The 111,780-nt window shown below is 64.7% G+C and carries 108 protein-coding genes, 1 tRNA gene, 15 pseudogenes and 1 other annotated feature (1 of these 125 only partly in view); of the genes and pseudogenes, 65 read left to right on the top strand and 59 right to left on the bottom strand.

Annotated elements, in window-relative coordinates:
* The 10 genes and pseudogenes from KXD97_RS00615 to KXD97_RS00575 form a co-directional block, all read right to left on the bottom strand.
* Nucleotides 1-1,009 carry the beginning of an integrase gene (locus tag KXD97_RS00615; RefSeq protein WP_260754993.1) on the bottom strand. 1,133 nt of this gene lie to the left of the window's left edge, so the window shows 1,009 of its 2,142 coding nt (coding positions 1-1,009); the start codon lies at nucleotides 1,007-1,009; the stop codon falls past the left edge of the window.
* On the bottom strand, nucleotides 1,006-2,721 hold the full coding sequence (locus KXD97_RS00610) for a hypothetical protein (RefSeq protein WP_260754992.1): 1,716 nt from the start codon (nucleotides 2,719-2,721) through the stop codon (nucleotides 1,006-1,008). The genes KXD97_RS00615 and KXD97_RS00610 overlap by 4 nt, the downstream gene beginning before the upstream one ends.
* A gap of 65 nt (nucleotides 2,722-2,786) precedes the next feature.
* The gene (locus KXD97_RS00605) at nucleotides 2,787-4,052 is read right to left on the bottom strand and encodes a site-specific integrase (protein ID WP_260754991.1); all 1,266 of its coding nucleotides are present in this window, start codon (nucleotides 4,050-4,052) and stop codon (nucleotides 2,787-2,789) included.
* 72 nt (nucleotides 4,053-4,124) lie between these two features.
* Nucleotides 4,125-4,328: pseudogene (locus KXD97_RS33235) on the bottom strand (integrase core domain-containing protein); the annotation flags it as partial.
* A gap of 55 nt (nucleotides 4,329-4,383) precedes the next feature.
* Nucleotides 4,384-4,683 carry a hypothetical protein gene (locus KXD97_RS00600; RefSeq protein ID WP_260754051.1) on the bottom strand — a complete coding sequence of 100 codons (300 nt, stop codon included), beginning with the start codon at nucleotides 4,681-4,683 and terminating at the stop codon, nucleotides 4,384-4,386.
* A complete protein-coding gene (locus KXD97_RS00595; RefSeq protein ID WP_260754990.1) occupies nucleotides 4,680-5,876 on the bottom strand; it encodes a site-specific integrase in 1,197 nt (398 codons plus the stop codon). The genes KXD97_RS00600 and KXD97_RS00595 overlap by 4 nt, the downstream gene beginning before the upstream one ends.
* The gene (locus KXD97_RS00590; RefSeq protein ID WP_260754989.1) at nucleotides 5,831-6,595 is read right to left on the bottom strand and encodes a hypothetical protein; all 765 of its coding nucleotides are present in this window, start codon (nucleotides 6,593-6,595) and stop codon (nucleotides 5,831-5,833) included. Before KXD97_RS00590 ends, KXD97_RS00595 begins: the two co-directional genes overlap by 46 nt.
* Complete coding sequence (locus KXD97_RS00585) at nucleotides 6,561-7,040, bottom strand: tyrosine-type recombinase/integrase (RefSeq protein ID WP_260754781.1); 480 nt, start codon at nucleotides 7,038-7,040, stop codon at nucleotides 6,561-6,563. Before KXD97_RS00585 ends, KXD97_RS00590 begins: the two co-directional genes overlap by 35 nt.
* Before the next feature lie 19 nt (nucleotides 7,041-7,059).
* Nucleotides 7,060-7,644 (bottom strand): site-specific integrase, encoded by a 585-nt coding sequence (locus KXD97_RS00580; RefSeq protein ID WP_260754988.1) that lies wholly within the window; start codon nucleotides 7,642-7,644, stop codon nucleotides 7,060-7,062.
* A 101-nt stretch (nucleotides 7,645-7,745) separates the two neighbouring features.
* Nucleotides 7,746-8,788: pseudogene (locus KXD97_RS00575) on the bottom strand (IS3 family transposase); the annotation flags it as partial.
* Nucleotides 8,385-8,519, bottom strand: a sequence feature (AL1L pseudoknot). Its footprint overlaps the pseudogene before it by 135 nt.
* Before the next feature lie 181 nt (nucleotides 8,789-8,969).
* Here KXD97_RS00575 and KXD97_RS00570 point away from each other — a divergent pair.
* Nucleotides 8,970-9,665, top strand: a complete 696-nt coding sequence (locus KXD97_RS00570) for a DUF305 domain-containing protein (protein WP_114733526.1) — start codon at nucleotides 8,970-8,972, stop codon at nucleotides 9,663-9,665.
* 13 nt (nucleotides 9,666-9,678) lie between these two features.
* On the opposite strand, the gene KXD97_RS00565 is transcribed toward KXD97_RS00570, so the two are convergent.
* Nucleotides 9,679-10,866: a cell wall metabolism sensor histidine kinase WalK gene (locus tag KXD97_RS00565; protein ID WP_011856862.1), complete on the bottom strand. Its 1,188-nt coding sequence runs from the start codon at nucleotides 10,864-10,866 to the stop codon at nucleotides 9,679-9,681.
* Nucleotides 10,863-11,609, bottom strand: a complete 747-nt coding sequence (locus KXD97_RS00560) for a response regulator transcription factor (protein WP_011856861.1) — start codon at nucleotides 11,607-11,609, stop codon at nucleotides 10,863-10,865. Before KXD97_RS00560 ends, KXD97_RS00565 begins: the two co-directional genes overlap by 4 nt.
* Before the next feature lie 137 nt (nucleotides 11,610-11,746).
* Between KXD97_RS00560 and KXD97_RS00555 the strand changes: the two genes are divergently transcribed.
* Nucleotides 11,747-12,001 (top strand): hypothetical protein, encoded by a 255-nt coding sequence (locus KXD97_RS00555; protein WP_234830035.1) that lies wholly within the window; start codon nucleotides 11,747-11,749, stop codon nucleotides 11,999-12,001.
* Here the strand turns inward: KXD97_RS00555 and ripA are convergent.
* Nucleotides 11,979-13,382, bottom strand: coding sequence for an NlpC/P60 family peptidoglycan endopeptidase RipA (ripA, locus tag KXD97_RS00550; RefSeq protein ID WP_396884636.1), 1,404 nt, complete (start codon nucleotides 13,380-13,382; stop codon nucleotides 11,979-11,981). The genes KXD97_RS00555 and ripA overlap by 23 nt on opposite strands.
* Before the next feature lie 338 nt (nucleotides 13,383-13,720).
* On the opposite strand from ripA, the gene KXD97_RS00545 reads away from it, so the two are divergent.
* The 6 genes from KXD97_RS00545 (at nucleotide 13,721) to KXD97_RS00520 (ending at nucleotide 19,090) form a co-directional block, all read left to right on the top strand.
* A complete protein-coding gene (locus tag KXD97_RS00545) occupies nucleotides 13,721-14,083 on the top strand; it encodes a BlaI/MecI/CopY family transcriptional regulator (protein ID WP_024444607.1) in 363 nt (120 codons plus the stop codon).
* Nucleotides 14,083-15,003, top strand: coding sequence for a M56 family metallopeptidase (locus tag KXD97_RS00540; protein ID WP_011856857.1), 921 nt, complete (start codon nucleotides 14,083-14,085; stop codon nucleotides 15,001-15,003). The genes KXD97_RS00545 and KXD97_RS00540 overlap by 1 nt, the downstream gene beginning before the upstream one ends.
* A 333-nt stretch (nucleotides 15,004-15,336) precedes the next feature.
* Nucleotides 15,337-15,753 carry a hypothetical protein gene (locus KXD97_RS00535; RefSeq protein ID WP_059090333.1) on the top strand — a complete coding sequence of 139 codons (417 nt, stop codon included), beginning with the start codon at nucleotides 15,337-15,339 and terminating at the stop codon, nucleotides 15,751-15,753.
* Between the two features lie 102 nt (nucleotides 15,754-15,855).
* The gene (locus KXD97_RS00530; RefSeq protein ID WP_059090334.1) at nucleotides 15,856-16,974 is read left to right on the top strand and encodes a PLP-dependent cysteine synthase family protein; all 1,119 of its coding nucleotides are present in this window, start codon (nucleotides 15,856-15,858) and stop codon (nucleotides 16,972-16,974) included.
* Nucleotides 16,971-18,233, top strand: coding sequence for an MFS transporter (locus KXD97_RS00525; protein WP_059090335.1), 1,263 nt, complete (start codon nucleotides 16,971-16,973; stop codon nucleotides 18,231-18,233). Before KXD97_RS00530 ends, KXD97_RS00525 begins: the two co-directional genes overlap by 4 nt.
* A 242-nt stretch (nucleotides 18,234-18,475) precedes the next feature.
* Nucleotides 18,476-19,090: a response regulator transcription factor gene (locus tag KXD97_RS00520; protein ID WP_059090350.1), complete on the top strand. Its 615-nt coding sequence runs from the start codon at nucleotides 18,476-18,478 to the stop codon at nucleotides 19,088-19,090.
* A gap of 62 nt (nucleotides 19,091-19,152) precedes the next feature.
* On the opposite strand, the gene ripB is transcribed toward KXD97_RS00520, so the two are convergent.
* From ripB to KXD97_RS00495, 5 genes are all read right to left on the bottom strand, one after another.
* A complete protein-coding gene (ripB, locus tag KXD97_RS00515; RefSeq protein ID WP_046361656.1) occupies nucleotides 19,153-19,899 on the bottom strand; it encodes an NlpC/P60 family peptidoglycan endopeptidase RipB in 747 nt (248 codons plus the stop codon).
* 484 nt (nucleotides 19,900-20,383) lie between these two features.
* Entirely contained in the window at nucleotides 20,384-21,607 is a 1,224-nt protein-coding gene (locus KXD97_RS00510; protein WP_260754987.1) for an Ig-like domain-containing protein, read from the bottom strand.
* A gap of 384 nt (nucleotides 21,608-21,991) precedes the next feature.
* The gene (locus KXD97_RS00505; protein WP_260754986.1) at nucleotides 21,992-22,924 is read right to left on the bottom strand and encodes a sterol desaturase family protein; all 933 of its coding nucleotides are present in this window, start codon (nucleotides 22,922-22,924) and stop codon (nucleotides 21,992-21,994) included.
* A gap of 44 nt (nucleotides 22,925-22,968) precedes the next feature.
* Nucleotides 22,969-23,739, bottom strand: a complete 771-nt coding sequence (locus tag KXD97_RS00500) for an AraC family transcriptional regulator (RefSeq protein WP_260758255.1) — start codon at nucleotides 23,737-23,739, stop codon at nucleotides 22,969-22,971.
* A 453-nt stretch (nucleotides 23,740-24,192) separates the two neighbouring features.
* Nucleotides 24,193-24,978, bottom strand: a complete 786-nt coding sequence (locus KXD97_RS00495) for an alpha/beta fold hydrolase (RefSeq protein ID WP_260758254.1) — start codon at nucleotides 24,976-24,978, stop codon at nucleotides 24,193-24,195.
* 202 nt (nucleotides 24,979-25,180) lie between these two features.
* Here KXD97_RS00495 and KXD97_RS00490 point away from each other — a divergent pair, with 202 nt between their 5' ends.
* The 6 genes and pseudogenes from KXD97_RS00490 to KXD97_RS00465 all read left to right on the top strand — a co-directional run.
* Nucleotides 25,181-25,393 carry a heavy-metal-associated domain-containing protein gene (locus KXD97_RS00490; protein WP_011856847.1) on the top strand — a complete coding sequence of 71 codons (213 nt, stop codon included), beginning with the start codon at nucleotides 25,181-25,183 and terminating at the stop codon, nucleotides 25,391-25,393.
* Entirely contained in the window at nucleotides 25,390-26,361 is a 972-nt protein-coding gene (locus tag KXD97_RS00485) for a heavy-metal-associated domain-containing protein (RefSeq protein ID WP_260754985.1), read from the top strand. The genes KXD97_RS00490 and KXD97_RS00485 overlap by 4 nt, the downstream gene beginning before the upstream one ends.
* A gap of 40 nt (nucleotides 26,362-26,401) precedes the next feature.
* Nucleotides 26,402-28,687, top strand: coding sequence for a cation-translocating P-type ATPase (locus tag KXD97_RS00480; RefSeq protein WP_260754984.1), 2,286 nt, complete (start codon nucleotides 26,402-26,404; stop codon nucleotides 28,685-28,687).
* 26 nt (nucleotides 28,688-28,713) lie between these two features.
* Nucleotides 28,714-28,992: a YHS domain-containing protein gene (locus tag KXD97_RS00475; protein ID WP_011856767.1), complete on the top strand. Its 279-nt coding sequence runs from the start codon at nucleotides 28,714-28,716 to the stop codon at nucleotides 28,990-28,992.
* Between the two features lie 70 nt (nucleotides 28,993-29,062).
* Entirely contained in the window at nucleotides 29,063-29,392 is a 330-nt protein-coding gene (locus KXD97_RS00470; RefSeq protein ID WP_011856766.1) for a metal-sensitive transcriptional regulator, read from the top strand.
* A gap of 55 nt (nucleotides 29,393-29,447) precedes the next feature.
* Nucleotides 29,448-30,314, top strand: a pseudogene (locus KXD97_RS00465) (heavy metal translocating P-type ATPase); the annotation flags it as partial.
* 11 nt (nucleotides 30,315-30,325) lie between these two features.
* Here KXD97_RS00465 and KXD97_RS00460 read toward each other — a convergent pair.
* Nucleotides 30,326-31,199 (bottom strand): annotated as a pseudogene (locus tag KXD97_RS00460) (IS5 family transposase).
* A gap of 43 nt (nucleotides 31,200-31,242) precedes the next feature.
* Between KXD97_RS00460 and KXD97_RS00455 the strand changes: the two are divergent.
* Nucleotides 31,243-32,514, top strand: a pseudogene (locus KXD97_RS00455) (heavy metal translocating P-type ATPase); the annotation flags it as partial.
* 214 nt (nucleotides 32,515-32,728) lie between these two features.
* Nucleotides 32,729-33,235 (top strand): pyridoxamine 5'-phosphate oxidase family protein, encoded by a 507-nt coding sequence (locus KXD97_RS00450; RefSeq protein WP_260754983.1) that lies wholly within the window; start codon nucleotides 32,729-32,731, stop codon nucleotides 33,233-33,235.
* 34 nt (nucleotides 33,236-33,269) lie between these two features.
* Here KXD97_RS00450 and KXD97_RS00445 read toward each other — a convergent pair whose 3' ends face one another.
* The 3 genes from KXD97_RS00445 to KXD97_RS00435 form a co-directional block, all read right to left on the bottom strand.
* The gene (locus KXD97_RS00445) at nucleotides 33,270-34,154 is read right to left on the bottom strand and encodes a hypothetical protein (RefSeq protein ID WP_260754982.1); all 885 of its coding nucleotides are present in this window, start codon (nucleotides 34,152-34,154) and stop codon (nucleotides 33,270-33,272) included.
* A 205-nt stretch (nucleotides 34,155-34,359) separates the two neighbouring features.
* The gene (locus KXD97_RS00440; RefSeq protein ID WP_260754981.1) at nucleotides 34,360-36,759 is read right to left on the bottom strand and encodes a S8 family peptidase; all 2,400 of its coding nucleotides are present in this window, start codon (nucleotides 36,757-36,759) and stop codon (nucleotides 34,360-34,362) included.
* 173 nt (nucleotides 36,760-36,932) lie between these two features.
* On the bottom strand, nucleotides 36,933-37,895 hold the full coding sequence (locus KXD97_RS00435; protein ID WP_011856761.1) for an AAA family ATPase: 963 nt from the start codon (nucleotides 37,893-37,895) through the stop codon (nucleotides 36,933-36,935).
* Nucleotides 37,896-38,297: 402 nt separating this feature from the next.
* On the opposite strand from KXD97_RS00435, the gene KXD97_RS00430 reads away from it, so the two are divergent.
* The 6 genes from KXD97_RS00430 to KXD97_RS00405 all read left to right on the top strand — a co-directional run bounded on the left by KXD97_RS00430 (nucleotide 38,298) and on the right by KXD97_RS00405 (nucleotide 44,659).
* Nucleotides 38,298-39,218, top strand: a complete 921-nt coding sequence (locus KXD97_RS00430) for a class I SAM-dependent methyltransferase (protein WP_234880202.1) — start codon at nucleotides 38,298-38,300, stop codon at nucleotides 39,216-39,218.
* A gap of 166 nt (nucleotides 39,219-39,384) precedes the next feature.
* A complete protein-coding gene (locus KXD97_RS00425) occupies nucleotides 39,385-39,816 on the top strand; it encodes a hypothetical protein (protein WP_260754980.1) in 432 nt (143 codons plus the stop codon).
* 105 nt (nucleotides 39,817-39,921) lie between these two features.
* Nucleotides 39,922-41,280, top strand: coding sequence for an IS1380 family transposase (locus KXD97_RS00420; protein ID WP_313901315.1), 1,359 nt, complete (start codon nucleotides 39,922-39,924; stop codon nucleotides 41,278-41,280).
* A 244-nt stretch (nucleotides 41,281-41,524) separates the two neighbouring features.
* Nucleotides 41,525-42,916, top strand: coding sequence for an IS1380 family transposase (locus KXD97_RS00415; protein WP_260752049.1), 1,392 nt, complete (start codon nucleotides 41,525-41,527; stop codon nucleotides 42,914-42,916).
* A gap of 925 nt (nucleotides 42,917-43,841) precedes the next feature.
* Nucleotides 43,842-44,138, top strand: a complete 297-nt coding sequence (locus KXD97_RS00410; RefSeq protein ID WP_011856758.1) for a hypothetical protein — start codon at nucleotides 43,842-43,844, stop codon at nucleotides 44,136-44,138.
* Nucleotides 44,139-44,140: 2 nt separating this feature from the next.
* Nucleotides 44,141-44,659 (top strand): hypothetical protein, encoded by a 519-nt coding sequence (locus KXD97_RS00405; protein WP_232100374.1) that lies wholly within the window; start codon nucleotides 44,141-44,143, stop codon nucleotides 44,657-44,659.
* Between the two features lie 185 nt (nucleotides 44,660-44,844).
* On the opposite strand, the gene KXD97_RS00400 is transcribed toward KXD97_RS00405, so the two are convergent.
* Both KXD97_RS00400 and KXD97_RS00395 read right to left on the bottom strand, forming a co-directional pair.
* On the bottom strand, nucleotides 44,845-45,021 hold the full coding sequence (locus tag KXD97_RS00400) for a hypothetical protein (protein ID WP_185292653.1): 177 nt from the start codon (nucleotides 45,019-45,021) through the stop codon (nucleotides 44,845-44,847).
* A 1,352-nt stretch (nucleotides 45,022-46,373) separates the two neighbouring features.
* Nucleotides 46,374-47,247 (bottom strand): annotated as a pseudogene (locus KXD97_RS00395) (IS5 family transposase).
* Between the two features lie 142 nt (nucleotides 47,248-47,389).
* On the opposite strand from KXD97_RS00395, the gene KXD97_RS00390 reads away from it, so the two are divergent.
* Together KXD97_RS00390 and KXD97_RS00385 are read left to right on the top strand one after the other, a co-directional pair.
* Nucleotides 47,390-47,941 (top strand): hypothetical protein, encoded by a 552-nt coding sequence (locus tag KXD97_RS00390; RefSeq protein ID WP_260754979.1) that lies wholly within the window; start codon nucleotides 47,390-47,392, stop codon nucleotides 47,939-47,941.
* A gap of 893 nt (nucleotides 47,942-48,834) precedes the next feature.
* Entirely contained in the window at nucleotides 48,835-48,975 is a 141-nt protein-coding gene (locus KXD97_RS00385; RefSeq protein ID WP_156448508.1) for a hypothetical protein, read from the top strand.
* A gap of 130 nt (nucleotides 48,976-49,105) precedes the next feature.
* Here the strand turns inward: KXD97_RS00385 and KXD97_RS00380 are convergent, their stop codons facing one another.
* Both KXD97_RS00380 and KXD97_RS00375 read right to left on the bottom strand, forming a co-directional pair.
* Entirely contained in the window at nucleotides 49,106-50,629 is a 1,524-nt protein-coding gene (locus KXD97_RS00380; RefSeq protein ID WP_232100372.1) for an ATP-binding protein, read from the bottom strand.
* A 187-nt stretch (nucleotides 50,630-50,816) separates the two neighbouring features.
* Complete coding sequence (locus KXD97_RS00375; RefSeq protein WP_011856752.1) at nucleotides 50,817-51,014, bottom strand: AlpA family transcriptional regulator; 198 nt, start codon at nucleotides 51,012-51,014, stop codon at nucleotides 50,817-50,819.
* Nucleotides 51,015-51,216: 202 nt separating this feature from the next.
* Here KXD97_RS00375 and KXD97_RS00370 point away from each other — a divergent pair, with 202 nt between their 5' ends.
* On the top strand, nucleotides 51,217-52,428 hold the full coding sequence (locus tag KXD97_RS00370) for a site-specific integrase (RefSeq protein WP_134055702.1): 1,212 nt from the start codon (nucleotides 51,217-51,219) through the stop codon (nucleotides 52,426-52,428).
* 20 nt (nucleotides 52,429-52,448) lie between these two features.
* A tRNA-Leu gene (locus KXD97_RS00365) sits at nucleotides 52,449-52,522 on the top strand.
* Nucleotides 52,523-52,566: 44 nt separating this feature from the next.
* Here KXD97_RS00365 and KXD97_RS00360 read toward each other — a convergent pair.
* Together KXD97_RS00360 and KXD97_RS00355 are read right to left on the bottom strand one after the other, a co-directional pair.
* Nucleotides 52,567-53,793 (bottom strand): site-specific integrase, encoded by a 1,227-nt coding sequence (locus tag KXD97_RS00360; RefSeq protein WP_260754978.1) that lies wholly within the window; start codon nucleotides 53,791-53,793, stop codon nucleotides 52,567-52,569.
* A complete protein-coding gene (locus tag KXD97_RS00355) occupies nucleotides 53,786-54,361 on the bottom strand; it encodes a hypothetical protein (RefSeq protein WP_260754977.1) in 576 nt (191 codons plus the stop codon). Before KXD97_RS00355 ends, KXD97_RS00360 begins: the two co-directional genes overlap by 8 nt.
* Nucleotides 54,362-55,177: 816 nt before the next feature.
* Between KXD97_RS00355 and KXD97_RS00350 the strand changes: the two genes are divergently transcribed.
* The 6 genes from KXD97_RS00350 (at nucleotide 55,178) to istB (KXD97_RS00325) (ending at nucleotide 62,443) form a co-directional block, all read left to right on the top strand.
* On the top strand, nucleotides 55,178-56,434 hold the full coding sequence (locus KXD97_RS00350; RefSeq protein ID WP_260754976.1) for an AAA family ATPase: 1,257 nt from the start codon (nucleotides 55,178-55,180) through the stop codon (nucleotides 56,432-56,434).
* Entirely contained in the window at nucleotides 56,431-56,712 is a 282-nt protein-coding gene (locus KXD97_RS00345) for a hypothetical protein (protein WP_260754975.1), read from the top strand. Before KXD97_RS00350 ends, KXD97_RS00345 begins: the two co-directional genes overlap by 4 nt.
* A 143-nt stretch (nucleotides 56,713-56,855) precedes the next feature.
* Nucleotides 56,856-58,081 (top strand): IS3 family transposase gene (locus KXD97_RS00340; protein WP_260757937.1). Its coding sequence is split into 2 segments (ribosomal slippage): nucleotides 56,856-57,087 and nucleotides 57,087-58,081, totalling 1,227 coding nucleotides; the frame shifts between segments, so codons are not numbered across the junction.
* Between the two features lie 57 nt (nucleotides 58,082-58,138).
* Nucleotides 58,139-59,935, top strand: a complete 1,797-nt coding sequence (locus KXD97_RS00335) for a hypothetical protein (RefSeq protein ID WP_260754974.1) — start codon at nucleotides 58,139-58,141, stop codon at nucleotides 59,933-59,935.
* A 181-nt stretch (nucleotides 59,936-60,116) separates the two neighbouring features.
* Entirely contained in the window at nucleotides 60,117-61,646 is a 1,530-nt protein-coding gene (gene istA, locus KXD97_RS00330) for an IS21 family transposase (RefSeq protein ID WP_260751889.1), read from the top strand.
* Nucleotides 61,643-62,443: an IS21-like element helper ATPase IstB gene (gene istB, locus KXD97_RS00325; protein WP_260751888.1), complete on the top strand. Its 801-nt coding sequence runs from the start codon at nucleotides 61,643-61,645 to the stop codon at nucleotides 62,441-62,443. Before istA (KXD97_RS00330) ends, istB (KXD97_RS00325) begins: the two co-directional genes overlap by 4 nt.
* A gap of 79 nt (nucleotides 62,444-62,522) precedes the next feature.
* Here the strand turns inward: istB (KXD97_RS00325) and KXD97_RS00320 are convergent, their stop codons facing one another.
* The 4 genes and pseudogenes from KXD97_RS00320 to istA (KXD97_RS00305) all read right to left on the bottom strand — a co-directional run bounded on the left by KXD97_RS00320 (nucleotide 62,523) and on the right by istA (KXD97_RS00305) (nucleotide 65,861).
* Complete coding sequence (locus KXD97_RS00320) at nucleotides 62,523-62,861, bottom strand: DUF3024 domain-containing protein (RefSeq protein WP_073683274.1); 339 nt, start codon at nucleotides 62,859-62,861, stop codon at nucleotides 62,523-62,525.
* A 4-nt stretch (nucleotides 62,862-62,865) separates the two neighbouring features.
* On the bottom strand, nucleotides 62,866-63,444 hold the full coding sequence (locus KXD97_RS00315) for a hypothetical protein (protein WP_260754973.1): 579 nt from the start codon (nucleotides 63,442-63,444) through the stop codon (nucleotides 62,866-62,868).
* A 46-nt stretch (nucleotides 63,445-63,490) separates the two neighbouring features.
* Nucleotides 63,491-64,282: an IS21-like element helper ATPase IstB gene (istB, locus tag KXD97_RS00310; protein ID WP_073683276.1), complete on the bottom strand. Its 792-nt coding sequence runs from the start codon at nucleotides 64,280-64,282 to the stop codon at nucleotides 63,491-63,493.
* Nucleotides 64,279-65,861, bottom strand: a pseudogene (istA, locus tag KXD97_RS00305) (IS21 family transposase). Before istA (KXD97_RS00305) ends, istB (KXD97_RS00310) begins: the two are co-directional and overlap by 4 nt.
* A 382-nt stretch (nucleotides 65,862-66,243) precedes the next feature.
* On the opposite strand from istA (KXD97_RS00305), the gene KXD97_RS00300 reads away from it, so the two are divergent.
* Nucleotides 66,244-66,504, top strand: a complete 261-nt coding sequence (locus KXD97_RS00300; RefSeq protein ID WP_260754972.1) for a hypothetical protein — start codon at nucleotides 66,244-66,246, stop codon at nucleotides 66,502-66,504.
* Nucleotides 66,505-66,532: 28 nt separating this feature from the next.
* On the opposite strand, the gene KXD97_RS00295 is transcribed toward KXD97_RS00300, so the two are convergent.
* The 3 genes from KXD97_RS00295 to KXD97_RS00285 all read right to left on the bottom strand — a co-directional run bounded on the left by KXD97_RS00295 (nucleotide 66,533) and on the right by KXD97_RS00285 (nucleotide 68,609).
* A complete protein-coding gene (locus KXD97_RS00295) occupies nucleotides 66,533-66,973 on the bottom strand; it encodes a hypothetical protein (protein ID WP_260754971.1) in 441 nt (146 codons plus the stop codon).
* The gene (locus tag KXD97_RS00290) at nucleotides 66,973-67,500 is read right to left on the bottom strand and encodes a helix-turn-helix transcriptional regulator (protein WP_260754970.1); all 528 of its coding nucleotides are present in this window, start codon (nucleotides 67,498-67,500) and stop codon (nucleotides 66,973-66,975) included. The genes KXD97_RS00295 and KXD97_RS00290 overlap by 1 nt, the downstream gene beginning before the upstream one ends.
* Before the next feature lie 899 nt (nucleotides 67,501-68,399).
* On the bottom strand, nucleotides 68,400-68,609 hold the full coding sequence (locus KXD97_RS00285; RefSeq protein ID WP_260754969.1) for a helix-turn-helix domain-containing protein: 210 nt from the start codon (nucleotides 68,607-68,609) through the stop codon (nucleotides 68,400-68,402).
* Between the two features lie 32 nt (nucleotides 68,610-68,641).
* On the opposite strand from KXD97_RS00285, the gene KXD97_RS33050 reads away from it, so the two are divergent.
* Complete coding sequence (locus KXD97_RS33050; RefSeq protein ID WP_313901335.1) at nucleotides 68,642-68,842, top strand: AlpA family transcriptional regulator; 201 nt, start codon at nucleotides 68,642-68,644, stop codon at nucleotides 68,840-68,842.
* A 321-nt stretch (nucleotides 68,843-69,163) separates the two neighbouring features.
* Here the strand turns inward: KXD97_RS33050 and KXD97_RS00275 are convergent, their stop codons facing one another.
* From KXD97_RS00275 to KXD97_RS00265, 3 genes are all read right to left on the bottom strand, one after another.
* Nucleotides 69,164-69,346, bottom strand: coding sequence for a hypothetical protein (locus tag KXD97_RS00275; RefSeq protein ID WP_260754968.1), 183 nt, complete (start codon nucleotides 69,344-69,346; stop codon nucleotides 69,164-69,166).
* Between the two features lie 286 nt (nucleotides 69,347-69,632).
* Complete coding sequence (locus tag KXD97_RS00270) at nucleotides 69,633-69,938, bottom strand: hypothetical protein (protein ID WP_260754967.1); 306 nt, start codon at nucleotides 69,936-69,938, stop codon at nucleotides 69,633-69,635.
* On the bottom strand, nucleotides 69,938-70,138 hold the full coding sequence (locus KXD97_RS00265) for a hypothetical protein (RefSeq protein WP_260754966.1): 201 nt from the start codon (nucleotides 70,136-70,138) through the stop codon (nucleotides 69,938-69,940). The genes KXD97_RS00270 and KXD97_RS00265 overlap by 1 nt, the downstream gene beginning before the upstream one ends.
* A gap of 316 nt (nucleotides 70,139-70,454) precedes the next feature.
* On the opposite strand from KXD97_RS00265, the gene KXD97_RS00260 reads away from it, so the two are divergent.
* Entirely contained in the window at nucleotides 70,455-70,634 is a 180-nt protein-coding gene (locus KXD97_RS00260) for an XRE family transcriptional regulator (protein WP_260754965.1), read from the top strand.
* 255 nt (nucleotides 70,635-70,889) lie between these two features.
* The gene (locus KXD97_RS00255) at nucleotides 70,890-72,083 is read left to right on the top strand and encodes a site-specific integrase (RefSeq protein ID WP_260754964.1); all 1,194 of its coding nucleotides are present in this window, start codon (nucleotides 70,890-70,892) and stop codon (nucleotides 72,081-72,083) included.
* Between the two features lie 51 nt (nucleotides 72,084-72,134).
* Here KXD97_RS00255 and KXD97_RS00250 read toward each other — a convergent pair whose 3' ends face one another.
* A complete protein-coding gene (locus KXD97_RS00250; protein WP_260754963.1) occupies nucleotides 72,135-72,356 on the bottom strand; it encodes an AlpA family transcriptional regulator in 222 nt (73 codons plus the stop codon).
* Nucleotides 72,357-72,943: 587 nt separating this feature from the next.
* Here KXD97_RS00250 and KXD97_RS00245 point away from each other — a divergent pair.
* The 3 genes from KXD97_RS00245 (at nucleotide 72,944) to KXD97_RS00235 (ending at nucleotide 74,811) form a co-directional block, all read left to right on the top strand.
* A complete protein-coding gene (locus KXD97_RS00245) occupies nucleotides 72,944-73,384 on the top strand; it encodes a helix-turn-helix domain-containing protein (protein ID WP_260754962.1) in 441 nt (146 codons plus the stop codon).
* A gap of 207 nt (nucleotides 73,385-73,591) precedes the next feature.
* On the top strand, nucleotides 73,592-73,756 hold the full coding sequence (locus KXD97_RS00240) for a hypothetical protein (RefSeq protein WP_260754961.1): 165 nt from the start codon (nucleotides 73,592-73,594) through the stop codon (nucleotides 73,754-73,756).
* A complete protein-coding gene (locus KXD97_RS00235; protein ID WP_260754960.1) occupies nucleotides 73,756-74,811 on the top strand; it encodes an AAA family ATPase in 1,056 nt (351 codons plus the stop codon). Before KXD97_RS00240 ends, KXD97_RS00235 begins: the two co-directional genes overlap by 1 nt.
* 17 nt (nucleotides 74,812-74,828) lie before the next feature.
* Here KXD97_RS00235 and KXD97_RS00230 read toward each other — a convergent pair.
* The 4 genes and pseudogenes from KXD97_RS00230 to KXD97_RS00215 all read right to left on the bottom strand — a co-directional run.
* Nucleotides 74,829-75,047, bottom strand: a pseudogene (locus tag KXD97_RS00230) (transposase); the annotation flags it as partial.
* Between the two features lie 46 nt (nucleotides 75,048-75,093).
* Nucleotides 75,094-77,049: a tyrosine-type recombinase/integrase gene (locus KXD97_RS00225; RefSeq protein ID WP_260754959.1), complete on the bottom strand. Its 1,956-nt coding sequence runs from the start codon at nucleotides 77,047-77,049 to the stop codon at nucleotides 75,094-75,096.
* A complete protein-coding gene (locus KXD97_RS00220) occupies nucleotides 77,046-78,101 on the bottom strand; it encodes a tyrosine-type recombinase/integrase (protein WP_260751332.1) in 1,056 nt (351 codons plus the stop codon). Before KXD97_RS00220 ends, KXD97_RS00225 begins: the two co-directional genes overlap by 4 nt.
* Before the next feature lie 102 nt (nucleotides 78,102-78,203).
* A pseudogene (locus tag KXD97_RS00215) lies at nucleotides 78,204-79,220 on the bottom strand (IS256 family transposase); the annotation flags it as partial.
* Nucleotides 79,221-79,534: 314 nt separating this feature from the next.
* Here KXD97_RS00215 and KXD97_RS00210 point away from each other — a divergent pair.
* The 6 genes from KXD97_RS00210 to KXD97_RS00185 all read left to right on the top strand — a co-directional run bounded on the left by KXD97_RS00210 (nucleotide 79,535) and on the right by KXD97_RS00185 (nucleotide 82,095).
* The gene (locus tag KXD97_RS00210; RefSeq protein WP_260754958.1) at nucleotides 79,535-79,732 is read left to right on the top strand and encodes a hypothetical protein; all 198 of its coding nucleotides are present in this window, start codon (nucleotides 79,535-79,537) and stop codon (nucleotides 79,730-79,732) included.
* Nucleotides 79,729-80,193 (top strand): hypothetical protein, encoded by a 465-nt coding sequence (locus tag KXD97_RS00205; RefSeq protein ID WP_260754957.1) that lies wholly within the window; start codon nucleotides 79,729-79,731, stop codon nucleotides 80,191-80,193. The genes KXD97_RS00210 and KXD97_RS00205 overlap by 4 nt, the downstream gene beginning before the upstream one ends.
* Entirely contained in the window at nucleotides 80,193-80,486 is a 294-nt protein-coding gene (locus tag KXD97_RS00200) for a hypothetical protein (RefSeq protein WP_260754956.1), read from the top strand. The genes KXD97_RS00205 and KXD97_RS00200 overlap by 1 nt, the downstream gene beginning before the upstream one ends.
* Nucleotides 80,483-80,800 (top strand): hypothetical protein, encoded by a 318-nt coding sequence (locus KXD97_RS00195; RefSeq protein ID WP_260754955.1) that lies wholly within the window; start codon nucleotides 80,483-80,485, stop codon nucleotides 80,798-80,800. Before KXD97_RS00200 ends, KXD97_RS00195 begins: the two co-directional genes overlap by 4 nt.
* Nucleotides 80,797-81,330, top strand: a complete 534-nt coding sequence (locus KXD97_RS00190; RefSeq protein ID WP_260754954.1) for a hypothetical protein — start codon at nucleotides 80,797-80,799, stop codon at nucleotides 81,328-81,330. Before KXD97_RS00195 ends, KXD97_RS00190 begins: the two co-directional genes overlap by 4 nt.
* A 135-nt stretch (nucleotides 81,331-81,465) precedes the next feature.
* A complete protein-coding gene (locus KXD97_RS00185; protein ID WP_260754953.1) occupies nucleotides 81,466-82,095 on the top strand; it encodes a phage major capsid protein in 630 nt (209 codons plus the stop codon).
* Nucleotides 82,096-82,239: 144 nt separating this feature from the next.
* On the opposite strand, the pseudogene KXD97_RS00180 reads toward KXD97_RS00185, so the two are convergent.
* Nucleotides 82,240-83,573, bottom strand: a pseudogene (locus KXD97_RS00180) (IS1380 family transposase).
* A gap of 6 nt (nucleotides 83,574-83,579) precedes the next feature.
* Between KXD97_RS00180 and KXD97_RS00175 the strand changes: the two are divergent.
* A complete protein-coding gene (locus tag KXD97_RS00175) occupies nucleotides 83,580-84,029 on the top strand; it encodes a hypothetical protein (RefSeq protein ID WP_260754952.1) in 450 nt (149 codons plus the stop codon).
* A 71-nt stretch (nucleotides 84,030-84,100) separates the two neighbouring features.
* Nucleotides 84,101-84,334: a GIY-YIG nuclease family protein gene (locus KXD97_RS00170; protein WP_260754951.1), complete on the top strand. Its 234-nt coding sequence runs from the start codon at nucleotides 84,101-84,103 to the stop codon at nucleotides 84,332-84,334.
* A gap of 7 nt (nucleotides 84,335-84,341) precedes the next feature.
* Here KXD97_RS00170 and KXD97_RS00165 read toward each other — a convergent pair whose 3' ends face one another.
* Complete coding sequence (locus KXD97_RS00165) at nucleotides 84,342-85,253, bottom strand: restriction endonuclease (protein WP_260754950.1); 912 nt, start codon at nucleotides 85,251-85,253, stop codon at nucleotides 84,342-84,344.
* Between the two features lie 130 nt (nucleotides 85,254-85,383).
* A complete protein-coding gene (locus KXD97_RS00160) occupies nucleotides 85,384-85,515 on the bottom strand; it encodes a hypothetical protein (protein WP_260754949.1) in 132 nt (43 codons plus the stop codon).
* A gap of 232 nt (nucleotides 85,516-85,747) precedes the next feature.
* Here KXD97_RS00160 and KXD97_RS00155 point away from each other — a divergent pair.
* The 5 genes and pseudogenes from KXD97_RS00155 to KXD97_RS00135 form a co-directional block, all read left to right on the top strand.
* Nucleotides 85,748-86,781: pseudogene (locus KXD97_RS00155) on the top strand (IS3-like element ISMysp3 family transposase); the annotation flags it as partial.
* Between the two features lie 101 nt (nucleotides 86,782-86,882).
* Nucleotides 86,883-87,965: a tyrosine-type recombinase/integrase gene (locus KXD97_RS00150; protein WP_260754948.1), complete on the top strand. Its 1,083-nt coding sequence runs from the start codon at nucleotides 86,883-86,885 to the stop codon at nucleotides 87,963-87,965.
* A complete protein-coding gene (locus KXD97_RS00145) occupies nucleotides 87,931-89,847 on the top strand; it encodes a site-specific integrase (RefSeq protein WP_260754053.1) in 1,917 nt (638 codons plus the stop codon). The genes KXD97_RS00150 and KXD97_RS00145 overlap by 35 nt, the downstream gene beginning before the upstream one ends.
* Complete coding sequence (locus KXD97_RS00140) at nucleotides 89,844-90,143, top strand: hypothetical protein (protein WP_260754051.1); 300 nt, start codon at nucleotides 89,844-89,846, stop codon at nucleotides 90,141-90,143. The genes KXD97_RS00145 and KXD97_RS00140 overlap by 4 nt, the downstream gene beginning before the upstream one ends.
* Nucleotides 90,144-90,186: 43 nt before the next feature.
* Nucleotides 90,187-90,453, top strand: a pseudogene (locus tag KXD97_RS00135) (integrase core domain-containing protein); the annotation flags it as partial.
* Nucleotides 90,454-90,808: 355 nt separating this feature from the next.
* Here KXD97_RS00135 and KXD97_RS00130 read toward each other — a convergent pair.
* The gene (locus tag KXD97_RS00130) at nucleotides 90,809-91,216 is read right to left on the bottom strand and encodes a transcriptional regulator (RefSeq protein ID WP_260758252.1); all 408 of its coding nucleotides are present in this window, start codon (nucleotides 91,214-91,216) and stop codon (nucleotides 90,809-90,811) included.
* A gap of 842 nt (nucleotides 91,217-92,058) precedes the next feature.
* Between KXD97_RS00130 and KXD97_RS00125 the strand changes: the two genes are divergently transcribed.
* From KXD97_RS00125 to KXD97_RS00115, 3 genes are all read left to right on the top strand, one after another.
* Nucleotides 92,059-92,676, top strand: a complete 618-nt coding sequence (locus tag KXD97_RS00125; RefSeq protein ID WP_396884634.1) for an HdeD family acid-resistance protein — start codon at nucleotides 92,059-92,061, stop codon at nucleotides 92,674-92,676.
* Nucleotides 92,677-92,987: 311 nt separating this feature from the next.
* Entirely contained in the window at nucleotides 92,988-93,389 is a 402-nt protein-coding gene (locus KXD97_RS00120; RefSeq protein WP_260754946.1) for a hypothetical protein, read from the top strand.
* Nucleotides 93,386-93,874, top strand: coding sequence for a GreA/GreB family elongation factor (locus KXD97_RS00115; protein WP_260754945.1), 489 nt, complete (start codon nucleotides 93,386-93,388; stop codon nucleotides 93,872-93,874). The genes KXD97_RS00120 and KXD97_RS00115 overlap by 4 nt, the downstream gene beginning before the upstream one ends.
* Nucleotides 93,875-93,984: 110 nt before the next feature.
* On the opposite strand, the gene KXD97_RS00110 is transcribed toward KXD97_RS00115, so the two are convergent.
* The gene (locus KXD97_RS00110; protein WP_260754944.1) at nucleotides 93,985-94,827 is read right to left on the bottom strand and encodes an aldo/keto reductase; all 843 of its coding nucleotides are present in this window, start codon (nucleotides 94,825-94,827) and stop codon (nucleotides 93,985-93,987) included.
* Between the two features lie 402 nt (nucleotides 94,828-95,229).
* On the opposite strand from KXD97_RS00110, the gene KXD97_RS00105 reads away from it, so the two are divergent.
* On the top strand, nucleotides 95,230-96,792 hold the full coding sequence (locus KXD97_RS00105; protein ID WP_260754943.1) for a hypothetical protein: 1,563 nt from the start codon (nucleotides 95,230-95,232) through the stop codon (nucleotides 96,790-96,792).
* A 7-nt stretch (nucleotides 96,793-96,799) separates the two neighbouring features.
* On the opposite strand, the pseudogene KXD97_RS00100 reads toward KXD97_RS00105, so the two are convergent.
* Nucleotides 96,800-98,160 (bottom strand): annotated as a pseudogene (locus KXD97_RS00100) (wax ester/triacylglycerol synthase domain-containing protein).
* 143 nt (nucleotides 98,161-98,303) lie between these two features.
* Between KXD97_RS00100 and KXD97_RS00095 the strand changes: the two are divergent.
* Together KXD97_RS00095 and KXD97_RS00090 are read left to right on the top strand one after the other, a co-directional pair.
* Entirely contained in the window at nucleotides 98,304-98,615 is a 312-nt protein-coding gene (locus tag KXD97_RS00095) for a GNAT family N-acetyltransferase (protein WP_260754929.1), read from the top strand.
* Nucleotides 98,616-98,941: 326 nt separating this feature from the next.
* Nucleotides 98,942-100,066, top strand: coding sequence for a chloride channel protein (locus KXD97_RS00090; protein ID WP_396884633.1), 1,125 nt, complete (start codon nucleotides 98,942-98,944; stop codon nucleotides 100,064-100,066).
* Here the strand turns inward: KXD97_RS00090 and KXD97_RS00085 are convergent.
* Complete coding sequence (locus KXD97_RS00085) at nucleotides 100,045-100,194, bottom strand: hypothetical protein (protein WP_260754927.1); 150 nt, start codon at nucleotides 100,192-100,194, stop codon at nucleotides 100,045-100,047. The genes KXD97_RS00090 and KXD97_RS00085 overlap by 22 nt on opposite strands.
* Before the next feature lie 72 nt (nucleotides 100,195-100,266).
* A complete protein-coding gene (locus tag KXD97_RS00080; protein WP_260754926.1) occupies nucleotides 100,267-100,671 on the bottom strand; it encodes a hypothetical protein in 405 nt (134 codons plus the stop codon).
* A gap of 114 nt (nucleotides 100,672-100,785) precedes the next feature.
* Between KXD97_RS00080 and KXD97_RS00075 the strand changes: the two genes are divergently transcribed.
* On the top strand, nucleotides 100,786-102,132 hold the full coding sequence (locus tag KXD97_RS00075) for an acetamidase/formamidase family protein (RefSeq protein ID WP_260754925.1): 1,347 nt from the start codon (nucleotides 100,786-100,788) through the stop codon (nucleotides 102,130-102,132).
* Nucleotides 102,133-102,459: 327 nt separating this feature from the next.
* Nucleotides 102,460-103,224: a TMEM165/GDT1 family protein gene (locus KXD97_RS00070; RefSeq protein ID WP_260754924.1), complete on the top strand. Its 765-nt coding sequence runs from the start codon at nucleotides 102,460-102,462 to the stop codon at nucleotides 103,222-103,224.
* On the opposite strand, the gene KXD97_RS00065 is transcribed toward KXD97_RS00070, so the two are convergent.
* The 4 genes from KXD97_RS00065 to KXD97_RS00050 form a co-directional block, all read right to left on the bottom strand.
* Nucleotides 103,207-103,455, bottom strand: coding sequence for a hypothetical protein (locus KXD97_RS00065; protein WP_231750823.1), 249 nt, complete (start codon nucleotides 103,453-103,455; stop codon nucleotides 103,207-103,209). The two genes, KXD97_RS00070 and KXD97_RS00065, sit on opposite strands and share 18 nt — an antisense overlap.
* An 85-nt stretch (nucleotides 103,456-103,540) precedes the next feature.
* Nucleotides 103,541-104,872, bottom strand: coding sequence for an MFS transporter (locus KXD97_RS00060; protein WP_260758251.1), 1,332 nt, complete (start codon nucleotides 104,870-104,872; stop codon nucleotides 103,541-103,543).
* A gap of 91 nt (nucleotides 104,873-104,963) precedes the next feature.
* Nucleotides 104,964-105,251, bottom strand: a complete 288-nt coding sequence (locus KXD97_RS00055; protein ID WP_260754923.1) for a hypothetical protein — start codon at nucleotides 105,249-105,251, stop codon at nucleotides 104,964-104,966.
* 139 nt (nucleotides 105,252-105,390) lie between these two features.
* A complete protein-coding gene (locus KXD97_RS00050; protein WP_396884632.1) occupies nucleotides 105,391-105,669 on the bottom strand; it encodes a hypothetical protein in 279 nt (92 codons plus the stop codon).
* A 265-nt stretch (nucleotides 105,670-105,934) separates the two neighbouring features.
* Between KXD97_RS00050 and KXD97_RS00045 the strand changes: the two genes are divergently transcribed.
* The 3 genes and pseudogenes from KXD97_RS00045 (at nucleotide 105,935) to KXD97_RS00035 (ending at nucleotide 107,043) form a co-directional block, all read left to right on the top strand.
* On the top strand, nucleotides 105,935-106,306 hold the full coding sequence (locus KXD97_RS00045; RefSeq protein ID WP_260754922.1) for an STAS domain-containing protein: 372 nt from the start codon (nucleotides 105,935-105,937) through the stop codon (nucleotides 106,304-106,306).
* Between the two features lie 64 nt (nucleotides 106,307-106,370).
* Nucleotides 106,371-106,595: pseudogene (locus KXD97_RS00040) on the top strand (CsbD family protein); the annotation flags it as partial.
* 133 nt (nucleotides 106,596-106,728) lie between these two features.
* Nucleotides 106,729-107,043, top strand: coding sequence for an STAS domain-containing protein (locus KXD97_RS00035; RefSeq protein WP_260754942.1), 315 nt, complete (start codon nucleotides 106,729-106,731; stop codon nucleotides 107,041-107,043).
* A gap of 618 nt (nucleotides 107,044-107,661) precedes the next feature.
* On the opposite strand, the gene KXD97_RS00030 is transcribed toward KXD97_RS00035, so the two are convergent.
* On the bottom strand, nucleotides 107,662-107,832 hold the full coding sequence (locus KXD97_RS00030; protein ID WP_260754941.1) for a hypothetical protein: 171 nt from the start codon (nucleotides 107,830-107,832) through the stop codon (nucleotides 107,662-107,664).
* A gap of 93 nt (nucleotides 107,833-107,925) precedes the next feature.
* The gene (locus KXD97_RS00025; RefSeq protein WP_260754940.1) at nucleotides 107,926-108,117 is read right to left on the bottom strand and encodes a hypothetical protein; all 192 of its coding nucleotides are present in this window, start codon (nucleotides 108,115-108,117) and stop codon (nucleotides 107,926-107,928) included.
* A 77-nt stretch (nucleotides 108,118-108,194) separates the two neighbouring features.
* Here KXD97_RS00025 and KXD97_RS00020 point away from each other — a divergent pair, with 77 nt between their 5' ends.
* Nucleotides 108,195-108,581 (top strand): YncE family protein, encoded by a 387-nt coding sequence (locus KXD97_RS00020; RefSeq protein WP_260754939.1) that lies wholly within the window; start codon nucleotides 108,195-108,197, stop codon nucleotides 108,579-108,581.
* A 15-nt stretch (nucleotides 108,582-108,596) separates the two neighbouring features.
* Here KXD97_RS00020 and KXD97_RS00015 read toward each other — a convergent pair whose 3' ends face one another.
* Both KXD97_RS00015 and KXD97_RS00010 read right to left on the bottom strand, forming a co-directional pair.
* Complete coding sequence (locus tag KXD97_RS00015) at nucleotides 108,597-109,286, bottom strand: response regulator (RefSeq protein ID WP_260754938.1); 690 nt, start codon at nucleotides 109,284-109,286, stop codon at nucleotides 108,597-108,599.
* Nucleotides 109,283-110,860, bottom strand: coding sequence for an ATP-binding protein (locus KXD97_RS00010; protein WP_260754917.1), 1,578 nt, complete (start codon nucleotides 110,858-110,860; stop codon nucleotides 109,283-109,285). Before KXD97_RS00010 ends, KXD97_RS00015 begins: the two co-directional genes overlap by 4 nt.
* Nucleotides 110,861-110,965: 105 nt before the next feature.
* On the opposite strand from KXD97_RS00010, the pseudogene KXD97_RS00005 reads away from it, so the two are divergent.
* Nucleotides 110,966-111,780 (top strand): annotated as a pseudogene (locus KXD97_RS00005) (cation:dicarboxylate symporter family transporter); the annotation flags it as partial.

Here is a 111,780-nt window from a genome sequence, read left to right as displayed (position 1 = left end):
TGCCGATGGCGCTGAATGTGTCGACGCGCAACATGTCGACGTCGATCGGTAATCCATGCTTGGCCAGCAGGACTGACGTCTCTTTCATGCGTTTCAGTTCGGTGTGGTTAAGCCATCCGCCCACGGCTAGACCCTTCAGATCGACACTGGTCGTGCCGCCTGTCCGGATACCCGGAAGTGAGGCGTCATTGCGGCCCAGGGCAGCTAGCAGGCAGTCCAGTTGAGCCTTGGTGGTGTCGAACAGCGACACGGTACGGGTGGGAGCCCGACGAATGTCGGGTGCGATCTGGTGGGCCAGGCGCCGCATTGCGAGGAGTTTGCGCGCTGCGGGAAGGAGATCAGCCGCGACCGTGCGGGTCACCATCAACGCCGCCGAGAGCAGCGGCTCCATGACCTCGGGATGAATGCGCGGGGTTGTGTTCGGCTTGCCCCAGGATGACTCGTAGTTGGCGAGACCTCGTGCGCTCGCGCCGCCCCACAACGGCTCTGCGGGGAGCCGGCAATGCGGGGGCAGCGCTTCCCGGTACGCGTGCAGACGTTTGACGGCCTGCAGCGCCGAGCGTTTGGAGCCGGCGCTGACACCGCTGGTCTCGGTCACGTGGCGCAGATAGCCATCGAGGTGTTCGGTGCTGACCTGGCCGAACGATGTGACACCCATGTCCGCCAGCCATATCGCGAACCGTCGCAACGGCACCAGCTCGCCCAAGATCGTCTTGATGTGCGGATACAGCGATCGGGCACTGTCAAGGCGCGGTGGGTCGTCGACGATGTTGAGCAGGGCGAACAGATAGAGCTTGCAGGCGTGGCGAAACGGCGTCGGGAACCCCTCCCAGTGCACGGCTTGTCCCGCGCTGTGGCGGTCCTCGATCGCCGCGGACAGATCCCACACCGGGTCGCCGAATCGGCATCGGATCCCGTCGATATGAAGCGTGCGGTTGATCACGACCTCTGTTGCGGGGGCGACGGAGACACCAGCCACGACGTCGAGTGCTTCAGCTGTGCTCGTCATGATGCTTCAAGGTTTCCTGTCAGCAGGAGGTTGACCGTCTGGTGATCGGCGGCGGTGATGTCGTCTCGCGCGGCGCTCAGCTGGGCCTGCTCGTACTCGGCGAAAATGCCGTCCAGTTGAGCGAGAGGACCCGCGTGATCGGCGATCCACCGCTCGATGGGCATTTCTTGGCGCAGGCCGCGAAGCCGGTCGGCAACGACCAATTGAACAGGTAGGTGGCGCGGGAAGGCGCGAGCGTTGCTGCAGTCCAGGCATGCCATGAACGACTGGCGACACCGCTTACCGTCGACCGGCGAATGGTCGAAATCAGCGCACGCGCCCAGCACGGCGTCCTGGCCGGATCCGTCGTCGTCGGTATCCGGTTGCACCGTCATCGACCGTCGGGCCAGTGCGCGTGCAACCTGGTCATCGAGGGCCTCGGCGACGATCTGGAATCCCTCGTGGCGCACAGAGTCCATGCGACTCAGATAGCGCGCCAACGTGGCCGGGGTGTGAGATATGGGTTTTCGGACCTGCTCCAGGTAGGTCTTGCGCAGCCGGTCCATACTGATCCCGAGGAGCAACTCGTCATGCTCGGCACCGCCGGTCAGCCACGGCGCCAGCCACCGCCGTCGAGCATTCACCCCAGAGGCGGTGCTGCTGATGCCGTATCCGAAAAGTTTCCGTTCGGCATTATCAGGCTGGGCGCTAAAGTACACGAAGGCGTGCTGGGACCCGGTCAACGCGCGGGCCGGTTCAGTCAGTTCCAGCAGCACCATGAAGACTCCGTACGCGGTCGTCAGCGACGTATTGAGCACTGCAGCGCGCCGATTCTGGCCACCAAGCGGCCGCAGCTCGGGGCGCAACGCGGTCACCGGCACCGTCATCGCCGACCGTTTCCCACGGCGGGGCTTGTTGGCGCTGACGAACACGATGCCGGGCTCATCGGGACTGCTAGCGTGTCTGTGCGGCGCGGGCAGCGAGTCCAGCGTCGACAGATTCAGGCCCGTCAGGCCCGCGAGGAGAACACCAGATGCCCACGCCTCGCCCGGGCTGAGATGCAGGAACAACTGAAGGTGGCATCCACCGGCCGCGGCGGCTACTCGCCGCGTCACGTAAGCCCGTGCACCCGAGGCAGTACGAGGGAAGTCGCCCTCACGGGCGCAGTGGTCGAGCACTTCGGCCAGACTACGACGGGGGTCTGCGCGGGGTAGGTGATCGAACCGTCCCGCACGATAGTCGTCGACCATCTTCCAATGAGTCTTCAGCCGGGTCCGCGCCCGTCGAACCATTCCCCGTGCCACGACGTTGATGCGGCGCATCTCCTCCGCGGAGTAGGGCTGGCGTGCCGTGTTCGTCTTCGGGTGACGCACGCGCGTGAACGCCTGGCGTGCCTCGTCGGAGACGACGGGACTGCAGCGCAGCAGTGTCTTCAGGTCATGCAACGGGCCAGGACCGCTGGGTACCCGACACGACAAGGTGAGTAGCCGGGCATCCGAGGCGGACAAACCTGCCAGTCCCTGCAGTCCTGTTCGGTTTTCGGCGAGCCAGCAGCAGGCGTGCCGGGCAGACTGCCACAGCGCACCGGCGCCCCTGAGCCGCTTGGATACGCCCAGAACACCGGTGGCATCTTCGAACGCAGCCGCGAAATCGTGGCGGATTCCGTCGTTGCCGGGCAGGGACCCGAAGTCGAAGTCCTTCGACTGCGTACCGTCCTCGCTGACGAACGTCACGATCAGCCCGCGTCGCCTCGATTCGGGTCGCCACGCTGAATCCGGCTGCGTCGCAGGGCGACCCGTCACGTTGGGGCCGTCAGCACACGCGGTTCGCCGCCACCGACTGTTGCGACGAGACGCTCGAGTGATTGCCGATCGTCGGCATCCATCAGCGCGATGAGCTCCTCGACCTGCAGCACCTGAAACGGCTCGAGGTAGACGCTCCGTGTCACCTCGGCACTGCGATGGCCGAGAAGTGTCGCCAAAAGGAACCACACATCACCGAGCTGATTACGGAAGTCGCGCTGCTCCTGCTTGGTCAACATATCGGTACGGCGCCAAGCGACGAACGTGGCGATGCAATACCACCGCAGCGCAAAAGAATGCCTCAGCATGTGGGGACGGCACCACAACGGCGTTTCCCCTGATGGTGCAAGCGCTTTCGCGACCCTAGAATTCGCGCGGTCGAATGTCTTGTACCAGGAATGTTTGGGGCGAGGTGTTCCGTCGTGATTCAGCCACAGCCACATCGGCTCCAGGCCACCACGTCCCCTGCGAAACAACGTCATTCGTGTCGACGGCCCGAGTGCATCCAGCCGAACCGTACGACGCGATCCCGTCGCATCAATGACCTCCAGCTGTCCATCACGGCGAGCCTGTTCAACGATCCACCGGTCGGCTACCTGCTCATAGCGACCAGCACGTTGCGCACGGGCGATAGCAGCAGTACGACTACCTTCCTGGAGATAGAAGTAGACTTGTTGGGCGACGCGGCGCCGCATCCAGAACGCTCGCCCGCTGCCACCCTTCGCGCAATGAGACGCGACGCGCGAACGAATGAGCCCCTCAAAGCCCGGCTCGGGCACCTCAATGGTCAGCATGCTGGCCCACTCGCCGATTCGTAAACCCGTCCCGAACAACCCCTCCACGAACGCGACGTCGCGATCCTCAGTAGCTCCCCGCCAATCCTGGCGCGGCACGCCCTCCCTTTCGAAACCGCGCAACCCCAGGTTTCGCCACAACCGGAATGCTTGCGGGGTAAGCCATTTCACGTCGGCTCTACGCATTCCCGACGGCGTGCTCTCCAACACGGCTTGGTTCCCGCCCATCCACGACGTGGCAATCGCACGGGCCCGGACGGGGTTGTCAATTCCGTGCTGCTCGGCCGCCCACGAGTAGAAACCGCGGATCGCCGCGCGATCGACACAGAAACTATTTGAACTCACGTGCTGAGGATTCTCCTCAGCCGACAAACGCCATTCCTTGAACGCAGCCAGTTCCGATCGCGACGCCTGATCCCAGCGAACGCCCATCGCGTGCAGAAAATCGAGCCACACCTTCAGCGACAAGGCGTAACGACGCAATGTCCCCGTTGCTCGTCCCCGCACCAGCGTGGGGTTCCCCAGAAAAAGTGGACGCGGTTAGCTTGCTTCCAGGGTGACACTCATGGTGCGTTCGTAGCTAATTGGTGAGCGCTGACCGATCGCCGAGTGCCTACGTTGATGATTGTAGAATCGCATCCAATTGTCAACTGCTGCAATCAATTCGACTTTCGTCGCGAAAGTGTGCCGGTAGTAGAACTCATGCTTGAACGTCGACCACAGCGATTCGGCACCGGCGTTATCCCAGCATTGACCGGCTAATGCGGGCTCAGGGAGCTGTGTTGGCGTGCGGAGTGGTTCATTGTCGGGGTGGTGTGGTGAGTTTGCGGAGTTGTTCGTCGTGGCGTTTGACGCGTGCGGCGAGTGCTTCGACGGCGGTGCGTAGGTGGGCGACGTCGGTGGCCAGGCCGGTGAGGGTGCGGGCGTCGGTTTGTCGGGTGCGGTGTTCGTCGACGATGGCGCGGAGCTGGCGGTCGCGGTAGAGGGTGGCGCGGCTGATCTGGGCGTGCTCGGCGACGGCGGTGAAGGTGATGGGCTGGCCGGCGGTGGCGAGGTTGGCGCAGACCCGTTCGACGCGCAGCAGGGCGGGTTCGTTCATGCGGATGCCGCTGCGGTGATGAGCGCGTCGAGTCGGGAGACGAGCTTGCGGTGGCGGTCGGCTTCGTTGATCCATCCCCGTTTTTCTGCGTCTACGGCCAGATCGTGGGCGTCGATGCGTTGGGCGGCAAGGACAGCGAGGTGGGTGGCGTCGGTGTGGAAGCTGGGACAGTGTTCGCAGATGTTGGCATACGGGCAGGACCCTTGCGCGGGTGCGCGTAGGCAGTATCCGCCGGCCAGGCGGGATTTGATGGCCGGGGTGTCTTTCCAGCCGGTGCCGGTGATATCGGTCAGCGGCAACCCGACTGCGGTGGTGGTGGGCAGCGCTCCGATATGACTTTTGGCCAGGTCCAAGGCGCGTTCGTATTCGGTGCGTACGGTGTGGTCGAAGAGGTGGGCATATCGCAGACTCATCTGGGAGGAGACGTGGCCCAGCAGTGCCATGAGGGCCTGCAGCGATACTCCAGCGTTGATCAGTGCAGTGGCATAGGTGTGTCGCAGTTGATGCGGTGTGATGTGTCCTAGGCCAGCAGCTTGGGCTGCCCGGTTCAGTTCTTCGCGTATTGCGTTCTGGGACAGTCTTTTCCCGTGGTGAGTGAACAGGAAGTCGGCGGGGGCGCCGGTGCGGGGATGGATCATCGGTCGCCCGCAGGAGCGGGTTGTGGTGATGCGGTCCACGAGGGTGAGGACCTCGTCGTCGACGGGGATCATGCGTTCGGAGTTGAGCTTGCCGAGGGGAACTTTGAGCCACGATCCCTGGCCCGGGATCTCGTGGATGCAGTCGAGTTCGAGGTCGAGCAGTTCACCGATGCGCAGTCCGCAGGCCCGCTGCACCAGCAGGGCGTCAGCGGCGAGTCGGTAAGGTGATTTCGCCAGGGCGGCAGTGAGTGTGCGGTCTGCATCGACCGGTAGATATCGGGGCAGACAGCGGGGTGGCCGCGGCATGTCGGTGCGGAAGATCAGGCGCCGCGGTGGGGCGTCGTCCCATCCCCATTCGGTGATTTCGGCCAGGAAGTTGCCCACCGCGTGGATGCGTCGGATCCGGTCGGCGATGGTGATCGGCTCACCGGTGACGCTGTTGGTGGCGGTGGTCAGCGAGGTGATGAACGGCTCGATGTGCCGGCGGCGGTCCAGTTGGTTCAGCGAGGTCAGGCTGGGGTCGGTGGCGGCGAGGTAGCGGCCGAAATGTGCCAATCGGGTGGCCAGGAGCTGACCGTTTTGGGCACGCAGGTGGCGTATTTGCGGTTCAGATAGGCCACGAACTCCGGCCGCAGCGCCGCCGGGACGTCGGCCATGCGCTCCTCGAGGGTCAACGGGGCGACCGCCGGAGGTGCTTGGTCGTCGAGGATGCCGAGGTGGAACAGGATCTGGCGGGCACTGTGGGTGGTGCTGCGATAGTGCCTGGCACCGCGGCCGGTGCGTTCCTGTCGGCTATCGCAAGCGTGCAGCAACTCTTGCAGATCATGTTCCCGCAGATCGGCCAGGGGGCGGGCGGTCTGGATCAGCAGGCGGGCGATGATCTGCGAGCCGATCGCCGAAGCGACCCGCTGACTGAAACCCAATTCGGCTGCTGCGCGCAGGAACTGATCGAGGTCGGGTTGCAGGCAGCTGTCGGTCAGCTCGTGCCAGAGGCTGCAGAGTTTGCGGTGCACGAGGTAGTCGTAACCCGGTTGCAGCCGTCGGCTGACCATCAGGAACGTGATAAACGGCCGCGTCGAACAGTTCGCCGCCAACTGCTGCTGCAGTGGGATGTCGGCCCAGGTCTGGACTCGGGGCCAGCGCCGTAGAAACGATCGGGCGGCTTGGGCATAAGCGGTGTTGCCGCGGTCCCGGCGTTGTAGGTGAACCAGGTAGGCAGCGTAGATCTGCGCCGGTGTTTCAGGGGCGGGAACGTAATCGTGTTCGGGCAGCATCGTATTCCGCCTTGACGTGGATGGGTGCCAGATGGATGTAGCGGGCTGTGGTGTCGATGTGGGAGTGCCCGAGCAGAGCTTGCATCACCGCCAGATCCACCCCGGCCTCGGCCATCGCGGTGCCGAAGGTATGTCGTAACGCATGCGGGTGACCCGCGAGCACCCCGGTCTTGGCTCGGTGATACCGGAAGATTGTGCGTAAACCGGCCGCGGTCAAGGGTTGGCCCCGATGCGGGCCTTTCGCGACCAGGAATAGGAGGTTGCTGTCCGATTCGGGTCTTTCAACGAGCAGATAGGTTTGGATCAGCCCGGCGACCTCCACATCGAGAGGCACGCGGCGCTCCTTGGCGCCTTTGCCCATCACCTTCACCCAGCGGGCACCGATATCGACATCGGTCACGTTGAGGGTCAGCAGTTCTCCAGATCGAAGCCCGGACAACAACATCAGCCCAGCCAGTGCCCGGTCACGCCACGTCCGCAGGCTCGATAACAGCTGAGCGGTCTCGATGACGATTCAAGGCCCGCGGCAGCCGACGCGGTTCGCGCAGCCGCAGCGCCGATCGGCGTTTGGGCCGGACCAAATGTCCAAGCAAGCCGGTGCGTTCCTCAGCGCTGACCCGACGGGCTTCGCGGCCACTAGGGATCGGGCTCCGCAGCCTGGGGTCACGCAGTTCGCGGAACTGGTACAGGCCGGTCAATGCGGCAAGGCGGTGGTTGATGGTCATCGACGAGTAGTGGTCGTAGGCCGCGCCGGTCATCGACACCACATTGGCGGGGCGCCCCGCGATCGGAGTCTGCCGGCAGTGCCGCATGAAGTCCAGCACCGTCTCGGTGGTCACCGCACTCAATGTGACATCGACGTCGTCGAGCCAACGGCAGAATGCCAGCAGGTCATAGCCGTAGGCCCGCAGCGTGCGGGGAGAATAATTCCGGTCGGCCAAATACCCCAGGTACTCGTTGACCAACGCGTACTTCTCACAGCCCGGACCGGACAACACCCAGGCGACATCGGTGCCTGGGTGCAGACGCAGCTGATGCTGAATCGCCATAAGACAAGTGCAACCCCGCCGCCTACCGCCAGTCAAGCATTTTCCTTGCTGGCGTGTCGTTTACGTGCCTGCATTCTCCCGGATTAGCCGGTCAACAGGCAGTCGGCTACCGACCCGATCGAGGGCAGGATGCCCTCCTGGGCAAGGTGGTCGGTGAAGGTGATGGAGGTGTATTGCGACCCGGCATCGGCGTGACCGATGAGCTCTCCGCGGACGACGGGGTGGCCCTCACGGTTGCGCGCCCACAAGGCCATGCGGAGCGGCACGTCGACCAGCTCGACGGCCTTGGTGGGTGCCACGTTCCACGCGATGATCTTCTGGGCGAACACGTCGAGGATGAACGCGACGTAGACGAATCCCACCCAGGTGCGGACGTAGGTGAAGTCCATGACCCAGGTGCGGTTGGGCGCTTCGGCGGTGAAGTCCCGATCAAGGAGATCGCCGGCGCGCGTGCCGTCCTTGGCCGCGATAGTGGTCCGAATCCCCTTTGAGCGTCGGACACCCTGCAGGCCAAGCAATCTCATCGCCCGGTCCACACTGCCCGGCGACGCGGCCGGAGTGGTGCGCTTCACCAGCGCTGTCATCTTCCGACGGCCGTAAAGACCTTCTGGGGTCATCCGCCGCACTCCTGCGTGATCGACCTTCCAGACCAGGTCGCGGACCTGATCGGCGACCATGGCGTCGGTGATCGTCCGGTCAGCGACAGGCCGGTTGGCTCGTGCCCAGTCACGGTAGGTCCGCGCGGCGATCTGAGGGCCCTGCTCACGCAGGACTCGGCAGATCGACTCGACCGCGTGGCCCTGGGCCCGCAGCTCGTCGATGAACGCGACGATCATCGGTTGCGGGGGTCGAGTTCCCCCGCGAAGAAAATTGAGGCCCGCCGCAGGATCTCGTTGTCCTCCTCGAGCCGACGGACCTTGGCCTTGAGTTCCTTGATCTCAGCGAGCTCCTCGCTCGTAGCGCCGTGGCGCTGACCCCCGTCGATCTGGGCCTGCACGACCCAGCGGCGCACCGATTCCTTCCCCACGCCCTCACGCCGCGCGACGGCCTCACACGCGGCAGTCACCGACGGGTACTGCGGCAAGGTATCCAGCACCTGCCGCACGCAGCGCTCCCTGACGTTCGGGTCGATCTTCTTCGGCATGGCTTGCATCCTTCCAACTCAGAAAGATGCGGCATCAAACCTGGGGCGCTTCAGTCTTCATCAAATCTTCATCGGATCACGAACCGACCCATACTCGGCATGCTGAGGCTGGGGTGCGGCGGCGCAAGGGCTTGCCGTGTGGACGCATGGTGTCACGAAGATGTTCGAGGAAGGATGTGCGATGCAGCACAAGCGTTTTGGATTCGGGCTTGCGGCGCTTGCGGCGTCGGCCCTGTATATCAGCGGCTGTTCGAATGCAACGAACGAGTCTCAGTCATCGTCGTCGAGCACCACCTCGGCAGCAGCGTCGGCGTCGGCTTCGCCCAGTGCTGCGAGCAGTGACGCTGCCCATAACGATGCTGATGTGACGTTCGCTCAGGGCATGATCCCTCATCATCAGCAGGCGATCGAGATGAGCGACATGCTGCTCGGCAAGCAGGGAGTTGATCCTGAAGTAGTGTCACTCGCCAACGAGATCAAGAACGCTCAGGGTCCTGAGATCGAACAGATGCAGGGCTGGCTGCAGGACTGGGGAGTGTCCTCGTCGACAACGGCCCCCAGCACCGCCGCAATGCCCGGTCATGACATGCCTGGCCATCAAATGCCCAGCGGAGACATGGGTGATATGCCGGGTATGAGCGGCGGCGGTATGGGCATGATGTCGGAAGCCGATATGGCTGCACTGCAGAACGCGCAGGGCGCTGAGGCTAGCCGACTCTTTTTGACGCAGATGATCGAGCATCACAAGGGCGCGATCATGATGGCGCAGCAGGAAGTTGACAACGGCCAGTTCCCGGCGGCAGTCGAGATGGCGCGCAACATCGTGTCTTCTCAGCAAGCAGAGATCGACACGATGCAGGGAATGTTGGACAAGTAGCGCGGAGAGGGCACTAGTCAGGGACGCGTTGAGCAGCCGTCGCAGGGTGGTGTTCGCTGCGTATCGGGGTGATGGGCAGGGCGATGGTGAATGTTGCGCCGGCGCCGGGTCCAGCACTGGCTACCGAGATCGATCCGCCGTGCGCTTCGATGAGCGCTTTGGCGATGGCGAGCCCGATACCGGCGCCGCCATGCTCGCGGTCGCGGGCGGTGTCTGCCCGGTAGAACCGTTCGAACACTCGGGTGACGTGCTCAGCGGCTATCCCTTCTCCGGTGTCAGCGACAGCGATTTTTACCTGGTCGCCGTCACGAAGACAGTGAAGGTGTACCGACCCGCCGGGCGGTGTGTGCCGTAGCGCATTCTCCAGCAGGTTTCCCAACACTTGAGACAGTCGTTGTTCGTCGGCCCAAAGCGGCGGTAGCGGTTGCGGGAGGTGTACGTGCAGTCCGACCCCCTTGGCGTCATAGCGTTCTTGTGCTGCTGCGACGCACTGGCGGGTTAGGCGGTCCACGTCGAGGGAGGCGTATGACATAGACACCGCACTTTCCTCGGCCTTCGCCAGCGCGGCGACGTCATCGGAGAATCGCACCAGCCGACGGGTCTGGTCGCGCAGCATGGCTGCTGTCTGGGGTGTCAAGGAGCGCACGCCGTCTTCGAGTGCCTCGATGTAGGCCTCGAGTACTGCCACGGGTGTGCGGATCTCGTGCGCGAGGTCTCCGAACAGTTGCTGGCGTGTCGAATCGACGGCTTGAAGCCGGGAGGCCATTTGGTTGAATGCGGTTGCGAGGGCGTCGAAGTCATCGCCGAGGCGCGGCGGTGACACGCGGATGTCGTAGTTCCCTTCAGCGACATCGGTGGCCGCGGCGGCGACTTCGGTGATGGACCGTTGGAGGCGTCGACTGACGTAGAAGCTGACCGCGAGGGCGGCCAGTGCTGACACCGCTAAAGCGCCTCCGATGGAGATCACCGTTGCGTAGCCGTAGGCCTCTTCGGCGTGGACTTCTTCCAGGGAGTCCATCGGGACACCGGCACGGTGGAGGTGTTCGCGGAACAGCGGTGGGCCGACCACGGCAGCGACCACCGCGGTCGTCGCCGCTCCGGCCGCCAGCACGATGGCTTGGGCCGCCAGGAGTCGCAGGCCGATACCGGGACGGCCCGGCCGTCGACGCCGGCGAGGGGTCGACGTAGGTGGGGGAGTCACTGTCCGGTTCCCATCCGGTATCCGACACCTCGAACCGTGGCGATGTAGCGGGGGCGTGCGGCGTCGTCGCCGAGTTTGCGTCGTAAGTGTCCGATGTGGACGTCGACGAGGTGTTCGTTGCCGACCCAGGGTTCGTCGCGGATTATTTCGAGAAGTTGTCGGCGGCTCAGCACGATTCCTGGCCGCGCGGACAGGGCTTCGAGAATGTCGAATTCGGTGCGGGTCAACAGGATCAGTTCGTCGTCGATATGTACCTCACGGGCGGCGACGTCGATGCTCAGTGCGCCGAAGCGGCGCGGCGGGGCTGTCTCTCGTTCGGCGGGTGCGGCGGCTGTTTGCAGGATGCGGGGTCGCCGCAGCATGGCGCGGATGCGCGCGACCAGCTCGCGGGGACTGAAGGGTTTGGTGATGTAGTCGTCGGCGCCGACGGTGAGGCCGAGCACGGTATCCAGTTCGGTGTCACGGGCGGTGAGCATGACGACGTAGGCGTCGGAGAAGGTCCGCAATTGCCGGCAGACCTCGAGTCCGTCGATGCCGGGTAGGCCGAGGTCAAGGATGACGACATCGGGATCCAGGTCGCGTGCGACGGCGATTGCGTCGACACCGTTGCCGGCGACGACGGCTTCGAACTGCTCGCGTTCGAGATAGCTGGCCACCACTTCGGCCAGGGGGAGTTCGTCGTCGACGACCAGCGCGCGGTATCCCTTCGCGCTCTCAGGCGCGCCCAGGTGGTGGTGCTGCATGTCCCATATGGTGCCTGCTGGTGCGCCCGTAACCAGGTATGGCTGACCGGGCGGCTCGATCTTCAGCAGATCTTCACACGACTCATACCGTTTTCCTCCTGCGGTGGGGTGAGGCTCACTGCGGAGGAGGGCCTGACATGCGTTGGCTGATGGACGTGTGCCCGAACAGTCTCGGGTGGCAAGCGTGGCTGATCCTGTGTGCCGTGGTCGTGGCGCTGTGGGCGGCTGCGATCGCCGGCGCGACGGCGCTATTTAACGCCTCTCGCTGGCCGCGTCGTTCGGGGCGGCCTGACGTGCCCGAGGAGGCCGATTCGCAGCGGCCGCACCGCGGCGCACTGACCGGTCCACCTGCGCGGCATCGCGGCGACGTCAATATTCGATCAAGCGGGTGACGTAGGGCGTCATGCCGGAGGTGCGCACGGGCGAGATCTTGACGACCGACCCGGTGTAGGGGGCTTCGATCATCATGCCGTCGCCCAGATACATCGCTTCGTGCTGGCTGGCGTTGGGGCCGTAAAAGATGAGGTCACCGCGTCGCATCTGTGACGAGGGGATCTTGCGGCCTGCGTTGTATTGCGACCCGGAGTAGTGGTCGAGTTTGATGCCGACGCCGGCGAAGGCATACAGCATCAGGCCCGAACAGTCGAAACCCACGGTGTTGGCGCCCTGGTCGATGCCTCGTGACGGGCCGTTGGCGTTGCCGCCGCCCCAGGAGTAAGGCACGCCCAGTTGTGACATGGCGCGGCGAATCACGAACTCTGAGGCCTGGCGGCCGTAGAGGCGGGGGATGCGTCCGTTGGTGATGCCGGGATCTGCGGCGGCGGTGACTGGAGACAGAATGCCGAGTTTGGTGAGGAACTTGCGGCCCATGTCGGCCGTCAGCTGCGCCGAGGTCGCCATGATCTTGAGGACGGCATTGATGATGGCCACCGGGTCGCCGACCACGTTAGCGCTGGGCACCATCGGCAGCGTGGTGTCCCACAGGCCCCCCTTGGTGGCGCCCCCCGGCGACGTGGTGCCGCGGTCCCAGGGAGCGCCGGATACCGGAACAGTGCCGGGTTGCGCCGCACTGGGCGCGGCGGCTGTCGCCGCCACCGGTCGGGCAGCTTCCAGTCGAGCTTGAGCGGAGTCGCGTTCGGTAGCGAGCCGTTCGACCTCGCGTCGCTGTGCGGTAAACGTCTGCTGGGCGTCCCGGAGTGCGGCTACCGCGTCGTCTTGCCGGCGTTGGGCGTCTGCGGCGGCGCTCTCGGCGCGCGCCCGCGCTGCCGTCGCAGCAGAAAGCTTGTTGGCCTGATCGGTCTGCCGACGCAAGAGGTCGTCGTGGACCCGCTGGAAGCTGATGGTGAGGGTCTGCTGGGTCGAGGCCCCGGCCAGGATCTCCTCGGGACTTTGCGCCAGCGGCAACGCACCCGACGGCCCGTTCATATAGGTCGACGCGGCGAAGCGGTCAAAACGCTGTTGTGCGGCCTCGATCGCGTGTTGACTGGCGGTAAGGGCTTGGTCGCTGGCAACAACGTCGCGTCGGGCCTGCGCGAGGGTGTCGCGAGCGGCCGCGATTTCGACCAGGGCACGGTTGACGCCCTCTTGCTTGATCTGGATGTCGCTACCGACGTCGGCCATCCGCTGGTTCGCTTCGGCGACCGCCGCAACCAATGAGGGAACGTCGTCGCGGTCGGGGCTGCCGTCATGCCCGGCAACAGCGGTGCCCGGGGCGCTGATCACCAGTGCCGGCATTAATGCGAAGAGACTCAGAAAAGAAGTGAGGCGCCGCATCGAATCTCCTCAGCTGGGGTGAGCGTTGTCGAGCCGCGCACCTAAGCCGAAAGGCACCCGCGGCACTCCTACTACCGAGCTAAGTACGTAGCACAATAGTACGTAGACGGAACGTACATCACTTTGGTATCAGGAGGAACGTCTGTCACAGTCTCAGGTCGGTTACAACTGTGCGCCACGGGCGCTAGGTTCACGCGCCGCGGCCGGTAGTGCAGATGCTGGCCCTATGCGGTCCAGGTGAGGCGTATCGCGGCTTTTCCCAGCTCGGCGGCTACATTGGGGACTGAAGAGCTCGGGGCGCGAGGAGGCCAGCTCGTCGCGGAGAGCGGGAGGCGCAAATGGAACAGCGAGGATTCGGCGACCTCGAAGCGGTGGTCATGGATTGCGTGTGGGATTACGCCGAGCCTGTCACGGTGCGTGAGGTTTTCGACGAGATCTCTCAACGGCGCCAGATCGCTTACACCACCGTGATGTCGACGATGGACAACCTGTACCGCAAGCGCTGGTTGCAACGTCAGCGCGATGGGAAAGCGTACGTGTATCAGGCGTCCATGAGCCGCGAGGAGCGTTCCGCGCGTTTGATGAAGGCCGCGTTCGACGCCGGCGGGGATACCGATGCGGTGCTGGCCTTCTTTGTTGAGCAGATGAACGCCGAGCAGTCCGCTCAATTGAAGGCGGCTCTGCGCAAGGGTCGTCGGTGATGACCGCCGCGCTGTGGCTGCTCCTCTACGGCAGCGCGCTGGCCTGGTGGGCGCCACCGGTCCTGAGGCGGATGACCCGTCACGGCATCAGCCCCCATATGGGAGTGGCCGCCTGGCTGGCCACCGTCGCCGCGACGCTGACGGCGTGGCTCGTCGCGCTGATCATGGTCATCGGCGCAACGACGGACAGTATTCGTACGGGCGCGGTCGTGACGCTGTGCCTGGAGCTGTTTGGCTTCTCCGAGCACACCCCCATGGCCGGACGAATCGGTTCTGTTGTTCTCATCGCGGTAGGAACCCTGACGTCAGGGTTCGTCGTAATGCGGATCGGTCGCTGCTTGTCGCGGCTGCGGGCGCGAAGTCACGAGCACGCGCGTGCCGCGCGGATCGTCGGCCGACCCACCGACCATCCCAATGTGGTGGTCGTGGAGGCCGACCGGCCTGCTGCCTACTGCGTGGTCGGACGCCCGAACGCCATCATCGTCACCTCCGCGGCGATGAAGTCGTTGAACCGATCACAGCTCAAAGCGGTTCTGGCGCATGAAAACGCGCACATCTCGGGGCGCCACCACCACATCCTCATGGCGCTCCGCGCTTTGGGGGGCACACTGCCGCGGCTTCCGCTTTTCGCGACGGCCCCTCATCGTGTGGGTGAACTGCTGGAGATGTGCGCTGACGACACCGCCGTGCGCCGCGTCGGCACGCATCCGCTGTTGGCTGGTTTATCTGCTCTGGCCGGAGAACACCCGCCTGCGCGGGAAGGCCTCGCCGCGGCGGGAACAGCGGTCATCGCGCGAGCGCAGCGCCTGCTCACCCCCACACGCCGGCACGTGCGATGGCGCCACCGCATCTGCCTGACAGCCGCGATCACCGCCATGCTCGCCACACCCGCTCTCATCCAGGTGCTCTGCCACCACTAGCGCCTCAACGCCGGCCGCACGCTGCGCAGGTGGAGCCAATGCGCGTAGGCCGCCAGCAAAGGAAACACCGCTTGGCGCGCGGGCCGATAGAGAGCAAATTATCTACGTAGTAAAACCGTAGATGATCTGCGGTACAAGCAGCGCTCCGATCTATTGCATCTCCTTCGCGGAACCTCCAAAAGGGCGTTTTCGCAAGGGCATCGGGCGAAGTCGATCGTGCGACGGAACGGCCGGTTGGCTCGGCGCGACGGCGGTCGCGCTCTGATCACAACCCGGCATCGGCTCAGGGGCCGAGCCTGAATTCGCCGATCCGCTGCTACAGTCGGCAACATCGTGAAGTACTTCGACGCGAACTCTGGGCAACGCCGCCGCGCCATCGTCGCGGCGTTGATCGCGTTCTGGACCGTCATCGTCGGAGCCGAGTGGGCACTGCCCGGCGTGAATGCGGCACCTACGCACGGACCGCACACCCTGGCCACCAGTGCGGTCGGCGCGCCGATGTCTGTCGAGCTCGACCACCCCCACGTCTCCCAACCCGACGCCGAGTGCACGCCCGACACATTGGCCGAAGCGATCCTGCCGCGGGGAACGGTTTCCCTGATCGCGCTCGCGTTGGGCCTCGTCGTGGTTGTGCTTCCGCTGCTGTGGTGCCAGGCGGCGAAGGCGCCTATCCGCGGTCCACCACGGAACGCCCGCGCCCTGCGCACCGGCCGCGACGTGCTCGCCCACCTGTGTATCGCGCGCCGCTGATCGGCTAGCGTCAGGCCCCGTCGTCTTCGACGGTGGCCGGTGACCGCTACCTGCCGTCAGTCGCCGCGCTTCGTCGCGGCCTCACAGAAGCGACATTCATCGATGAATCCTGCCCTGCCAATCCGCCATGCACGCACTTCCCACACCCGATCGGCACAGCCACAACGCGGCCGCAACGAGCGGCCGGCCACCATGGTTGGCCAGACCCCTGTCTTGAGAATCAGCGCACCGTTCACGTCAGAAGAGCGGGGCTTTTGGGCCAAACTCGAAGGCTTCAACCCGGGAGGGATGAAAGACCGACCCGCGCTACACATGGTCGAACGCGCCCGCTCCCGCGGGGCACTTGCCCCCGGCGCCCGCATAGTCGAATCCACCAGCGGGACACTGGGGTTGGGTCTCGCACTAGCCGGAACGGTCTACGGGCACCCCGTCACCTTGGTCACCGACCCCGGGATGGAGCCGATCATTCAGAATATGCTCGCCGCATTCGGCGCCGACATCGAATTGGTCACTGAACCGCACCCACAGGGAGGCTGGCAGCAGGCTCGCCGTGACCGCGTGCAGAAGATCTTGGCCACCGACCCGCGCGCGTGGCATCCCGATCAATACAGCAACCCCGATAACGTCGAGGCCTACCGCGGGCTCGCGTTGGAACTGAACGAACAACTCGGCGCCGTTGATGTCCTGGTGTGCTCGGTGGGCACCGGAGGCCACTCGGCCGGCGTCGCACGCGTCCTCCGAGAATTTAACCCGCAGCTGCGGCTGATCGGCGTCGACACGGTGGGCTCGACGATCTTCGGCCAGCCCGCGGCTTCTCGGCTCATGCGCGGCCTGGGATCGAGCATCTATCCCGGCAACGTCGACTACCAAGCGTTCAACGAAGTGCATTGGGTTGCCCCCGCGGAGTCGGTGTGGGCATGCCGCACCCTGGCGGCCACCCACTACGCCAGTGGCGGCTGGAGCGTCGGTGCGGTCGCCCTAGTTGCAGGCTGGGTCGCACGCAATAGCCCTGCCGGAGCCACTGTCGCAGCGATCTTCCCGGACGGTCCGCAGCGCTACTTCGACACCATCTACAACGACGACTACTGCCGCGCCCACGGCCTGCTCGACGCAGCGCTCCCACGGCATCCCGCCACCATTGAGGACCCGATGACCCAGACAGTCACGGCGTGGACGCGATGCACCACCGTTGTCGACCCCACCGAGAGGCAGTCACGATGACCCTGCTGTCAGCCTTCCGCAGCTTTGGTTGGCCCAGTCGGATGCTGATGATCAACCAATTCGGCATCAACCTGGGCTTTTACATGCTCATGCCTTACCTGGCCGGCTACCTCGCCGGCCCGTTGGGGCTGGCCGCGTGGGCCATCGGCCTGGTGCTGGGTGTACGTAACTTCTCCCAGCAAGGCATGTTTCTCATCGGCGGCACTCTGGCAGACCGGCTGGGCTACAAACCGCTCATCGTCTGCGGATGTGTCCTCCGGACAGCAGGATTCGGCTTGCTTGTCTTCGCTGAATCGCTACCGGCGGTTCTGATCGCCTCGGCAGCAACCGGCTTCGCCGGCGCCCTGTTCAATCCTGCGGTGCGCGCCTATCTGGCGGCCGACGCGGGCCCACGGCGCGTGGAAGCCTTCGCGGTGTTCAACGTGTTCTATCAGGCGGGCATTCTGGCCGGACCCCTTGTCGGGCTGGCCTTGATGTTCGTCGATTTCCGAATGACAGCTGCCGCCGCAGCGGTCGTGTTCGCTGCGCTGACCGTGGCCCAACTCTTAGCATTGCCCCACCGCGCCGCGGGGACACCTGACGAGAAGACATCGGTGCTGCAGGACTGGCGAACAGTCGCGGCCAACCGCTCCTTTCTGCTCTTCGCGGCGGCCATGATCGGGTCGTATGTCTTGTCATTCCAGGTCTATCTGGCATTGCCGCTTCAGGCGCGAGACCTGTTTCCGCGCAACGATTCCGTTGTCACCGCCATGATCTTCGTGGTCTCGGGTCTGGTTGCCGTCCTCGGCCAGATGCGGATCACACGATGGTTCGCCCACCGCTGGGGCGCCGGCCGCTCCCTGGTGATCGGCATGCTGATCCTCGCGGCGTCGTTTTTGCCGCTGATCGTGCTGCCTGATGACACCAGGGCAGGCAGAGTCGCCGCCGCGACCGCGTTACTCGTCGCCACGGCGGTGCTGGCGGTCGGGTCGGCGGCGGTCTTCCCGTTCGAGATGGACACCGTCGTCTCATTGGCCAACAACCGTCTCATCGGAACGCACTACGGCTTCTACAACACCATCGTCGGAGTCGGCATTCTTGTCGGCAATCTGGCCACCGGCTCGCTGATGCAGGCCGCCCGAGATCTCGGACAACCCTGGCTGCTGTGGGTTCTGCTGTCGGCAATCGGGCTGGCCTCCGCCGCGGCCTTGTTCCGGCTGGACCGACGGGGCCGACTTCAACCCGAACAGCTGACATCCTCCGCGCAACCTCCGCGCTGAACACCCAACGACGCGAACATGCTCGATACCCCATATCGTCATCTACGTAGTAACTACGTAGATGGCGATATGCTGGTTCCAGCATCCGCGCAGACGCCTTCACGCCGTGAATGGCCCACGCTGGCAAGGAGACTGCCACGACCATCGAGCCGCACCCCGCTTCGGGCAGCGTTGCCTCTCCGGCGGTAGCCGCTGGGCGCATTCGCGTTCTGCTGGTTGAGCCTCGGCGCATCTACGCCGACATGTTGGCCCGCACCCTACGCGCTGAAGAGTTCGCCGTCGACGTCGCACGCTCAGATGCTGCAGCGCTCACCGCGGTGCTCGGCGATGACCCCGATGTGGTGGTGGTGTGCGTGGGATCATCCGCGCACGGCGCCGTCGTCCTTGACCGTGTTCGCCAGGCCGCCCATTGCGGCGTCGTCGCGCTCGCCGACACAGATATGGCGCCACTAATATCGCGCGTCGGAGTGGCTCCCATCGGCTCCCGCGACATACTCAACACGCGAATACGGCAGACGCTCAGGCGTTCTCACCAGCGCAGCGAGGTCGGCGGCGCGCAGCGACGCCACGTCGACGATCTGGTGATCGACGTGGGGGTCCGGCGGGTCTATCAGCGCGGCAACGTCATATCGCTGACTCGAACGGAGTTCGCGATCCTTCGGGTGTTGTCCGATGATCCAGGGGAGCCCGTGACGTGCCGACGACTTCAGGAAGTCCTTTGGGGGGCGACGCAGCCCGGCGGGCGGTCGGCACTGGGCGTGCACATCGGCAATCTTCGACGCAAGCTCGGTGACGCCCCGTCTCGTCCGCGCTATGTCCGGACGGTCCGCGGCATCGGCTACTGTCTGGCCGGCTGAACCATTACCCGGTGCAGACAAGGCGTTTGGTGGGAGGAAGCTGTTGGCGGAGGCGTTCGGGGTCAGGTCTCGATAATCCGTATGACGTAGGGTGTCATCCCGGCGGTACGCACCGGTGAAATCTTGATGGGAACGCCGGTTTGTTGCGCCTCGATCATTTTTCCGCCGCCGAGGTAGATCGCTTCGTGTTGGCTTCCGCCGGGCCCCCAGAACAGGAGGTCGCCGCGTTTAGCTTGCGCGGGAGGTACCTTGCGGCCAGCGTTGTACTGGTCGCCGGACCATCGCGGCAACAGTACTCCGACGCCGGCGAAGGCGAATCGTGTCAGTCCTGAGCAGTCGAAACCGACGGTGCCTGCGCCTTGGTCGACACCGCGACTAGGGCCGGTGAGGCTGCCCCCTCCCCAGGAGTAGGGAACGCCGATCTGCGTTCCTGCCCTGCGGATAACGTATTCGATCGCCTGGGCACCGTAGAGACGGTTGCCGCGGACGCTCGTTTGGGGGCTTGCCGCGGGACTGACGAGTCCGAGACTGCTCAGGAAGCTACGCCCCAAGTCCATCGCAGTCTGGGTGGCAACGGCCGTCGCCTGCAAGGACGCGTTGGCGATGGCAACCGGATCGCCGGGCGCTCCCGCACTCGGGATCTTGGGCAGGAGTGGATCCCACGGACCGCCTGTCGGCTCGGCGGAGGCTGCTGGCGTGCACGCCAAAAGTACCGTCGCGACGACGGCAACGATCACCCCAGTCAGGCGAAAGCCGACCGCAGATACGCGGCCTTCCTCCGGGCGGACGCATCGGGCCATCGGTTCCATATGGCGTTCTTTCTTTCGGCTGTCGGAGCGCCGGTGATTGGTTTCGCCAAGAAAGGCGAAACAGAGCGTTCCGTACTGTGCAGCAACGATGTACGTAGCGAATACGTAGATCAGCCTAACTCACATATGCCTCATCAGTAACACCTGCAACATAATTACAATGCTGGAACTTCGGCAGCTGAAATTGCTAATGGTGTTTTGCGAATGGGTGCTTGAAAGTGTCGATCGTCGATGGCAAAGGCTACGAAATAAGCGGTGGTCCGGACATGTGAAAATGCCTTTACCTAGGGCGGCAAACCAAAGGTGCCGTAGCGGAAAGGGCTGCGCTACCTGTGCTGCGTGGGCCCCACGGCGCGATGCTTGGGTGACACTTGGCAGTTCGCAACCCGGTTCGGTGGATGCGAAACGTCCTGCTGGCACGCTAACTGGTGCCACGAGGTGACTGGGAGGCGGCGGTTGTGAGTCTCCGCTGCTGATCTGAGTTTCAGAGGTTGGCGTTGCCGGCTTTCCACTGATCCCAAGGGATGTTCCAGTCACCTAAACCGTCTGTCCCCGACAGCGTGGGGCCGGTGGTGTTGATGACCTCAACGATGTCGCCGCGTCGGGTGTTGTCGTAAAACCAGCGGGCGTTGGCCGGATTGACGTTGAGGCATCCGTGGCTGACATTGGCGATACCTTGGCTGCCCACCGACCACGGTGCAGAGTGCACGTAGATCCCGCTGTAGGACATCTGGGTCGCCCACTCCACCTCGGTGCGGTATCCGTCAGGAGAGTTGACCGGAACTCCGTAGGTGGACGAATCCATCACCAGAAACGAGTAACGATCTCCGATGATGTAGGCGCCGTTATCGGTCGGGGTCTTGGCTTTACCCATGGAGATGGGCATGGTCTTGACGATCTGACCATTGCGCCGCACAGTCATCGTTTTGGTGGCGTCATCGGCGGTGGCGATGACCTCGTCACCGATGGTGAACCGGGTAGTGACGTCATCCTGACCGAACAGCCCGTCACCGAAGTTGACGCCGTAGGCGTTGACCGCCACCTCTACTTTTGTTCCCGGTTTCCAGTATTCGGCTGGGCGCCACCGTACTTCGCGATTATTGAGCCAGTAGAAGGCTCCCTCGACCGGGGGGTTGGTGGTCACGTTGATCGCTTGCTGCGCCGCAATCCGGTCGGTGATGTTTTCATCGAAGCGGATCGCGATGGGTTGGCCCACGCCAACCGTTTCCCCGTCGTTGGGCAGGACGTAGGGCATCGTTAAGTTGTCGGGCGAGTGGGTTTCGAAGGTCGCTGTCGTAGTGGTCGCGCCGCCCAGTCCAAGGGCCTGGGCATGAAGGGTGTACTGCTTGTTGTATCCCAGCGGCTCGGCCGACGACCAGGACACGCCATCGGGGCTGAGCTGTCCGTCGACGAGTTCGCCGGCTTCGTTGGTCAACGAGACTTGGCCGAGAACGCCGTCACCGGCGGACACGGTAACAGGGGAGTCCACCGCGACGCCGATCGCTCCGTCGGTCACCGACGCCTGCAATTTGGGCACTAGCAGGTCGGCGAACGGGGTGCCTTTATCAGTGATGACCTCGGGCTGGGGCGCGGCGGCCGGCGACGAGCTGCACGCGGCCGCGATCAGCAGCACCGCCATCGCTAGGACGGCCGTCCGCAGCCACTGCGCCGTCCTGCGAAACGGTGGGAGGCAAGTCGCCTGCGGCATCAGTGTGGTCTCCGTATCCGAATGTTGACATCGCTGATGAGCGGGCACTGCGTGCGCCGCGACGGCCGTTCGCGGGCGGCGGTGCACCGTTCACGGATATGGTTCAAGTGTGCTGATGCGTCATTTGGCTTTCTTAGTCCTTCGATGAAGATTCAGTAAAGACGCAGACTTGCGCTCTGGCCTGCCCGACATGGCATCCGGCTAGCTCTGGCAGGCGCCGAACGGGCTGCCGATCGTTTGTTCGTCGATCGTCGGCTCGTGGCGCGAAATGGGCCACGTAGGAGGCTATGGGTCTAGTACGCGTAGATCGGGAACGCTTGAGGCAATCACGGTTCCGGGAGCGCTAGACGCTGGTCGCTCTCAGCCCTGCTCCAGTGTCGGTTTCTACGCGGTGGGGTCCTTCGTCGCGGTGGTGGACTTGAGGCTGCACCCTCCGGCGGGGGTGAAGGGGTGTATCAGCTGCCGCCCGTACGCGGTGGGGTAGTCGGGGTGTGCGGCCATGCCGAGCTGGGTGGAGTCGAATCGGCGGGTGGGGTTATAGGAGTAGGTGCGCATGAGGTGGTCCCAGCCCAGGGTGAACAGCCCGAAGTTGACGTCGCCGATGCCGGCCCACTTGAGGTGATGGAAGCGGTGGCCTTCGTTGAGAGCCAAGACGTGCTTGGCGGGGCCCACGCGGTAGTCGGCGTTGGAGTGCTGCAGCAGCAGCTGGATCGCCACCGCGAGGGCGAGCAGGGAGGCGACGTTGACGGGCAGACCGATCAGGATGAGCGGTGCCACACCAGCGGCCATCTCGACGGTTTGGTGCAGCGGGTGTTTCATCAGGCCGTTGAGGCCGTAGAAGCGGGTGATGCTGTGGTGCACGGCGTGGAAACGCCACAACACGCCGATCTTGTGGCTGGCCACATGGACCACGGTGATGCCGAGGTCGGCGATCATGATCGCGGCGAGGACCTGCAGCGGCAATGCCCAGGTGCGCGGCCACAGCTGCGGGGCCGGGACGACCGCAGCTAGTAGTGGAATGGCAGCCACGCTGGCCAGGATCAGCGTCTCGTTGACTGCGACGTGGATGCGGTCGCGCCTGCTGTCTGCCTGGTCATGATTCCATTCGGGGTCATACGGAATGACACGTTCGACCAGGAACGCGGTGGCAATCGCGACGGCCATCACGGCCAGCAGCCAGTATTTCGGGGCGCCGGCGGCGGTTAACGCCACACCGGCGCCGTTGAGGCCGAGCAGCATGACCGGCACGTAGCCGTATCGGGCCACCGCCTGTGCCGCGGTGATCGCCGTGAATGGCGGGGACTTCGTGCTCACCATCTGATCGTCGCGGCTACTGGCGTGGCAGAGCTTGAATGATCCGGCTACACGGCGGTGTCGAGGTCCCAGGACACGTGCCGGCTCAACGCCGAGGGCGCCAGCCCGAACATCTCCCGCGTGGTGCGGGTCAGATGGGCGCTGTCGGAAAAGCCCGCATTATGTGCGGCGCCGGTCAGGTCATCGCCGGCGTGCGCGCAAATGATGGCGAGCCGCAGCCGTAACCACAGCACGTAGCGGCGCAGCGGAATGCCGACCTGTTCGGTGAACAGATGGGTCAATCGGCTCGCAGACACACCGACCTGGGCCGCGAGTTCGGTACCGCTGACTGGGCCTGCGGCCACAAGGTCGGGGAGCAGCCGCAACGCCTCGTCGACGGCGCGATGGCGGGTCGTTGCTTCGTCAGCTGCCATGGCGGGTGCGAGGTGTTCGATCAGCTCGTCGACCACGACGGCCAACGGACGTCGGCGGGTGAACGTCAACACCGGAGCAACAGTCCAGCCGGACCGAAGCGCGCGCAGGTGCGCCGAGCGCCCTGGGGCAGACTCCGGTTCCAAGAACACTACGGTGCCCTCCGGCGCGCCGACTTCGACCCGGTGTGGCGCATCGGCGGGCACGACCACCTTGGTGCCGCGATGCTGGTTGCCGTGCTCGTCACGCATCGTGAAAGGTATTGTTGCGGTGACAATCTGGACGGCATGGTGGGCGTGTAGGTCGGTGGTGCCAATCGATCCGGTGAACGCCAACACCCCAGGTCGCAGCAGTGCAGTGCCGCCCCAGTGCGGTTCACCGGTGATACCACCGCCATCCCGCATCATCGCCACGAATCGATGCTACGGCCTTCCAATAATCGACTTACCGCGGCGCCAGCAACGGAGAACATCGAATCAGGCGTGGAGCCATCCGCCGCCACGGGTAATGCAGGATATGCGCCGTGGGCCAGTCACCCACCGCCGCGCCTAGCTCGGGCGCCCTTGTACCGTATACCCCTCAGGGGTACCTTCGTTGTATCACCCGGGGCGGGTAGCCCGACGACTGGAAGGCGTATCGCTGGTGACCGTACACGAAAGATTTCAGCAGCTCGTCCAAAGCCAGACCGCACGGTCGATCGCCAAATGCATCGCTTTGTGCGCGGTGGGTCGTGTCACTAGTGGGCGCCGCTCAGGCAAGGCCGGCGAGGGAAAGTCCTGCTGCGGCTGACAGCACCGCGACAGGCTGCCCCCGAGCGGCTTGCCGCCGGAGCGTGAGGCCCCTCACTGCTGCCGCCGTCCTTAGTGCCTAGTCTTCATGGACCCGAGTGTCCGGTCCGATGTTCTGCGAAGGAAGTTCTCGATCGCCGGTCCGAAAGCGTGTGCCATGTCCTCAGCGTTGACGAATTGGCGGGACATCGAAACTTCGGCGAGGACCCCTCGTGGAAGGACATCGGCGAGGCTGTGGGCCAAGCACTCGGGGTGACGGATGTCGTCGCCGGCGATGACGAGCGTCGCAGTGTCGATGCGCCGGAGGTCCTCGACCGTTGCAAAGGCGCGGTCATGACCGATTGACGCCGCGGCCGCCGCACTGTGGGCGTCAGCGCGCGGAATAGCCTCAGCGACCAGGTTGGCGATCAGCGGCTGAAGATCAGGAATGAACAATTCCCAGGCGGCCTGCAGACCGCGGGAACGGGCATGCTCGGCGAAACGATCCATCAGATCGGTGTCTGCGGCTTTGTCCGCATCGTCCTCTGTCGCTTCAGCACTGATGACCACCGCCGACCGGGCGATACGGGGGTGCTGGAGGCACGTCCGCAAAACGATGGTGCCGCCCATTCCGGCGCCGACAAGGTGGGCGCAGGTGTCATCGAGCGCGTGAATGATCGCAATGACGTCGCTGACGTACTGATCCCATCGGTGCAACGTCGGGTCGGGACAACGGGATGCTCCGTACCCTCGAATGTCGGGCAACGCAACGCGATACCGGCCAGCGAGCCGGTCAGCAAGCGGTCGCATGCTGTAGTGATCCGGACCCCCACCATGAAGCATGATGATCAGTTCGCCGCGGCCGACGACCTCCCCCATGAGGGGCCAGCCATCATCTCCGACGTGCAACGTGCGCACCACCAACTGATCCCTCCCGTCGTTCCGGGAAAGCGCTACGCGCGTCGACACCACGCCAGTGACCCCCGGAAAGTGACCCTTGAAGCATACCCCCAAGGGGTATATGCTCTTTTACGTATACCCGGTAGGGGTATCTACACCCGTCGAGGATAGGAGATCGGTGATGAGCACGAGCACGTACGCCGTCACAGGGATGACTTGCGGACATTGCGAGCTCTCGGTGCGCGAAGAGGTCAGCGAGGTCGCCGGAGTTGAAGACGTCGAAGTTAGCGCCAAAACCGGCACCCTGATCGTGACGTCGAGCCGTCCCGTCGACGACGCGCAGATCCTCAACGCCGTCGACGAGGCCGGCTACTCGGCGGTGCGTGTCGCATGAACGCCGCGGGACGATTGACAGCGTTTGGTGCCGGACTGGCAGTGGCGTTCACGGCTGCATACGTCACCGCCGCAGCGGTCGTCCCTGATACCGCGGCGACATCTCCGCAGACCCAAACTTCCGATGCTGCAGCGGATCACAGCGCGCCGCCGACCGAGCAGGCGTCGCCAGTCGATCCCTTCGCCGACCCGCCGGGGTTGTCGTTGGCCGAAGACGGATACGTCCTGAGCCCGGTGCGGTCCCCCAGCGCACCCAACGATCGGGGAACGATGAGCTTCACCATCGTCGACCCGGGCGGCACGCCGCTGCTGGACTACGCGACCGTGCACGACAAGCAACTGCACCTCATCGTGGTCCGTTCCGACGGCCAGCACTTCGCCCATGTACACCCAAGGCTGGACGCGGCCACCGGCACGTGGTCAACGCCGTGGACGTGGAACGCCGCCGGCACCTACCGCGTGTTCGCCGACTTCCAACCCGCAGGGGCGGGCAGCGCCAAACTAACCCTCACCCGAACCGTGCAGGTGGCCGGTGCGTTCGTCCCGGCGGTGGCGAGTGCCACACGCACCGTGGATGAAATCGCCGGATACACCGTGAAACTGGACGGTGCACTCACCGCGGGCGTCTCCCACGAACTCACCGCGACAGTCACGCGCGACGGCCGGCCGGTGATGACCTTGCAGCCCTACCTGGGGGCTTACGGCCATCTCGTCGCCTTGCGTGAGGGAGATCTGGCGTATCTACATGTGCACCCTGAGGGGGCCGAGCCGGTACCGGGCGGCACCGGTGGGCCTGCGGTGTCGTTCGCGGCGACCGCACCCACTGCCGGGCGCTACCTGCTCTACCTCGACTTCAAAGTCCAGGACACCGTGCACACCGCCAGCTTCGTCGTCGACGCCGCACCCGGTGGCACCAACGAGCCCGCGCCAGAGCCGTCGCGTGACGCCGGCCATGCCGGCGGGCACTGAGCTATCCCGTCCGAATCAGAAACTGAAAGGCAGTGGCTTCATGACGAGCTCGACACCGGTGTCTGGCCCGAGTGTGGAACTCCGCATCGGGGGAATGACCTGCGCCTCCTGCGCCAACCGCATCGAGCGCAAGCTCAACAAGCTCGACGGCGTGGCCGCGACAGTCAATTACGCGACGGAAAAGGCCACCGTCACGGTGCCTGACGGATACGATCCGGCGCTGCTGATCGCCGAGGTGGAGAAGACGGGCTACACCGCCGCGCTCCCGACACCGCGCACGCCGATGCCCTCCGACGCATCCGGTGACACCCCGCACGCCGCGGACACCGCCGACCCCGAACTGGCCTCGCTGCGGCACCGCCTGAGGGCCTCGGCCGTCCTGACGGTGCCGGTCGTCGCGATGGCGATGATCCCGGCGCTGCAGTTCACGTACTGGCAGTGGGCGTCGCTCACGCTGGCTGCCCCCGTCGTCGTGTGGGCAGCATGGCCATTCCATCGGGCCGCCTGGGCCAACCTGCGACACGGCACCGCGACCATGGATACGCTCATTTCGCTGGGCACCGTGTCGGCGTTCCTGTGGTCGCTGTATGCGCTGTTTCTGGGCAGTGCCGGCACGCCGGGTATGAAGCATCCCTTCGCGTTCACCCTGGCACCGTCGCATGGCGCCGCCAACATCTACCTCGAAGTCGCCGCCGGCGTAACCACGTTCATCCTGGCCGGACGCTACTTCGAGAAGCGGTCCAAACGGCAGGCCGGAGCGGCACTACGAGCCCTGCTCGACCTAGGCGCCAAAGACGTATCCGTCCTGCGCGGCGGGACGGAAACCAAGATCGCCATCGAAGAACTCGTGGTTGGCGACGAGTTCATAGTCCGTCCGGGGGAGAAGATCGCCACCGACGGCGTGGTGGTGTCCGGTTCCTCGGCTGTCGACGCCTCGATGCTGACCGGCGAAGCGGTACCCGTGGAAGTCGCTGCCGGCGACACCGTGGTCGGTGCCACCGTCAACGCCGGCGGCCGGCTGGTGGTGCAGGCCACTCGTGTCGGCTCGGACACCCAGCTCGCGCAGATGGCCCAGCTGGTCGAACGCGCCCAGACCGGCAAGGCCGAAGTGCAACGCCTGGCCGATCGCATTTCCGGCGTCTTCGTACCGATCGTCATCGCTATCGCCGTGATCACCCTCGGCGCCTGGCTGGGCGCGGGATTCTCAGTCGCCGCCGCGTTCACCGCAGCGGTCGCGGTCCTCGTCATCGCCTGCCCCTGCGCCCTCGGGCTGGCCACGCCCACCGCCCTGCTGGTGGGCACCGGTCGCGGCGCGCAAATCGGCGTGCTGATCAAAGGTCCCGAGGTGCTCGAATCCACCCGCAAGGTCGACACCGTGGTGCTGGACAAGACCGGAACCGTCACCACCGGCAAAATGACGCTGGTCGATGTCATTACAGAGCCGGAAACCGAACGCGCGGAGCTGCTTCGACTGGCCGGCGCCCTGGAGAACGCCTCCGAGCACCCCATCGCCCAAGCCGTCGCCGCCGCGGCGGCCGAGGAACTCCACGCCTTGCCCGTTCCGGAGGACTTCGCGAATGTCGAAGGTAAAGGCGTCCACGGCATCGTGGATGGACACGCCGTCGTCGTTGGGCGCGAATCACTGCTGGCCGACTGGGCGCAACACCTCAGCCCGGATCTGTCCCACGCCAAGGCCCGAGCGCAAGCCCAGGGAAAGACCGTGGTAGCGGTCGGGTGGGACGGGCAGGCGCGCGGTGTACTCGTCATCGCTGACACCGTGAAATCGGCAAGCGCACAGGCAATCTCGCAGATGCGTGACATTGGGCTGACCCCCGTGTTGCTCACCGGCGACAACGAAGCCGTCGCTCGACAGATCGCCGCCGAAGTCGGCATCGACGACGTCATCGCCGAAGTCATGCCCGAAGGCAAGGTTGACGTCATCGCACGCCTCCAAGCCGAAGGCAAGACGGTCGCCATGGTCGGCGACGGAGTCAACGACGCGCCCGCCCTCGCCCAAGCCGACCTCGGTCTGGCGATGGGCACCGGCACCGACGTCGCCATCGAGGCCTCCGACATCACCCTGGTGCGCGGTGATCTGCGCAGCGCCGTTGACGCGATCAGGCTGTCCCGCGAAACACTGTCGACGATCAAAACCAACCTGTTCTGGGCGTTCGCCTACAACGTCGCAGCGATCCCCGTCGCAGCACTGGGCATGCTCAATCCGATGCTGGCCGGAGCCGCAATGGCATTCTCCAGTGTCTTCGTGGTGGGCAACAGCCTGCGCCTGCGCCGCTTCAAAACCACTTCCGCCGACACCACCAGTTAAATCACCGCCACCTGTGAGGAGAACCAATGTCCGAGAATCAGAACCGCACGTCAGCCTGCTGCTGCAGCGGCGCAGCCGACAAAATCGATACCTCACCCATCGACCCTACGGCGAGGAACCTGCTTGACCTCGGATCGCAGAACGAGACCACCTGCCCCGTGATGCCCGGCACGCCGGTGAACAAGACGGTCGCCGAAGCGGCGGGACTATTCCGTGACTATCGCGGTCGGCGTTACTGGTTCTGCTGCAAGGGATGCGGACCACGCTTCGACCGCGACCCCGACAAGTATGCCGCCGTCGCATGACCGCGACCCTCGTCGCGCACTCATCGCCGGGCACCCGAAGTTAGTCACCACCACGCACAAGGAAAGCGTCATGACCCACGCCGACAACACCAGGCACTGCCCCTCAACAGGCACCACCCACCACGGCTACATCACCGATAAAGACAAATACCTCAAGCGGTTGAAGCGCATCGAAGGCCAAGCCCGCGGCATCAGCAGAATGATCGAAGAGGAGCGGTACTGCATCGACATCCTGACCCAAACAGACGCGCTCACCAAAGCCCTCCAAGGCGTCGCGCTGGCACTGCTTGACGACCATCTTCGCCACTGCGTCCGTGACGCCGCCGCCACCGGCGGACCGGCCGCTGACGCCAAACTCACAGAAGCCTCTGAAGCCATCGCCCGCTTGGTGCGTTCCTAACACCCACATCATCAATGCGCGTCGACTGAAACGCGAAGTCCCCTAAGGAAAGAACATGACAAACCGCGATGACCACGGCGTAGCAACATCCCACCCTGGCGGGCACGCCCACCACCAATTCCCCAGCGCACACCCTGACACCCACCCACACGGCGAACACCACGGCCATGACAATCACACCGGCCACACTGGCCATAGCGGCCACGGCGGTGACCACGTGGCCCAATTCCGCAAGCTCTTCTGGATCAACCTGATCATCGCCATACCGGTCGTCGCGTTCTCGACCATGTTCGCGATGCTGCTCGGTTACGACGTCCCCGACTTCCCCGGCGCACGCTGGATCGCGCCCCTGCTCGGGACAGTGATGTACGTCGTCGGTGGCCGCCCCTTCCTCACCGGTGCGCTGAACGAGATCCGTTCCCGCAAACCAGGAATGATGCTCCTGATCGGACTGGCGATCACCGTCGCCTTTTTCGCGTCCTGGGGCGCGAGCTTGGGCCTGCTCCACCACGAGCTGGAATTCTGGTGGGAACTCGCCCTTCTCATCGTCATCATGCTGCTCGGCCACTGGGTAGAAATGCGCTCGCTGGCCCAGACCACCTCAGCGCTGGACTCACTGGCCGCACTACTTCCCGACGAAGCCGAGAAGATCGACGGCGACCGCACCGTCACCGTCTCGCCGACCGACCTGCACGTCGGCGATGTCGTTGTAGTCCGACCGGGCGGCAGCATCCCTGCCGACGGCAAGATCGTCGACGGACGCGCCGACATGGACGAGTCCATGGTGACCGGCGAATCCCGGCCCGTTACCCGCGGCGTCGGGGATCCCGTCACAGCCGGCACCGTCGCCACCGATTCCGGGCTTCGGGTCGAGATCACCGCCACCGGCGACGACACCGCCCTAGCAGGCATCCAACGCCTAGGTAGTGTCTGTTAATTGCGGACGCGGTGATAGATGATGATCGCAGCTAGGGTGACGCCCCCGAGGTAGCTCAGCGCGTATTTGTCGTATCGGGTGGCGATACCTCGCCAGTGCTTGAAGCGGTTGAAGGATCGCTCGACGGTGTTGCGGTGCTTATAGATTCGCCCGGAGAACGCCGGTGGCCGTCCGCCTTTGCTTCCCCGGCTCTTTCGGCGGGCGATCTGGTCGCTGCGCTCGGGAATGGTGTGGGCGATTTTGAGCTGGCGCAGTCGGGCTCGGGTCGAGTCATGGGAGTACGCCTTATCGGCGAGTAGCCGAAACTTTGGGCCCTGATGGGCAGTCAGCAGTGGCCACAGCATCGGGTTGTCGCCGGCTTGCCCCGGCGACAGTGCCATGGTGACCGCGCTGCAGCGTTGATCGGCCAGCGCGTGGATCTTCGTTGTCAGCCCGCCGCGTGAACGGCCGATGGCATGGTCATCGGGCTCATCGGGGTGTTTGTTGTAATTCGACAGATCCCCCTGTGTGGCGACCAGGGCGGGCACCAGCGGCATGCTGATGTACACGCACGCTGGTCGAATCCACCGCCAGCAGCAGTTCGACCAGCTCAGCGTCAGCGTCATCGACATCGATGTCACGGGAGATCGCTGCGAAGATCTGCGCGTAGGTGCCGTCGGTGGACCACCGCAGGTGACGTTCAGCCACCGACTGCCAGGCGCCGAACTGCGCGGGCAGATCGCGCCACGGAGATCCAGTCCGGTAACGCCAGATAATTCCTTCCAGCGTCACCCGATGATCGTTCCACGGCCGCCCGCGCCGTCGACCCGAAGGCAGTACCGGCTCAATCACCGACCACAAGTCATCAGAAATCACATCAGTCCGTAACACTTAAACAGCATCAGGCACAACATCGTTCACATTAAGCAGACACGCCCTAGTCACCGAAGCGCAGAATTCGTCCTCGCGTGCCCAGCGCCTTGCTGACAAGGCCGCCGGCTGGCTGTTCTGGTTCGCCCTGATCACCGCCGCGATCACCGCGGCGGCATGGACAATCGTCGGCAATCCCGATGCCTCGGTGGTAAGAGCGATCACCGTGCTGGTCATCGCCTGCCCTCATGCGCTGGGCCTGGCGATACCACTGGTCGTGTCCATCGCCACCGAACGCGCCGCCAGAGGCGGCGTCTTGATCAAAGATCGGCTGGCCCTGGAAGGTATGCGCACTGTCGACGCCGTGCTGTTCGACAAGACCGGCACCCTGACGAAAGGCGAACCCACCGTCACCGCCGTCGAGGCGACCGGAGACGACGACGGCGACACCGTGCTCGCGCTCGCCGCCGCCGCCGAGACCGACAGTGAACACCCCCTGGCGCGGGCCATCGTGAAAGCCGCCGAGGATAGGGGATTAACGGTGCCGCGCGCCAGCGGCTTCTCGTCCTCTCCTGCCGTCGGTGTGACTGCGACGGTCGACGGGCACGAAATCCGAGTGGGCGGCCCCCGACTTCTCGAAGAAGTCGGCGCCCAGGAGGTCCCCGCGGCCACCGCGTGGCGCGGCGAAGGCGCCATCATTCTGCACGTCATCCGCGACGGAGAGGTGCTCGGCGGCCTGCGCTTGGCCGACGAGATCCGCCCCGAATCCCGCGAAGCCGTCGATGCGCTTCACAAGCTTGGCGTGCAAGTCGTCATGATCACCGGCGACGCCGAAGCCGTCGCCAATAGTGTCGGCCACCAGCTGGGCATCGACCGGGTGTTCGCGGGGGTGCGCCCCGAAGACAAGGCGTCGAAAGTTGCTGCCCTGCAAGACGAGGGCAAGAAGGTTGCCATGGTCGGCGATGGAGTCAACGATGCCCCCGCCTTGGCGCAGGCCGATGTCGGCATCGCCATCGGTGCCGGCACTGACGTCGCCATCGCTTCCGCCGGTGTCATCCTGGCCAGTTCCGACCCCCGCTCGGTGCTGTCGGTCATCGAGCTGTCTCGCGCCAGCTACCGCAAGATGAAACAGAATCTCTGGTGGGGCGCCGGGTACAACCTCATCTCTGTGCCCCTGGCTGCTGGTGTGCTGGCGCCCATCGGCATCGTGCTGCCCATGTCGGTCGGCGCCATCTTCATGTCACTGTCAACGATCGTCGTCGCGCTCAACGCGCAACTTCTGCGCCGCCTCGATTTGACGCCCGAGGCGAGCACCCGCGCCGTTCTCAACCGTTAGGGGACGGCCCACCATGTGGAGCAGCCGGCGGCCATGTGAATTCGAATCGCCGCTCCCAACCATGTGGGGCTTCGCACGAAGAAAGCAAATGCAGTCGCCGGTCGAATTCTCAATTATCCGTCGACCGCCGGTACCTTCGGATGCGCCGTAGACGGCGTGTAGCTGAGCGACAAGCCACCCAATCGGAGCCGGGGAAGCGGAGGAAGGAGCACCAGTGACCGACCTCGCCACTGTCGAAAATTCGATTCGACGACGGTCGTTCGGCACCCTGTCGACGCTCGATAGCAGCGGCAACCCCCACGCGACGGCCGTCACGTACGCAGCGGCCGGTGAAGGCACAAACCTGACGTTGTACATCACGACCCGTACTACGAACGTCAAGGTTAAAAACATTCGACGACGACCACAGGTAGCCTTCGTCATTCCCGTGCCGCACCGCTTTCTCCCCATGATGCCGCCGGCAGCTGTGCAGTTTGCGGGGTCGGCCGAAATACTGAACCACGAAAACGCCGACGCGCGAGGGGCATTCCATGCGGACTGGTTTCTCCGTCGCATTCTCGCCGCCGAGGAGCGCATCGTCGCTCAGCGTGCTGAGCTGTGCTTCATCGCGGTCCGGCCGAGGCGATGGTTATCCACCTACGGCATCGGAATGTCGGTCCTCGACATCGTGCGTCATCCGGGCGACGCCATCGGGCGGGCAGACCTGACGGGCGGAAACTAGCCGTCAGGCCGTGGATTGGCCATACAGACGTAGGTCAATGCACATGGTCGTGGTCTTGGTGGTCGTCTAGCGGCGTCGCCGCTGGAAGCGGCTCGCTGATGGGCACGGGCGTAGCCTGCTCAGGCGCGCCGCCAGAGCCAGCGCCTGGTGCAGGAGCTTCGACTGGGAGCACGGCAGGCGGGGAAGACGTCGGCTCCGGATCGTGATTGTGATGGTCGTCGACGTGTTCTGCACTGGTTGCGTGATCTTCGGAGGCGGGCTCCCCAGCGGGCGCTGCAGGGGATGGTTCAGGATGGCTGTGATGGTCGTCAGTCTGCTCTGCACCAGGTCCGTGGTGATGAGCCCCTGCTTCAGCGCCGGCTGGGGCGTGGTGGCCGTGCCGTAGACCAGAGGCAGCGCCCACTGTGGACGCCAACGTGACGATCCCAATCGCGCCCAGGAGCACCATGGCACTGCCGAAGGCGGGCACCGGTTCTCCTTGAAGGCCGCGGTGCCAGACCCAGCCAGCGCCCATGACGACATAGATCTGAAGCAGCAACGCGCATAGGTCCGCGGCTTGGATCAGTTCGGCTTGACCGGCGTGGGGCCCGAGCGGCGCTCCCGCGGTTCTCGACACGGACCAAAGCGCAATAACGGCAAGGTTGACCAAGATGCCAAGAGCTAGCACCGGGGTGGTGGTACGGGTGAGTACTAGCCGCGCCCACAACAGTTGGAACAGCGCGATGGCAGCGAAAAACAGGCCCGCCGGCATCCATTCCTGCCAGTGGGCGGGAACGACGGCGAAGTGGATGACAGAAGCACCTAGTGAGGCGAGCGCGGCAAGCCGAGCCGCTAACCGGCTGTCGGTCTTCTTCGCTGTCCTAGGCGCCACCGAACCAGGATGACAGCGCCACCCCCGACACTGGCTGCATGAGGCCACATCTCAATACGACCGAGATTCATTCGTCACTAACTACTGCCGTCCTACGTAGATGAGTGGATGCGACCCTTAGTCTGCGCGTCTCAACCACCGCCGTTTGGCGATAACCAACACCGGCTTCTCTTGAGACCTCGCCGATGCGGCAGTAGCGCACGTCGCTGTTCGCGTCCGGAGATGGCTCAGAGTGTCGACGGGACTACGCGTGTCACCGTGTCCTGGTGCGGAGTCGTGTTTGCAGTTGTTGACGAACGTCCTGGTGGATATCAGCACGGATGGTTGGGGCAACTTCAAGTGTCGCCGCCAGTGCGTAGCGAATTGGTGCCGCCAGGCGTCCTGCGTCGACGCGACAGTCGACGTTGATCTCCAGCGCATCGCTGGCAGTGAACACGACGGCCCGCTGACCTTCAAGAATCTCGTGTTGAACCGTACCGTTGCGGGACACGCGCGCTTCAGCTTCCAGGCGCTCGACTCCCAGAGGCTGACGCGGCGGCTCGAAAGATAAGCGGGCCATACGATGTCGGCGCGTCGCTGTGTTGACCGGGGAAAGCCAGGCCAGGGTTATCGTCAGCCGTCGCCAGTCGGTCGTCGCAGCCAGGCTGGTCGGCAGAGGCAGTGCAAATGTCTGGCGTTGGTCGGCTGCGATGGACCCGGCGCCGAGGAGGAGGACTCTGTTGGTCGCGGCTGTGACGATCCGTTCGGCGTCGATGGCGCCGTAGCCAAGTAGCTGAGAGATGTCACGACGGTTGAGATCGGCGCCGCCGTCTATTGTGCGGGTCAGCCCCTCGCGCATGGCGCCCCAGGATGCGGCGTGAACAAGCAAAGCCTTGGCAAGCACAGGATGGTATTCGGCGGTGGCGAACGGTGGTTCGCCGTCGGCGGACTGTAGGGCTTCGAGCACATCGAAGATGTGGTCGGCGGTGCGCGTCGCGAGGGCGGTGGCGTTGCTGGTTCCGTGCAGATAGGCCGTTCCGTTGAGCGCGCCGCCGTGTCCGGGTGCGGCGACGCGCATACCGGGGCCGGTGATCGTTGTTTCCGCCGGATACAAGGTCGTGGTTCCTTCGGCCGAAGGCGGACGCTGGTGCAGACTTCGACCGCCGGGCAGCAGTATTTCCGGCTTTACCGAGTTGCGGTGGCCGAAACCCACGGGACTGTAGAGCGCGGGCATTCCCGCGTCGGCGGTGTCGAGCACCGTGTCGCTGGTTGGGGTGGTCGCGGCGTCTGCATGCAGGGCTCCCACGGAGATGACGTTCACTGCCTCAGCGGGGGAGAGGAGTCGTCGACGGCGCGCCTGCGCGTACATGGCGGTGCCCACCGCGCGCCGTAGTTCGGATACATCGAGCAGCGCTGCTGCGGGGATGTCGGCGTCAATGGGATGGTTGCCCGCGCTGACCAGGATGAGCACGTTGTACGTGTGGGCGAGCCAGTCCAACAATTTCGCTAGGGGGCTGATGCGGCGCACGAACATCTGGATGGGGTCGCCGATGGACAAGTTCACGATTCTCACGCTGGGAGCCGCAGGATCGTGTTGGCCGTGTCGCTCGAACAGGCGTCGAAAGGCTTCGTGGATGAGGTCGACTAATAGCCGGTCCCTCAGCACGGTCTCGCCTTGGCCACTGAATGGGTGTGGCTGCATGATCGGCCGCACGTACACGCGGCGCTGTGTTGATCTGCCGGGAGCGTTGAGGTCGCCGTGGCAAATCAGCGACGCCATGGCGGTGCCGTGCTGCATCTGTGATGCGGTATAGGACGCAGCGATCTGGTCAGGATCGTCGATGATCAGTCGTTCGGAGAGGGCGATGTGACCGGCCATCGGCAGGCCATCGAGCAGGGCGATCCGTGGACGTCGGTCGGTGGGCTTCACCGAAAACACTTCGGGTTCAACAGGTTCGTCGGAGGGCGCTGCTGACGGAATGGTCATCGGCCGTGCCGGGGACACATACATGATGGTGTCGGTGGTCAACAGTGCGATCGCGTCGGGCCCGCGATCAAGGACCGCTTCGACCTGACTGTAGGGGATATCAGCGAGAATGGCGTGATAGCCGATGCCGGTGAGTGTCGATTGAGTGATGACTTGGCCGCCGGCTGCGGTGATGAGTTCCCGTACAGTCGTTTCGGCAACCGCCCGGCGGGCGGCATCGCGGCGGAACCACAGCTCGACTTCGACGCGGGCCGTGGTGGCTGACTGTCCCACGACGGCGACGTCTTCGCGCCAGCGCTCCAGCAGACCGGTCTCGCGGACCCGATCTTGGGGTCCCCAGCGCCTCACCTCGCGCAACAGCGAAAAGACCTCGCGTAAGGGCGCTAACCCGAAAGGCATTGCTGCATCGCGGTTCTCCTGCCATCGCGCGAAGAGGGTGAGGAGCTCAACGACGGCCTGGCTGTTCGACATCACAACATAGAGACTGTCGGTCACGGCATCGTCGCTCGGTTCGCCATCGCGTACGGCGTGGAAGTCGTCGTCGGCTGCGAACTCGTCGCCATCAACTTCGAGGAGGAACTCCAGGCCGGGCACACGGGCTGCGGCTCGCGCGAACTCGGCTACGGGCGCTGCGAGGTCGAAGACCACCACAAGCTCGGGATCGGCTTCACTGGTGTCACCGTCCACGTCGACGCGCCCAGCCTGCAGAGCCTCTTGGAGAGCGGCGAACTGTGGTGCTAGCCGCTGCCCTTGCCGGGCCGGTTCCGGTCCGGCGATGCGAGTTCCAGGAAAGCGGGGCGCGCCGGTAGGTATAGGCCCGGTCACCGGGGCGCCGAACGACAGCGGTGGACGCGGAGAGGTCACATCTCCCTCATGGCGTTGCGCTGCTTGAGCCGTTCGCGCACCACATCCTCGACACGGCCATCGGGTAGCGACAACACATAGCGCCGCATGACATCCAGCGCGAACTCCTCAATGTCGGCGTAGCTGGCGCCCGCAAGCTTGTCGGCGAGGGTGCGCGGCGCCATACCGAGGTTCCCGCCGAGCCGCATACGCAGCTGCTCGAGAAAAGCCGTGGCCTGTATGCGCGACGGGGGAGGCAGTGTTAAACGCACCTGAAAGCGGCGCCACGCCGCGCGGTCGAGCAGTTCGCCATGGTTGGTCGCGCAGACGGCGACGACGTGGGAGGGCAAGCGATCGATCTGTAGGAGCAACGTCGAAACGACGCGCTTGATTTCGCCGGTTTCGTGCGCGTCGGAGCGCTCCTTTGCGATGGTGTCGAACTCGTCGAAAAAGAGCACGCAGCGCCGAGTCCTTGCGAACTCGAAAACGTGATCGATTCGACTCGTTGTCTCTCCGAGAAAGCTAGATACAACTCCCTCGTAACGCACGGCGTAGAACGGCACCATCAGCTCCGCTGCCAATGCTTCAGCAAGCGAGGTTTTACCGTTACCAGGCGGACCTTCCAAAAGGATGCGGTTACGCGGTTCCAGGCCGTGGCTGCGGAGAAGCTCGCTACGGTGATGCTCCTCGATGATCTCGGTCACCGCCGCCGTGACGGCAGGCGCCAGATGCACCTCTGACAATCGCCGCTTAGGCACAATTTCGGTGACCAGATCAGCGACCTGGCGGGCGGTGTCATCACGGGCGAGCAGGCTGCGAGCACCGGCAGTGGTGATCAATTCGGACAGACGATCAGCCACAAGATGGTGCTGATTGTTGCGCTCCTCGGCGATGATCGCCTCCACCAGCATGCGAAAGCGGGCGACGTCGCCACGCTGCTGCGCCTCGACCAGATCAATCACCAGGTCAGACCTCGCCATGGCCCCCTCCTTGCACAATGCCGCTCGCTCGATCATTGCAGATGCGCGCACCACCGCGGGTTCAGCGCCGCACAATGTGGTGCTCTCTAGCAGCGCCAACAGCCTCCAGATAGCTGTCCGAGGATTCCTTGCCCGCTCGGCCACCGGCCGCGCGCTGGCTGGCCCACAAGCTGCCCGGAGGTGTCTCTGGAGGCGCAGTGGTGTGCCGCTAGCGATGGTCGGCGCTGGTTGACTAGCTGATTGGTGTGGACGCGACACCCGTTCCAATCGGCGGGCTGATCATCGCGTCCTAGAGGGCGGCGACTAATGCGGGGTCGGTCCGGCGTCGAAGGCGGCCACGTCCAGGGAAGGCCGGTTACTGTCAGCCCAACCGGAAACAAGTCCTTGACCGGAGGTATCGACGTGGCAGTGCGAGGCGAGCGAATCCTGGCAGCAGCGCTGGCAGCAGCGGGAAGGCGGCGATTCCGGAACCGGATCGCCGGGCAAGCCGCCCGCTACTGGTCTGCGCCCACAGGATCGGCCTGGGAAGCGAATTCACACTGGCGCAACGGAATCGGCGATCAAGCCTGGCTGGAGGTTGGTGACGACCACTGGAAGATCTATGAAACCTTCGCCCGAGCCCTTAATTCGCCCAGCCCGAACACGGTGATGGAGTGGGGCGCCGGCGGCGGGGCAAACGCCGTGGCTTTCGCCCCCCATGCGCAGCGCTTCATCGCCGCCGACATCTCCCAAGAAAACCTCGACGAATGCGTCCGACAAGTCCGCGCAACGTGCACGACACCCGTCGAGACACGGCGCATCGACCTCGCCTGCCCCGAACAAGCCACCGTCGGATTGGCGGGCAGCTGCGATGTCTTCCTGTGTCTATACGTGATCGAGCTAACGACGGGCGCGAACGCGGTACGGGCCATCCTTAAAATCGCCCGCACCGTGTTGGCCCCCGGAGGCACGGCGCTGGTCCAAATCAAGTACCACACCAGCGATCGTCGGACCCGCGGCTTCGCCGGGACAGCCTACGACCGAAATTTCGCATCGACCACCACCTTCACCATCGAAGAGTTTTGGAACCTGGCGGCAGAGTGCGGCCTCACCCCACGGCTAATCACCTTGGTGCCGGAAAACCGTCTCGACAGCCGCTACGCCTACTACGCCCTCACAATTCCAGCCGCCGTGCAACCCGCGCCGCCTGACGAGCGCCTGCTCGACGTCAAGTACACAGAGTTCGCCGCCACGTTCAACGCTGACGTCGCCGACGCAGAGAGGCGCGCGGCGCGCGGCAACTACATAAGCCGCCGTGAGGTCGAAACAACCGTCGACGACTGACGGTTAATCGGCTTGCCGCTGACTGGTGTAGTAACCGACTCTCCCTGCGTAGATGGCGCGGTGGCATCGTAGGCAGTTCGGAGATTCCGAGCAGCCAGCCCTAGTTGCTCGCGAATGTGGCTGTGGTGGTGGACGATAGCGCGCGGCCCGGCCTACGTTTGCGTCTATGAGCGGAAGTGAGAAGTTGCGGGCGCGCAAGCGTGCGGTGGAAGCGCAGCGCAGGGCGAACGAGAAACGCGCGAACCTTGAACGTGCCAACGTAGACGATGCCGCCTCGGTTCGTGTGCTGCTCCAGCGGCTGCGCGCCGTTGACGCTTGGGAGACTGTGCGCCTCGATCAAGTGAATGAAAACGTGCGCATGGACGCAGCCCGCAAGCGTGTGAGTCACTTCGTCAACCTGCAAACGGTTACCGGGCGGATGAGGGAACGCGGTCAGACGATCGCGTCGATCGCTACTCTCGCGGAGGTCGAGGTTCGCGACCTCCAAAATGTCCTTCGCAGAGCGCGTGCTGACGCGGGCGGCGCGCAGCGTGCAACGGAGTCTCGAAACGCCGCGGCTCTAAGCCTGGATACACCGATTAGCCTCGACGTTTCGTGAAATAGGCTGTTGACACGACCTGTAATGCACGGAAGTGCCTGTCCTGTTTGAGAAAATGTGACTTGTCTAGGGTCCATGTTCACAAAGCGGGAAGGCACTCCGTAGGTGAAGCGTAGCGCGGTTCGTTCTCTGCTGGTGGATTCAGGTCGCGAGTCGTTGGTCTCGTCGGCCGGCGGGCTGCTGTTGGCTCGGACGCTGCACGTCTCGGGACTGGAAAAGGCCATGTCAGAGGTCTTGAAGCGGTGGCGGGCACCACGAACCCTGCACGACCCGGCCAAGGTGCTCACCGATGTCGCGATCGCGGTGGCACTCGGCGGTGACTGTGCCGCCGATATCGCGGTGGTGCGTGCTCAGCCCGAGCTGTTCGGGGCGGTGGCCTCCGATGCCACCGTGTCACGTCTGATCGCCACGCTGGCCGGCGACGTCGATGCCGCCGTTGCGGCGATCCGCGCGGCCCGGGCAGCAGCCCGCGCGCACATATGGCGGCGCCAGCAACCGCTGGCCGGTACCTCAGGCAGCCAGGTCATCGTCGATCTGGACGCCACCCTGGTGACCGCCCACAGCGACAAACAGGGCGCCACCCCAACCTTCAAGTACGGATACGGGTTTCATCCCATGCTCGCCTTCGTCGACCACGGCAGCCACGGATCCGGTGAAGCCCTGGTCGGGTTGCTGCGACCCGGCTCAGCCGGCTCCAACAGCGCTGCTGACCACATCAGTGTCCTGGATGCCGCGTTGGCCCAACTGCCCGAACCCGAACGGGCCCGGGTGCTGGTGCGCACCGACACCGGTGGCGGGGTCAAGGACTTCCTGCACCACATCACCGACCTGGGACTGCAGTACTCAGTCGGGTTCTACGGCATGCCCCCGATCGTCGAAGCGCTGCGCCGGGTCCCGCGGCGGGCGTGGCGGGCTGCCCTCGACGGCGACGGCACACCACGCGAGGGCGCCCAGGTCGCTGAGTTGACCCGCTACCTGCCCGACACGCTGAAAGGCTGGCCGGCAGGGATGCGGGTCATCGCCCGCCGAGAACGTCCCCATCCCGGCGCGCAGTTGCGCCTGACCGATGACAACGGGTGGCGGATCACGTGCTTTGCGACCAACACCCGCGGTTGGTCGATCTGCGATCTCGAAGTCCGGCACCGTCAACGCGCCCGCGCGGAAGACCGCATCCGCAACCTCAAAGACACCGGACTGACCAACCTGCCGTTTCACGGGTTCGCCCAGAATCAGATCTGGCTGGAGATCACCCTGCTGGCCGCTGACCTGCTGGTCTGGACCCAAGTCCTGGCCTTCACCGGCCACCCGGCCAGAGGCTGGGAACCCAAACGACTACGCCTGCGCCTGCTTGCCGTCGCCGGACGCATCATCACCTCAGGGCGTCGCCGCTACCTACGGCTGCCAAGAGGCTGGCCGTGGAGCGACCTCATCGAATTCGGCTGGACCGCACTGCAACCCACCTAAAACACAGAAACCATTCCGACGAGCAAAGGACCCAGGAGCACCGGCGAGACGCAACGCCGGAACCCCAGGCCGCCCACGTCAGAACCGCCCACTCACGCCACGAAAAGACCTCAACTACCCGCCACGTGAAAGATCGAGGTTAGGTGGCGGCCTGGGTGGGTTGAAACAGCGAAATGCCCTGTCGTGGTGGGAGAATGAGATTTGTTCAGGATCCAATTCAGCCACTACGAAGGGCATCTCGTAGATGCAACTATCTCACACTCGGCCCGTCGCGGCGGCCCGCTTCGATGATCCGAACCTGGTGTCGTGCGCCGGACTGGTCCCGATCACCGCGTTGGCGCAAGAATGCGGTCTGGCCGCGTTGGCTGATGAGCACCTCACGGTGCCCACGGACAAGGGCTCCAACGCGGGGGCGAAGGTGAGCGCGCTGGTCGCGGGGATGGTCGCTGGCGCGGACAGCATCGACGATATGCGCCTGCTGCGCCACGGCGCGATGCGCACGGTGTTCGACCGTCCGTATGCACCCTCGACGCTGGGCTCGTTCCTGCGGGAATTCAGCTTCGGCCACGTCCGCCAACTCGACGCCATCGCGGCGCGGGTGCTGGCGAGCCTGCACGAACGCACCCCGGTGCTGGCCGGCATCGACGGCCCCGTGCTGGTCGATCTCGACGACACCATCATCGAAGTCCACGGCTACAGCAAGCAAGGATCCGGTTACGGCTACTCCGGAGTCCGGGGTCTCAACGCCCTGCTGGCCACGGTCACCACCGGTCAGTGTGCTCCGGTGATCGCCGCCCAACGCCTGCGCAAAGGCTCGTGTGGCTCCCCACGCGGAGCTGCCCGCATGATCAGCGACACCCTGTCCACTGTGACACGGCTGCGCTCACCCGAGGCCACCAGCAAGCCGCTGGTCCGCGCCGATTCGGCGTTCTACGGTCACCGCAGCGTGGGCGCGGCGCTGCGCGGTGGCGCCGAGGTGTCGATCACCGTGCCCCTGGACTCGAAAGTCAAGGCTGCGATCGCGGCCATCAACGATGATGCGTGGACCTCGATCGAGTACACCGACGCCGTCTACGACGAAAACACCGGCCAATGGATCTCCCGGGCCGAGGTCGCCGAGATCGGATTCACCGCGTTCAGCTCCAAGAAAACCCACCAGCAGGTCCCGGGCCGCTTGGTGGTACGCCGCATCCCCGACCTGAACCCCACCAGCGATGGACAGGCCACCCTGTTCGACACCTGGCGGTTTCACGCCTTCTTTACGACCACCGATCTGGACACCGTCACCGCCGACAAGACTCACCGCGGCCACGCGATCATCGAACAGGTCCACGCCGACCTGAAAGCCTCCGCGCTGGCCCATCTACCGTCAGGCCGGTTCTCGGCCAATAGTGCATGGTTGGTGCTGGCGGTCATCGCGTTCAACCTCACCCGCGCCGCGGCCACCCTCACCGGCCCCACGCTGGCCAAGGCCCGCACCGCCACCATCCGCCGCACGCTGATCACCGTGCCCGCACGCATCGCCTCCTCGGCACGACGGCTGACGTTGCACCTGCCGCGCAACTGGCCCTGGGAACACGCATGGAACTTGCTGTTCGGCAACCTCTTCGGCCGATATCAGCCGCTCACGGCCTAATCAGACCACTCCCTACCGGCCTTCGACGCGAAACACCAACAGGAACAACCCGATACCGAGATCGGGCGATCAGCCACGCCCACTGGGACCTATACATCAGCTCAAAGCCTCACAACCAGATTCAACCCCACACCAACCGCCGATCGGTGTATCCAGGCTAAGCGCAAACGGCGCAAGTTTGGGGAGCCATAGCGCAGTTGGCGTTGACCATCATCAACCGATCGCAGCGGACAACTACCCGACATCCGATCCGAATCGGTGCGTCCGTTGCGATGCGGTCATGCTGGATCCCGAAGTCACTTCCCGGCGGGGGCGTCCGCGTCGCTATTGCTCTGACACGTGCCGCAGAGACGCCTCGGCGGCGCGTACAGCAGCACAGCGGCACGGAGAACCGATTCGCATCGTCGAGGTTCCTCGTGCTGCCGTCCGAAGTGCATCGAGTACGCAACAACACGGTGCCACCGCTCCGGTAATTCGTTCCGCATGCGACGCGGTAGAATTCGCGCTCCAAAACGCGGACGCCATGAAGATACTATTGTCGAGTGTGGCTGAGCGGGCACGGCGTAAAGAGTTGGACCGCAGCACATTTGAGGCCGCCCGAGAACTCGGCAAAGTGGTCTATCCAAATAGGAGTTAACGCGTACCCTGGCTCGGCGCTACCCCGTCAGATGCGAAGCATGTCGTGTTCCGCCTTCACTTGATGGGGCATGGCTGGCCATGCAAACAGGCGGCGGCATCAATCCCAGCGTGACTGATCCTGACATATGAGAGTTCGGTTGGAATCAAACGTTCTGGACATGACGCGGCTGGCAGTGTCCTGTTTGCTTGAAAGTGCAGATCAGCCCACTGAACTGGGACTATACGCTGAACGAATGTGTGCTCAGCTGTGGCGAAGTGTCTGTGCCAAGCGGTAGTTTATGAAGTCATGGAGCGTCTAGATCTGCAGCCGGCCACCGCGTGGGGCGGAATTGCGGCAGCTGGCGTGGCCGGTTCAGACGCCGCGTCTGTTGAACCGGCTGGTCCAATCGCTAGCGGCAGGCTGTCCATCATCGACGCCGCAGCCGGCCTCGCAGACTTCACTTCTATCGCTGCCCAGCAGGGTCACGCGGCGGGGCTTCTTCTGCGGGTTGAAGCATTGAGCACTGCAGCAGCCGCAGCAGTTAATTCCCTTGTTGTCGTTGATGAACTGAACGCGACACAGCTTCGATCCGTGGTGGAGTGACTGTGAGCAAGCTGGCGTTCTACCTCGCGGTCGTTAGCACCGTGGTTGCCATCATGTCACTCGCTGTGAGTCTCAATATCTTCCCACGTGGGCAGTCTGAAAACGCGATAAGGCCGTCGACCTCGTCCACGTCTGCTGCGGAGCCCTCAGAAAAGCACGACGCAGCAATTGAGGCGTGTGTTGGCCTGAGGAACTTCAAGAGCGGTGTTGGGATTGCGCGTGGCGCCTTCATCGATCGCGTCGACCGGGCCAATGACTGGGAGTCATCAGAAAGCCTGGGGGTGCAGGGCTACTACTTCAGCGCGGTGGGTGCGGAGTTGAACTATATGGCCACCCGGCTAGGTCCAGGCGCACCACGAGAAATTGTTGATGCCCTCGCTGATGTCCGGCGGTCGATCGTGGCTGTGGTCGACGCAGATTTGCGCCGTGAACCCGCCTCCATTTCCAACGACATGGTTGATCAGTACTCGAGTGCCCTGCGGGCCGCTGAAAGTGCCTGCGAAGCAACGGGGGTCGGCTAATGGCCGCTTCACCACCCGCTCGTAGCTATTCACGCTTCATCGTGGCGCCCGATGTATGGCCGGTCACCCGCGAGCAATCTGAAGGACGGGCTGCTGCTCAACGTCGTCTGGCGATGGCGACTGCGGCTGCAGCAGATGCTCACCGGGTCGCCTTGCATGGCTTGCAGGTTGTCGGGGTGGCGCATTCAAATGGTTTCGAAGCAATGCACGCTGCCTACAGGCGTATTCAGGTTCGGGCCGACGATAAGGCCGACGCGGATAAGGCTGCCGCTGATCTGATGCAGAGTGTTGCGGCGATCCAGATGAGTGCTGAGCTGATGATTGACACGATTGATGCTGAGGCACATCAACAACTGGTACACGTGCCGAGCAGAAGTCCCACTGCTATCAACATCATTACCAGTGCTGCCGCGCGGGCGCGAGGAATCGCAGTAGGGGCCGCCGATGAGATCCGCGCTTTAACTGTGCAATTCGTCCAGGGATTTACGCCTCTGCCGGAGGGACCGTCGAATGGCGATCCGTTTAGTACCGGCGATGACGATCGGTCGACCGATAAGCGATCCGACGAATCGCCTGAGCGTCCGCCCGAGGCAGCAGTGGAGACCGGTGATACGCAGCCTCGTCTTTCGGTGCCAGACCCGTCTGATGCCGAATCCAGGTCTGGTAACACTGCGCCGCGAGTCAGCACCGGGCCTACCCCTGGTCCTTCATCGCTGTCACCGCACCCCCCGGCGCAGAGCGCCAGTCCTGCGTCCGTAGCCGCGGTTGGTGACATCGGAAGCAGTGGGGTAGGCCTCGCCGGACCAGGACGTTCCTCTTCCATAGGCTCGTTGGCCGCGTTCGGAAGTTCGGCATCGCCGCTACCGGGATCGGGCACTGGAGGAATGTCGCAGTCGGGTTCGGTACGACCGGCAGTATCTGCATCGCCGTCTCCTGCTGTCGCGCTGCAAGGGGTCATGCCTGCAAGTGGTCCTGCGCCGCTGTCATCGGTCACCGGCGCTCAGACGACTAGCATTCCTGCTTTCGTAGCCACTGCGACACCGGCGCAGCCGGCGGCATCTCCGAGTGGAATCTGGCATCCGTCAATAGGGGCGACCACGGGTGCCGTGCCAGCGTCTATTGCCGGGCCGCAGGTAGTGTCGAGTACTAATCCCTATCCAGCCGTTTCAGCACCCTTGCTGCCCCCGGGGCCGCTGGGTCCGCCGCCTTCAGTTCCGGCCGCAATTCCACCGGCCGCCGGTGCTGTCCCATTGATTGGCGGCGCTCACACCTCAATGGCGCCTGCCGCCGCATCGGTCGCGACGGCAGCGTTGACAACTCCCGCCGCGACGCTGCCGTCCCGGGTAGCGGCCGCGGCGGCCCGGGACTTGGAACGGCGGCGCAACGAGTCGAGCGATCTACAGACGGTTAAACGGTTGGCGTGGGAACTGTTGTACGCCACCGAATCCTGCCGAACCTTCGCACTGTGGGCCGTCGGCCTGATGTATTCAGCGGCTGGCGATCGGCATGTTGTGGCGCTGACACATCACGGTGCGGGTTACGTCCCCGCGGGGATTGTGGTCCCGAAGGGCGTGCGGATGCTCTGGTCTGACCAAGCTATTGGAGAGGGCTTTCGTAGCCGATGGATCGGAAATCTCGATCCGGCTGCGACACTGATCGCCTTCGCAGAAGTCAAGGCCGCGGAGCCGGCTGGCTGGCGCTTAGGTAGTGTCTGTTAATTGCGGACGCGGTGATAGATGATGATCGCAGCTAGGGTGACGCCCCCGAGGTAGCTCAGCGCGTATTTGTCGTATCGGGTGGCGATACCTCGCCAGTGCTTGAAGCGGTTGAAGGATCGCTCGACGGTGTTGCGGTGCTTATAGATTTGCCCGGAGAACGCCGGTGGCCGTCCGCCTTTGCTTCCCCGGCTCTTTCGGCGGGCGATCTGGTCGCTGCGCTCGGGAATGGTGTGGGCGATTTTGAGCTGGCGCAGTCGGGCTCGGGTCGAGTCATGGGAGTACGCCTTATCGGCGAGTAGCCGAAACTTTGGGCCCTGATGGGCAGTCAGCAGTGGCCACAGCATCGGGTTGTCGCCGGCTTGCCCCGGCGACAGTGCCATGGTGACCGCGCTGCAGCGTTGATCGGCCAGCGCGTGGATCTTCGTTGTCAGCCCGCCGCGTGAACGGCCGATGGCATGGTCATCGGGCTCATCGGGGTGTTTGTTGTAATTCGACAGATCCCCCTGTGTGGCGACCAGGGCGGGCACCAGCGGCATGCTGATGTACACGCACGCTGGTCGAATCCACCGCCAGCAGCAGTTCGACCAGCTCAGCGTCAGCGTCATCGACATCGATGTCACGGGAGATCGCTGCGAAGATCTGCGCGTAGGTGCCGTCGGTGGACCACCGCAGGTGACGTTCAGCCACCGACTGCCAGGCGCCGAACTGCGCGGGCAGATCGCGCCACGGAGATCCAGTCCGGTAACGCCAGATAATTCCTTCCAGCGTCACCCGATGATCGTTCCACGGCCGCCCGCGCCGTCGACCCGAAGGCAGTACCGGCTCAATCACCGACCACAAGTCATCAGAAATCACATCAGTCCGTAACACTTAAACAGCATCAGGCACAACATCGTTCACATTAAGCAGACACGCCCTAGCCGCTGCAGCGACCACCTGGTCTGACGTAACAGCGCTCATGACTGCCGCGCAACGCTGGGGCACTGAATGGGCCACCTGCTCCGGTATGTCCATGCCCGCCTCAATCGGAAAACGGGACGCTATCGCCAACGCGAATACTCCGCACCGATTGGAGCGGGAGTACCCCGACCTTTTCGAGCGTGTAGCGCAACTTCGTGCCAGAGGGCTTACCCAGCGAGCCGCCAAACTGGTCACGGAAGCAATCGTTTCCGACGCGCGCCTTGCGATCGTCGCCGACGGTGGCCCCCGAATTCCGCCGAACTTCGACTCGGTATGGCCGGCTGCAGCAGACGGCAGAGTAGACGCTTCGGACCGCGCCCGTTTCGCCGAAGCGGTTCAGCAGCAATGGTTCAGCATCGGAATGGTGCAGCCGGGTTGGGAAGATGAACGCACTGACACCGTCTGTGCAGAGTACAGGGGGCAATGGCTTATTTGCCGGGCGCTTGAGGTGGTCCTGGGGTGGATAGCTGACGACAACTGCGGGGCAATGCAGGCGGACCTGCCGCTGGAAGACATGATCTACGCCGCAGCAAATGCCTACCTCGACAGTCGGGAAACCGGCTGGATCACTGCAATTTTCGACGCTGCAGGCGGTTCATCCTGACAATGGATTCGCTGCCGCAGGAGGTAGATGGTGAAGCTTGGCGCGCCGAGCTCGCGCGGCAGCATACGTATCTGGCGAACGTCGTCGATCAAGCATGTGCCTGGACGCGCGAGTTCCACGTTCAAACTGAGGTTGAGCTGTGCGGCAACTACACCTCACTAAAGAGTTATCCCCTGCTGGACTACGCGAACAGGCTGAGACAGCTCAGCTCAGCACTAAAAAGAGTGTGCGCAATTGCTTCGCTACAGCCTCCGCCGCCGACCTGGGACCGCACGACCCTGCATGCGCCCCCGGCTATAGCGGTGCCCGGGCGAGACCCAGATTGGCGACGGGCCGATTACTCGGAAGGCGGTCGGTACCTGCTGATGCTTCAGCCCACTTCGCCACACGGATACCCGGCTACCGCTCGTGAACAGTGGAGCGCTGCCCTTCGCCTTGCGAGCCCAAGCGTCATCGAACGCGAAATCGGTGTGCCGCAACTAGTTGCGTACGGTTGGATGGCTCGATCGGAGTTCGACAAAGCATATCGGGTGGTGCACAGAGCGTTTCTCGACAGTGCGGCCGCCACGTTTGGTCGTGCGTGGGCTACCGGATCTTCCGAGGATGGAACTCGTTCAATGACCGTGCTGGTGAGTTGGATGAAGGCACTGACCGACCATGGGTGCTCCTTGGGTGATTGTGATTCCGTGCTTCGTGACATCGAGGTCGTAGACCCGCAAGCTGTCGCGGATTGCAGAGCAGTCCAGGAAGTTTGGTGCCCTCCCACGCCCTGACCTGCTCCGCCAGTTGATACAAGGCCGAATGCGAGAGTGGCGCCTGCGGCAGTCTTTGGCCTCACGGTGCTTCACTGCTCTCGGGCATGTAACCGGTGACCTCATACCCTTGGACCAATCGTGAAGATCATTGCAATGCAGGACCTCCTAGAGAACTTCGACGAAGTGCTCTTGAGCGTCGAACGAGGGGATTCATTCGAAATCCGGGCGGAGGATGGTCACGCCATCGCCCTGCTGCTGCCGATTCAGGATGAGCTCTAGGACCAAGCCGTCCCACCGAGGCGAGCTGCCACACGTCGACGCTTCGCCGGTATTGACGCATCATCAGACCGGACGAAACGGTATGCGATCAACTATCTGGGCACCTGATTCCCTGCACCACAGCGCACGGTCACGACGCTGCCGCCGTGCGACCCTCGCCAGCCTTCGCGTCGGCATTCAAAACTTTCTGCTGACTCCGGTCGAAGTTCGCGTTCTCGCTGATCTGCGTAAGCGAGAGACGCGAGGGTTGCGAGGCTCGCTGAGCCACAACATCTTTGTACGGCGGATAGATTGTCCACAGCAGTACGTTCCTGCGGTTGCGCGCGCCATCATCTTCGATCACCCATCCGAGGTTGCGTAGAGCGGGTGCGTGCCTACGCAGCAGCCCAGAAACGTCGCGACCGTTCTTCGGCCAGTCCCTCGGTCGTTGCCAGTCGTCGTTGACCGGTGTGAGCAGCATCAGCAAATCACTGCCGGATTGACCAACAGCAGGTTCTAATGTCCGCGAGCGAAGCTGTTCGATAAACGGGTCGACGGACAAACTGTCCTCAGACAACTGATTGGCGCGCGACATGTACCGGCGTACGCCATTAGTCGACAAGATCTCGTCCACGGCCGCCAGCGTGCGACAGAAGTCCGCCATCCTGGGCGAGTCCTCAACTTTGATGGTATCCAACCGATGGTGAACGGAGGCAGCCAAGTCAAGTAGTCCGCCAAAAATACCTGGTAGAGCTGTTTCCCACCGCTGTCGCATCTCGGCCTCTGACTGTCGCATTCTGGGGTCGATGCGTCGCAGCTCGACGATCGCTAGCCGCTCTGCCAGATCGGGTCGGATGGCGCCGACGTCGATTCCGTTGATAATCACGCATCGACGAAACTTGATGACAGCCAGATCGGCATCGGTATATAGAGACCGTTTCACCATGGCGTCGCCTGTCGCAGCGCGGCATAAAGAGTCCGACAGCCACGGCGGGATGGCCGACAGGTTGTCCAGAGCAACGACCCACGATCCAGACGCGGCAACCGCCCATGAGTCCGCGTCCCGCGGCGCCTGACGAAAGGGGGCGGGCGAAGGATCGATGAGTTCGACCAAGCTCCGTGTCGATGTCGTTTTAGCGCTACCTTGCTCGCCAAACAGGGCTAGTACCGGATGCGGGACGTCGCACTGAACCAAAGCAGCTACTAGGAACGCGAGAAGAACTGGGCGGTCCTCAACGGCGACATTGACGAACTCCCAGAGCTTCGTCACATCCCCGCGGGAGCTTGGTGCCGGCATCGCCCCCGTCAGCTTCGTATTTCGGAGGAACCGCACCGGCGCAGTGGGAGCCATCGACCACCTTCCGTCGCAGACTTTGATTACTTGACCGTTTGGATCTCCGGTGTCGATGTAGATCGTCCCGTGGTGGTCGGCAACGCGTAGGTTCAACTTGTCGGGTGCCTGCGTGGCCGCCAGACCTTCCAAAATCAGTGTGGCGTCGGTAAGTGCTTGGCCCCCGGCGACCGCACCGGTCTCGGTGAAGTAGCGAGCGGCGAGATCTGCCCGTAGGCCAGCCCTCCCACCACGCAGGAGTATCGCGAGGTGGGGTCGACTGCGTTCGGCGCCAAAAGGTTCGCCGTCCTTTGAGACTCCGAGAACATAGCGTTCCCGGGCCATATCGACTAAGCGTGCCGCGACTGACTTCTTGTCCCCCTCCCCCCTGCCGTTCAAAGGGTTTCCTGCCCGTGGTGCTGTCGCTTATGGGCATGCTGCGCTATTCTCATGAGGAACTTCCGTGTGGCGTGATCGGGTGGTTCGAACGAAGGCCTCGGCTAGTCCCCGAGGTCTTTTTCGTGCGCAGGCACTAAGCGGCGTCGCCGCCTCCGCGGCGGGTTGCGCTCTCTCGCTCCGATATCCAGCGCAATACCTCGGCCCTCCGATAAACGACTCGGCGTCCCAAGGTGAAACTCGCCGGGCCAATATTCGAATGCCGCCAGTACCTCAGCGTCCCCATCGGAACTCCAGTGATGTCCGAAACTTCCTTCGCTCCTAGCAAATCCATCAAATTACTCCTCAGCTATGGTCGGTTCGCCTGAGCCAACAGTGACTGGTGACTTGACGGTCTGTCCACGACCACAGCCACATTCGCTTGAAGAAAAGCCTTTCAATGACTCGGGGGTCGTGACGTCTTCGGCGGGCTCATGGTCCGGCCTCCGGACAACGAAGCGGATGAGGGGAGCGGAGTACTGCGGTACTTTCAGCGTATGACGACTCGAAACGAGCGAGCGGGAATTGACGACCGCTGGCACAAACGAGTCAAGGCGCCGGACGGCGCGATGCGCACTGAGCGGTCTGCGGTATATGGCAAGGTGTCGCGATGGCGTGTCAGGTGGGTTGACGCCAGTGGAGCCGAGCGCACCAAGAGTTTCCAGCGTAAGCCGGATGCGCAGGCCTACCTAAATGGGCTGACCGCCGATGTGCAGCGCGGCGAGTATGTCGATCCGCGGAAGAGTGCGGAGACTTTCGGATCGGTGGCCGAGCAGTGGTTCGCCACCAAACAGCACCGCAAGCCGAAAACCGTTGCCGGATATCGCTCGTTGCTCGACACTGTGGTGCTGCCGAAGTGGGAAAGTGTTCAGCTGAAAAGAATTAATTACGAATCATATTCAACGTGGCTAGGGGCGCTGTCAGTCGACGGCGGGCAACGCGGAACCGGCCTGTCGGCAAGTCGGATCACCCAAGCTCATCAGCTGGTAGGCGCTGTCCTGAAGTACGCCCAACGGACTGGCAAGGTGGCGAAGAACGTCGCGTTCGAGATCAAGCGGGACGAAGATCTTCCCGAGCAAGGCGAGCGTGAGCGGCGCTATCTGACCCATGCCGAGCTGCTAATGCTGGCGAAGGCTGCTGATCGGTTCGAGACGCTGACGCTCGTTCTCGGGTACTGCGGACTGAGGTTCGGCGAAGCCGTTGCGTTGCGCCGCCGGCATGTGGGGGATCGGATGCTGACGGTGCGCTCGTCCGCAACAGCCGTCACCGGTAAGGGCATCGTGGAGTCAACGACTAAGACGAAGCGGGATCGTCACGTGCCTGTGCCCGAACCGGTTTGGAAAAAGCTAAAGGCCGAGCTGCCCGCCGACCCCAACGCGCTGGTCTTTCCCAGCCGAAAGGGCGGGTTCCTTCCACTTGGCGAATACCGCTGGGCGTTCGACAACGCGTGTGCTGATATCGGCATCGACGGGCTGGTACCGCACGGGCTGAGACACACCACGGCGTCACTGGCGATCAGTGCAGGCGCTAACGTCAAGGTCGTGCAGAGACTGCTTGGGCACGCGACCGCCGCGATGACGCTCGACCGCTACGGCCATCTTCTCAATGACGATTTGAGCGGTGTGGCGGACGCCCTGGGGAAGGCTATCGACAGCACTGCGGTATTACTGCGGTATTCAGAGCATCGTGACGAGGCGGAAAGGGCCTAAATTAGGCTCTGAACTGCAACGCCCCCATAGCCCAATTGGCAGAGGCAGCGGACTTAAAATCCGCCAAGTGTCGGTTCGAGTCCGACTGGGGGCACCGGAAACATGCTGGTAAGGGCGTTGCGCCGTTTTTTGGAGGCCCTATGGACCGGCTTCGGTGTCACGAGTTGTCACAACCCGGCTGAAACTCGCTCCAGCCGCCTGCAACGCTTCATCCTGGCTGTGTGCGTACACCGACAGGGTGAAGGCGGCGGAGGCGTGCCCAAGCCACGCGGCGATAACTGCGATGGGCACGCCCCGCAGGTGCATGAGGGTGGCGCAAGAATGGCGAGCGTCGTGGAGTCTGACGCGGTCGATTTTCAGCTCATCGAGCATCTTGCCCCACCGGAACGTCAGCAGGTTCGGGTGATACGGCTTCCCCGTCTCGTCAACGGACACGTACTCGTTCACCGAGTACCCTTCCCCGAACCGCAGCCGTTCCTCCGACTGACGCTTGCGCGCAGCCTTGAGCACGTCGACAACCTCCGGCGGCATCGGCAATGAGCGCCGACTCTGAACTGACTTCGGCGTCCCCGATTCAATCGTTCTGCCGACGACAACGCGATTCTCTTCAACTCGCACGTGATACGCGGGGAGTGCGCTCTTGCCCGATCCTTTCGGCTTATCGGTGAGATTGACGCTTGACCACTTGAGGCCGGCTATTTCACCTCTTCTGAGCCCGTAAAGCGCGAGCGTCCAGAGGTGCCGGTCTCGGCAATCGTGGTCCAGAATCTGAAACACTTCGGCTTCGGTGAGGGTGCGGTATTGCTGAGCGTCCCCAGCCACACGGTCGACGAGACTGGCGACGTTGCGCACCACGTTTCCTTGCGAAACCTGGTCAGCGAGCACCGCGGAGCAGAGATACAGCATGTAATTGCACGAGCGAGCCGACCACGCGCGGCGACCTCTGACATCACCTTTGCGAAGTCGGCCCACTAAGCCGTCGAGGTCGGCCTTTGACAACTTCTGCACCGGAACCGTGCCTAGTTCGTCGCGCAACGGCTGCAGTGATACCCGATGCCCGCGCAGCGTGGACGGCTTGAGGGCATGCTTCGACAACAACCATGCTTCACACGCCTGATCAACGGTGAGCTTGCTCGGGTGCACATACTCACCTGAAGTCACGCCGCCCTGCACCTTCGCCAGCTCGGTCCGGGCATCCTTTTCAGATGTGAACCTACGACGAATCTGACGGCGCTTACCCGTCTCAGGGTCCACCCCTGCATCAACCGTGACTTGATAGCGCACAACAGCTTTGCCGCTCGTGCGGTCACGCACCGACATCTTCTTGATCTGTGGCGGCAATTGTTGCCGCGCGCCGTTACTCATCAAGGAAGCCTTTCTCCATCGCGCGCTTCTTAAGGCGCATCGCCGTTGCTTTCGAGCAAAAAAACACCGTCATCAGCGCTTGCGTTCTCGTGCCTGGCTCAGCATTTCGCCAAGTGTCCGCGACCTGCTGGAGGTCGACATCTTCCGGCCGTCTACGGGTCCTCGGCTTACCCTTCACCACCGCCCGCGCGGCCTCAAGGTTGGCTGCGTTGAAATCCCTATCCCCGGGCGCAAACCTCCAACCGCGGTGGCCTGGCTTGCGGGATGGGATTGCTTCGTGCGCTACCGCTCCGACTGCACTCACTATGACCTTGTCTATATGCGCCAACGCCAAATCCCTTGTACGGACAGAGATTTCCTCTTTGGCTTCAATATGGACGCCGAGGCATACCGGAATCTTGTTACGAACTCCGAAATCAAACCGATAGGAGGGCTGCTCAGGCCCCCCGGGGTGTACGTAGGAGAACCGGTCGGGGACGCCCCTGCCATTACCGATATCGCGCGTCGGAGCTGACGTGTCGAACTCAACAACGCCACCGTCCTCCAGTGGGACTTTCCATTGACTCAAACGTCTCACCTTTCAGTGCCTACAACATGAGACCCCACCCGGGTAGTAATGAGACCTCATAAGCTGCATTCTGTCAATAGTTCCCGGAACACCGGAGGACGTTGGCAACTGAAAAGAAACGCGAGGTGCCGGATGGCCCGGTTACTAGTTCCCATCCCCGAAGCGCAGAAAGCGCTCGGTGACGTAGGCCGAACCACCCTTTGGCGGTTAGTCCAGGCCGAGGAACTGAAGCAAGTCCACATTGGCCGAAGGTCGTTCATCACTGCAGAGAGCCTGCAGTCCTACGTAGACCGGCTCAGTGAGACAGCTGCGGTCGGAGGCAGCGCAGCCTGATGCCTCTCACACGAAAAAGGCCGGCGGGCAACCGGCCTTCTCCTGGCAACATCACCACCACCACAGCGGATGCTGCACAGTCTACCGCCAGATGCACTCGCTGCCAGCGTCCTCTTAGCGCAGAGCGTTCAATGTCGCGTGGCTGTGGGTGGCGCTGCGCCGCTTACCTCCGTTGCGAACGGGGGGCCGCGGCATGATCGACAGCTCGTGTAACACGGCCCTCCGCCGACGCCGCGCCGCCGCTTCGGCAATGCGGAAACTGGTGTGTGGATGCCGCGACCCGTGGACCTGTAAGCACCACGACGAAGTAGATGTTGAGCCAACAGCGCTGCAAGTAGACGCCTACCGGGATACATGCATCCTGCTGCTTAGCGCTGGCCTCACTCCCGCACCTCGGCTTCCTGAGATGAGAGCACTGTGGCGCCGCAAGGGCAGAGACCGTGCACTGGTCCAGGAGATCTCATCGCGGTGGGAGGTGGCCGCGTGACCGATGACTTCGATCCGCTGTCAAGAATGGTTGACGGGCACTGGCTGGATCGCCAAGATTTTCCGCCGCTGGAATGGTCTGTAGAAGGCATAGTGCCAGAAGGGCTCATCCTCTTGGTTGCCCCACCAAAGGCCGGGAAGTCATGGCTCGTCGCAGGACTCGGCCTCGCATGCCAATCCGGCGGTGTCGCATTGGGCAGAATCCGCGTAGGCCGTCGCCCTGTGCTGTATCTGGCACTGGAGGACGGGTACAGGCGACTCCAAAGTCGGTTCCGGCGCCTTCTAGGTGAAAGCAACCCGATCCCGGCCATCTCTCTGGTCACCTCCGCTAAAGCGCTGGAAGTAGTCCCGATGATGACCGCGTTCCTGGAGCGGCACCAAGGACAGAAGCCGCTGATCATTTTGGACACGCTGGGGAAAGTTCGCCCTCCGCGACCAGCAGGGGCAGACGCCTATTCCGTTGACTATGCGATTGGCTCGCAACTCAAAGCGGTCATCGACAGCAGCCCCGGCGCTTCGATGCTGCTCGTCCACCACAGCCGAAAGGCGGAGTCACCTGACTTCGTTGACAGTGTCAGCGGCACACAGGGAATCGCAGGGTCAGTCGATGCAGTGCTCGTTCTCAACCGGAAGCGTCACTCCGACGAAGCCATCCTCAGCATTACGGGGCGTGATGTCGAAGAGCGTGAGCTCGCCCTCAAAGCCGAAGGGGGAGTGGATTGGCGTCTGGACGGATCGGACCTCTCGTCTGCCGCTCGAACCGCCCAGAGTCGGCGGGAGTCAGCGAGTCTCGGAGAGCGAACTCTCGAGGTGCTGTCCCTGGTCGACCTCACCGGCAAGATCACCCCACACGAGGTGGCCGAGAAGCTCGGGATCGAGAACAAGGCGGCGGGGCAGTATCTCGCGCGCCTGGCGAAAGAGGGGCGGATCGAGAAGGGCACCCGCGGGGTCTACCACTCGATAATCACTGAAGAAAGCGAAGAAACCGAAGAAAACGCTGGTCAGGTAGTAAGTCTGTTTCCTCACGCGTCGGCACTGGGTGAAGAAACGACCCCAGGTGAAGAAACAGAAACCGACCCTCACCAGTCAATTCCTCACATTCCTCGCTTTCATCACTCTTTCAAGCTCTGTGGATGCGGAGCTGATCTGAAGCCAGAGAACACCACGGGACTCTGCGCGGAATGCAGCTTCATTGCCCGACAATCCGCCATCAGTTCCCAGCTGAACAACCTGGAGAACGGACACGGATCATGACCACCGAACCCGAACTGCCCATCCTCGACGCGCCGCGAGACCGAGTAGGTGACCGCACCGTTCTTCACGACGCGGGACACATCCACCCGTTCCTTGACGAGACCGAATCCTGTTTCGCGCTACCGGTCCGTGTCACGCACAACCCGGTCACCGGGATCGTCTTGGAACTCGGCCCCTACTCGCTGGCCCGCGAATCCCTCGAACAACTCAGAGAAGCCGTCAACATCGCCGACTACTGCATCAACCACCCACCCACGCGCAGAACGGAAAACCAATGAAAGACGAATCCCTCGAAACCGTCGCAGCCATGGACTGATCCGCCCCGGCGTGTCCGGAGAGTTCTTCTGTTGGGAAGGATGGGCACGTGGGAACGAAGTCATCGAAGCGGTATCCAGACGAGCTGAAGGCGCGAGCGGTGCAGATGGTGGCCGATCTGCGCAGCGACACGGTCTCGGAGTGGGAGGCGATGGGCCGGGTTGCTGATCTGCTGGGCGTCGGTACCGCCGAGACGGTGCGCAAATGGGTCCGCCAGGCCGAGATCGACGCCGGAGATCGGGCTGGGCAGACCAGCGAGGAATCCGAGGTCCTGCGCAAGCTGCGCCGGGAGAACGCCGAACTCAAGCGGGCCAACGCGATTTTGAAGGCGGCGTCGGTTTTCTTCGCTGCCGAGCTCGACCGGCCGTCTCAGTAGTCGTGGAGTTCATCAGCGCCCACCAGCACATGCGTGTGGGCGCTGATGGTCTCAAGTGGGGTGTCGAGTCGATGTGCGCCGTGCTCTCGGAGTTCGGCGTCGTGATCGCCCCGTCGACGTATTACGCCCACCGCGCCCGCCGTGGCCCCTCGAAGGCGGACTGGACTGATGCGCAGGTGATCGACGCCATCTGGCGGCTGCGCCGATCCAACAAGCTGTTCGCGGTTCTGGGTGCCCGTAAGACGTGGATTGTGTTGCGTACCAACGGACTCGATGTCTCACGGTGTGTTGTGGAGCGGGTCATGCGGGAGATGGGTTGGCGGGGTGCGTGCAAGCGCCGCCGGGTGCGCACCACCATTGCTGATCCGGCAGCAACGCGAGCTCCGGATCGGGTCGCGCGGCATTTCGTCGCCGGCGCGCCGGACCGTTTGTGGGTGGCCGATTTCACGTACTGCCGGACCCGTGCCGGCTGGGCCTACACAGCGTTCGTGACCGACGTCTACGCCCGCAAGATCGTAGGCTGGAAGGTGGCCACCGAGATGACCCAGAAGCTGGTGACCGATGCGATCAACCACGCCATAGATACCAGGAAGCGTTCTGGTGCAACATTTTTGGATGATCTGATCCATCACAGCGATGCGGGCTCTCAATATACGGCGGTAGCGTTCACTGAACACTTGGCCGCTGAAGGGATCCTGCCCTCAGTCGGATCGGTGGGCGATAGCTTCGACAACGCCTTGGCCGAATCGGTGAACAGCAGCTACAAGACCGAACTCATCGACCACCAGCCGCCGTATCCCGGTGCCGCCGACCTCTCGCTGGCAACCGCCGAATGGGTGGCTTTCTACAACCGGCAGCGACCGAATGGCTACTGCCAGGACCTGACTCCGGACCGGGCCGAAGCCCTCTATTACCATCGCCAACGGCACCCTCATACCGAGGAGGCACTCAGATAAGAGAACCTCCCGACATGCCGGGGTGGATCAGGCGCTATCGCCACCCTGGGCGGGGCTTTGGACGGCCTCGGCGGCAAGCTCGGTAACCCTGGAGGCAAGGGCGGCAAGGGCGGCTCGGGAATCCTCGGGAAACTCGCCCTGCTCACATCAATCGGCCTGCCGACCCTGGCCGGCAACGAGATCGCGAACGCAATCGAGGGAGAGGACCGCCCTTGGTGGTGGGCGATCGAACGCGGATTCACCGCTCCCGGAAGAATCGCCGACCACATCTTCGGCAATGAGCGCGGCGATACCTCGCCGATCGGAACGAACGCTGCTACAGGGACACCCGGGTTGGACGCACTCGGTGCCGACTTCCTCACCGGCACCACTGCCGCAAGTAAGGGTCCCGAGAACGGCTTGCAGGTCAACACCATCGCGGTGAAGCGGGCTATCGAGTCCAGATTCCCGAATGTGCCCTCCATTGGCGGCTACCGGAAGGACCCGCTGAAGTGGCATCCCAACGGCCTCGCCCTGGATGTGATGATCCCCGGTGGTAGTACCCGGGGCGGCCGGAACCCGGAAGGTAAGAGGTACGGGGATCAGATCTGGGCGTGGCTGCAAGCTAACGGACCCGCGATGGGTGTTGATCTGAGCGCGAGCTTGTGGCAGACCGATCAGGGCGGCGACCACTACGACCACATCCACGTTGCCACCACAGGTGGTGGATATCCCAGCGGAGCAGTTGGCGCTTCCGGTGCGGCAACACCGCCCCCGACGCCCGCTCGGGGGCCGCTTGTCGGTGGTGCGGGTGCGAACCAGAAGCCGCAGTACGGTCCGCCTGCCACACCGCCTCCTGCTCCTCCGCGGAGTGCCCCGCCCGTTGGCCCACTGGAGGAGTTGCTGGGCAAGGTCCCGAAGTATGACACGGGCGGACCGTGGCCTCCCGGCACGCTGGGGATGAACACCTCCGGCAAGCCGGAGTTCGTGCTCAACCCCCAGGACATCGAGTACCTGAAATCGCAGGGGATCGACCCGAACTCGCTGCAGCACGGCTCCGCTGGTGGCGCCCTGCCCGGCCCGAAAGCACTGCCCGGCCTCCAGCGCACCGAGGGCTACATTCCCGCCGCTGCGGGTAACACGGACCCGGTTGGGCAGGGCGGGTTGTCGAACTTCCTTGATCTGGGGGAGTCGTTCTTCCACAACCTGATCGACAGCGGAGCCCAGTTGGGGTCGATGGCCGTGTCCGCGGCTGCCGCGGCGGGTTCGTTCGGCGCTGGTGCCGCTGCCGGCCCTGCAGCGTCTGCGGGTATTCAGATGGCCGCTGAGGCTGGGAAGCGCGGCGTGTCCTACCTGTATGACCTGGGCGGGATTTGGGGTGAAGCCCTTGTGGAGCAGGTGTTCCCGTTCGGTGCTCCCCGCTGGTTGGGTTCTGCGAATCCGATGGCGTTCATGCCGCAAGGCATCCCCGGGCAGGAGAAGAAAGCGCCGGGAACTATGGGGGCGGCGAAGACCGCTATCCAGTCGTGGGCGCAGCCCGGGAACCCGGCGATGGCGAACATGGGCACTGGATCGCAGGGCGCGCAGGCGGCGCTGGGAGCTGTGAGGCAGCAGCCGTCCTATGGTCAGACTCCCGCGAAAGTTCCGGCCACAACGCAGCCGCAGCAGGCAACCCCGCAGTTCAATCCGATGGACCCATCCACCTGGCTCCCACACAGCGGTGTCTTCGACAACGGCGGTGTCTTACAGCCGAACTCGATCGCCATGAACCTCTCGAAAACACCCGAGTATGTCTTCACCCAGCAGCAGTTGGCAATGTCAACTTGTAGTGGCCCCACTGTGACGGCCAGTTTCGGCCCCACTTCGCGGTGCTGAGTGTGGTCACCTGACTTGGCCCCACTTTGGTCGGTGTTCGTCACCAATTTTGGCCCCGGTGGGTGGGTGAGCGTTTCCGGCCGGGTGGGGCGGTGTGTCGTCACGAATTTTGGCCCCACCCTCGTTCAGATCTTTCCTGTCGCACCGTCGTCCCTGGCGGTCGTCAGGGAGGTCGGTCAGGATGCGGTCACGCGTGGAGCTGTTCGAGAAGATCAGGAAGGACCGGCGGCGCGAGGGCTTGTCGATCCGTGAGTTAGCAGATCGCCATGGCACCCATCGGCGGACGGTGCGCCAGGCACTCGCTGATGCGGTGCCCCCGCCGCGCAAGGCCTATCCGGCGCGGCCCCGGCCGGCGATCGATGAGTGGGTGTCGGTGATCGACGCCTGGCTGATCGCCGACAAGCAGGCTCCGCGCAAGCAACGCCACACCGCTCGGCGGATCTGGCAGCGTCTGGTCGCCGAGCATGGGGCTACGTGTGCGGAGGTGACGGTGTCGCGGTATGTCGCGCGTCGGCGGGTCGAGTTGGGCCTGGACCAGCAGGAGGTGTCGGTCCCGCAGGCCCATGAGGCCGGTGCCGAGGCGGAGGTCGATTTCGGTGAGTTCTACGCCACGATCGCCGGTCTGGTGGTGAAGTGCTGGATGTTCGTGATGCGACTGTCCCACTCGGGCAAAGCATTTCACGTCGCGTTCGCCACCCAGGCCCAGGAGGCGTTCCTGGAGGGCCACGTCCTGGCGTTCGAGTACTTCGGTGGGGTGCCGGCCCGGATCCGGTATGACAACCTCAAACCGGCGGTGATCCGGGTCCTCAAAGGTCGCGACCGTACCGAGTCTGAACGGTTCACCGCGCTGCGCAGTCACTACGGGTTCGACTCGTTCTTCTGCCGCCCAGGCGTCGAGGGAGCGCATGAGAAGGGCGGTGTGGAAGGTGAGATCGGCCGGTTCCGGCGACGCCACCTCGTCCCGGTCCCCACGGTCGCCTCCCTGGCCGAGCTCAACGAGGTGATCGCCGCTGCCGACGTCCTCGACGACGACCGGGTGATTACCGGGCGCCCGATCACTGTCGGGGCGGCGTTCGCCGCCGAGGCCGCTGCGTTGATGGGGCTGCCGGCTGAGGGGTTCGACTGCGCGAGGCTGCTGCACGCGCGGGTTGATAATCGGGCCAGAGTGTCTGTGCGGCAATGCTTCTACTCCGTGCCGGCCCGCTACGCCGGGCGGCGTCTACCGGTGCGTCTGGCCGCCCGCAGCGTCGAGATCTATGACGGTCCCCGGTTGGTGGCCCGCCACGAACGTGCCGCCGGACGCTACGTCGAAGTCCTCGCCCTGGACCACTACCTGGAGGTCCTGGCCACCAAACCTGGGGCGCTGCCCGGGGCGACCGCCCTGGCCCAGGCCAAGGCCCGCGGCGTGTTCACCACCAGCCATCAGCGGTACTGGGATGCCGCCCGCACCGCCCGCGGCGACGCCAAGGGCACCCGCGCTCTGATCACCGTGCTGCTGGCGCACCGCAGCCTGCCGACGGCCGCGCTGATCACCGCGATGGACCGCGCGGTCACCTCCGGATGCCTGGATCCCGAGGCGGTGATCATCGAAGCCCGCCGCGACACCACCCCGCAGGCGCCGATCGCTGCGATCGGTGCCCTGGCCCGCTACGACCGGCCCGCACCCTCGCTGACCGACTACGACGACCTGCTGACCGGAAGTGACTCATGACCACCACCGCCACCACCAAGCCGGCGACCGCTGATGCCGCCGCGCAAGCCTCCATCGGCGCCGCGGCACGCGAACTGCACCTGCCCACGGTGCGCACCGAAGCCGCCCGCCTGGCCGAGATCGCCGACCGGGAACGCCACACCCATCTGCGCTACCTCGCCGAGGTGCTGGCCGCCGAAGTCGACGACCGCACTGAACGGCGCCGCGCCCGGCGCATCAACGACGCCAAGTTCCCGCGGCTGAAACGGTTGGCGGAGTTCAACATTGACGCCGTACCCGGCATCACCCCGGCGCTGCTGGGGCAGCTGGCCGCCGGGCATTACATGGATGCCGGCGAGCCGGTTGTGCTGCTCGGGGACTCCGGAACCGGCAAATCGCATCTGCTCATCGGGCTGGGGCTGGCGGCCTGCGAGCAGGGCCGTCGAGTCCGATACGTCACCACCGCGCAACTGGTCAACGAACTCGTCGAAGCCGCCGACGAGCGCATCCTGTCCCGGGTCGTTGCCCGCTACGGACGCCTGGATCTGCTCTGTCTCGATGAACTCGGATACGTCCAAATCGACCCTCGCGGAGCAGAACTGCTGTTCCAGATCATCACCGAACGCGAAGAACGCGCGTCCGTGGCGATTGCCACCAACCTGCCGTTCAGCGAGTGGGGCACCGTCTTCCCCGACCCCCGCCTCGTTGCTGCCATCGTCGACCGCGTCACCTTCAACGCCCACATCCTCGAAACCGGCACCAAGTCCTACCGACTACGCACCAGCAAAACCGCCACCCGAGCCAAACGCGCCGACTGACCCAAGCTGGGGCCAAAATTCATGACGACGGTGGGGCCAAATCACTTGACGAAACGCACGGTGCGTTGGGGGTTGGCGTTTAGCCCCAGAAGATGCCTGAGGGGTTGTGGTCGATTTCGGTGAGCACATCGTGGATGTGCGGTGTGGGGTCGATCATGTCGTAGCGGTGAAATTTGAGGTGTCGGTCTCGCCAGTACAGGGTCCAGGTGTTGGTGGTGGCGGTGTAGCGCAGTCGTGCGATCGGGAAACTGGTCCAGTCCGGACCGTAGTCTGCGCGCCACGGCGCTCGTCGTTCGACGATGGTCAGGTGCCGGGCAGCGACGTCGCATTCGACGCGGACTTGGTGACGCGCATGTTCGGGCACTCTGGCCGCGCACCACTGTTGCACGCGTGCGACATCGAGTTCGGGTAGGGCCATCGGGTCACCACCGGGGCGAGTTGGTGGCGGCGGTCAAGGTGTCGTAAGCGGTGTCGAGTTGGCGTTGACGGCGGCGGTTGGGTTCATGATTGGACTCGGCAGCCACCGCATCGATCAGATCATCGAGTTCGTCGCCGGTCATCGTGAGGTGAAGCTCGCCACCGTGGGCGAACACCGCGAAAACCGCTCTCTGACAGTCGCTGTCGAGGAAGGGCAGGGTGCGCAGGATCGCTGCGGTGTCAGCGTCGATGGGAATGTCGCGCAGCGGTTGGGCTGCGGTCAGTTGCTGGCGACGCAGATCGTAGATTGATGCTGCCCAGTTGCTGATGGTGCCGTCGTCGCCACAGTGGCTGCATTGCCAGCCGATGGGTTGCTCAGCATCGCCGCGGACGACCGTGATGCGGCCCGGGCAGCGGCGGTTGGCGGGTCGGCGCCGACACGGCAGCGCGGTTTCCCACCGGGTGTGAGCGTCGCCGGCCGATGCTGCGGAAACGATGCTGCCCAGGTGCTCGGCGAGCGCACGGGCCGGCCCGGGGGTCTCGGGGCCCACGTCGAGGAAGTGCTGCAGATCGGCGACCAACATGACCTGGTCACTGTATCGGCTGCAGGCAGCATCAGCGGCGTGTGAGTTACTGCGCGGTGCTGGTGCGGCGGGTGCGGGCATGGGCGAGTCGGTAGGAGGTGGTGCCGGTTTCGATGATCTGCCCGGCGAAGGTCAACCGGTCGACGATGGCCGCACACAGTCGCGGGTCGGTGAAGGTCTTGGTCCACGCGGAGAACGGCTCGTTGGACGCGATCGCCACCGAGGCGCGTTCCTCGCGCTCGGTGAGCACCTGGAACAGCAACTCCGCACCGCGGCGGTCCAATTGCAGATAGCCCAGCTCATCGATGAGCAGCAGATCCACCCGACCGTAGCGGGTGATCAACTTACTCAGGTGGGCCTCGTCGGCGGCCTCGACGAGTTCATTGACCAGCTTGCTGGCCAGGGTGTAGCGGACGCGGTAGCCGGCTTCGGCGGCGGTGGTTCCCAATCCGATCAGCAGGTGAGTTTTGCCGGTCCCGGAGTCGCCGATCAAGCACAAGGGTTCCCCGGCTTTGACCCAGGCGCAGGTGGCCAGGGTGCCGATGACTGCGGGGTTGATCGCGGGGTTGGCCTCAAAGCTGAACTCGTCGAGCCGCTTTGGCCGAGGGAACCCGGCGTCATGAATGCGGCGCTGCGCCCGGCGGCGATCCCGGTCCTCGCATTCGGCGATCATCAGCTCCGATAAGAACCCCAGATAGGACTGCTGTTCACGTTCGGCCGCGGCGGCGATCTCGGCGAAGCGGTCACGGATGGTGGGCAGCCGCAACATCCGGGCACCTTGTTCGATGGCCGCGACCGCGGCCTGATCGGTGACGGTGTGACGTGTCGTGTTGGTCATGAGCTCTGCTGACCCAGCAGAGTGTCATAGTGGGCCACCGACGGCAACGGCCGCTCGTCGGCGATCAGGCGGTGCCCAGCCAGCCGGAGCACCTGGGTGCCGTCACAGCCGGGTGCTGAACCGAGGCCGGCGCGCTGTTCGGCGGCCCGGCGGGCTTCCAGCGCCACCACATCGGCATTGACCGAGCCCACCGACAGCGCAGCGCTGATACCGGCCAGCACATCAGCGCGGTCGAGGTGACGGTGCAGCAACAGGACTTCAACCAGCACACGCGTTCCGCCAGCATCCCCATGAACCCGCCGGGCTGCAGTCCACCACGCGTCGTGTTCGGCGGTGAACAGTTTGGCCGCCCGCGCTTGAGCCAGTGCGGTGGCCCCCGGCAACGCGCCGGGTTTGCGGGCCAGGATCTCCAGATAGTGGTCCAAGTCCAGCACCTTGGTGCCTTTGCCGACTGCCCGGGGATGACGTGCCACCACCGTGGTGCGGTCATACACGGTGACATGCGACGCCGACAGTTTCACCCGCACCCGATGCCCGATGAACCGGGCCGGCACCGAATACTGATTGCAGCGCACCATGATCTGGGCGTACCGATCCACCCGCGGAGTCAGCGTCAACGCCGTCTCAAACGGCTGATCAGCAACAGGCTGCAGGAACTGCCGCTCGGTTTCCCAGTCCTGGCCAACACTGTTGGCGCGGTCGGCGATCCGACGACGATCGTCGGCGTCGTCAGCAGCGGCCAACAACGCGTTGAGCTCGTCGAGGAGTCCACCACCGGCATCGGCACGCAGTGATTGCGGCGGAACCGGCCACCTTCGCCTTCGACGCCGCCCTTTTCGTGGCTGCCGTCGTGACCGGGCTGGCAATACCACGCTTCAAAGCCGTAGTGCGAGCGGAACGCGATCCAGCGTTCATTCTCCTGACGGGACCGTCCGAACAACACCTGCTTGACCGCACTATTGAGATTGTCGTAACGGATCTTGTCAACCGGCACCCCGCCCAGGCGGTTGAACCCATGAACGTGGCCCTCCAGGAACGCTTCCTGGCCCTGGGTGGCGAACGCCCGATGCGCTGCTCGACCCGAGAACGACAACCGCATCGTAAACAGTGCGGTCTTGGTTTTCACCCCGGCCAGCACCACCCACAGATCGTGGAAGTCGACCTCGGCTTCAGCGCCCGGGCGGTAGGTCTGCGGCACAAATCCCGCCTCCAGCGCCCGGCCCGCCTCCGCAGCGATCTGCGGGCGACGTTTGCGGATGTGGTCGCGCACCGTCGAATACGACAACCCGGCAGCGTCATGCTCATCGACCAGCCGCGCCAACACCCGTCGCGCGGTATGGCGTTGCTTTGTCGGGGCATCCAGATCCGAACGCAGCATCTCATCGATGGCCGCCTTGAACGGCTCCAACCGCGGCGCCGCTCGCGGCCCGGTCTTGCGCGGCGGCGGCACCGCCGAATCCAACGCTTGGCGCACCGTGCGTCGATGCACCCGGTACTTATCTGCCAGCGCCCGGATCGACAAACCCTCAACCCGACGATCCCGGCGGATCGCTGCGAACTGCTCCACCCGTGTCCTCACCTTTCCAGCCACCAACCCTTCACCAGCGATCCGGGCCATCCGGAACCGCCTGTGATCACTGTCAGGTGGGGCCAATTCACGTCGTCCTAACCGACGCGGAGTGTCGTCAAGGTGGGGCTAACTCAGACCGTCACAACAGCACACCCGCGACCACACAGGTGGGGCCACTTTCAGCCGCCCACCCGGGGCCAAATCAGGCTGTCACAGCCAAGCAGTGGCGGAACATGCGGCGACAGGCCGAGATGTGGATGGCCTCTAATCCCAATGGGAATTCTGGCTCGGGTGCGACGTACAACGTGTATGCACAGGACATGGACGATGCTGTGCGCCGACTTAAGTGGGAAGAACGCCGTCGCGCCCGCCAACACTCAGGAAGGCCCTGATGTACGAACAACCACGACCCATCGACCGCGCCCGCTTAGGACGCATCGTCCTAGCCTCTCTCGACCAGGACCGCGAAAGATACGAGGCCGTCCTCGCTGAAGTCGAAGCCGAAGGCAGCATGTTCGAACTGTTCAACGCCACAGGCGGCGCCCTCATGGGCATCGGCCGGCTGACCCTCGGTGAGGAAAAACTTCGGGAGTGGGCTGAGGGCTACGTCGCCTGGGCCCAAATGCAAGCCGACGACAACGCCGGGGCATAATCCTGAATCCCGGCGAAGCAGCAGGTGGCTAGGCGTCGGCGATGGCAGTTTCTGTCGGTTCGCTTAGCCGTTCAAGCCGCTGACCAGGCTTCATCAACCGCAACAGCGGTCGCTTGAGAGCAAGTCGACTTGCCCCGTCGAAAATTGCTGCTCGAAGAAACGGGTACACAACCATGAGTCCCACACGTTCGACAAATTCTTGAAGTGCGTCGTCGGTTAGCTCGATCTCCTCAGGGAAGCCGAACACTGCTTCGACATCAGCGATGTACAGTCCCCCCTTGCCGGACACCGTCGATCTGCACCGAACGCCGATTTCGTCTGACTCTTCGCGTATCAGTGCTTCGAGATTCTGTTGATCATTACTCTGATCGTCCGCCGCGACACGCTTGGCAGCGACCTCCCAATGTACGACGTCCTTCAGTTCCGCGAGGTCGGCTACGTCTTTCGCAGAGTCAAGTTTACGGGCCATTAGCAGGTGACAGAATCTTCGAGGTTGCCGGTGGTGTCATTCTCGTCGCGGACCATTCTGCGGAGAAAACCAACAGTTTCGTACTTGTCGCCTGCCGGCTGAGGGACGACTGATCCATTGTCGAAGCCCTTCGCGGGCGGCAAGAACGATTCATTCAAATGGAAAGCAATGATCTTGCTCGATCCCGCCCACCGAGCATCGGGCGCTATCACCAACTGATCAAAGGCGTGGGCACACCCCTCCCACGAGCCGGAATGTTTCTGATCGTCGTCACGGCGCTTGAGTGTGAGGTCCGCCTCCTTGCCTAGGACGTGCAGCATCTGAGCCAAAGTGCGTAATGTCAGGTTCCGCTTGCCGCTGAGCCGCTGACTCACTTCGCTTGGCTTCACGTTCAATAGCGCCGCTAACTGCTGCCCGTTGACGCCCTTCTCAGCCATCGCGTCATGGACAGCTTCGGTTGCAGCCAAAACCAAACGCTCTTCGGCGAGAAGCGCTTCAGACTCGGGGGTGCTCCGAAACCAGCTCATTTTGTCCTCTTCACGTAGTCGGCGAAGGCTGCGCGAGCTCTAGTCGCCTCCGTACAAACGTTCTTATCTTTTGGCTTCTTCCGACCGTGTGTAGCTATCCAGTCGCTTCCGTCACGAACCACGTACAACCGGTACCCAGGTCCATGGTGCACTTTGATTTCGTGGACCACTGGGTCGCCTTTACATCCCAGCGGATGCATCTGCTCGGGCCCGCCCAAGCGTCCGGTAGTTGTTAGCCGCTGAAATCTCGCTTGGAACTGGGTTTGCGGCGCAGTGCCCAGGCCCCCAAGCCACACTTCTGCTTCACAGTCGCCACCTCCATCAACCACTGCGTACAGCGTCAATACCGATCCAGTCTCCAGCACCCTTCGCGCTGAAGTCATAACTTAATACCCCCAGTGTAGGTACAGAAGCCAGGTCTGTGTAGCCCAGTTCTTAGCTTTCAGCGGAATAGGGCCGAACTCCGCTACGGCGACGATAGAGCACACTCAACCGGACACTGCCTGGTGATGCGGAAGGCCAGTACGGGGAGTAAATCCGCTTGTTCGGATGCAGCACCACGCCCAGGGCTGGCAAAGTAGCTTCACACAACCTCGCCATCAACCTGCGCCGAGGGCTCGTGCGTGAGCTATCTCGCAGGCTCAATGTCCGCCGGGCCTTCTCTGGGTCGCCCGATATGGCCGTGACCGACGCGATAGGCCCGACGGCGGGATTGGCTCTGGTGGGCGGGCTACTGTGCTCGAGGACTGGATGGCTGCGCAAATCTGTTCTTCGGTCATTCGCCACCGACCCGCAATCTTTACGCCCGCGAAAGTACGGTCGCGAAGCTTCACGCGGAGAAAGTCCTTCGGAAACGCCAAGCATCTGGGCAGCCTCGGACAACGAGAACATGGCGGGAATCATCGACCTGTCCCCGTCTCGAACGTAGCGAGCGAGTCCACATAGCGCTGGAGGTCGTCGTGCCGGTATTTGTACTGCCTTCCATCTCGAACGGAGGGGAGCTTGCCGGCTCGCCGTAGTTCGTCGATGCGGCGTTCGGAGGTGGAGAGCGTCTCGGCGGCGGACCGTCGGTCGTAGAGCATCCTTGTGGGTTGGTCGATTTGCGCCATGAACCAGACCGTAACGCCGAGAATCGAGGGCCATGCCAGAGAACGACAATGCGCCGATCTTCTTAAGCCCATGGATGACGCGTGAGGAGGTCGCTGACCGACTCCGCATGAAGAAATCAACCCTCGAAGCCTGGGCGGTAACGGGGTACGGTCCTCGCTTCGCGAAGTTCGGGAAGCACGTCCGGTACCACATCGATACGGTTATCGACTGGGAGAACGCGCAAGTGCGCTAGGTGGGCGTGGCCCCCATGCCCACGCAGTCGGCGTCTTCTGCTGCAGCAGTGTGCCCCGGCGCCACGTGGGACGGCCGGGGCACAACTGGGGGACACGTTAACGCTATCCCCGTTTCCGCCGTCTGCTTCGCACTAATTCCAGCGACACCGGAGGGCTCTGCTCACGTGCAAGCCTTCGTTCCCACGCAGGGCGTAGCACTGCCAAGAGTGCAAGCCATTCGAGGTCTGTGAGGTCGTCCCCTTCGATCTGGTTGAGAATCTCGTTGACTTCCTCGACCGCCTCCTCGACGGCATGGGCGATGAGGCCGTCAGTCTTAGCGCTCATTTGACGGCTCGCAACAGCGGCTGGGTGTCTTCGGGGCCGAGTTCCGCTTCGCGGAGCACCCCGTAAGCGTCGAGCAGGTGGATCATGCCCCGCATCAGTTGAGGCGACCAAGTCCTCGGGGGATACAGGACGAACCTCTTCGAGAGTTCACGGTCCAGGTCGGTGATCACCTTGCTCATATCCGCACCGCCTTGAAAACATGGCTAAGCGACGTGAAGGGCTGCTTGCATTGGCTGCATTCACCCATACCGCTCCGTTCGAAGGGGGCTCGATTCCTTGCTGTCCACGCATTGAGATGGTGGCTGCACATCGTTCCCCGCCAGCAGCTGTGCATGACCACAAGCCAGTGTGCCGGCCTCTTGCACTTGCCGGTCTTCGTCACTTGGTCGCAACGTCGCACGTCATCCCACATACTCACGACCTGGTCGAACGTCCAGGTTGAAGATGGAGCACCGATCATTCGGTTCACCACCCATCAATCTCGTCAGCGGCAGCAACAATGGCCGCTGCGAACTCGCGAGCTTGAGCTGACGTCATGTTGGCGGCTCCGAAGTCCGCCCAGACCCGGGGGCTGTCCTCCGGGCTCCGGTCGATGGTCCCGTCGACGTACTGGACAGCGCTTGTGCCGACGATGCCCGAAATGGAGCGGATGTGGCGGTCGGCCCCGGAAATGACGCGGTACTCCGGCATCCCGTCGACATTCTCCTGCCAGCCGTCCAAACAATGGGTGCGCTCCGGCATCGGCACGTCTGAAGCGGTGCGTGTGCTCATCACGCGGCCTCCTCGCGGGCGACCTCGCCTCGGAGCCAATGCGGCTGCTTGAGGTGGATTTCGTACTTGAAGACCGGCCGCGTCTTCGGGAACGCGTACCGACGGCACTGGCGGCCCGGCTCGGCATCGCAGATCGGGCAGGTGACCGACAGTGGGTCGGGTTCGGGATTGGACGGAACGGTTGCGCTGTTTTCGCGCATGGGAGTACTCTCCTCGTAGCTTGAGATTGAAGCCCCTGGCAGGGCGGAAATCACGAAGGCGGTTCCCCGGGCAAGGGAGCCGCCTTCACTCTTTTCAGGGCGCGAAGCCCATCAGAGCAAAAGCAGAAAAGCCCAGGAGGCAGTGAACGCACTGTCCTGGGCTTTGTTGGTGGCCCGCGTGGCAGCGGGTGAGATGGACAGGTCACCGTAAGCCCCCCTTGGCTGTGCTCTGTCGGGTGTGCTCTAAAAGGTACGCACAGAAGAGGGTACGCGCCAATACACTTCAAGGCATACCCTTCCGAATAAAATCGACGACGTGATTGTGTACCTCGGAGTGCGCCAGGTGGCTGAACGCACCGGCCTCGCCCTCAACACGGTGAAGGCATACGCACAGGACACGCCACGCCGCATGCCGAACCCGGACGCCATGATCGGCCGCGTCAAGGGGTGGAAGGCGCAGACCATCGACGCCTGGCACGCGACCAAGGTCGACTAACCCCCGGGCTCGGTGTCACGACAGTGTCACAACTCGCGCAGGTCACCCACGAACATTGAGAAACGCCAGCGCACGAATTTCCATGCTGCGCAACAGGAATAGGCCATTGGGAAACATCAGCGAACAGGTGTTGGCGGACTTAAAATCCGCCAAGTGTGAGTTCGAGTCTCACTGGGGGCACCGAGAAAGAGCAGCTAGAAGGCGTGCAGAGCGTAAACGCCGCGTCTGGCCGTAAACAGGCTGTAAACTCACGCCATGAGTGATGCACGGACACCCGGCACGGGCGGCGTCGTGGACCTGTGGAAGAACCGCGACGGCAGCCCATCGAAGCTCGCCACCAAGGGGTGGGCCGAGGGCAAGGGCAGGCCGCAGGGAGTGGGGTCGCGCTGGCGCGGCTGGTACGTCGGCGACGACGGCAAGATGCGTACCCAACGGTTCCGCACCGAGGTCGACGCCGAGGCGTGGGTGGCCGACGCCAAGTCGAAGATTCACACGCGAACGTGGATCAATCCGAGCGCAGCCCGCGAGACGTTCGGTGCGGTCGCTGAGCAGTGGATCGACACCAAGGGACACCGCAAGCCCAAGACGCTCGCCGGGTACCGGAGCCTGCTGGACACCATCGTGTTGCCCAAGTGGAAAGACGTGGCGCTGTCGGAAATCACCTATCCCGCCTATGTGGCGTGGCTGAGTGGGCTGTCGGTGAACGGGTCGCAGGACGGCAAGCCGCTGTCGGCGTCGCGGATCACCCAGGCTCACCAGCTCGTCGGCGCGGTGCTGAAGTACGCGCAGAAGTCGGGCAAGGTCGTCAAGAACGTCGCCACCGAGATCAGCCGGACCAACGATCTGCCCGAGCCGACCGAGGCGGAGCGGCGCTACCTCACCCACGCCGAGCTCGCCCGGCTCGCCGGTCACTGTGGGCGGTTCCAAACTCTGACGTTGGTGCTCGGCTACTGCGGGCTGCGGTTCGGCGAGGCGGTGGCGCTGCGCCGCAAGCATGTAGGGGACCGGGTGCTGACGATCCGCTCGTCGGCCACCCACGTCACCGGCAAGGGCATCGTGGAGACCTCCACCAAGACGGGCAAGGTGCGGGAGGTGCCGGTGCCCGAGCCGGTCTGGGAGCGGCTGCAAGCCGAGCTGCCCGACGACCCTGACGCGCTGGTGTTCTCGTCGCGCAAGGGCGGCTATCTGCCGCTCGGCGAGTACCGCTGGGTGTTCGACAAAGCGTGCACTGAGGCCGGTATCGACGGGCTTGTGCCACACGGGCTGCGCCACACCACCGCATCGCTGGCTATCAGTGCGGGTGCCAACGTGAAGGCCGTTCAACGGCTGCTCGGCCACGCGAGCGCCACCATGACGCTGGACCGCTACGCGAAGCTGTTCGATGACGACCTCGCCGGGGTGGCGAAGGCGCTCGGTGATGCTGCACGCGCTGCTGCTGCTGCTGCGTGAAGTTCTCCTAGTGGCCGGGGATGGAGCCGATGTTCGGTACCCGGTCAGCCGTCATGCGTCGACCCCGCCGCGCTCGCTCCGCGCCCGCTCCGCAACCTCCCACGCTTGGAGGTCTGCGAGGTCGTAAAACACGGCGCGACCGAGCCGGTATGAGCGCGGACCTTTGCGCATGCTGCGGTACCACCGCAGCGTGGATACGGGCTTGCCGAGGTAGGCGGCTGCCTGTTCTGTACTGAGCCGTGTTGGAGGTTGCTTGTCGGCGTTGGTTGTCATGTGCGGCAATGTACATACTGCGCCCGACTACCTCGCCAATCTTGTTACGCATCTGTCCACCAACAGGTTTCGTGGCTCGACCGGCAATCAGTGAGCGCACTTTAGCAACGCTCCAGACACCGGTATCCGCAGCTCACCGGCGCGCCCGTAGTCATCGAGTGACGCTCGACTGCGGGTAATCATCTGCGCGGCAACGGGTTCCCCACGAGCGGCGACACGCCGCGCCGTCGACACTCCGAGGAACTTCTAGACCACCTTCTCCCACCTTGCCGTGGTGACCTGCTCCCACGCGCGTAGGTCTCCGACAACAGGATCGAGTTCGAGATCATCAACGACAGGATGATCGACAGGATCGAGTTCGAGATCATCAACGACAGCGCACCTGTTCTCATCGGCTGACGCGCGAAACTCTTACTGAAACCTCACCTTTGACCAGGTTGTACCGACGTTGACCAGTGAGTTTGTCGACTGTCGTCGATGGCAGCGAACGCACCCGGCGGCCTCGTGGGCCAACATTGTCAAACATTGTCAGTCACAACAGGTTTCACCAGATTAACCAGTCGGGCGCGAGTGCTGTACTGGCTGGCATGAACTCGCAAACCACCGCCCCGCCACGAATGTTCTCCATCCGAGAAGCCGCCGAACACGTTGGACTCTCCGAACGGCTCATCTGGCAGAAGGTCACCGATGGCGACCTCACCCACGTTCGAGTCGGTTCCCGCGTGCTGATCGCGGGCGACGACCTGGCCGCGTTCATCGACGCGCGCCGCACACGAGGAGGAGGCAAACCCGTGCAACGTGACGAACAGACAAACGCCGCCCTCCAGGTGCTCGCGGCGGTCAAGGCGAACGTCATCGACAACGACACCGAAGCCATGTTGCGCCGCCTGCGCGGGTCGTCGCGCGAGGTGTCGCTGAGGCTCGCCGAGGCCACCAACCTGCTCGCCCACTTGGTGAAGATGTCCGAACGCCCCGAGCAGATGTTGGCCGCGCTGATCGAAACCGTCACCAACGCAGGCACCGACTGAAAGCGGAAAGCCACCCAGATGTTTGGCCGCGTGGCTTTCCGGAAGTTCCGACCCGAAGGGAACTCCCCACGAATGATAAGCCGACCCGAGGACACCGTTTCGGCGCAGCTGGAGCGTCGCCGCGATGCCGCCCACCGCAGCGAGCCGCTGGAGTGCTGCTCCTGTAGAGACCCGTGGACCTGCTACTGCCACGACAAGCTCCAGCCGGTGAGCGAGCATCAGCTTGACGGGTGGTCGGCAGCGGCGCTGCACCTGCTCGACAACGGGCTGACCCCGGCGCTGCCCATCGACGTGCAGCGCCGGTTGTGGCGGCGTGGTGGCCGTGACCGCCGTCTCGTGAGCGAGCTGCACACTCTCGTCGGGGTGGCGTGATGAGCGCCGTCGACCGCTCTGATGGGTTGTTGGAGAAGGACGCCGACGACGTTGCTGGAGAACAACTGTCGGGCGAGTCGCCCGGTCCGGTTCCCGGTTCTATAGACCTGGGTCGGGAACCGGGAACCGCAGCAGTTCCCGGTTCCGAGACCGGTCGCGGAACCAAGGACCGCGGGAACTGCGCCCCGGTTCCCGGTTCCGCACATAGGTCTACAGAACCGGGAACCGAGGACGAAACACCGCTCTACGTGGACATTTCCGCCCTGCTCGATGGCACGGTTCCAGAACCGCCAGAACCGCAACTAGGGCGGCGAACCGATGGACACGCCCTGTTCTACCCCGGTCAGGTTAATTGGGTGTTCGGCGACCCCGAGAGCGGCAAGTCATGGCTTTGCTTAGTGTGCGTCACCGAGGCACTGTCAGCCGGTCGACGGGTCCTGATGATCGACCTGGACCACAACGGCGCACTATCCACGATTCACCGTCTGCTCGCCCTCGGTGCGCGCCCTGACGCCCTCCGAAACCGGAACCTGTTCCGGTACTGCGAACCCGAGGACGCCGCCGAGGTGCGTCAGGTGGTCGAAGACTCCCGCACCTGGAGGCCCGCCGTGGCCGTCGTGGACTCCATCGGGGAGCTGCTGCCCATGTGCGGGGCCAACACGAACTCAGCCGACGAGTTCACCGTGATGCACACCAAGGTGTTGAAGCCGTTGGCGAAGGCCGGTGCCGCCGTGCTGGCCGTCGACCACCTCGCCAAGAACGCCGACTCTCGCGCTGTCGGCCCTGGAGGGACTGCGGCCAAGCGCCGCGCCATCGGCGGCTCGTCCATCCGCGTGAAGGTCAAGCAGCCGTTCACCCCTGGCCACGGCGGCAGCGCCACGCTGATCGTCAACAAGGACCGTCACGGCGGTCTCCGCGCACACTGCCCGGTCGGTGACCGTGAGCCGGTCGCGGGCACCTTCAAGCTGCTGGTGTTCGACGAGGGCGCGTTGGCGTGGGTGATCGACGCCCCTGGGTCAAGTCCAGGGGCGTGGTGTACGACGCCTGTCGTGTGATTCTTCGAGTTAATGGTTCAGGCGGTCAGTGCCGCGGGGGTGGCCTCCTGTTCGGTCGGGGTGTCGTTGACGGCGCGTGATTTGCTGAGGACGTCGAGGCCGAGGTAGCGCCGGGATTCAGCCCATTCGTCGTGTTGTTCGGCCAGCACGGCGCCGACGAGGCGGATCAGGGCGTTGCGGTCGGGGAAGATGCCCACGACGTCGGTGCGGCGGCGGATCTCTTTGTTGAGCCGTTCCTTTAACCGGCCCTCGGGGTCGGATCAACTCTCGGTGGTCGATTGGTCAGCGGTCGAGGCGGTGCAGGTGGTCGGTCAACGCCTCGGCGACACGGTGGTGACGGGCGGCTTCGTCGAGCCAGCCACGGGCGCGGGCATCTGCTTCGAGAGTCTGGATGTCGGTGCGTTGCGCTTCGAGTGCGCCTCGGAACTCGGGGCCGGTGACGAAGTTGTCGCAGGTTTCGCAGATGTTGGCATAGGGGCAGGCGCCGGCACTGTGGTGGCGGGCGCAGTAGCCGTGGGCGACACGTGTTTTGAGCATCTCACTACCGAGCCAGCTGACCGCATCGGGGACGATGGGTTTGCCGACCGGAGTGAGAGTGAACTGTCGTCGCATCTTTCCCATGGCCTGGTCATAGGCATCGCGCAGCGTCGGTGAGGCCAAGGTGGCGTAACGCAAAGTCATCTGCGGGGTGACATGTCCGAGCAGTGCCATCAAGGCCTGCAGGCTCATGCCTGCGTTCGCGAGCTCGGTGGCCCATGTGTGGCGTAGCTGATGCGGGGTTACCACCAGCGGTGCGCCGCCGGTCCCGCGCAGCCCGCAGGACTCGATGGCGGCGAGCAGGCCATTGCGTAACCGCGTCTGTCCGAGACGGCGGCCGTGCGCAACGAACAGGAAATCGGTAGGCGCTCCGGTACGGGGATGCGGCAGTGGGCGGCAAACACCACGTCTGCTGGTCCACTGGTCCAATGCGGCAATGGTGTTGGCCGAGAGCGGAACCATGCGTTCGGTGGCGAGCTTGCCCAACGGAACTTTCAACCAGGTGCCGGCGGGTCCGTAGTCGACGACGCTGCCGAGTTCGAGGTCGAGCAGCTCCCCGATCCGCAGCCCTGCCCCGCGAAGCACTGTCAGCCCGACGCGGGCGAACGTATCCTCCAGCTGGGCAACCGCGTTCATCACCGCGGCGTCGATATCAGGTGGTAGGGCCTGCGGCAGGGGTTGATCGAGTTTCGGGATATCGACGGCGAAGACCAGACGACGCGGCGGTGCCTGCTCCCAGCCCCATTCGGTGATGTCGTCGAGTAGGTTGCGCACGCTCAGTACCGTCGATTGGATCACGGCCTTGGAGATGGTGCGTCCGGCGCCGGCGGCGGCGCGTTGTCCACGCCAGGTGCGGGCGCGATTCCAGACCAGGAAACCCTCGATGTGACTGCGATCCAGATCCCCGAACGAGGTGAGCTCGGGATGAGTGGTGGTGAGATAGTCCGCGAACGGCAGCAAATCGTTGATCAACGATTCGACGGATTTCGGACGCAGCACCGATGCCCGGACGGTGACATAACGCAGCAGCGTCTCCCGGATCAGGTCAGTCATCGCCACGTCGGCGAAGCGTTGGGTGTAGCTGCGGGCCCAACGCCGCCGCCGTGGTGGTGTATCGACGATGCGAGCCTGAAAAAGCATCTGCCGCAACCCGGCTATCCGGTTGCGGTAGGCGCGCCTCGACGATGCCGGAATCGATTGTGTGGCAGCCAGCGCGGTGTCGAACTTGTCGACCGTGCCGTTGTCGACATCGTCGACGAGTCCGCCGTGCCAGGCGAGCAGCACCGCCAGACATTCACCCAAGACCGTCTCGATCCACTGTGGTGTCCAGCCCAAGGCCAGCCCGGCGGTGCGCACGGCGGCGAATCCGCCCGGGTCACGGTCCTCGACGGCTCGTCCCAGACCAGTGAGGTTCTTGACGGCCGCGAGTTCGAGGTCGAGGCGCAACTCGCCCCGGCCAATGACATGACACAGCAGTGGCCAGGCCCCGTTGTTGCGCAGATCGGCCAACCGCTCGACCGCCGGTCTGGTCATCCAGTCCCGCAGATCCGGGTGCTCGGTCAGGAAGGTGCTCGCGCCGCGGGTGCGGCCACGCACCGACCTGCTACTGAGACCAAGGCTGGCAACGTGTTCGAGATAGTCGTCCAGCACCGCATCCGGGTCAGCCAGCAGGTCCATCGATGCGAGCGTCTGGGTGGTCATCGTCGTGTCCCGGCAAGGCTGGCGCGAGCCGCACCGTATTCGGCGGCGAGTTGCTCGACCGACAGGTGCACATATCCGGCGGTGGTTTCCGGGGACACGTGGCCCATCAACTCCCGCAGCGCCATCAGATCGATTCCAGCAGAGGCGAGTTCGGTGCCGTAGGTATGGCGCAGCCGGTGTGGACGTACCCTCGTCGCACCAGACAGGTCTCGGTGCCGCCGAAACAGTGACCGCAGTCCGGCCTCGGTGACCGGGGCCCCCGCGGAGGGTCCGCGCAGCACCACGAAACACTCCTCGGTCGTCAACCCTGGTGGGCGTTCGAGGCGCAGATAGGCCGACAGTTCGGTGAAGAATGCTGCATCGACCGGTACCACCCGCTCCTTCGAGCCTTTACCAAGCACCCGCACCCGCCGTCGACCGAAGTCGATGTCGGCCAACCGCAAGGACCGCACCTCGGCGCTGCGCAGGCCCCCAAAGAGCATCGCCCACACCATCGCCCGATCCCGGTGGGTTCGCAACGACGCCACGAACCGCTCGACTGCATTGGCATCGAGAGACTCGGGCAGTAACCGCGGTTGCCGCACCAGCCGGCCTCCGGCCCGAGGCCGACCCGGGCCCAGATGCCCGAGCAGTCCCCGCGCCACCGGTCTCAGCCCCTGCCCGCGCCGCGGTGAGGGCACCGGGTTCTCGGAGCGCGTCCCGGTCATCACCAGGTACTCGAAGAACGCCCGCACCGCCGAGACCCGCCGGTTGACCGTCGATGCCGCCGCGCTCCCGCCATTCCTTCTCGCCGGGCTGCGCCGGTGGTCACGGCGCACATCCTGCCAGTCGATCCACTCGAACACCTCCACCGGCGTCACCGCCGCCACCGCGAGATCACGGTCCAGCAGGAACCGAGCCAGATTGAGCACATCGAACGCATACGCCCGCACCGTCGCCGCACTGAACCCGCGTCCGGCCAGATGCACCAGGAATGCGTTTGCCGCTGCGCACCCCTCCCACGGGCCATCGATCACATAGCCGTCACTGCTGGTGCGCACCCGAACAGTCATCGCCTACCCCTCTCGGCCCCGCCAGCATGCGCCACACATGACCCGCGGCCTCGAACCTCACGCCGCATCCACAGTCGTGTCGTGGGAGGGCCGGTTAACCGATCGGGGATTGTTGCTCCAGATCTGGCGCCAGATCTGCTTGGGGAACGCGGTGAACGCGAGTAGGTCTGGCCGGGCTGCCTCCAAGTGATCAGCGACCTTGGGCAGTTTGTCGGCGAGCGCGTCGATGGTCCGGTCATATTGTGCAGCAACGGATTCCGCGTCAGGTTGATCGAACACCGAATGCAGCAGCGTGCGTACCCAGGGCCAGGACGCCTTCGGTGTGACGCTCATCAGATTCGTCGTGTAGTGCGTGCGGCAGCGCTGCCAGGCCGCACCGGGCAGAGTGGCTCCGATCGCGGCCACCAGCCCGGCGTGGGCGTCACTGGTAACCAGCTTCACCCCAGACAGCCCGCGGGCGGTCAGCGACCGCCAGAACGTCAGCCAGCCCGCGCCGTCCTCGGCGGTGGTGACGTCGATGCCGAGGATTTCACGGTAGCCCTCGGCGTTGACCCCGACGGCGATCAGGGCGTGCACGTTGACCACCCGGCCCTGCTCGCGGACCTTGAGGACCAGGGCGTCGGCGGCGACGAACGTGTACGGGCCGGCGTCCAGCGGTCGGGTGCGAAACGCTTCCACGGCGACGTCGAGTTCCTTGGCCATCACCGACACCTGCGACTTCGACAACGACGTGATGCCGAGCGTTTCGACGAGCTTGTCCATCCGCCGCGTCGAAACCCCGAGCAGGTAGCAGGTCGCCACCACCGTGGTCAGCGCCCGCTCGGCGCGTTTGCGGCGTTCCAGCAGCCAGTCCGGGAAGTACGAGCCCTGCCGCAGCTTCGGGATTGCGAGATTCAATGTTCCCGCGCGGGTGTCGAATTGGCGGTGCCGGTAGCCGTTGCGGGAATTGGTGCGCTCGGTGCTGCGCTCGCCGTAGCCGGCGCCGCACAGGGCGTCGGCCTCTGCACCCATCAGGGTGTGGATAAACGTGGCCAGCAGCTCACGCAGCACGTCAGGGTGCGCTGTGGTGAGTCGTTCGGCAAGCACGGTGGGCAGGTCGATATTGTGGGCAGTGGTCATCGCGTCGATTCCTTTGCTCGAGTGACTTTGACGGGTCTCTCGAAGAATCACGCGATGACCTTCAATCATTCGGCAACGACACGCCGGTACCGCTGATCAGGTCCGACTCGTACACCACTCTGCTGGACGCAACCCGCCCCTGCCAAGGGTGAACGCAACACCGACGAGGCCGCGCCGCAGCAGGACGTGCAGGCTGTGGCCGCTTTGGAGCCGCCGCCAGAAACCGTGGAGGAAGCGCGGGAACGGCTGCGGTGGAGCAAGCAACGGGCCACGAAAGCGGTTCGTGCATGGCGAGAAAGTGAGGTGAACCTCGGATGACAGTCGAGATCGTCACCAACGCTCTGGGTTGTCCTGGCTGCGCCCGAATGAGCCGGATCAACGCCTGCCTTCGGTTGCGGGAGCTACTGCCCACCAACCGATTTCACCGCAAACCGCGAGAAGTCCCGTGCGCAGATGAGCGACAACAGGTGTCGCGGTTGGTCGGCACGATGGACACCGAGGAGACCCGATGACCGCACCAACGTGGACCACGACACCGCCAGCGCAGGCGTGGGCCGACGCCAACACCGCCGCGCAGCACGCCGCCGAGGGCGACCCGTTGCAGTGCTGCGCAGTCATCGCCGAAAGCCGTTGTGATCCTGGCTGGCTCGTCATCGCCGGGGTGACCCTGCTCGCCGCCGTCCTCGCCGAGGGCGTCGCCGCCGACGAGCTGCGCGCCGAGGTGTGGCGGATCGCCACCGACTCGGGCACGTCCGACTACATGGTGACCGCCAGCTTGGAGGTCGTCGCACTCGCGGAGGCGATGCAGCGCGACGAGCTGCCGATCATGTGGGAGTTGTCCAGCGGCTCGCAGGTGTCGGCGTTCGACCTTGCGCACGGGGCGTGCTCGCTCACCGGGCAGGCGATAGCGGCTGTGGCCGTCGATGTGCCTGGAGTGTTCGACCGGCTGCGCGCCCAGTATTGGGGCCGCTGATGGGTGCTCGTCTCACGGTCGCCGAACCGGGCACAGTCGGGCTGATCGCCGAGATTCTGCGCGGCGTGGCCGCGCTGCCGGGTGCGGCCTGCATCCGCAAGGCCGGTATCTTCTCCGACCCCCGCCGCGTTGGGGAGGCCACAGCGATATGCGCCGAGTGTGGCGCTCTGGAGGCGTGCCGGGTTTGGGCTGCCACGCAACCCGGTCTCGTCGGCGTGGTCGCTGGGAAGCTGCACGCCACCGTGCGCGCGGATGATGGAGACGACGAAAGCTCAAGTGAGGCACGACAATGACTGACAATATTGATCTGTCGGGTATCGGTGCTCACCGACCCTGCCCAGCGCGCGGCATCCTCGTGTTCGACAACCTGCCGCTCGACGTGCAGAACGCCGAGAACTCACGGCAGGAAGCGGACCACCGTAACCGGCACTGGAGGTCGAACGTGACCACCGAGCGGCCCGCGACGCCGACGGAGCGCGCGTTGCTCGCCCACCTCGGCTACGAGCTGCCCGCCACCCTGCTCACCCGCGTGCAGTGGCTCACGGACGGCGTCCGACGCCGTACCTGGCCGCAGATACCCGCCACAACAGAAAGCCTCGCGCCATGACCACGACCACGACCGACACAGACACCGCGCAGGACGACACCGACGGCCAGGCCGGCCACCCTGGACCTGCCAGCACGGACGACAACCGCGCGCCAGCAAGCGAACCCGACGACGACCAGCACGACGATGACCGGGACGACGCCGAGCAGGACGACAACGCCGACGACGGCAGCCGCGCCAACCGGGAGAAGCGGTACCGGCTGCGCCTGCGCGACGCCGAACGCCAGCGCGACGAACTGGCCGACACCCTGACTCGCACCCGACGGACCATCGTGTCCTCCGTGGTGGCTGGCAGAGGATACGCACCGAGGGTGGCCGAGCTGGTCGCCGCGGACATGGACGAGCTGCTGGACGACAACGGCATCCCCGACACCGAGAAGATCGTGAGCACCCTCGCGGCGGTCGTCGCTGACTACGGGTTCGCTCGTCAGCCGAGAACGCCAGCGCCGAACCTCCAGCAAGGTTCGACCAACGGCGGTGCAGGCAATGCGGGTAAAGCGTCGTGGGCAGGCGCGATCAAGGGCAGCTAGTAGACTCGCCATTGCGGGGCCGGCTGCGCGTCGCAGCCACCCGCGACAGGTTCGCCTCCGTGAGGCACACCGGCTTGAGTGTTGACCGCTCGCCGCGACATCCGCCCAAACATGCCGTCACGGAAGGCAATCCCCATGACCACGAACAGCACCAACGCTGCCGCCATCCTCACCCCCGAGCAGGTCGCCGCACTTGTCGTACAGCCGCTCATCACCAGCTCGGTCGCAATGGTCACCTCCACGGTCGTGCAGACCGACAGCCACTCGATGCGCTTCCCGGTCGTCGTCTCCGACCCCGACACCGCGTGGGTGCCCGAGGGTGCGGAGATCCCCGTCTCCGACCCCGATGTCGAGGAAGTGCTTGTCACCCCGTCCGGTCTCAAGGGTTTGACCGTGGTCAGTAACGAGCTGGTCGCCGACTCCGACCCGTCCGCGCTCGACGTTGTCGGGCAAGGACTTGTCCGCGACCTGCGAACCAAGCTCGACGCCGCATGGCTCGGCGACACGGTCACCAACGGACCCAACGGGCTGGAGTCCCTGACCGGAGTAACCGAGACCGCCCTGACGTTCGACGGCTCACTCGATGTCATCGCCGAGGCCGTCTCGCTGGCCGAGAATGCGGGCGCGCCCACGATCCACCCCGTCGACGGGCTGCCCAACTTCTCCCTCGTCGCCAACCCGGTCGACGTGCTCGCCCTTTCCACCGCCAAGGTCAGCACCGACAGCAATCAGCCGCTGCTAGCCCGGATTTTTCGTCGAGGGTGATGGCAGTCGTGCGTTGAGATGCGATTGCGTCGCGAATCCGGTTGTGTGGTTCTGGGTATGGCGGGGTGGTCCCGTGTCGCCGGGTGGTGCGGGCTTTCCCAGTGCCGGTGGGTCTTTCGTGGTCGGTGGGTCAGGGGGCTTCGGTCATCGGAAGGCGGTGCGGATGGCTTGCCAGGCGGCCGCGATCTGGGCGGCCCAGCGCCAGGTGGCGTCGATACGTAGTCGGGTTCGGCGGGCGCCGCGGGTGATCCGGGCGGCCACGTGCAGGACCCGGTAGCGGAAGGTGGCGATCTCGGCGCGAGCCAGACCGGTGTGCTCACGGAATCCCAGAAGTCGGCACCAGGTGACCAGGTCGGCTGCGGCCAGGACGATTTCGAGCCAGGCGGCGTTGGGCCAGAAACCGTGGCACGGCAGATTCCGCAGTCCGGCGGCTTTGAGATCGCGGATGCGGTCCTCGACGCGAGCATGTTGGCGATGCCGTAACTCCAGGCCCGCGACCTGTCCAGGGACAATGCCGGGTTCGGTGTCGGTGATGAACGCGGTGACGCGCATGCCGTCGGCGTCGGTGAACCGCAGTTGTGCACCGGGGTGGGGGCGTTCTTTACGCAGGATCAACCGTGTCCCAGGCGGCCAGGAGTCCAGGTTGACCAAGGTGGTGGCCTCGGCGACCCAGGCGCCGTCGCGGATCCCGCCTTCGGTGTCGACTGCTGGGTACCAGCCGTCGGCGAGGTTGAGGGTGTCGACGGCATCTTGGACGCGGGTATCGACGGGATAGCCGAAGGAGAATCCCACCCCTGATCGCGGCAGGCGTCGGCGAATTTGTGGGTGGCTCCGGCGGTGTCGCAGCGCACCAGAACTCTCGGCTGGTCGGGATCATCGCCAGCACTGGGGTCGGGTCGCCATCGTGGCGGCAACGCTGCCAGCGCCTGCGCCAGGACGATGATGTGGTCGGAGGCGGTGTTGGAGCCGGCGTTGCCGGTGCGCAGCAGCCCGGCCAGGGCTTCGCCGCCGGCGATCTCGGAGCGATCCAGAAACGCCAGCAGCGGGTGATGGCCGAAGGTCTTCTTCCACGTCGGCGTGGCGCCGTGCTTGTTGTCGGAGTGATCGATGACCAGGGTGGCGTCGATGTCGATGTGCAGCCACTCGCCGGCAGTTGGGGCGGCGCCGGCAGCCCACGCTGCTGCTCGCGCCGCGGACCGGGCTGCTCGCACGGCAGGCAGGTGGGCGGCGTCGATGCGCTGATCCACCAGCCGCCACATGGTGGTCGTGGAGGCTTTCGCGCCGAAGGCGTGTTCACGGTCGCCGCAGAGTTGGCCCACGGCGTCGATGCAGTCTGCGCCGTCGGCGACCGCGGCGGCCAGATCGGCGAACACCTCGCCGGGCGCGTACACCCACGGGCCGCGGTAGGTGTCGGCCAACGCGGCAGTGACCTGCGTCGATAGCCCGGTTCGGTCGGCGAGTTCCCGCAACATCGCCATCCCGGCATGCGACACGACGCCCTGGCCGTCGGCGGACACTTTGACCCTCGATGCGGCCGCGATATTCTTCACCTGCGAGGTGCCTTCCCGCTGGAACGATTGAACCCTAGAGAAGTCCAATTATTCCTTGCAGGACAGGCACTTTCGCGTATCTACACCCCATCGAACGCAAACTTCCGCGAAAAATCCGGGCTAGGAGTCGACGCCACCGCCGTCACCGGACGCACCGCGCTCGGCGTTCGCATCCACTCCGCACCTGCGTGCGCGCAGGGCACCGCGTGGCTCATCCCGAGAGACCGCGTGTTCGTCGTGCTGCGCAACGATCCCGAGGTCGTGTCGGACCCGTCTCCGTTTTTCTCCAGCTACAGGACTGCAATCCGCGCGGTGCTGCGAGTCGGGTTCGCCTTCCCCCACGAGGCAGCCGTCGTGCGCGTGGGCATGGACGGCGGGTCGTAAGCGCGGATAAGTTCGGTCGATGACGCGCAAGCAGGTGTACAAGATCACTTATCCGAACGGAATGATCTACGTTGGCCTGGATCACCGTCAGTGTGACGTATTTCGGCAGTCCTAGCGCCAAGGCGCGGATTGAAGCTGATCTAGGGGAGGGACGGCTGGACTACACCGCGCGCAAGCAAATCTTTTGGGAGTCTGAAACAGCTACCGACGCCGAGGTGCGCGCGATGGAATTCGCGATGATTCGGGAGAGCGGTTCGAACAATCCGGCGATTGGATACAACATCATGCCGCGCTGGAGCGGCTAAAAGGTACTCATTCCTCGAAGGTTTCCTCGTCAATTTGCTTCAGCTCGAACGTCTCTCGCACCTGGACCCCGACGTTGTACCTCACCATAAGCTTCGTGAGTTCCTTGCCGTCGATGAGCCGAAGCCGCATCGCGACATTCTCGGCGAACTGCTTGGCACCCGGCGAAAATCTTCCGGTGGTGACAAATACGCCGCGACTCGTCTGGGCGCCCTGTAAGGCCCCGACGAACGCCTGAATGTCAGGACGCGAAACGGTGTTGTCCTTGTCGTACCGCTTGGCCTGAACACCGACGAGATCAAGTCCGAGGGCATCCTGTCGGACGATCCCGTCGAGGCCGCTGTCTCCAGGCTTGCCGGTGTGCTCCAGCAGCGACTCGCGACCGCCGTACCCCATCGCTCGGAGCAGCTTCAAGGACAGAGTTTCCAGGAAGATTGGCGGTTGAGCCAAGATCCGGTCGAGCAGTTCTGCCGCCAAGGCGTCGTAGGAGGCTTCCACCAGAGCGCCAACGGCCTCACTAGGCGACAGCTCACTTTCGATGACGTTGTCGTCGGACTTTTCCTGTTTCTCGCTCTTGCTGCGATTTCGAAACTCTTGCCATTCGGGGAACTGCGCGAGGACGTGGAGGTCCACCCTGTCGGGATGCTCTAGCAGCACCTGCTTGCCGCGTTCGGACAACAGATGCCGCCCTCTCTCGGGCCGAAGAAGGAGTTGAGCTTGAGCCATGTGCGTTATCGCCCACGCCACCCTGTTGGTAAATAGCTCCTGTTTGCCGCTAGGCAGCATCACCTGACGGTCCTCGTCTGAAATATTGAGCGCAGCCGCGACGGTATCTCGGATCTGCGCGTGCGACTTTGGCTCATCGCCCTGTATCGCGACGAGGACTGGGCGCATCAAACTCTGGAAATCAGGTATCCCCACGATGACGACAGTAGCTACCGCCCTGGGGGTATGACCCCCGAACACGCTTCGACTGCGAGCGCGCGCGCTCTCGCTAAGGTTGGCGACATGTCTGGAAGTTTCGGCTTCTGACTCAGTTGTAGGACCGTCGTCAGCCGGTCTGTTGACGACTCGCTATCCAATCGGCCAGGGCCTGATCTAGTGCGGCGTCCTTTGTGATGCGCAGGTTATCGGCTGTTGCTAAAAACTGCCGCGTCAGGTCTGGATCGGCGTTGGCTTTCACGGGTTGACGTTGGGAGGTAACACGTGATGTGTGCTGCACCTGTCGCAGTTCCTCGGCGGGAAAAGACTCCATTAGTTGTAGGTAGTCCGCGTGCCTCGGGATCATGGTGTCCCCTTTTGCAAACCACTTCAGAACCTTGTTCCGAGCCGAGTTTCGGCAGATGCCCCGGTTATGTACGTAGTGAACCATCCCGCGTTTGATGCGCACCTCCTTCCTTGGGAAGGTGCATGTCATGCCGAGCAAGTACGACCCGGAGACCCGAGCGAAGGCGGTCCGTCTGGTGCGCGAGCACCGGGAGGACTATCCGAGCGAGTGGGCGGCGATTACCGCGGTGTCCAAACGGTTGGGGATGAACGCCGAGACGCTGCGTAATTGGATTCGCCAGCAACAGGTCGATGACGGTGATCGAGACGGGGTCTCTTCGGAGGCGGCTGCGGAGATCCGGGCGTTGAAACGGCGTAACGCCGAGCTGGAGCAGACTATCGAAATCCTCAAGGCGGCAACGTCTTTCTTCGTGCGGGAGAGCGACCCGCGCAGCCGCCGCTGACCGCTACGGTCTGCGAGTTCATCGCCGCCCACCGGGACCGTTTCGGGGTCGCTCCGATCTGCCGCGTGCTCACCGAGCACGCCGTGCCGATCGCCCCGCGGACATTTCATGCCTGGGCGGTGCGGGCGCCCTCGAAACGGGCCCTGTGGGACGCCACGATCACCGAGATCCTAGCCGGCTACTACGAGCCTGATGAGCACGGACGCCGCAGGCCCGAGTCGCTGTACGGGTCGCTGAAGATGTGGGCCCATCTGCAGCGTCAGGGCATCCCGGTGGCCAAGTCCACCGTGGAACGCCTGATGCGCAAGAACGGCTGGCAAGGCGTGCGCCGCCAGAAGAGGGTCCGCACCACGATCCCCGACCCGGAGGCGGTGCGACCGCCGGACCTGGTGGACCGCCAGTTCGGGGTGGCCGCACCCAACGTGCTGCTCGTGGCCGACTTCACCTACGTCAAGCTCGTCACCGGCGTGTTCGTCTACGTCGCGTTCGTCATCGACGCCTACGCCGGGTCGATCGTGGGCTGGGAAGCCTCGGCGTCCAAGCACACCCGCTTCGTCGAATCCGCGCTGCGTCAGGCCGCTGCACTGCGTGCCCGCCAAGGCCATCCCGTCGACGGCGCAATCCATCACAGCGACGCCGGCTCGCAGTACACGAGTGTGAGATTCGGTGAGACACTGAGCCTTTCGGAAATTCGCCCGTCCGTGGGCAGTGTTGGGGATTGCCTGTTGACCGGCTAATCCGGGAGAATGCAGGCACGTAAACGACACGCCAGCAAGGAAAATGCTTGACTGGCGGTAGGCGGCGGGGTTGCACTTGTCTTATGGCGATTCAGCATCAGCTGCGTCTGCACCCAGGCACCGATGTCGCCTGGGTGTTGTCCGGTCCGGGCTGTGAGAAGTACGCGTTGGTCAACGAGTACCTGGGGTATTTGGCCGACCGGAATTATTCTCCCCGCACGCTGCGGGCCTACGGCTATGACCTGCTGGCATTCTGCCGTTGGCTCGACGACGTCGATGTCACATTGAGTGCGGTGACCACCGAGACGGTGCTGGACTTCATGCGGCACTGCCGGCAGACTCCGATCGCGGGGCGCCCCGCCAATGTGGTGTCGATGACCGGCGCGGCCTACGACCACTACTCGTCGACGACCATCAACCACCGCCTTGCCGCATTGACCGGCCTGTACCAGTTCCGCGAACTGCGTGACCCCAGGCTGCGGAGCCCGATCCCTAGTGGCCGCGAAGCCCGTCGGGTCAGCGCTGAGGAACGCACCGGCTTGCTTGGACATTTGGTCCGGCCCAAACGCCGATCGGCGCTGCGGCTGCGCGAACCGCGTCGGCTGCCGCGGGCCTTGAATCGTCACGAGACCGCTCAGCTGTTATCGAGCCTGCGGACGTGGCGTGACCGGGCACTGGCTGGGCTGATGTTGTTGTCCGGGCTTCGATCTGGAGAACTGCTGACCCTCAACGTGACCGATGTCGATATCGGTGCCCGCTGGGTGAAGGTGATGGGCAAAGGCGCCAAGGAGCGCCGCGTGCCTCTCGATGTGGAGGTCGCCGGGCTGATCCAAACCTATCTGCTCGTTGAAAGACCCGAATCGGACAGCAACCTCCTATTCCTGGTCGCGAAAGGCCCGCATCGGGGCCAACCCTTGACCGCGGCCGGTTTACGCACAATCTTCCGGTATCACCGAGCCAAGACCGGGGTGCTCGCGGGTCACCCGCATGCGTTACGACATACCTTCGGCACCGCGATGGCCGAGGCCGGGGTGGATCTGGCGGTGATGCAAGCTCTGCTCGGGCACTCCCACATCGACACCATAGCCCGCTACATCCATCTGGCACCCATCCACGTCAAGGCGGAATACGATGCTGCCCGAACACGATTACGTTCCCGCCCCTGAAACACCGGCGCAGATCTACGCTGCCTACCTGGTTCACCTACAACGCCGGGACCGCGGCAACACCGCTTATGCCCAAGCCGCCCGATCGTTTCTACGGCGCTGGCCCCGAGTCCAGACCTGGGCCGACATCCCACTGCAGCAGCAGTTGGCGGCGAACTGTTCGACGCGGCCGTTTATCACGTTCCTGATGGTCAGCCGACGGCTGCAACCGGGTTACGACTACCTCGTGCACCGCAAACTCTGCAGCCTCTGGCACGAGCTGACCGACAGCTGCCTGCAACCCGACCTCGATCAGTTCCTGCGCGCAGCAGCCGAATTGGGTTTCAGTCAGCGGGTCGCTTCGGCGATCGGCTCGCAGATCATCGCCCGCCTGCTGATCCAGACCGCCCGCCCCCTGGCCGATCTGCGGGAACATGATCTGCAAGAGTTGCTGCACGCTTGCGATAGCCGACAGGAACGCACCGGCCGCGGTGCCAGGCACTATCGCAGCACCACCCACAGTGCCCGCCAGATCCTGTTCCACCTCGGCATCCTCGACGACCAAGCACCTCCGGCGGTCGCCCCGTTGACCCTCGAGGAGCGCATGGCCGACGTCCCGGCGGCGCTGCGGCCGGAGTTCGTGGCCTATCTGAACCGCAAATACGCCACCTGCGTGCCCAAAACGGTCAGCTCCCTGGCCACCCGATTGGCACATTTCGGCCGCTACCTCGCCGCCACCGACCCCAGCCTGACCTCGCTGAACCAACTGGACCGCCGCCGGCACATCGAGCCGTTCATCACCTCGCTGACCACCGCCACCAACAGCGTCACCGGTGAGCCGATCACCATCGCCGACCGGATCCGACGCATCCACGCGGTGGGCAACTTCCTGGCCGAAATCACCGAATGGGGATGGGACGACGCCCCACCGCGGCGCCTGATCTTCCGCACCGACATGCCGCGGCCACCCCGCTGTCTGCCCCGATATCTACCGGTCGATGCAGACCGCACACTCACTGCCGCCCTGGCGAAATCACCTTACCGACTCGCCGCTGACGCCCTGCTGGTGCAGCGGGCCTGCGGACTGCGCATCGGTGAACTGCTCGACCTCGAACTCGACTGCATCCACGAGATCCCGGGCCAGGGATCGTGGCTCAAAGTTCCCCTCGGCAAGCTCAACTCCGAACGCATGATCCCCGTCGACGACGAGGTCCTCACCCTCGTGGACCGCATCACCACAACCCGCTCCTGCGGGCGACCGATGATCCATCCCCGCACCGGCGCCCCCGCCGACTTCCTGTTCACTCACCACGGGAAAAGACTGTCCCAGAACGCAATACGCGAAGAACTGAACCGGGCAGCCCAAGCTGCTGGCCTAGGACACATCACACCGCATCAACTGCGACACACCTATGCCACTGCACTGATCAACGCTGGAGTATCGCTGCAGGCCCTCATGGCACTGCTGGGCCACGTCTCCTCCCAGATGAGTCTGCGATATGCCCACCTCTTCGACCACACCGTACGCACCGAATACGAACGCGCCTTGGACCTGGCCAAAAGTCATATCGGAGCGCTGCCCACCACCACCGCAGTCGGGTTGCCGCTGACCGATATCACCGGCACCGGCTGGAAAGACACCCCGGCCATCAAATCCCGCCTGGCCGGCGGATACTGCCTACGCGCACCCGCGCAAGGGTCCTGCCCGTATGCCAACATCTGCGAACACTGTCCCAGCTTCCACACCGACGCCACCCACCTCGCTGTCCTTGCCGCCCAACGCATCGACGCCCACGATCTGGCCGTAGACGCAGAAAAACGGGGATGGATCAACGAAGCCGACCGCCACCGCAAGCTCGTCTCCCGACTCGACGCGCTCATCACCGCAGCGGCATCCGCATGAACGAACCCGCCCTGCTGCGCGTCGAACGGGTCTGCGCCAACCTCGCCACCGCCGGCCAGCCCATCACCTTCACCGCCGTCGCCGAGCACGCCCAGATCAGCCGCGCCACCCTCTACCGCGACCGCCAGCTCCGCGCCATCGTCGACGAACACCGCACCCGACAAACCGACGCCCGCACCCTCACCGGCCTGGCCACCGACGTCGCCCACCTACGCACCGCCGTCGAAGCACTCGCCGCACGCGTCAAACGCCACGACGAACAACTCCGCAAACTCACCACACCACCCCGACAATGAACCACTCCGCACGCCAACACAGCTCCCTGAGCCCGCATTAGCCGGTCAAGCCTTCGACAACGCGCTGGCTGAGACGACCATCGGCCTGTACAAGAACGAATGTGTCCGGGCGGATTCCCCGTTTCGCCGCGGCCCACTGAACACCGTGGGCGACGTCGAATACATCACCGCCGACTACGTCGCCTGGTACAACCAGCAGCGCCTGATGCACCGCCTCGGACGCATTCCGCCGGCCGAAGCCGAAGCCCGCTACTATTCCCAACTCGTGACCGGTAGACCGGCCGGATCACAGAAACCTGAGGGTGCATGAAACCCGGGACGGTTCAAGCTCCGTTTTTGCTGGAATGAACGCACCTTCTTCGGTGGGTGTTGGCTCTTCCGAGAATGGTTGCGGAACGTCGCCATCGATCCCGGGGGCGACGTGCCTCTGGAGCGGTCGGAAATGGAGGAGCTGTTTCGGCTGCCAGAGCCGGCTACTTCCGACGTGCTGCCTCCGGGGTCGGCATTGGCGATAGCTCCTCCGCCACCCAAGACGATGAGGATCAAAGACATCGAGCCACCCGCGGCCACATGCCGCCAATTCGGCAACGTTCGTTGCCTGAACCCCCGGCCCCCCGGCCCCACCGCTGTGTCCAGACCTTCTGCGTGGCTCTGGGAGGGGCCGATCAGGCCGATGGACTGTCGGCGAGGTGCTCCCTGCGCCGCAATTCGTCGACTTGTTCCACAAGATCGCGCTGCGCCTGGGGCGACAGTCCAATCGCCCGTGCCGCCACACGGCGTACCCCGTCGTCACGCAGGCCGGCCAGCAGGGTCAACTCCTGGTCGAGCCTCGCGTAGTAGGCGTCATCGGTGAAAAATTCGGGTTTGATCCGAAAGAAGTTTGCCAACGCAGCCATTGTCGCGCGGGACGGATTCGTCCGGTTTCCCGATCTCAGCTGCGACAGGTAGGGGGCTGACATCGTCAAGCCCTCTGCCTTCAGCGCTGCCACCACTTCGGCTGAGGTGTGCGGTCCCCGGCCTGGCGGATAAACCGTGTCGAACAGTCGGTTCAATCGCTCTGCAAATGTAGTCATATCCGCTCCCACCCCGTGGGCCTTCGAGTGGCGTGCTGTGCCCGCCAATTCAGGATAGATACTGGACCGGTAATCGCCACCTTATTGGCGAGTTCGGACGGCACTGAATTGAACCGCTGGCGCAGCCTCGACCCACTGGGCGTTTGCTCCGGTGACGCGTCCCGCATGCGTCCACCCCTCTTCCACGCGTTCGGGGACCCGTGCCGGCGACGAGCTATCGCCCTGTCCTGCAAGCGGTATGGGGTTGCTCAGCTGCGTGTATCCGCCGGCCATGGGCGGCGCCCGAAATGAATGCATCCGAATTCCCCTGGCTGAAAACACTTCTGGCCGCCCGCGGAAACCCGAATTCGATCCCCTTCGCCGTGCGCAGGTGGCGCCCTCTATGCTCCGATCACCACCTCGGCGTCGACGGTGGTGACGCCCGAACGGACCGTCTCCAGCCGGCGGCGATGCGCTCCTGAATTTGCCGCACCCACTGGCTGATGGCGAGATCTTCTGCGGCCTGCTCGACGCCACCGCTGAGCATGGCGACCGGTCGCACCGTGCAGGACGCGACCCGCAGGCGTGCCGGCGTCTATCGCTGACCGTTCGGGCGTAGAGAGTATTTCCCTAGTTGAATACGCGGGTTCGATTCCCGTCGCCGTATGTACCCCATCGAGGTGACGGCGTGGCGCAACGCTGCGCCGGCCGGCGTTTCGTGGGCGCCGCGAACCCTTATGCCGGTCATCCTGCGAGGACCAGCGACACGTGCGATTTTGGTCCTGACGGGCGCACGCGGTCGACGCGTCAGCCGAGCAGACTCCTGTTGGAACTCAATGACCCGGATCTAGGGGAGATTTCTTGTGACTTCTGCGGTAGGCCAGCCGGAAACGCCGATCGTCGACCCTTCGAAACTCGTGCCGCACAGGTGGAAAGTGTTTTTGGCGTCTGGGGTGCTGGCGATCATCCTCGGCGTGCTGATGCTGGTGTGGCCGGGAAAGACCGTCCTCGTCGCCGCGGCGCTGTTCGGTGTGTCACTGCTTGTCGTCGGCCTTGGACAGCTGTTCATTGCGATGGCGGCGGACCTATCGGGTGGTGGTCGCGCACTCCTGTTCGTCAGCGGCGCCGTATCGGTAATTCTCGCGGTTCTGACCTTTCGGTACTTCGGCGAACCGTTCTCGATTCTGCTGTTCAGCATCTACATCGGTATCAGCTTCATCATCAGAGGGGTCGCGACGACGGTCGCGGCGATCAGCGGCACCGAAACGTCTGGACGTGCCTGGGATATCTTGTTCGGAATCGTGTCCGTGCTGGCCGGCATCGTCGTGCTGCTGCTGCCGTTCTCGTCGATCGTCCTTCTCGCCATGGTGACGGGCGCGTTCCTCGTTGCCCTCGGCCTGTTCGAGATCGTGTCCGCGTTCAATGCTCGCCGCGACCGCGCCAAGGTGCCGGTGAACGTGCGTACGGCAACGGCCACATAGCGCGAATACGCGGGTTCGGTTCCAGTCATCAGCTCTACTGGACCCACCTGTTGTCGTTGCATCGGTACTCGAAAACTGCTGGAGCACCGGGGTTCCCAGGAGACACGATGTCGACGATGGAGAAGCGGGCGACCGCCGTCGACAGTCGACGTGTCGACCCGGCCGCGCAGGGAGTGGGCGCTCGTGTCCAAGCAGAAGCGCCCGGCCAAGTCCTGACCTCGCGCCATGTCCTCGCAGGCCCACAATCCACCCTGAGATCGGGCCTGAGGAGGGGAAGCGGTTCACGTCCTTTGTGCCCAATGCTCATAGGCATGAGTAGCACCGACAACGCGCGGCGGGACCGCCTCGATGAGCGCTCCCTTCTTCTGGGCGCCGGGTTCAAGGAAGATGAACGTGAGCTGGTGCTCGACGAACTGTCCGCGCTGGGTCCGCACCTGGCCAGGTGGGATCCGAGCGAAGTCCAAGTCGAGGTGTCAGTGCGCGAGCGCGGCGGTAAAGAGCAGAGCGTAACGCTGCGCGCGTTTCTGCCGGGCTTCCCGCCGCTGGTGGCTGTTGGCCAGGACCGGGGTCTCATGCGGGCCCTCGCCGAAGCCAAGAGGGACCTGATCACTCAGATCGATCGGCACAAGACCGAGCGTGACCCCAAGAGCAATCGTCAGCTGCGGCGCGACACCATCCGCCACCCTGGGTTGAACGCCGGCGCGGGATCGTGAGTAAGCACAGCCGAGCGGCGACGCTGACGCCGGACGAGATCGCCCTTCTCGAGGCTGAGCTCGAAGAACTGAAGCGGCGCCGCGAGCGCGTGGCGGCCGACCTCGACAGCATCCGCGATACGGTCGGCGACCTCATCGACGCCGATGCGGCCAACCAGATCGCTCTCGCCGACCAGCTGGCCGCAATCGACGACCGGATAGCCGAAATCAACTGGCATCTGCACGGTGGGCCACCCGAGTCTGAGGTGCCCGGCGCGCTGCCGGACGGGACCGAGGTGACGGTGCGCTATCCGAATGGGGAGCTCGACCGCCTGCGGGTGGTCGCCGTCGTCCGAGAGGTGCCGGTCGTGGACGAGCACGCGTTAACGCCGGACAGCCCGATGGGGCTCGCCCTGGCAGGCCATCAGCCAGGGGACGTCGTGACATACGAGACGCCGCAGGGACCACTGCAGGTCGAGCTGGTCGACATCCGGTATCCCGATTAACGGGCCTTGGCGCGCATTGGAGTGCCCCACCAGAGCCGAAAGACGCCGTGGATCTGAGCTGCACGCGCCTGTACTTCCCAAGTGGAGGCGTGCATCACACGCGGGCCGTCTTACAGAACTTCAAGCGGGGTCGGCCGGGTAGGTGGAGGGAACGCTCGGTCGAGGTCTCGCAGGTCGTTGCGGGTCAGCTCGATGTCTCGGGCGGCGGCGTTTTGCCTGACGTGGGAGGGAGTTCGGGCGCGTGGGATAGCGGCGACCCCGTCGTGCTGCAACACCCACGCCAGCACGATCTGTGCCGGAGTGGCGTTGTGCCGCTGCGCAATCGGTCGCAGCGCCGGGTTGGCGAGCAGCCGGCCTTGCTCGATTGGCGAATAGGCCATCGTCAATATCCGATGTTGGGACAGCCACGGTATCAGCGCGTACTCCGGGCCGCGGCGGGTCAGGTTATAGAGAATCTGATTCGTCTCGACCTCATTACCACCTGGGACGCCCGACAATTCGATCATGTCGTCGATATCGAGATTGCTCACGCCCCAGTGGCGGATCATCCCGTGGAGCTTCAAGTCGGCGAAGCCTTCAATAGTTTCGATCAGCGGGATGCTACCGCGCCAGTGCAGCAGGTAAAGATCAATGTAGTCAACGCCGAGCCTGCCCAGGCTTGCCTGGCACGCGCGCACGGTGCCCAATCGGGTTGCGTGGTGCGGTAGTACCTTGTCGACAAGAAATACTTCATTGCGCCGTCCCGCGATCGCCTCGCCGACCAAGACTTCCGCCGCGCCGTTGCCGTACATCTCGGCGGTGTCGATCACCGTCATTCCCAAGTCGATTCCAAGCCGGATCGCGGTGATCTCCTCGGCCCGGTACCCCGGACTTTCGGCAAAATGCCAGGTGCCCTGACCGAGGGCGACGATCTTCTCGCCGGAGCGCAACGATACCGAGCGAGGTGAGTTCATCCTCCAATCGCCTTTCTGACACCCCTGTTGGCGGGAAGGCCACGGGTCCGCCGGACTGCCCCAATTCTGCAGGCGGCATCACGCACTGCACTTCGACCTCACAGGGCACAACTGCGCCACACATGTGGTTTTTACGGGTCCAAGCGCCATCGGTCGATGATGAACTCCCACAGTTCACTTCAGCTGCGATACCACTGACCGGTGGCAGTGATGGCCGGGAGCCGCCTGGATCGCTTGCCACGCAATGCATTCATTGAAATAAGAAACAAAAAGACACATGTTCAGCTGGACCTTTCACCGATCTTGGAGAGGAATTTCACGCTATTTCAACAGGATTGATGTGATCTTGGAAATTGCTCGTTATGTTCTGGGCTGTCATCGTCGATCACAGAAGGGGGCGCCATGACCTTTCTTGCCCCGTTGGTCACCGCAAGCGTGGCGCTGGTGGGGGCCGGAGTCATCACAGTCACGCCGGTCACTCCGACGACAGCGCAAATGAGGGCTGCTGGTGAGCAGGTGCGTCTCACCGCCGCGACCACGACAGACTCCTGCGGCGAAACCGCCGTGGCGCTCTGCGATCCGTCCGGCTCCGCGCAGGGCCCCATGCTCGGCGCCGCTGCCCAAGCGACCACGAGCATCTTCAACATCCCGGCGAATCTGTTCATCGCGCTGGCCAACGTCCCCTACAACTTCTTCAATGCCCTGGGTCAGGGCGACGTGAATCTTGGAGACCTGCCGAACAGCGGGTTCAGCTTCGTCAATTCTCGTAACGGCATCGACCTCAACCAAACCGGCGTGGTCGGTCTGACGGCCGACCTCGAGTACGGCGGCAGCTGGTGGGTATACCACCCCTTCAATGTGCTCGGCAGCGATGCGGCGGACGTCGCGCGTTATCAATCGCTGGTCAACGTACTGCTGCCGTTTCCCGCGTTGTCGGTGGGGCTCGGCAACATCCTTACGGCGGTGGCCGCTTCGCAACTCCCGATGAACGTCGGGTGCACCGGCACCAACCTCGGGGCCTGTGAGCGTATCGATCAGATCCTGTCGACGATGTTCGACCTGCGCCACATCGTCGCACTCGTCTCGCCGGGCGGCTACACCTTCCCGCAGGTGAAGAATCCGATCACCTGCAGCGCGGACGGGTTGTGCGACATCAAGGATCCGAACGGCGTGACCGAGCCGTGGTCGCGGCAGACCCAGGAACTCAACATCTTCACGCCGTTCGAGAACTTCTACGACTCGCTCACCCAGACACCAGATTTCAGCCAGATCAGATTCCCCACCGTGACGATGATCGTGAACACGATCGTCAACTTCATCCGGGGGCTGAACACCGCGTTCAATCCTTTCGTGCGCGGGACCCAGTGCGGTTTGTGCGCACTGTTCGTGCCGATCCCTGCGGACGAAACCCGCCCGGGATCGACCAATCCCGGCACGCTGATTCCGGGTAGGCCCGGCACCGGTATGCCCGGCACAGAGGATGCGACGACCGAGCCGACGGTCGCGCGTGGGACGGCGACCGACGAGGGCTGGTCGTCGGACACCGACGAGATCTACACGGGGGAGAGGGGGGACGGTGCGGGGGTCGATTCTCCGTGGCCGCGCCATGCGCAGCCGTGGAGGTCGGCACAGGGACTGGAAGCGGTGTCGAGTCCCGAGGAGTCCATCCCAGGTGACGGCGACGTGAATGTGCCGGCTCCGCGCGCCGACGACGTGCAGAGGGGTCACGTCGACGGCGGCAGAGGCCTGGGCGCCGAGAGCGGTGGCGGCGCCGAAGACCGCGCCGATACGGAAGGCTCAGCTGATACCCAGCAAGACCACGCCGGCACGCAAGACGACGCCGAGACCCAAGACCACGCCGGCGATGACGGCGGTGGAGACGCCAAAGGCGGTAGCGATGCCAAAGGGCATGCGGGCAAAGGGGATTCAGGATCTCATCGGGCGGGTCACCGAGACGCTGCATGATCCGATATCAGTCGGCGGCCAGCGCCAGCACCTCGTCGAAACCCGCTCGCAGGCACTCGGTGAACAGCGCGATGTCGGGGATCGCCCCGCTGTCGACATCGATGCCGATCGCGCAGGTGTCGACGTAGGTCAGCAGGGTGACGTTGACCGCCGAGCCGATCGTGGGCCCGAACGCGTACTGCACCCGCACGTTCGCCCCACCGAGTTGGACGGGCACCGGTATCCCGGGCACGTCGCTGGCCAGGAAGTCGACGTGCCGCAGGATGGTGCCGATGTACCACCGCGGCACCCGGTTCAGGAAACCGGCGATCAGTTGCGTGTGTGGCAGCGACTTCTCGTGACGGACCCGCTCGGTGCGCTCGTGGATCTGCCGGATCCGTTCCGCCGGGTCGGCCACATCAGCCGGAATGTCGAACCGCATCAACGTGATCCGGTTCCCGCCAGGGGCGTCACGCTCGGTGCGGAGGCTGATCGGCATCGTCAGGTGCAGCGACCCCACACCGACGTCGTGCTTCTCGTGGTAGCGCCGTAACCCGCCGGCCACCCCGGCGACGAACGCGTCGTTGAGCGCGCCTCCGCCCCGGTGCGCGGCGTCGCGCAGCGCGGCTTTCGGCACCTCGAGCACGTCGAGCCTGCGGATCAGGCTGCGCCGTGTCATCAGCGGTGATCCGGTGGCGTTGACCGGCCGTACGGTCCGGTACACCGACGTCGCCAGCCCCGCTGCCGAGGCCACCGTCCGCAGCGGGCTGCGCACACCGTCGACGATCAGCCTCGGCGCCGCGGCCAGCACACCGATCACCGCGCTTCCGACGACCCCGAGGCCGTACCGTGCGGCATCCCGGTAGTCGTCGAGCGGGGATCGGCGCGGAGGAGGCGGCGACTCGGCGTCCGCCGACGAGGGTTCGGGGGAGAGGCCGAACAGGGCCATCGCGATCTGCACCCCGCCCACGCCGTCGGACAGTGCGTGATGGAAAACGCACAGCACGGCGGCCTCGCCGTCGGGCAGTCCTTCGATCAGGGTGATCTTCCACAGCGGACGGGCCCGGTCGAAGTCCTCCATCTGCGCCAGGCGGGCGAGTTCCAGCACGTCAGCGAACGATCCGTCGGCCGGCGCGGCCACTCTGCGCATATGGAAATCCAGATCGAAGTCGGCGCAGTCCTGCCATCGCGGCGGCGCCGGGGCGGCGACTCGACGACGGTCTGCCGCAGCATCGGCAGGTCGTGGCTGAGCCGTTCGACGCGGTCGCGGACCTCCGCCCAGTCCGGCACCCGGTCCAGCATCAGCACGGTCACCACCGTCGACCTCAGTCGCGGATCGCTCTCCATCGACCAGGTGAATGCGTCGCTGCTTCGCATGAATTCGCTCATGATGTGCTCCCGTTGATCACGGTAGAACGCAATGCGGCCCCGCCACAGCGGTGTAGCGCGGATCGGGGTCTTTGTGCTCTACGGGAGGCGACTGAGGTCCCCTGCCGCACAGGGGAGATCGGCACCGGACCTATCGTGGGGTGATGAGTGTCGAAACGCCGCCCGACCGTACCGGGGCCCCGACCACCGTCACCCGCGAACCAGGACGCTTCGTGATCGAGGTGGAGGGTCGCACAGTGGGGCTCGCCGACTACCACGACCGTGACGGCCGACGGGTCTTCCCGCACACCGAGGTGCTGCCGCAGTTCCAAGGCCGGGGTCTGGCAACGATTCTCGTCGCGGAGGCGCTGCGGGTCACCAAGTCCGAGGGGCTGCGCATCGTGCCGACCTGCTGGATGGTGGCCGAATACATCGACCGGCACCCGGAGTACGCCGCCCTGACCGATCGCGGGTGACCAGCTACCCGAACATGGTTTGGGGCCGGTCGGTGCGGTCGATCGAGAACCTTGTCGCCTCCTCGGTCGGGGAAATGCGTGCTCCACCCGATTCTGCGCGCGAGGATGGAGGACCGGGCCAGCTCGGAGAAAGGGGTCTCGACCGGTGCATCCAGACGCGTCGCCCACCCGCATCGCCATTCTGGGCGCCGTAGCGGTCATCGGCGGTCTGATCGTCGGGCTCGTCGGCGGGGCGTTCCGCTGGTGCCTGCAGACCGCCGAAGCCGTCCGGTCGGATCTTCCTCGAGTGGGCGCAGCAGCTTCCCGGACCGGGCTGGCTCGTACCGGTGTCCGCGGTGGCCGCCTGCGCCGCCCTGGCCGCGCTGATCGTGCGCTGGGAACCGATGGCGATCGGCAGCGGGATCCCGCACGTCGAGGCGGTTTTCCTCGGTCGGGCGCCCGCGCCGCGCCTGCAGGTCGTCCTCGCGCGCTTCGTCGGCGGTGTGCTGGCCATCGGTTCGGGACTCGTCCTCGGCCGCGAGGGCCCCACCGTCCACATGGGGGCGGCGATCGGCGCCGAGGCGGCGCGGCGGACCCGGCTGCCCGACGACGAGGCCCGCACGATGCAGGTGGCGTTGAGCGGCGCCGGCCTGGCGGTCGCGTTCACCGCGCCGATCGCCGGTGTGCTGTTCGCCCTCGAAGAGGTGACCAAATCGTGGCGGCCGCAGATCGTGCTGGCCTCGGTCCTCGCGGCGGCCGCGGCGGTCGGGGCGTCCCAGACGGTGTTGGGGGACGGCCCCGACTTCCAGGTCGAACCGCTCGATGCGCCCGACATCGCTTGGCTTCCGGTCTTTCTCGTGTTCGGCGTCGGGACGGGACTGCTCGCAGCGGTGTACAACCGGGCGGTGCTGTGGGCGCTGGACCATCTCGGCGCCGTCCGTCGGATGCCGGCCCCGGCGACGGCCGCGGCTATCGGCGCCGCGGTCGGGCTGCTGCTGTGGTCGGCGCCGTTGACCGTGGGCGACGGCGACACGCTGACCCAGATGCTGCTCGACGGGCATGACCTCGTCCTGCTCGCGGTCGCCGGGCTGCTTCTGGCCCGGTTCCTGACCGGCCCGGTGTGCTACTCGGCAGCGGTGCCCGGCGGGCTGTTCGCGCCGCTGCTCGCGGTGGGCGCGCTGTGGGGAACGCTGTTTTTCGGTTGCTTCGACGCGGTATGGCCCGAGGACACAACGCATCTCGCGGTCCCGCTGGTGCTCTCCGGAATGGCGGCGTTCTTCGGTGCGACCGTACGTGCGCCGCTGACCGGGCTGGTGATCGTGATGGAGATGACGGCGACGACGTCGGCGGCGGTGCCCATGATGGTCGCGACCGCCGCGGCGGTGACCGTCGCGAAGATGGTGGGGTCCCGTCCGATCTATGACGACCTGCGTGAGCGGATGAAACCGGGTCAGTTCTCGTCCGGAATCTGACGGTAGGTCTGGCCGCGCGCGGGCGCGTCCGGATCGTCATCCTGGTGGTTCAGCTTGTCCTGCAGGTCACGCTGCTCTTCGGTGACCTCGGTGGCGTCCTTCGGGTTGGCGGCGCTGTCGGGTTCCATGATGCACGGGTTGTCCCGATCGGCCCGGGCGCAAACCCGGTGCGTCCGCGGCGCTGGGATGCGGGCAGCCAGCTAGCCGCGCGCGGTGCCGGTCGCGTCGGCAGCGTAGAAGACCCATGCTGTGAGCCAGACCGTGGCCGCGGTGACCGCCAGCGCGCCCGGCACGTGCAGGGCCAGCGTCGTTGCCTCGCCGATCGCAGCCTGCACGAACGTGAACACGAACAACGCCCCGGCCAGGACGGCGGCCCACCATCCCGTCTTGCGGTCGAGGGCCAGACCCGTCAGGCCCACCAGCAGCCCACCCGAGGTGACGTGCAGCGCGATGGCCCCGGCGCCGTGCAAGTCCTCGAACCGGTGATACTGGACGATTTCACCGGCGGTCACGAACATCATGACGACCACGCCGAGGGTGAGCACGGCGAAAACACGCGCCGCGCGCAGCCACGGTGACGACGGACGGCGGTCGGCTGGCGGCATGTCTGTCCTCCGGGACGTCGGGCCATGGGCACTCCAGTAAAGCGCGCGAAGCTGGCAAAAAGGATGTATCACGGCCGTTGCGGGCCGGAAATACCCCGCGGGAACGTTCCTGACATGACTGAGATCGCACGCTACGCCGCCGAAATTCTGTGGGACGGGCTCGGAAGGCGGGACTTTCTGCGCGCCGTCGCCGCCGTCGGAGCCGGGGCGGGTGTCGCCGGGGTGGCGGCCTGTTCGACGGGCTCGTCGGCCACCTCGTCGACCGATGAGAGCTTCACCGTTCTGCAGCCTGGGCAGGGGGAGCCGACCGGCGACCACTATCTGCCATCGGTCCCGGACCAGGTGCTGTGGGGGTACGTACCGACCGTGCACGCCTCGCCGGTGCTGCAGATGACCTCGGGGCAGACGGTCACCATCGACGCGGTCAGCCACGAGGGCATCCTCGAAGACCAGGGCCGCGATCCCGTGGAGTACTTCGGTGCCCGGGGTGTCGCCGATTCGGAGGTGCTGCAGGACGCGATCGCGATCGCCGCCGACTACAGCCGCACCCCGCGCAACTTCGACAAGGACGGGCCGCACGTGGTCACCGGTCCGGTGTTCGTCGAGGGCGCAGAGCCCGGCGACGTGCTGAAAATCGAGATATTGGAAGCTGTTCCGCGCGTTCCCTACGGCGTGGTGTCGAGCCGTCACGGCAAGGGAGCACTCGCACGCACCGCCGACCAGGGTGCGCCGGCCGGTATCACCCTCGCCGAGGTGATGCCGCCGGTGGACACCGACGGCAGGCCGAGCCCGGATCCGCAGCGCTACGGCAACGTCTCCACGTTCACCGCTGTCGAAGACGGACACGGGGTCATGAGCTACGGCGCGTCCCGGGTGCGTTTCCCGTTGCGTCCCTTCATGGGAATGATGGGAGTGGCGTACTCGCAGGACACCGACCCGACCGCGGCGTCGGCCAATTCCATTCCGCCGACGGTCGGCGGCGGCAACATCGATATCCGTCTGCTCGGGGAAGGCGCCACGTTCTACCTGCCGGTGTTCGCCGAAGGGGCGTTGTTCTACGTCGGGGACCCGCACATGGCGATGGGGGACGGGGAGGTCGCGTTGACGGCGATGGAGGGTTCGCTGCGCGGCACCTACCGGCTGTCGGTGTGCAAGCCCGGCTCCGGTGACGCCCCGTCGGTGGCCTACCGGTACCCGTTCGGCGAGACCGCTGACGCGTGGGTTCCCATCGGTCTGTCGGATCCGGACGGTTCGGTGGGCGGCCAGGGCAGTGACCTCGACGTCGCGATGCGGCGGGCGGTGGTCAACGCCCTCGACTTCCTGCAGACCGACCAGGGCATGGACCGTGCCACGGCTTACGCGTACCTCTCTGCCGCAGCTGACTTTTCGGTATCACAGGTGGTCGATCGGACCGTCGGAGTGCACGGACAGGTCTACAAGTCTCACTTCACGCAGGCCTGAGCCGGCTGGTGAATCGGGAACCCTCTCCATTGAAGTGAGGGTGCCCAAACTTTCGCGCTGGGTAACCCAAACTTATTGTGCGAGAGCATGTTTCGACTGCCACGGGTTGCGAGGTATGTGGTGGGCTGTGTACGGTGGCAGAAGCGAAGGGGAGTAGCCCCCAAATCGGCAATCGACATACTGGCTGCGCGACGTGCTGCGCGGCCCGGTTGTCCGGACCGGTCTGTACGGCCGGTGGGCGAGACCTTCGGCCGTACAGACCGTTCGGTCTGCCGGCCGGAGGCGTTTTTTCTCCGAGCGGCAGACCTCGAACTCCGAGGAGTTGTGGTGCTCGCCGCTGCGCTGTTGAGCTTCGCCGTCATCTTCGTCGCCGAGTTGGGGGACAAGACCCAACTGGTGGCGATGATGTTCGCCTTGCGGTACCGGTGGTGGGTGGTGTTGTCCGCCATCACCGTCGCCACCGCCGTCGTGCACGTGCTCTCGGTCGCGATCGGCCACTACCTGGGCGCCGCGCTGCCGACGCACCTGCTGGGACTCATCGCCGGCGCGATGTTCGTGTTCTTCGGCTTGTGGACGCTGCGCGGCGACAGCCTGTCCGACGACGAGACCTCACGCGCGGACAAGGCCACCGCACCTGCGTTCTTCGTGGTCACCTCGGCCTTCGTACTCGCCGAACTCGGTGACAAGACGATGCTGGCGACCGTGACGCTGGCGGCCGACCGTGACTGGCTCGGCGTGTGGATCGGGTCGACCCTGGGCATGGTCGCCGCCGACGGCCTGGCCATCGCGGTCGGCGCGGTGGCCGGCAAGCACCTTCCTGAGCGGTTCATCCAGGTCACCGCGGCGGCGCTGTTCCTGGTGTTCGGCTTCTCCATGCTGCTGGAGAATCTGTGGCCGTCGCTGTCGACGGTCGCCATCGCGGCCCTCGCCGTGGCGCTCGTGGCGGCCTTCGGTGCGACCCTGTGGGCATTGCCCGAGCGGCTCCGGCCTGCGGTGTTAAGGACGTCGCCGGCGCGGTTGCCCTCCCCGGCCGAGGCCGGGGAGGAGTCCGATGTCGGCGCGGGTTCGGCAACCTCAGATCGGCACGACTGACCGGATTGCGATCTGGTCGGTCTCGCAGTGTCGGCAGGTCAGCGGGCGCACCTTGAGCCGGATGTTGGCGATCCGCAGCGCGCGACGGCACATCGGGTAGGGGCATCCGCACGACAGCGTGACCCACCATTGCGCCGGGTGGGCGAGCGGGCCGCAGAACTTGCGGCAGGTGCACAGGATCTCGGGGTCGAAATCCAGTTCCGCCAGCGACGGCTCGAGCAGTGTGGTCACGGCCCCCAAGGCTAAAGTGATGGTCGAGACTTTTGCGGGAGGCGCGCGCGAAGAACTGCGCTGAGCCGTCTCCGTTGGCGGCGTCTCAACGCGTGCCGCTGACATGGGCGCCCGCATCGGCCGGCAACCGCAGCGTCTCGACGAGGGTGAGCGCAAGTAGCGCGCCAAGCGCGACGAAAGCCCACGAGAACGACGCCAGCACCGTCAGGAGCAGCGCGGCCACCGCGATGCCGAGGCCGGCCGCCACTTCCTGCACCGTGGCGTTGAGCGTGTTCGCGTGAGTGAGCTCGTCGCCGTCGACATCGGCGAACGCCAGGCTGTTGTATGCGGTGAACCCGATCGACCGCAGCGCGCCGCTGACATACAGGGCGACCGCGATCACCACGACGGGGGTGTCCGGTCGCAACGCCGCCAGCACCGCGAACCACGCCACCGAGACCAGACCGTTGACCAGCAGCACACGCTTGATGCCGAACCGGCGCATCAACGGCGTGGTGATCGGCTTGATCGTCAGGTTGCCGACGAACAGCGCGGCCACCATCAATCCCGCGGTGAACGCCGACCAGCCGAACTCCAGCTGGAACAGCAGCGGCAGCAGGAACGGCACCGCGGTGATCACCAGGCGATACAGCGAGCCGCCCGATACCGTGATGCGCAACGTCCGCACCCGCAGCACGGACAGCCGCATCAGCGGCGCCGGCGAGCGGCGCAGGTGCCAGAGCGCGGCGGCCAGCAGAACGACCGCGACCGTGCCGCCGACTCCGACCAGCACCCAGTCGGTGCCGCTGACCCGGACATGCTCCAGGGCCAGCAGCGCCGCCGCGATGCCCGTGCCGAGAAACAGCAGCCCCCGCCAGTCGAACGGCCGTACCTCTGCTGTCGGGCCGCCGCGGATCAGCTTGAGCGCCAACAAGAATCCGACGATCCCGATCGGGATGTTGATCAGGAAGATCCAACGCCAGGACCCGTAGGTCGCGATCGCCCCGCCGAGTGCGGGTGCGACCACCGGCGCGGTCAGCGCCGGCCAGGTCAGCAGTGCGATCGCGCGCACCAGATCGGTCTTTTCGCTGTAACGCAACACCGCCAGCCGGCCGACAGGGACCATCATCGCGCCGCCGACCCCCTGCAGGACCCGCATCGCCACGAGCATCGGCAGCGAGACGCTCAGCGCGCATCCCGCCGAGGCCAGCGTGAAAATGACGATCGCGCAGAGGAACACGGCCCGGATGCCGAATCGGTCGGCCGCCCACCCGGTGGCCGGGATCAGGACCGCGACGGTCAGCAGGTAGGCCGAAACGGCGATGTTGACATCGACGGGGGCCACGTCGAAGCTCGCCGCGATGGCCGGGATGGCGGTCGCGATGATCGTCGCGTCCAGGATCTCCATGAACATGGCACCGGCCACGAGCAGCGCCATGCCGCGGGGGAACGACGATCGGGACGGGGGCGCCGAAGACACGGGATCCAAACCTAGACGGGCACCGTGTGTAGCGCCCGCCGGGCTCGGATCAGCCGGCGCAGTCCAGCGTCACATTCACCTTCTGCTTGGGCGTAACCGTGAACACGTTGACGTCGTCGTCGTCGACCGGGAACTGCTGGTTGGCGATCGGCAGGCTGCGCACGCTGATCACCGTGCACTGGTCGAGCGGGGCGCTGCCGACGCGGCTGACCCGCACGTCATAGCCCTGGGACCGCAGCTGGTTGATCGTCGAGGTCGCGGTGTCGGCCTGGGCCGGCGCGGCCAGGGTCAACGCGGCACCGAGCGGCAGCAGGGCCGCGGCAAGTAACTTCGTCATCGTGCAACTCCTTGTGTGAGGGCGTCACCGGCGTGGCCAGGACATCGAGTGACACCATCGTCGCGACGCGTGCCGTGCAACGCTTGGAGTCCGGATGGAGATTCCATGGAGATCCCGGGCAGTTTCGGCGTACCGCTGCCTAGAGCACCTTGGACAGGAAGTCCCGCAGCCGTGGATGCTCGCGGGTCAGATCCCTGTCGATGCCCACGAGTTGGCCACCGGCGTCCTGGAATTCGACGGGCGCGAAGGTGGTGTCGGTGGCGATGACGTAGTTGGGGTCCTGCGCCGCCGCCGTCCCCGGGGTCAGCAGGCCCACCCCGAGAAGGGTTGCCAGCGCGGTCAGTACGAGTGTGGCGAGCCGACATCGGCCGGAGGTGGCTCGATCGCCTTCGGTGTGACGTGACGGTGTGGCGCGCATGCTGGCTCCCCGCGTAGGTCCCTGTGCAGGGTCACGCTAACGGCGGCCAGTGCGTCCCGCGGGGGATCGGGAAGTTCAGCCGGTGATGGCGCGGGCGCCGACGGACGGTAGGCGCTGATCGCCGCAATTGTTCGTTCTGCGGATGACTTCGCTAACCTGTGTGAGGTTGTCATACGTAAGACACCGCTCCGGGTTCAGACTGCAGCCTCCCGAGATCATCTGCGACCGCTCTTCGGCCGCATTTATGAGACGAGGCTTGAGGACGATGCAGCAATTCAGCGAACAGCAGGTCGACGATATCGCGGTGGTCGCCGCGGTCGGCGCTGTCGACATGCTCACCGCGCCGCAACTGCAGGCGGTGATCGCCGCGGCGCTGGCGCGCAGGCCGTCGGGCCTGATCGTCGACCTGACCGACGTGGACTTTCTGGGGTCGGCGGGCATGCAGGTCCTGATGGTCACGCGCAAGCAGGTCGACGGTTCGGTCGAGTTCGCCGTCGTCGCCGACGGACCGGCCACCAGTCGCCCGCTCCAGATCACCGGGGTGGCCGACTACGTCGATCTCTTCTCGACGCTCGACGTCGCCGTGGCGCACGTCAAAGCTAGGTCGCCTGTCTGTCGTGCTGACCGGCAGGTTTGACATTTTGGCGCCTGGGGAACAGACGCTTCGCCCAGCGGTAGCCCCGCAGAAAAAGGAGTGTCTGGTGAGCGATCACAATTCTGGTCCGGAAGAAGCCGTCAAGGGCGTCGTCGAAGGCGTCAAGGGCAAGGCCAAAGAGGTCGTCGGCGTCGTCACGGGCCGGGATGACCTGCAACGCGAGGGCCAGGCCCAGCAGGACAAGGCCGACGCACAGCGCGAGGCCGCACAGAAGGAAGCCGAGGCCGAGAGTGCCCGCGCGGCCGCCAAGGCCAACGAGGAGCGGCAAAAGCCGAACAGTCGTAACCGTCACGCAGGTAGATTGTCCTGCGATGACCGCTACCTCCATCCGCAGCAGGTCAGCCGACAGTCGGAGCTTCGCAATCGCGTCGACGTCGCTGACCTTCACCTGGCGTGAGGAGGGCGTGGGGGCCGACAGAAAGGCCACGGTAGCGGTGTGCGGCGAAGTGGACGCGGCCAACGCCAAACACTTCGCCCACACCGTGCGCGAAGTCAGCGCCGGCAGCGCTGCCGTGGTGCTCGATCTCACCGACGTGAATTTCATGGCCTTCGACGGCGCCTCGGCGCTGTACGCCATCAGCGCCCATCTGGCTCGCGAAGAAGTGACCTGGTGCGTCGTCGCCGGGCCGGCAGTGGCACGCGTGCTCGAACTCTGTGATCCCGAGGGTCTGATCCCGGCAACAACGATCCCGTCGGTGCGCGCCGCCAAACCTGCCTGACGCTTTTCCAGCGAACACGACGGCGCAGCCTTCGCAGACGCGTGCTGCCGCCCAGGTGCGGAGTTCTCCACAGCCGTTATCCACATTGTGGTTTTGCTGCGATGTGCCGCTGTGATCTCGCGCTCACTTTCCGGGGCAAAGCTAAGAAATTGTTACGAACATGTTTTGTGCCGATTTTCCCGGTGGGCTTGCTGCCTCCGTTCAGGCACTGTTCAGCTGCGGTTTCGGCTTTGCTGTTTCGAAGTAACGAATTCATAACGCAACGTTTCTTAAGCGAGCCCTGAGAGCTTCGGCGCTCCCTGTGACGAAGCGCGAATTCGTCGGGGTCGATACCGAATTTCCGTCGCTACACTCGACTCAGGCGGCGCCCGTTCGGGCGCCTTGACACGGAATCTAGAGCTTGGCAGACGTCGTGCCGGCGGAGGTACCACAACACATGGCAAACTTTTCGGTGCTGATGAGGCGCTTGATGTCCAAGGGTAAAACCGAGTCGAATGTGACAGATGCGCCGTCGGCGGCGGCAGGGACACGCGGGACCGACGGGACAGCGAAAGGCGATGTGGTGCTGGAGCACCGCCTCACGCCGAACCTGGGCCCCATCGGCGACATCGCCGCGGCTCAGGGCATTGTCGTCGTGGCCAATGCCGCCGACGCCAGCGTGTCGCTGATCGACAACACCACCCTCAACGTGGTCGCCACCGTCGCGGTCGACGGTGAGCCGACCGCGGTGGCCGTGTCCGACGACCGGGCCTTCGTCGGCGTCACCTCCGGCAGCTTCGACGCGGTCAAGGTGATCGACCTGGACAGCCGCGCCGTCGTCGCTACCTACCCGGTGGCCTTCGGGGTCACCGCGCTGACGGCCGGTTCCGGCGGTAAGCGGGTTTATGCCGGTCGCGGTGCGCAGGACCGCATCGACGTCGCGGTCATCGACGTCACCGCTGAGCGGGTCGGCACCATCGGCATCGGATCCGGTCCGGCCGCCAACGTGGACGCGCTCTGCGCCGACCCGAACGGCAAGCGGCTGTACGTCGCCGTCACCGACGCGGTCGGCAGCCGCGTGATCGTCGTCGACACCGAAACCTCGCAGGTGCATCGGGTGGTGCCTGTCGGCGCACCGATCCGCGACATCGCCTACGCCGGGAGCGGTCTACGTGCTCACCTCGGACCGAGTGGTCGGCGGCGCCGTCCACATCCTCGATCTGGGCGCGATGCGGATCACCGATCGGGTGACCGTGGGTGGTGCCCCCACGCAGTTGTCGATGAGCGCCGACCAGACCCGCGCATACATCGTGGATTACGACCGTGTCGCGGTGCTGTGCACGCTCAGCCTCGACGTCGTCGACGCGCTGACGGTCGACGCCAGGCCGTCGTGCGTCGCTCAGGGCGCCGACAGTTCGCGCCTCTACGTCGCCGACTACTCCGGCGCGGTGAGCGTGTACTCGGTCGAGTCCTCGATCGAGACGCTGTACTCGCAGTTCCTGGCGACCGATCAGATCGCGGTGGGCGCCCCGCGCCGGCTGCAGGCAGCCCCCGCCTGACGGCGTCACTCGAGTTCACCGCCACTGATAGCGGGTTTTCGGTCGCCCGGCCTTTCCATAGTCGGTGTGGCGGCTGACCGTTCCCTCGTCGGTGAGCCGCTCGAGGTAACGCCAGGCCGTCACCCGCGACACCCCCACCTGCCTGGCCACCTCATCGGCGGTCACACCGTGGGTGGAATCGCGTACGGCACGGGCGATCTCGTCGTTCGTGCCCGCTGCCGCCCCTTTCGGTGCCACCGACCGGTCCGGGTTGACCCGTAGCTCGGCCAGCGCCCGGTCGACCTCGGCCTGGCTGGCGGCATCGGTACCGGCAGGCAGCGCTTCGCGGTAGCGCCGGTGCCTCGCGAGTCGTTCGCGGAACGCGGCGAAGGTGAACGGCTTCAACAGGTACGCCAGCGCGCCGTGACCGACCGCGGCGCGCACCATCTCCAGATCGCGCTCTGAGGTAATCGTGATGATGTCCGGCGCCGGCCGCAGGCCGGCCAGCGCCGACGCGAGCGCGATCCCGTTGGCGTCCGGCAGCCCGATGTCGAGCAGCACCAGGTCGATCGGGGCGTCCGACGCTGCCGCCTCGGAGGCCGCCCGCATCGCATCGCGCGCCGTGTGCGCCACTGCCGCCACCGAAAACCCCTGCAGCCGCAGCAGATAAGTCCGGTGCGCCTCGGCGATCAACGGTTCGTCCTCGACGATCAACACCGTGATCACGGGCGATTCACCGTCACCGTCACCACCGAACCGTAGGTCACATCCGCGGTGAGCTGCCCGCCGTGGCGTTTGACCACCTGGGCCACCAACGCCAGCCCCAGCCCGTGCCTGCCGTCGTCGTCACCGGACTTCGTCGAGTAACCCCTCTGCATCGCCTTCTCGAAGGTGCCGGCGTCCATGCCCTCCCCGCTGTCGGCCACCCGGATCAGCAGCCGTTCGTCGTTCTGCTGCACGGTGACCTCCACCCAAGGGTCGTCCGGATCGCAGGCATCCATCGCGTTGTCGATGAGGTTGCCCGCCACGGTCACCATCTCCTGGCCTGTCAAGAGCAGATCTTCGGTGTCCGAAGGCAATTCGGAATCCTCGGTCACGGTCAACTCGATACCGCGTTCGTCGGCCTGGGCTGTCTTGCCCAGCAACAGCGCCACCAGGGCCGGCTCGCCGACCGCATCCGAGAGCCTGTCGACGAGTTGCTGGGACAGCTCGAGTTCGGCGGTGGCGAACCGGACGGCTTCCTCGGTGCGTTCCATCTCCACCATGGTGACGACGGTGTGCAGTTTGTTGGCCGCCTCGTGGGCCTGAGACCGCAGCGAGTCGGTCAGCACCTTCAGCGAGTTGAGTTCGCCCAGCGCGCCCTGCAACTCGGTGCGGTCACGGATGGTGACCACTTCCGACGAACCGGCATCGGACCGCACCCGCGACCGATTGACCACCAGCACGCGGTCGTCGGTCACGTGAACCTCATCGCGGGCGCCGGGGTTGTAGGTGCGCAGGAACTCGGGCAGGTCGTCGGCGGCGACCTCCCCGGCCGGCAACGACAGCAGTCGGCGCGCCTCGTCGTTGACCACCGCCACGCCGGAGCGGTCGAGCACGATCAGTCCCTCGGACACCGAGTGCAGGATCGCGTCGTGGTGGTCGTACATGACGCGCAGTTCGTCGGGGCGCAGTCCGTGCGTCTGGCGCAGCAGCCGCCGGCGGATGCCCCACACGCCCAGCAGTGAAACCGCAAGCGCGGCAAGGCTGACGGCCGCGATGACGGGCAGCTGCGACTGCCAGCGCTCGGCGAGGCTCTGCTGCAGGATGCCTGCGGCGACCAGGCCGATGACGCGGCCGTCGCCGTCGTAGACCGGGGCCACCGCACGGATGGACGAACCCAGCGTGCCGGTGTACACCTCGGTGAACGTCTCGCCCTGCAGTGCGGGTTCGATGGTGCCCAGATAGGCGCCGCCGATCTGGGACGGATCGGTGTGGGTGAAGCGGGTGCGATCGGGCGCCATGATCGTGATGAACGCGATGTCGGTCTGTCTGCGCACCAGCTCGGTGACCGGTTGCAGCATCTCGGTGGCCCGCCCGGACTCGATGGCCTCGGCCGTCGACGGTGAGTCGGCCAGTGCGGTCGCGATCCCGACCACCTGCTCCTGCGCCGCGGCGTCGCCGTCGCGGCGGGCGTCCAGCGCGGCCAGTGCGCTGCCGGCCAGCACGATCACCGCGATGACCAGGATCTGCAACGCGATGGCCTGGCCCGCCAACGACCGCGGCCACGGGGGTCGGGATGGCGGCCGGATCCGTCCCATCGCCTGCCTCCCGTGAACGTAATGAACTAAAACGTGACCTGGCTCACGTCCTCGCAGAGCATCCTTGCAGACCTTTTGCACACAGCGACCCCGGAGGACAGTGCGATGACGACCACGATGGACCGGCCGACCCCACCTTCCGACACCCCGACCCAGACGAGACCGCACGCACTGGCTCTACATCGCCGTGATCGTCGCGGTCCTCGCCGGTGTCGGGGTCGGCATCCTGGCCCCGACGTCGGCAAGAGCGTCGGCGTCCTGGGCACCCGTATGGCAAGTTCCGTGGCGCTGATCAAGATGATGCCATCGCGCCGGTCATCTCTGCACGATCGTGCTGGGAATCAGGTCCGGTCCGCAAGGCGGCCACCGTCGGCAAGGTCGGCGGCCTGGCGTTCGTCTACTTCCTGGCCGATGTCGACGTTCGCACTGGCGATCGGCCTGGTGGTCGGCAACCTGCTGCACCCCGGCAGCGGATTGCATGTCACCGACACTCACCGTGGAGCAAGTGGCGCGCCGAGCTGGCCGACAAGGCCCATGAGAGCCGGGTGGGCTGATGGACTTCGTTCAGGGCATCATCCCGACGTCGATGTTCTCGTCGCTGACCGAGGGCAGCGTGCTGCAGGCGTTGTTCTGTCGCGCTGCTGGTGGGCTCGGCACGCGCTGCAGGGCCTCAGGAAGTTGGCCGGTGAGCCGATCTCCTGCAGTGGCATCGAGCACCTGCAGGAAAGCTCGTATTCAAGGTGCTGGTGATGATCCTGTGGCTGGCGCCGGATTTCGGCGCGTTCGGCGCTGGCCCATCGCGAACGTGGTCCGGTCAGACCGGCTGGGCGGCCGTCCGGGCAGTTGATGGCGTTGGATGCTCGGCTTCTATCTGACCCTGACCGCCGATCTTCGTGTTCGGTGTGCTCGGGGCACTGCTG

The sequence above is a fragment of the Mycobacterium sp. SMC-8 genome (assembly GCF_025263565.1).
Classification (GTDB): Bacteria; Actinomycetota; Actinomycetes; order Mycobacteriales; family Mycobacteriaceae; genus Mycobacterium.
Note: the sequence above shows the minus strand (reverse complement) of the source record. Positions and strands in the feature narration are given on the sequence as shown.

Bases quoted from the DNA above. Each gene is read 5' to 3' on its own strand.
- KXD97_RS00600 (WP_260754051.1), bottom strand. From the start codon at position 4,683: ATGAACGAACCCGCCCTGCTGCGCGTCGAACGGGTCTGCGCCAACCTC.
- KXD97_RS00590 (WP_260754989.1), bottom strand. From the start codon at position 6,595: ATGCTGCCCGAACACGATTACGTTCCCGCCCCTGAAACACCGGCGCAG.
- KXD97_RS00585 (WP_260754781.1), bottom strand. From the start codon at position 7,040: ATGTTGTTGTCCGGGCTTCGATCTGGAGAACTGCTGACCCTCAACGTG.
- KXD97_RS00580 (WP_260754988.1), bottom strand. From the start codon at position 7,644: ATGGCGATTCAGCATCAGCTGCGTCTGCACCCAGGCACCGATGTCGCC.
- KXD97_RS00570 (WP_114733526.1), top strand. From the start codon at position 8,970: ATGCAGCACAAGCGTTTTGGATTCGGGCTTGCGGCGCTTGCGGCGTCG.
- KXD97_RS00560 (WP_011856861.1), bottom strand. From the start codon at position 11,609: ATGCAGCACCACCACCTGGGCGCGCCTGAGAGCGCGAAGGGATACCGC.
- KXD97_RS00555 (WP_234830035.1), top strand. From the start codon at position 11,747: ATGCGTTGGCTGATGGACGTGTGCCCGAACAGTCTCGGGTGGCAAGCG.
- ripA (WP_396884636.1), bottom strand. From the start codon at position 13,382: ATGCGGCGCCTCACTTCTTTTCTGAGTCTCTTCGCATTAATGCCGGCA.
- KXD97_RS00545 (WP_024444607.1), top strand. From the start codon at position 13,721: ATGGAACAGCGAGGATTCGGCGACCTCGAAGCGGTGGTCATGGATTGC.
- KXD97_RS00540 (WP_011856857.1), top strand. From the start codon at position 14,083: ATGACCGCCGCGCTGTGGCTGCTCCTCTACGGCAGCGCGCTGGCCTGG.
- KXD97_RS00530 (WP_059090334.1), top strand. From the start codon at position 15,856: ATGAATCCTGCCCTGCCAATCCGCCATGCACGCACTTCCCACACCCGA.
- KXD97_RS00525 (WP_059090335.1), top strand. From the start codon at position 16,971: ATGACCCTGCTGTCAGCCTTCCGCAGCTTTGGTTGGCCCAGTCGGATG.
- KXD97_RS00520 (WP_059090350.1), top strand. From the start codon at position 18,476: ATGTTGGCCCGCACCCTACGCGCTGAAGAGTTCGCCGTCGACGTCGCA.
- ripB (WP_046361656.1), bottom strand. From the start codon at position 19,899: ATGGAACCGATGGCCCGATGCGTCCGCCCGGAGGAAGGCCGCGTATCT.
- KXD97_RS00510 (WP_260754987.1), bottom strand. From the start codon at position 21,607: ATGCCGCAGGCGACTTGCCTCCCACCGTTTCGCAGGACGGCGCAGTGG.
- KXD97_RS00505 (WP_260754986.1), bottom strand. From the start codon at position 22,924: ATGGTGAGCACGAAGTCCCCGCCATTCACGGCGATCACCGCGGCACAG.
- KXD97_RS00500 (WP_260758255.1), bottom strand. From the start codon at position 23,739: ATGATGCGGGATGGCGGTGGTATCACCGGTGAACCGCACTGGGGCGGC.
- KXD97_RS00495 (WP_260758254.1), bottom strand. From the start codon at position 24,978: ATGGGGGAGGTCGTCGGCCGCGGCGAACTGATCATCATGCTTCATGGT.
- KXD97_RS00490 (WP_011856847.1), top strand. From the start codon at position 25,181: ATGAGCACGAGCACGTACGCCGTCACAGGGATGACTTGCGGACATTGC.
- KXD97_RS00485 (WP_260754985.1), top strand. From the start codon at position 25,390: ATGAACGCCGCGGGACGATTGACAGCGTTTGGTGCCGGACTGGCAGTG.
- KXD97_RS00480 (WP_260754984.1), top strand. From the start codon at position 26,402: ATGACGAGCTCGACACCGGTGTCTGGCCCGAGTGTGGAACTCCGCATC.
- KXD97_RS00475 (WP_011856767.1), top strand. From the start codon at position 28,714: ATGTCCGAGAATCAGAACCGCACGTCAGCCTGCTGCTGCAGCGGCGCA.
- KXD97_RS00470 (WP_011856766.1), top strand. From the start codon at position 29,063: ATGACCCACGCCGACAACACCAGGCACTGCCCCTCAACAGGCACCACC.
- KXD97_RS00435 (WP_011856761.1), bottom strand. From the start codon at position 37,895: ATGGCGAGGTCTGACCTGGTGATTGATCTGGTCGAGGCGCAGCAGCGT.
- KXD97_RS00425 (WP_260754980.1), top strand. From the start codon at position 39,385: ATGAGCGGAAGTGAGAAGTTGCGGGCGCGCAAGCGTGCGGTGGAAGCG.
- KXD97_RS00415 (WP_260752049.1), top strand. From the start codon at position 41,525: ATGCAACTATCTCACACTCGGCCCGTCGCGGCGGCCCGCTTCGATGAT.
- KXD97_RS00410 (WP_011856758.1), top strand. From the start codon at position 43,842: ATGGAGCGTCTAGATCTGCAGCCGGCCACCGCGTGGGGCGGAATTGCG.
- KXD97_RS00390 (WP_260754979.1), top strand. From the start codon at position 47,390: ATGCCCGCCTCAATCGGAAAACGGGACGCTATCGCCAACGCGAATACT.
- KXD97_RS00380 (WP_232100372.1), bottom strand. From the start codon at position 50,629: ATGGCCCGGGAACGCTATGTTCTCGGAGTCTCAAAGGACGGCGAACCT.
- KXD97_RS00375 (WP_011856752.1), bottom strand. From the start codon at position 51,014: ATGGATTTGCTAGGAGCGAAGGAAGTTTCGGACATCACTGGAGTTCCG.
- KXD97_RS00370 (WP_134055702.1), top strand. From the start codon at position 51,217: ATGACGACTCGAAACGAGCGAGCGGGAATTGACGACCGCTGGCACAAA.
- KXD97_RS00360 (WP_260754978.1), bottom strand. From the start codon at position 53,793: ATGAGTAACGGCGCGCGGCAACAATTGCCGCCACAGATCAAGAAGATG.
- KXD97_RS00345 (WP_260754975.1), top strand. From the start codon at position 56,431: ATGACCACCGAACCCGAACTGCCCATCCTCGACGCGCCGCGAGACCGA.
- istA (WP_260751889.1), top strand. From the start codon at position 60,117: ATGCGGTCACGCGTGGAGCTGTTCGAGAAGATCAGGAAGGACCGGCGG.
- istB (WP_260751888.1), top strand. From the start codon at position 61,643: ATGACCACCACCGCCACCACCAAGCCGGCGACCGCTGATGCCGCCGCG.
- KXD97_RS00320 (WP_073683274.1), bottom strand. From the start codon at position 62,861: ATGGCCCTACCCGAACTCGATGTCGCACGCGTGCAACAGTGGTGCGCG.
- KXD97_RS00315 (WP_260754973.1), bottom strand. From the start codon at position 63,444: ATGTTGGTCGCCGATCTGCAGCACTTCCTCGACGTGGGCCCCGAGACC.
- istB (WP_073683276.1), bottom strand. From the start codon at position 64,282: ATGACCAACACGACACGTCACACCGTCACCGATCAGGCCGCGGTCGCG.
- KXD97_RS00300 (WP_260754972.1), top strand. From the start codon at position 66,244: ATGTACGAACAACCACGACCCATCGACCGCGCCCGCTTAGGACGCATC.
- KXD97_RS00295 (WP_260754971.1), bottom strand. From the start codon at position 66,973: ATGGCCCGTAAACTTGACTCTGCGAAAGACGTAGCCGACCTCGCGGAA.
- KXD97_RS00290 (WP_260754970.1), bottom strand. From the start codon at position 67,500: ATGAGCTGGTTTCGGAGCACCCCCGAGTCTGAAGCGCTTCTCGCCGAA.
- KXD97_RS00285 (WP_260754969.1), bottom strand. From the start codon at position 68,609: ATGGCGCAAATCGACCAACCCACAAGGATGCTCTACGACCGACGGTCC.
- KXD97_RS33050 (WP_313901335.1), top strand. From the start codon at position 68,642: ATGCCAGAGAACGACAATGCGCCGATCTTCTTAAGCCCATGGATGACG.
- KXD97_RS00275 (WP_260754968.1), bottom strand. From the start codon at position 69,346: ATGAGCAAGGTGATCACCGACCTGGACCGTGAACTCTCGAAGAGGTTC.
- KXD97_RS00270 (WP_260754967.1), bottom strand. From the start codon at position 69,938: ATGAGCACACGCACCGCTTCAGACGTGCCGATGCCGGAGCGCACCCAT.
- KXD97_RS00265 (WP_260754966.1), bottom strand. From the start codon at position 70,138: ATGCGCGAAAACAGCGCAACCGTTCCGTCCAATCCCGAACCCGACCCA.
- KXD97_RS00255 (WP_260754964.1), top strand. From the start codon at position 70,890: ATGAGTGATGCACGGACACCCGGCACGGGCGGCGTCGTGGACCTGTGG.
- KXD97_RS00250 (WP_260754963.1), bottom strand. From the start codon at position 72,356: ATGACAACCAACGCCGACAAGCAACCTCCAACACGGCTCAGTACAGAA.
- KXD97_RS00245 (WP_260754962.1), top strand. From the start codon at position 72,944: ATGAACTCGCAAACCACCGCCCCGCCACGAATGTTCTCCATCCGAGAA.
- KXD97_RS00235 (WP_260754960.1), top strand. From the start codon at position 73,756: ATGAGCGCCGTCGACCGCTCTGATGGGTTGTTGGAGAAGGACGCCGAC.
- KXD97_RS00225 (WP_260754959.1), bottom strand. From the start codon at position 77,049: ATGACCACCCAGACGCTCGCATCGATGGACCTGCTGGCTGACCCGGAT.
- KXD97_RS00220 (WP_260751332.1), bottom strand. From the start codon at position 78,101: ATGACTGTTCGGGTGCGCACCAGCAGTGACGGCTATGTGATCGATGGC.
- KXD97_RS00210 (WP_260754958.1), top strand. From the start codon at position 79,535: ATGACAGTCGAGATCGTCACCAACGCTCTGGGTTGTCCTGGCTGCGCC.
- KXD97_RS00205 (WP_260754957.1), top strand. From the start codon at position 79,729: ATGACCGCACCAACGTGGACCACGACACCGCCAGCGCAGGCGTGGGCC.
- KXD97_RS00200 (WP_260754956.1), top strand. From the start codon at position 80,193: ATGGGTGCTCGTCTCACGGTCGCCGAACCGGGCACAGTCGGGCTGATC.
- KXD97_RS00195 (WP_260754955.1), top strand. From the start codon at position 80,483: ATGACTGACAATATTGATCTGTCGGGTATCGGTGCTCACCGACCCTGC.
- KXD97_RS00190 (WP_260754954.1), top strand. From the start codon at position 80,797: ATGACCACGACCACGACCGACACAGACACCGCGCAGGACGACACCGAC.
- KXD97_RS00185 (WP_260754953.1), top strand. From the start codon at position 81,466: ATGACCACGAACAGCACCAACGCTGCCGCCATCCTCACCCCCGAGCAG.
- KXD97_RS00175 (WP_260754952.1), top strand. From the start codon at position 83,580: ATGCGACACGACGCCCTGGCCGTCGGCGGACACTTTGACCCTCGATGC.
- KXD97_RS00150 (WP_260754948.1), top strand. From the start codon at position 86,883: ATGGCGATTCAGCATCAGCTGCGTCTGCACCCAGGCACCGATGTCGCC.
- KXD97_RS00145 (WP_260754053.1), top strand. From the start codon at position 87,931: ATGCTGCCCGAACACGATTACGTTCCCGCCCCTGAAACACCGGCGCAG.
- KXD97_RS00140 (WP_260754051.1), top strand. From the start codon at position 89,844: ATGAACGAACCCGCCCTGCTGCGCGTCGAACGGGTCTGCGCCAACCTC.
- KXD97_RS00130 (WP_260758252.1), bottom strand. From the start codon at position 91,216: ATGACTACATTTGCAGAGCGATTGAACCGACTGTTCGACACGGTTTAT.
- KXD97_RS00120 (WP_260754946.1), top strand. From the start codon at position 92,988: ATGAGTAGCACCGACAACGCGCGGCGGGACCGCCTCGATGAGCGCTCC.
- KXD97_RS00110 (WP_260754944.1), bottom strand. From the start codon at position 94,827: ATGAACTCACCTCGCTCGGTATCGTTGCGCTCCGGCGAGAAGATCGTC.
- KXD97_RS00105 (WP_260754943.1), top strand. From the start codon at position 95,230: ATGACCTTTCTTGCCCCGTTGGTCACCGCAAGCGTGGCGCTGGTGGGG.
- KXD97_RS00095 (WP_260754929.1), top strand. From the start codon at position 98,304: ATGAGTGTCGAAACGCCGCCCGACCGTACCGGGGCCCCGACCACCGTC.
- KXD97_RS00085 (WP_260754927.1), bottom strand. From the start codon at position 100,194: ATGGAACCCGACAGCGCCGCCAACCCGAAGGACGCCACCGAGGTCACC.
- KXD97_RS00080 (WP_260754926.1), bottom strand. From the start codon at position 100,671: ATGCCGCCAGCCGACCGCCGTCCGTCGTCACCGTGGCTGCGCGCGGCG.
- KXD97_RS00075 (WP_260754925.1), top strand. From the start codon at position 100,786: ATGACTGAGATCGCACGCTACGCCGCCGAAATTCTGTGGGACGGGCTC.
- KXD97_RS00060 (WP_260758251.1), bottom strand. From the start codon at position 104,872: ATGGCGCTGCTCGTGGCCGGTGCCATGTTCATGGAGATCCTGGACGCG.
- KXD97_RS00055 (WP_260754923.1), bottom strand. From the start codon at position 105,251: ATGACGAAGTTACTTGCCGCGGCCCTGCTGCCGCTCGGTGCCGCGTTG.
- KXD97_RS00050 (WP_396884632.1), bottom strand. From the start codon at position 105,669: ATGCGCGCCACACCGTCACGTCACACCGAAGGCGATCGAGCCACCTCC.
- KXD97_RS00045 (WP_260754922.1), top strand. From the start codon at position 105,935: ATGCAGCAATTCAGCGAACAGCAGGTCGACGATATCGCGGTGGTCGCC.
- KXD97_RS00010 (WP_260754917.1), bottom strand. From the start codon at position 110,860: ATGGGACGGATCCGGCCGCCATCCCGACCCCCGTGGCCGCGGTCGTTG.